The 95,933-nt window shown below is 38.8% G+C and carries 87 protein-coding genes, 6 tRNA genes and 1 riboswitch; of the genes, 46 read left to right on the top strand and 47 right to left on the bottom strand.

The genetic code is table 11. The features are described 5' to 3' along the window. From H5120_RS16575 to murB, 8 genes are all read right to left on the bottom strand, one after another. On the bottom strand, positions 1–125 hold a 125-nt coding region (locus H5120_RS16575; RefSeq protein WP_033023824.1), incomplete at its 3' end, for a GTP-binding protein. Positions 126–254: 129 nt separating this feature from the next. Continuing rightward, a tRNA-Thr gene (locus tag H5120_RS16570) sits at positions 255–330 on the bottom strand. Between the two features lie 11 nt (positions 331–341). Further along, positions 342–416, bottom strand: a tRNA-Gly gene (locus H5120_RS16565). A 44-nt stretch (positions 417–460) separates the two neighbouring features. After that, positions 461–545, bottom strand: a tRNA-Tyr gene (locus H5120_RS16560). Positions 546–585: 40 nt separating this feature from the next. Continuing rightward, positions 586–661, bottom strand: a tRNA-Thr gene (locus tag H5120_RS16555). 126 nt (positions 662–787) lie between these two features. Further along, complete coding sequence (locus H5120_RS16550) at positions 788–1,498, bottom strand: type III pantothenate kinase (protein WP_024606312.1); 711 nt, start codon at positions 1,496–1,498, stop codon at positions 788–790. Continuing rightward, positions 1,495–2,487, bottom strand: a complete 993-nt coding sequence (gene birA / locus H5120_RS16545) for a bifunctional biotin--[acetyl-CoA-carboxylase] ligase/biotin operon repressor BirA (protein WP_182675543.1) — start codon at positions 2,485–2,487, stop codon at positions 1,495–1,497. Before birA ends, H5120_RS16550 begins: the two co-directional genes overlap by 4 nt. After that, positions 2,487–3,494 (bottom strand): UDP-N-acetylmuramate dehydrogenase, encoded by a 1,008-nt coding sequence (gene murB / locus H5120_RS16540; protein WP_182675542.1) that lies wholly within the window; start codon positions 3,492–3,494, stop codon positions 2,487–2,489. The genes birA and murB overlap by 1 nt, the downstream gene beginning before the upstream one ends. Positions 3,495–3,637: 143 nt before the next feature. Between murB and H5120_RS16535 the strand changes: the two genes are divergently transcribed. Further along, a complete protein-coding gene (locus tag H5120_RS16535; RefSeq protein WP_182675545.1) occupies positions 3,638–5,479 on the top strand; it encodes a M1 family metallopeptidase in 1,842 nt (613 codons plus the stop codon). Between the two features lie 58 nt (positions 5,480–5,537). On the opposite strand, the gene H5120_RS16530 is transcribed toward H5120_RS16535, so the two are convergent. Further along, positions 5,538–6,137, bottom strand: a complete 600-nt coding sequence (locus H5120_RS16530; RefSeq protein WP_004334921.1) for a DUF2057 domain-containing protein — start codon at positions 6,135–6,137, stop codon at positions 5,538–5,540. Positions 6,138–6,229: 92 nt separating this feature from the next. Between H5120_RS16530 and H5120_RS16525 the strand changes: the two genes are divergently transcribed. The 3 genes from H5120_RS16525 to H5120_RS16515 all read left to right on the top strand — a co-directional run bounded on the left by H5120_RS16525 (position 6,230) and on the right by H5120_RS16515 (position 9,797). Further along, the gene (locus H5120_RS16525) at positions 6,230–6,598 is read left to right on the top strand and encodes a histidine triad nucleotide-binding protein (RefSeq protein WP_004334923.1); all 369 of its coding nucleotides are present in this window, start codon (positions 6,230–6,232) and stop codon (positions 6,596–6,598) included. A gap of 219 nt (positions 6,599–6,817) precedes the next feature. After that, positions 6,818–7,474 carry a response regulator transcription factor gene (locus H5120_RS16520; protein WP_004334929.1) on the top strand — a complete coding sequence of 219 codons (657 nt, stop codon included), beginning with the start codon at positions 6,818–6,820 and terminating at the stop codon, positions 7,472–7,474. 166 nt (positions 7,475–7,640) lie between these two features. Next, a complete protein-coding gene (locus H5120_RS16515) occupies positions 7,641–9,797 on the top strand; it encodes a response regulator (RefSeq protein WP_182675541.1) in 2,157 nt (718 codons plus the stop codon). 40 nt (positions 9,798–9,837) lie between these two features. Here H5120_RS16515 and H5120_RS16510 read toward each other — a convergent pair whose 3' ends face one another. From H5120_RS16510 to H5120_RS16490, 5 genes are all read right to left on the bottom strand, one after another. After that, positions 9,838–10,413, bottom strand: coding sequence for a hypothetical protein (locus tag H5120_RS16510; RefSeq protein ID WP_182675540.1), 576 nt, complete (start codon positions 10,411–10,413; stop codon positions 9,838–9,840). Further along, positions 10,413–11,090, bottom strand: a complete 678-nt coding sequence (locus H5120_RS16505) for an AHH domain-containing protein (protein ID WP_182675539.1) — start codon at positions 11,088–11,090, stop codon at positions 10,413–10,415. The genes H5120_RS16510 and H5120_RS16505 overlap by 1 nt, the downstream gene beginning before the upstream one ends. A gap of 118 nt (positions 11,091–11,208) precedes the next feature. Then, positions 11,209–12,621, bottom strand: coding sequence for a mannose-1-phosphate guanylyltransferase/mannose-6-phosphate isomerase (locus tag H5120_RS16500; protein WP_182675538.1), 1,413 nt, complete (start codon positions 12,619–12,621; stop codon positions 11,209–11,211). A gap of 75 nt (positions 12,622–12,696) precedes the next feature. Next, entirely contained in the window at positions 12,697–13,470 is a 774-nt protein-coding gene (locus H5120_RS16495) for an amidohydrolase (protein ID WP_182675537.1), read from the bottom strand. Then, on the bottom strand, positions 13,458–14,600 hold the full coding sequence (locus H5120_RS16490; protein WP_182675536.1) for a methionine aminotransferase: 1,143 nt from the start codon (positions 14,598–14,600) through the stop codon (positions 13,458–13,460). Before H5120_RS16490 ends, H5120_RS16495 begins: the two co-directional genes overlap by 13 nt. Before the next feature lie 108 nt (positions 14,601–14,708). Here H5120_RS16490 and H5120_RS16485 point away from each other — a divergent pair, with 108 nt between their 5' ends. The 3 genes from H5120_RS16485 to H5120_RS16475 are packed head-to-tail and all read left to right on the top strand — an operon-like array spanning position 14,709 to position 16,557. Continuing rightward, positions 14,709–15,338 (top strand): methylthioribulose 1-phosphate dehydratase, encoded by a 630-nt coding sequence (locus H5120_RS16485; RefSeq protein ID WP_182675535.1) that lies wholly within the window; start codon positions 14,709–14,711, stop codon positions 15,336–15,338. Further along, on the top strand, positions 15,335–16,018 hold the full coding sequence (mtnC, locus tag H5120_RS16480) for an acireductone synthase (protein ID WP_182675534.1): 684 nt from the start codon (positions 15,335–15,337) through the stop codon (positions 16,016–16,018). The genes H5120_RS16485 and mtnC overlap by 4 nt, the downstream gene beginning before the upstream one ends. Then, on the top strand, positions 16,015–16,557 hold the full coding sequence (locus H5120_RS16475) for an acireductone dioxygenase (protein WP_182675533.1): 543 nt from the start codon (positions 16,015–16,017) through the stop codon (positions 16,555–16,557). The genes mtnC and H5120_RS16475 overlap by 4 nt, the downstream gene beginning before the upstream one ends. Positions 16,558–16,619: 62 nt before the next feature. Here H5120_RS16475 and mtnA read toward each other — a convergent pair whose 3' ends face one another. Beyond that, positions 16,620–17,645: an S-methyl-5-thioribose-1-phosphate isomerase gene (gene mtnA, locus H5120_RS16470; RefSeq protein WP_182675532.1), complete on the bottom strand. Its 1,026-nt coding sequence runs from the start codon at positions 17,643–17,645 to the stop codon at positions 16,620–16,622. A 129-nt stretch (positions 17,646–17,774) separates the two neighbouring features. Between mtnA and mtnK the strand changes: the two genes are divergently transcribed. Beyond that, the gene (gene mtnK / locus H5120_RS16465; RefSeq protein WP_182675531.1) at positions 17,775–18,992 is read left to right on the top strand and encodes an S-methyl-5-thioribose kinase; all 1,218 of its coding nucleotides are present in this window, start codon (positions 17,775–17,777) and stop codon (positions 18,990–18,992) included. Between the two features lie 45 nt (positions 18,993–19,037). On the opposite strand, the gene H5120_RS16460 is transcribed toward mtnK, so the two are convergent. Then, the gene (locus H5120_RS16460; protein ID WP_182675530.1) at positions 19,038–20,519 is read right to left on the bottom strand and encodes an FMN-binding glutamate synthase family protein; all 1,482 of its coding nucleotides are present in this window, start codon (positions 20,517–20,519) and stop codon (positions 19,038–19,040) included. Between the two features lie 175 nt (positions 20,520–20,694). Continuing rightward, positions 20,695–22,473, bottom strand: coding sequence for a DUF885 family protein (locus H5120_RS16455; RefSeq protein ID WP_182675529.1), 1,779 nt, complete (start codon positions 22,471–22,473; stop codon positions 20,695–20,697). Between the two features lie 334 nt (positions 22,474–22,807). Here H5120_RS16455 and H5120_RS16450 point away from each other — a divergent pair, with 334 nt between their 5' ends. The 14 genes from H5120_RS16450 (at position 22,808) to mdoH (ending at position 39,317) form a co-directional block, all read left to right on the top strand. Next, positions 22,808–23,794 (top strand): GGDEF domain-containing protein, encoded by a 987-nt coding sequence (locus tag H5120_RS16450; RefSeq protein ID WP_182675544.1) that lies wholly within the window; start codon positions 22,808–22,810, stop codon positions 23,792–23,794. A gap of 83 nt (positions 23,795–23,877) precedes the next feature. Beyond that, complete coding sequence (ubiE, locus tag H5120_RS16445; RefSeq protein ID WP_024597074.1) at positions 23,878–24,633, top strand: bifunctional demethylmenaquinone methyltransferase/2-methoxy-6-polyprenyl-1,4-benzoquinol methylase UbiE; 756 nt, start codon at positions 23,878–23,880, stop codon at positions 24,631–24,633. A gap of 11 nt (positions 24,634–24,644) precedes the next feature. Continuing rightward, the gene (locus H5120_RS16440) at positions 24,645–25,328 is read left to right on the top strand and encodes an SCP2 domain-containing protein (RefSeq protein ID WP_182675528.1); all 684 of its coding nucleotides are present in this window, start codon (positions 24,645–24,647) and stop codon (positions 25,326–25,328) included. 9 nt (positions 25,329–25,337) lie between these two features. After that, a complete protein-coding gene (ubiB, locus tag H5120_RS16435; protein WP_182675527.1) occupies positions 25,338–26,939 on the top strand; it encodes a ubiquinone biosynthesis regulatory protein kinase UbiB in 1,602 nt (533 codons plus the stop codon). A gap of 80 nt (positions 26,940–27,019) precedes the next feature. Continuing rightward, positions 27,020–27,268 (top strand): Sec-independent protein translocase subunit TatA, encoded by a 249-nt coding sequence (gene tatA / locus H5120_RS16430; protein WP_004334954.1) that lies wholly within the window; start codon positions 27,020–27,022, stop codon positions 27,266–27,268. 5 nt (positions 27,269–27,273) lie between these two features. Further along, complete coding sequence (gene tatB, locus H5120_RS16425; protein WP_024597077.1) at positions 27,274–27,606, top strand: Sec-independent protein translocase protein TatB; 333 nt, start codon at positions 27,274–27,276, stop codon at positions 27,604–27,606. Between the two features lie 48 nt (positions 27,607–27,654). Then, on the top strand, positions 27,655–28,395 hold the full coding sequence (gene tatC, locus H5120_RS16420) for a twin-arginine translocase subunit TatC (RefSeq protein WP_182675526.1): 741 nt from the start codon (positions 27,655–27,657) through the stop codon (positions 28,393–28,395). Position 28,396: 1 nt separating this feature from the next. Beyond that, on the top strand, positions 28,397–28,912 hold the full coding sequence (locus tag H5120_RS16415) for a hypothetical protein (RefSeq protein WP_182675525.1): 516 nt from the start codon (positions 28,397–28,399) through the stop codon (positions 28,910–28,912). Next, complete coding sequence (locus H5120_RS16410) at positions 28,912–29,697, top strand: TatD family hydrolase (protein ID WP_182675524.1); 786 nt, start codon at positions 28,912–28,914, stop codon at positions 29,695–29,697. Before H5120_RS16415 ends, H5120_RS16410 begins: the two co-directional genes overlap by 1 nt. Further along, positions 29,697–31,550 (top strand): diguanylate cyclase, encoded by a 1,854-nt coding sequence (locus tag H5120_RS16405; RefSeq protein WP_182675523.1) that lies wholly within the window; start codon positions 29,697–29,699, stop codon positions 31,548–31,550. Before H5120_RS16410 ends, H5120_RS16405 begins: the two co-directional genes overlap by 1 nt. A gap of 12 nt (positions 31,551–31,562) precedes the next feature. Further along, entirely contained in the window at positions 31,563–32,573 is a 1,011-nt protein-coding gene (gene hemB, locus H5120_RS16400) for a porphobilinogen synthase (RefSeq protein ID WP_024597079.1), read from the top strand. A 127-nt stretch (positions 32,574–32,700) separates the two neighbouring features. Further along, positions 32,701–35,433, top strand: a complete 2,733-nt coding sequence (locus H5120_RS16395; protein ID WP_182675522.1) for an ExeM/NucH family extracellular endonuclease — start codon at positions 32,701–32,703, stop codon at positions 35,431–35,433. A gap of 331 nt (positions 35,434–35,764) precedes the next feature. After that, complete coding sequence (locus tag H5120_RS16390; RefSeq protein WP_182675521.1) at positions 35,765–37,384, top strand: glucan biosynthesis protein; 1,620 nt, start codon at positions 35,765–35,767, stop codon at positions 37,382–37,384. Beyond that, positions 37,356–39,317: a glucans biosynthesis glucosyltransferase MdoH gene (mdoH, locus tag H5120_RS16385; protein WP_024597082.1), complete on the top strand. Its 1,962-nt coding sequence runs from the start codon at positions 37,356–37,358 to the stop codon at positions 39,315–39,317. The genes H5120_RS16390 and mdoH overlap by 29 nt, the downstream gene beginning before the upstream one ends. Before the next feature lie 472 nt (positions 39,318–39,789). Here mdoH and fusA read toward each other — a convergent pair whose 3' ends face one another. The 7 genes from fusA to H5120_RS16350 form a co-directional block, all read right to left on the bottom strand. Beyond that, a complete protein-coding gene (gene fusA / locus H5120_RS16380) occupies positions 39,790–41,874 on the bottom strand; it encodes an elongation factor G (protein ID WP_004334977.1) in 2,085 nt (694 codons plus the stop codon). A gap of 206 nt (positions 41,875–42,080) precedes the next feature. Beyond that, positions 42,081–42,806, bottom strand: coding sequence for a response regulator (locus H5120_RS16375; RefSeq protein ID WP_182675520.1), 726 nt, complete (start codon positions 42,804–42,806; stop codon positions 42,081–42,083). A gap of 14 nt (positions 42,807–42,820) precedes the next feature. Next, positions 42,821–44,443: a sensor histidine kinase gene (locus H5120_RS16370; RefSeq protein WP_182672433.1), complete on the bottom strand. Its 1,623-nt coding sequence runs from the start codon at positions 44,441–44,443 to the stop codon at positions 42,821–42,823. Between the two features lie 11 nt (positions 44,444–44,454). After that, complete coding sequence (locus H5120_RS16365) at positions 44,455–45,975, bottom strand: tripartite tricarboxylate transporter permease (RefSeq protein ID WP_182672435.1); 1,521 nt, start codon at positions 45,973–45,975, stop codon at positions 44,455–44,457. A gap of 3 nt (positions 45,976–45,978) precedes the next feature. After that, on the bottom strand, positions 45,979–46,446 hold the full coding sequence (locus H5120_RS16360) for a tripartite tricarboxylate transporter TctB family protein (protein ID WP_182672437.1): 468 nt from the start codon (positions 46,444–46,446) through the stop codon (positions 45,979–45,981). 12 nt (positions 46,447–46,458) lie between these two features. Continuing rightward, positions 46,459–47,439 (bottom strand): tripartite tricarboxylate transporter substrate binding protein, encoded by a 981-nt coding sequence (locus H5120_RS16355; protein WP_182675519.1) that lies wholly within the window; start codon positions 47,437–47,439, stop codon positions 46,459–46,461. 11 nt (positions 47,440–47,450) lie between these two features. Beyond that, positions 47,451–48,692 (bottom strand): OprO/OprP family phosphate-selective porin, encoded by a 1,242-nt coding sequence (locus H5120_RS16350; protein WP_182675518.1) that lies wholly within the window; start codon positions 48,690–48,692, stop codon positions 47,451–47,453. Positions 48,693–49,188: 496 nt separating this feature from the next. Between H5120_RS16350 and H5120_RS16345 the strand changes: the two genes are divergently transcribed. Continuing rightward, positions 49,189–52,167: a DUF3857 domain-containing transglutaminase family protein gene (locus H5120_RS16345; protein ID WP_182675517.1), complete on the top strand. Its 2,979-nt coding sequence runs from the start codon at positions 49,189–49,191 to the stop codon at positions 52,165–52,167. A 553-nt stretch (positions 52,168–52,720) separates the two neighbouring features. Here the strand turns inward: H5120_RS16345 and ylqF are convergent. Next, positions 52,721–53,665, bottom strand: a complete 945-nt coding sequence (gene ylqF, locus H5120_RS16340) for a ribosome biogenesis GTPase YlqF (protein WP_004334981.1) — start codon at positions 53,663–53,665, stop codon at positions 52,721–52,723. A gap of 91 nt (positions 53,666–53,756) precedes the next feature. Here ylqF and H5120_RS16335 point away from each other — a divergent pair, with 91 nt between their 5' ends. Together H5120_RS16335 and H5120_RS16330 are read left to right on the top strand one after the other, a co-directional pair. After that, positions 53,757–54,293, top strand: coding sequence for a YaeQ family protein (locus tag H5120_RS16335; RefSeq protein ID WP_024593828.1), 537 nt, complete (start codon positions 53,757–53,759; stop codon positions 54,291–54,293). A 183-nt stretch (positions 54,294–54,476) separates the two neighbouring features. Then, on the top strand, positions 54,477–55,082 hold the full coding sequence (locus tag H5120_RS16330; RefSeq protein WP_004334986.1) for an alpha/beta fold hydrolase: 606 nt from the start codon (positions 54,477–54,479) through the stop codon (positions 55,080–55,082). On the opposite strand, the gene H5120_RS16325 is transcribed toward H5120_RS16330, so the two are convergent. Then, complete coding sequence (locus tag H5120_RS16325) at positions 55,079–55,288, bottom strand: hypothetical protein (protein WP_024597139.1); 210 nt, start codon at positions 55,286–55,288, stop codon at positions 55,079–55,081. The genes H5120_RS16330 and H5120_RS16325 overlap by 4 nt on opposite strands. A 334-nt stretch (positions 55,289–55,622) precedes the next feature. Between H5120_RS16325 and H5120_RS16320 the strand changes: the two genes are divergently transcribed. Next, positions 55,623–56,096: a Dps family protein gene (locus H5120_RS16320; RefSeq protein WP_182675516.1), complete on the top strand. Its 474-nt coding sequence runs from the start codon at positions 55,623–55,625 to the stop codon at positions 56,094–56,096. A gap of 285 nt (positions 56,097–56,381) precedes the next feature. Here H5120_RS16320 and H5120_RS16315 read toward each other — a convergent pair whose 3' ends face one another. Continuing rightward, positions 56,382–59,324: a TonB-dependent receptor domain-containing protein gene (locus H5120_RS16315; protein ID WP_182675515.1), complete on the bottom strand. Its 2,943-nt coding sequence runs from the start codon at positions 59,322–59,324 to the stop codon at positions 56,382–56,384. Between the two features lie 238 nt (positions 59,325–59,562). On the opposite strand from H5120_RS16315, the gene H5120_RS16310 reads away from it, so the two are divergent. After that, positions 59,563–60,315 (top strand): LytTR family DNA-binding domain-containing protein, encoded by a 753-nt coding sequence (locus tag H5120_RS16310; protein WP_182675514.1) that lies wholly within the window; start codon positions 59,563–59,565, stop codon positions 60,313–60,315. 22 nt (positions 60,316–60,337) lie between these two features. On the opposite strand, the gene H5120_RS16305 is transcribed toward H5120_RS16310, so the two are convergent. The 4 genes from H5120_RS16305 to H5120_RS16290 all read right to left on the bottom strand — a co-directional run bounded on the left by H5120_RS16305 (position 60,338) and on the right by H5120_RS16290 (position 64,502). Beyond that, positions 60,338–60,736 (bottom strand): hypothetical protein, encoded by a 399-nt coding sequence (locus tag H5120_RS16305; protein WP_182675513.1) that lies wholly within the window; start codon positions 60,734–60,736, stop codon positions 60,338–60,340. 60 nt (positions 60,737–60,796) lie between these two features. Next, a complete protein-coding gene (locus tag H5120_RS16300) occupies positions 60,797–62,872 on the bottom strand; it encodes a S9 family peptidase (RefSeq protein ID WP_182675512.1) in 2,076 nt (691 codons plus the stop codon). 137 nt (positions 62,873–63,009) lie between these two features. Further along, positions 63,010–63,573 (bottom strand): hypothetical protein, encoded by a 564-nt coding sequence (locus H5120_RS16295; RefSeq protein WP_004335009.1) that lies wholly within the window; start codon positions 63,571–63,573, stop codon positions 63,010–63,012. A 96-nt stretch (positions 63,574–63,669) separates the two neighbouring features. Next, positions 63,670–63,757, bottom strand: a riboswitch (cyclic di-GMP riboswitch). Between the two features lie 88 nt (positions 63,758–63,845). After that, positions 63,846–64,502: a cytochrome b/b6 domain-containing protein gene (locus H5120_RS16290; RefSeq protein ID WP_182675511.1), complete on the bottom strand. Its 657-nt coding sequence runs from the start codon at positions 64,500–64,502 to the stop codon at positions 63,846–63,848. Positions 64,503–64,609: 107 nt separating this feature from the next. On the opposite strand from H5120_RS16290, the gene H5120_RS16285 reads away from it, so the two are divergent. From H5120_RS16285 to H5120_RS16275, 3 genes are all read left to right on the top strand, one after another. Beyond that, a complete protein-coding gene (locus H5120_RS16285; RefSeq protein WP_182675510.1) occupies positions 64,610–65,314 on the top strand; it encodes an AzlC family ABC transporter permease in 705 nt (234 codons plus the stop codon). Further along, positions 65,311–65,610, top strand: coding sequence for an AzlD domain-containing protein (locus H5120_RS16280; protein WP_004335020.1), 300 nt, complete (start codon positions 65,311–65,313; stop codon positions 65,608–65,610). Before H5120_RS16285 ends, H5120_RS16280 begins: the two co-directional genes overlap by 4 nt. 73 nt (positions 65,611–65,683) lie before the next feature. After that, the gene (locus H5120_RS16275) at positions 65,684–66,181 is read left to right on the top strand and encodes a glutathione peroxidase (protein WP_182675509.1); all 498 of its coding nucleotides are present in this window, start codon (positions 65,684–65,686) and stop codon (positions 66,179–66,181) included. A 118-nt stretch (positions 66,182–66,299) separates the two neighbouring features. On the opposite strand, the gene H5120_RS16270 is transcribed toward H5120_RS16275, so the two are convergent. After that, entirely contained in the window at positions 66,300–66,485 is a 186-nt protein-coding gene (locus H5120_RS16270) for a PA3496 family putative envelope integrity protein (RefSeq protein ID WP_007579801.1), read from the bottom strand. A 387-nt stretch (positions 66,486–66,872) separates the two neighbouring features. Here H5120_RS16270 and H5120_RS16265 point away from each other — a divergent pair, with 387 nt between their 5' ends. Further along, positions 66,873–67,655 carry a YggN family protein gene (locus tag H5120_RS16265; protein ID WP_182675508.1) on the top strand — a complete coding sequence of 261 codons (783 nt, stop codon included), beginning with the start codon at positions 66,873–66,875 and terminating at the stop codon, positions 67,653–67,655. Positions 67,656–67,892: 237 nt separating this feature from the next. Here the strand turns inward: H5120_RS16265 and H5120_RS16260 are convergent, their stop codons facing one another. After that, positions 67,893–69,335 (bottom strand): PLP-dependent aminotransferase family protein, encoded by a 1,443-nt coding sequence (locus H5120_RS16260; protein WP_182675507.1) that lies wholly within the window; start codon positions 69,333–69,335, stop codon positions 67,893–67,895. Between the two features lie 102 nt (positions 69,336–69,437). Here H5120_RS16260 and H5120_RS16255 point away from each other — a divergent pair, with 102 nt between their 5' ends. Continuing rightward, positions 69,438–70,367 carry a DMT family transporter gene (locus tag H5120_RS16255; RefSeq protein WP_149594358.1) on the top strand — a complete coding sequence of 310 codons (930 nt, stop codon included), beginning with the start codon at positions 69,438–69,440 and terminating at the stop codon, positions 70,365–70,367. A 37-nt stretch (positions 70,368–70,404) separates the two neighbouring features. On the opposite strand, the gene H5120_RS16250 is transcribed toward H5120_RS16255, so the two are convergent. After that, complete coding sequence (locus tag H5120_RS16250; protein ID WP_182675506.1) at positions 70,405–71,274, bottom strand: diacylglycerol kinase family protein; 870 nt, start codon at positions 71,272–71,274, stop codon at positions 70,405–70,407. Between the two features lie 325 nt (positions 71,275–71,599). Between H5120_RS16250 and H5120_RS16245 the strand changes: the two genes are divergently transcribed. From H5120_RS16245 to H5120_RS16230, 4 genes are all read left to right on the top strand, one after another. Next, the gene (locus H5120_RS16245; protein ID WP_004335040.1) at positions 71,600–71,740 is read left to right on the top strand and encodes a hypothetical protein; all 141 of its coding nucleotides are present in this window, start codon (positions 71,600–71,602) and stop codon (positions 71,738–71,740) included. Positions 71,741–71,958: 218 nt separating this feature from the next. Beyond that, positions 71,959–72,049: transfer RNA gene (locus tag H5120_RS16240), tRNA-Ser, on the top strand. Between the two features lie 52 nt (positions 72,050–72,101). Next, a tRNA-Ser gene (locus tag H5120_RS16235) sits at positions 72,102–72,194 on the top strand. Between the two features lie 307 nt (positions 72,195–72,501). Then, complete coding sequence (locus H5120_RS16230; protein ID WP_024597153.1) at positions 72,502–72,990, top strand: RNA-binding protein; 489 nt, start codon at positions 72,502–72,504, stop codon at positions 72,988–72,990. Here H5120_RS16230 and H5120_RS16225 read toward each other — a convergent pair. After that, positions 72,974–74,098 carry an aminotransferase class V-fold PLP-dependent enzyme gene (locus H5120_RS16225; protein WP_182675505.1) on the bottom strand — a complete coding sequence of 375 codons (1,125 nt, stop codon included), beginning with the start codon at positions 74,096–74,098 and terminating at the stop codon, positions 72,974–72,976. The two genes, H5120_RS16230 and H5120_RS16225, sit on opposite strands and share 17 nt — an antisense overlap. Position 74,099: 1 nt before the next feature. Beyond that, positions 74,100–75,269, bottom strand: coding sequence for a monodechloroaminopyrrolnitrin synthase PrnB family protein (locus H5120_RS16220; protein ID WP_165744624.1), 1,170 nt, complete (start codon positions 75,267–75,269; stop codon positions 74,100–74,102). A gap of 136 nt (positions 75,270–75,405) precedes the next feature. Here H5120_RS16220 and H5120_RS16215 point away from each other — a divergent pair, with 136 nt between their 5' ends. The 4 genes from H5120_RS16215 to H5120_RS16200 all read left to right on the top strand — a co-directional run bounded on the left by H5120_RS16215 (position 75,406) and on the right by H5120_RS16200 (position 81,190). Next, positions 75,406–75,861, top strand: coding sequence for an Lrp/AsnC family transcriptional regulator (locus tag H5120_RS16215; protein ID WP_024604725.1), 456 nt, complete (start codon positions 75,406–75,408; stop codon positions 75,859–75,861). A 72-nt stretch (positions 75,862–75,933) separates the two neighbouring features. Continuing rightward, a complete protein-coding gene (locus tag H5120_RS16210) occupies positions 75,934–78,654 on the top strand; it encodes an ATP-binding protein (protein WP_182675504.1) in 2,721 nt (906 codons plus the stop codon). Further along, complete coding sequence (locus H5120_RS16205; protein ID WP_182675503.1) at positions 78,644–80,044, top strand: carboxylesterase; 1,401 nt, start codon at positions 78,644–78,646, stop codon at positions 80,042–80,044. The genes H5120_RS16210 and H5120_RS16205 overlap by 11 nt, the downstream gene beginning before the upstream one ends. A 6-nt stretch (positions 80,045–80,050) precedes the next feature. After that, the gene (locus H5120_RS16200; protein WP_182675502.1) at positions 80,051–81,190 is read left to right on the top strand and encodes a GNAT family N-acetyltransferase; all 1,140 of its coding nucleotides are present in this window, start codon (positions 80,051–80,053) and stop codon (positions 81,188–81,190) included. Here the strand turns inward: H5120_RS16200 and H5120_RS16195 are convergent. Continuing rightward, on the bottom strand, positions 81,167–81,757 hold the full coding sequence (locus H5120_RS16195) for a DUF938 domain-containing protein (protein WP_182675501.1): 591 nt from the start codon (positions 81,755–81,757) through the stop codon (positions 81,167–81,169). The two genes, H5120_RS16200 and H5120_RS16195, sit on opposite strands and share 24 nt — an antisense overlap. Positions 81,758–81,957: 200 nt before the next feature. Between H5120_RS16195 and H5120_RS16190 the strand changes: the two genes are divergently transcribed. The 5 genes from H5120_RS16190 to H5120_RS16170 all read left to right on the top strand — a co-directional run bounded on the left by H5120_RS16190 (position 81,958) and on the right by H5120_RS16170 (position 85,053). Further along, complete coding sequence (locus H5120_RS16190) at positions 81,958–82,143, top strand: hypothetical protein (protein ID WP_010554833.1); 186 nt, start codon at positions 81,958–81,960, stop codon at positions 82,141–82,143. Between the two features lie 101 nt (positions 82,144–82,244). Beyond that, positions 82,245–82,610, top strand: coding sequence for a hypothetical protein (locus H5120_RS16185; protein WP_223231703.1), 366 nt, complete (start codon positions 82,245–82,247; stop codon positions 82,608–82,610). 11 nt (positions 82,611–82,621) lie between these two features. After that, on the top strand, positions 82,622–83,998 hold the full coding sequence (locus H5120_RS16180) for an aspartate ammonia-lyase (protein ID WP_004335071.1): 1,377 nt from the start codon (positions 82,622–82,624) through the stop codon (positions 83,996–83,998). Positions 83,999–84,107: 109 nt separating this feature from the next. Beyond that, positions 84,108–84,641, top strand: coding sequence for a hypothetical protein (locus H5120_RS16175; protein WP_182675500.1), 534 nt, complete (start codon positions 84,108–84,110; stop codon positions 84,639–84,641). 10 nt (positions 84,642–84,651) lie between these two features. After that, positions 84,652–85,053 carry a hypothetical protein gene (locus tag H5120_RS16170; RefSeq protein ID WP_004335077.1) on the top strand — a complete coding sequence of 134 codons (402 nt, stop codon included), beginning with the start codon at positions 84,652–84,654 and terminating at the stop codon, positions 85,051–85,053. Between the two features lie 29 nt (positions 85,054–85,082). Here H5120_RS16170 and H5120_RS16165 read toward each other — a convergent pair whose 3' ends face one another. The 8 genes from H5120_RS16165 to H5120_RS16130 form a co-directional block, all read right to left on the bottom strand. After that, positions 85,083–85,268, bottom strand: coding sequence for a hypothetical protein (locus H5120_RS16165; RefSeq protein ID WP_182675499.1), 186 nt, complete (start codon positions 85,266–85,268; stop codon positions 85,083–85,085). Positions 85,269–85,283: 15 nt separating this feature from the next. Next, positions 85,284–85,604 (bottom strand): hypothetical protein, encoded by a 321-nt coding sequence (locus tag H5120_RS16160; protein ID WP_024597423.1) that lies wholly within the window; start codon positions 85,602–85,604, stop codon positions 85,284–85,286. Next, on the bottom strand, positions 85,601–86,239 hold the full coding sequence (locus H5120_RS16155; protein WP_182675498.1) for a DUF4178 domain-containing protein: 639 nt from the start codon (positions 86,237–86,239) through the stop codon (positions 85,601–85,603). The genes H5120_RS16160 and H5120_RS16155 overlap by 4 nt, the downstream gene beginning before the upstream one ends. Before the next feature lie 74 nt (positions 86,240–86,313). Further along, entirely contained in the window at positions 86,314–87,006 is a 693-nt protein-coding gene (locus H5120_RS16150) for a PspA/IM30 family protein (protein WP_004335088.1), read from the bottom strand. A gap of 24 nt (positions 87,007–87,030) precedes the next feature. Next, a complete protein-coding gene (locus H5120_RS16145) occupies positions 87,031–87,444 on the bottom strand; it encodes a YjfI family protein (protein ID WP_004335098.1) in 414 nt (137 codons plus the stop codon). A 79-nt stretch (positions 87,445–87,523) separates the two neighbouring features. Continuing rightward, positions 87,524–89,245, bottom strand: a complete 1,722-nt coding sequence (locus H5120_RS16140) for a polyamine aminopropyltransferase (RefSeq protein ID WP_182675497.1) — start codon at positions 89,243–89,245, stop codon at positions 87,524–87,526. A gap of 3 nt (positions 89,246–89,248) precedes the next feature. Further along, positions 89,249–90,148, bottom strand: coding sequence for a DUF350 domain-containing protein (locus H5120_RS16135; RefSeq protein ID WP_024597420.1), 900 nt, complete (start codon positions 90,146–90,148; stop codon positions 89,249–89,251). Positions 90,149–90,174: 26 nt separating this feature from the next. Continuing rightward, positions 90,175–91,107: a CHAD domain-containing protein gene (locus tag H5120_RS16130; RefSeq protein ID WP_182672490.1), complete on the bottom strand. Its 933-nt coding sequence runs from the start codon at positions 91,105–91,107 to the stop codon at positions 90,175–90,177. 397 nt (positions 91,108–91,504) lie between these two features. Between H5120_RS16130 and H5120_RS16125 the strand changes: the two genes are divergently transcribed. After that, positions 91,505–93,460, top strand: a complete 1,956-nt coding sequence (locus H5120_RS16125; RefSeq protein ID WP_259397850.1) for an EAL domain-containing protein — start codon at positions 91,505–91,507, stop codon at positions 93,458–93,460. A gap of 40 nt (positions 93,461–93,500) precedes the next feature. Here the strand turns inward: H5120_RS16125 and H5120_RS16120 are convergent, their stop codons facing one another. Together H5120_RS16120 and H5120_RS16115 are read right to left on the bottom strand one after the other, a co-directional pair. Next, positions 93,501–93,962, bottom strand: a complete 462-nt coding sequence (locus tag H5120_RS16120; protein WP_024597417.1) for a hypothetical protein — start codon at positions 93,960–93,962, stop codon at positions 93,501–93,503. After that, a complete protein-coding gene (locus tag H5120_RS16115; RefSeq protein ID WP_182675495.1) occupies positions 93,962–95,155 on the bottom strand; it encodes an outer membrane beta-barrel protein in 1,194 nt (397 codons plus the stop codon). The genes H5120_RS16120 and H5120_RS16115 overlap by 1 nt, the downstream gene beginning before the upstream one ends. Between the last annotated feature and the right edge of the window lie 778 nt (positions 95,156–95,933).

The following is a 95,933-nucleotide window of genomic DNA, read 5'->3' as shown; positions in this document are numbered from 1 at the left end:
CCGCCGTATACTTTTGCAAGTACGTTAGTGATTGCTGCAGTTAGTGTAGTTTTACCGTGGTCAACGTGGCCGATTGTACCAACGTTTACGTGCGGTTTTACGCGTTCAAACTTTTCTTTTGCCATGACGGAACCTATCAGTTTTGTGTATCTAAATTACATATGAAAATAATCCACCAAAGGTAGATTAAGTTAATCTTTTTCAAATAGTATTTTCTGACAGATAAAGGAAGTAATCAAGGAGATTCTTAGGACTGGTGCTGATAGGCAGAGTCGAACTGCCGACCTCACCCTTACCAAGGGTGCGCTCTACCAACTGAGCTATATCAGCAACACAAGAACTGGAGCGGGCAGCGGGAATCGAACCCGCATCATCAGCTTGGAAGGCTGAGGTAATAGCCATTATACGATGCCCGCATAAAAATCTGTTCTTAAACTACCTCTAACCGTCAAGAATAAAGTGGTGGAGGGAGCTGGATTCGAACCAGCGAAGGCTGAGCCGTCAGATTTACAGTCTGATCCCTTTGGCCGCTCGGGAACCCCTCCACGATAATTCTCTACTAATTCACTTCCGGTAAAAGGAAAGTGGTGCCGACTAACCGAGTCGAACGGTTGACCTACTGATTACAAGTCAGTTGCTCTACCAGCTGAGCTAAGTCGGCACTGCTTTAGTACGGGGCGAGATATTAGAGTAAGGTTTATTGGGATGCAACTATAAAATTAAAAAAAGTGTAAATTTTTAGTTTAAATGCTCAATATTCACGCGAAAACACGTTTTTTTCACTTTTTTATGTTGTTTTGCTTAGCTGGTGCCAGTAATTTAACCCCTTCATTACGAGTAATGAATCAAAAATACTTCCCTCAAATTGCTGTTGTAAAAGCAAGCCATAGCCACCAGCAAAAATGATTTGTACTTTTTGCTCTGTTTTTTTATCCGTTAAGTGCAACTTAGCTTGCTCAATTGCTCCAATGGTTGCCACTAAAGCACCATTTTTTAAACCATTAGGCGTATTTTTACCCAGTTCATTGGTAAATGGAGTTTTACCATCATCAAAAACACGTTGAGTATTTTGTGTAAGTGATGAGGTCATTAAATCAAGCCCAGGTAAAATCCAGCCACCTAAATGCAACCCTTCACTACTAAGCACATCAATTGTTGTCGCAGTACCCGCATCAACAACAATGCATGCTGTGTTTGGATATAACGTAAATCCAGCAATAAGCGCAAGCCACCTGTCTATGCCTAAGTTAGCTACATGCTCGTAAGCGCATACAAGATCTCCAAGCGTTTTGGTTACCTTGGCTTCAAAACAAATAATATTATTGCTAGCCGCTTGCGCGAGAATATTGTTTAGTAAATCACTGCGCCCTACACATGCATAAATCACTTCGGTTATTTGTAACCAAGGCAGGTTATTTATATCTGCCGGTTGTGCTTGCTCGTTATGCCACAATACAGCTTTTAATGATGTATTTCCTACGTCGATCAATAATCTCATAATTGCGCCTTTCTAAGGGAGACTTCCCCACCGTAATAACTTTTTACCTCCCCGTCTTGGCGAATTCGTATTCCACCTTGTGGGTCAATACCTTCACATATTCCACGCCAACTTCGGTGTCCTGTATTTAGTTCAACATATTCACCAGCAAACGCATTGAGCGAATTCCATTGCTCATACATAGCTTGCAAACCCGTTTGACGATACTGCGCTAAACGCTGCTCCAAATGATGAGTAAGAGAAGCCACAAGTTGGTTTTTATCAAGCTTTTGAGTATGTTGATTTAAGTCAGTCCACGCTTGGTCTATATGCTGACTAAAGCTCTCAGGCATTTGTAAATTAATACCGATACCAATCACTAACTGACAAGGTCCTTGCGGTTGTCCATCTAATTCAACCAATACACCTGCAAGTTTTTGCTTATTTATATAAATATCGTTAGGCCACTTAAGTTCTACGTCAACTTGGTATAACGCTTTAATAGCATCATAAACAGCTAGGCCTACCGCAATTGATACGCCCATTGCAGCTTGTAAGCCGTCATCTAAACGCCAAAAGTAACTGTAATACAAATTAGCGCCAAATGGGGATTGCCAAACACGGCCGCGTCTACCACGTCCTGCTTGCTGCATTTCAGCAACAATAACAGTGCCAGACTCAAGCGTTGTTTTGGCCTGTATACGGCGCATAAGCTCGCTGTTGGTCGAATCAATAATAGGGTGTACTTCTACATCGGCAGTATTTGCACCTAGCGCTTTGTAGTGCTGATCAATTTGCGTTTTATTTAAAAGGCCCACCTGACTATTCAAACAATAGCCTTTGCCAGTCACTTTAAAAATATCCAAGCCCATTTCTTGTAACGTTTTAATATGTTTACTTACCGCAGCTCGGCTAATACCTAGCTTTTCACCCAAGGCTTGACCAGATACAAACCCTCCTTGGTTGAGTGCATTTAAAATAGCGAGTTTGTTTCCATCAGGTGCTTTCATTACTTAGGCTCCGCGTTAATATGGCATTCGCTGCGTGCATCCATTAAACGTACTTCGTGCTCTAACATAATGTTGTAACGCGTATAAACAACTTGCTGAATGTGTTTAATCATTTTTATTAGGTCGCTGCCTTCACTATTTCCGTGATTAACAAGTACTAGAGCTTGTTGTTGATGCACTTCTATACCAGCCTCGCGGTGCCCTTTTAAACCACTTTGATCGATTAGCCAACCTGCCGCGACCTTGTGATGGCTTTGTCCATATTCGTAATGAGGTAAATCGGCAAATTGCTTTAATAGCCCAGCTAACTGCTGGTTGGTTATTATTGGGTTTTTAAAAAAGCTGCCCGCATTGGCAAGTGTATATGGGTTAGGTAATTTGCTATTACGCGTTTTTATAACCTGATCGAATACTGCTTGCGGGGTGATGCTTGAGAGCTGCTGCAAAGGGCCATAACTTAATGCTGGTTGCCATTTTTTTGGGAGCGCTAAGTGTACTTGCGTGATCACCGCTTTATTTTTAAGGGCATGTTTAAATATTGAGTCTCTATAAGCAAATTCACATTGCTCGTTATTTAATGAATACATAGTGTTAGTGGTTATATCAAAGTACTCTACCAACTCAACAAATTTAGCTATCTCAACACCATAAGCACCAATATTTTGTACCGGCGATGCGCCAACAGTGCCCGGTATAAGTGCTAAATTTTCAAGCCCTGGTATATTTTTCTCTAATAAATAGCTAACTAGTTGATGCCAGTTTTCGCCTGCGGCAATACTTATTAGTGTGTCGTTCTCGCGCTCGGTAATTTTAATACCTTTTAAAGCTATTTTTATAACCGTACCCATGTAGTCATTTAAAAATACGGTATTACTGCCCTCGCCCAGCAAACAAAACGGTGCACTAAAATTTTGCGTTTTAAGTTGCTCAAGCTGAGTAATTTCAACAAAATTTTGGCATTGGCTGTTTAATGCGAATGTATGTAAGGAGTGTAATGAATGCGCCACAAAGCTCTCTAAAAATACCGGTAACTAATCGCAATAGTTTACCTCATCGTCGCAAATGTGGCACTAGATTGTAAAAATCACTCAACCCGCCGTGTCAATCGTGATATAAAACCAGCACTTTTTTATTTGTGTTCAGAGTAATGATGAAAATTAAACCTCTTTTTTTAAGCCTCGCTATGGCGGGTATGTGTTCGCAAGCAATGGCTAATGCGATTGACCAAAACTCGTATGCTAACCTTGATGATGTTGTTACTACTCACTTAAACCTTGATTTAGATGTCGATTTTGCCGACAAGCAGTTAGAAGGTTTTGTAGAGCATACTCTTCAGTGGAACAACAGCAAAAGTAGAACTCTCGTACTTGATACCCGCGACTTAGACATTGATAAAGTAATGTACAAAGATCAAAGCGGTAACTGGAAAAAAGCGACTTTTGATTTAGCTAAGCGAGATGACGTTAAAGGTTCAAAGCTTACTATTGTGTTTAAAAACCAAGCTGAAGTAGTTCGTATTTACTACAACAGTCGCCCAGAAGCTTCAGGCCTGCAATGGTTAACACCAGAGCAAACGGCAAGTAAAACGCATCCATTTATGTACAGCCAATCGCAAGCAATTCATGCACGTAGTTGGATCCCAGTGCAAGATACACCCGCAATGCGTGTAACTTACTCTGCACGAATTCATACACCAAAAGATATACGTGCTGTAATGAGTGCCGACAACAAAGATGCGCTTTATAAAGATGGCGACTACATTTTTGATATGCCACAAGCAATTTCACCTTACCTAATTGCTATTGGCGCAGGTAACTTAGAATTTAAAGCAATGTCGCATCAAACAGGCATATTTGCTGAACCGACAATTTTAGATGCCTCAGTTGCTGAATTTGACGACACCCAAGCCATGATCGATAAAACAAACGCGATGTACGGCGAATATGCATGGGGTCGCTACGACTTATTAATGCTACCACCAAGTTTTCCGTTTGGTGGCATGGAAAACCCACGCTTATCATTTATTACTCCAACGGTTGTTGCCGGTGATAAAAGCTTAGTTAACCTTATTGCTCATGAGCTTGCTCATTCTTGGTCAGGTAACTTAGTAACTAACGCAACGTGGGAAGATTTATGGTTAAACGAAGGTTTTACCTCGTACGTTGAAAACCGCATTATGGAAGAAGTATTTGGCCGTGACCGTGCGGTTATGGAACAAGCACTTGATTCAGCGTCTTTACGCGCACAACTTAAAACAATTGATGCACCAGATACACGCCTTAATTTAAAACTTAACGGCCGCGACCCAGACGATGCATTCAGTTCAGTGCCTTACACTAAAGGTCAATTATTTTTAATTTACCTAGAAAACAAATATGGTCGCGATAAGTTTGACCCGTTTGTAAAAGCGTACTTTAAAGAGTTTTCGTTTAAATCACTTACTACCGCGCAATTTGTTACTTACTTAAAAGCTAACTTAATTGAAAAGTATCCTGGTGTTGTAAGCATGGATAAAGTAAACGAATGGATTTTTGAACCTGGATTACCAAATGATGCGCCAAACCCTACTTCTGATGCATTTGATAAAGTAGATACTGCAACAGCAGCATGGCTAAAAGGCGACACAACTGCAGCTCAACTGCCAACAGCTGATTGGTCTGTGCATGAGTGGCTACACTTTTTAAATAACTTACCACGTGATTTAAGCCAAGAGCACATGGTAGAGCTTGACTCAGAATTTAACCTAACACAGTCAACTAATGCTGAACGTGCATTTGCTTGGTTTATGCTAGCAGTAGGAAATGGTTATCAACCAATTTACCCTGCACTTGATAAGCACTTATCAGGCATTGGCCGTCGTAAGTTAATTGTACCGTTATATAAATCCCTTATCACTAACGGTAAAAAAGAGTGGGCACAAAGCGTGTACTTAAAAGCACGCCCTGGGTATCACCCTCTTGCACAAGGTACTATTGACGCATTATTTGAATAAATAGCGTTAACTAGAAACTAAAAAGGGCCAAATTTGGCCCTTTTGTTTTGCTATTTTTCTACTTTGTCACTTTTTCTAAAAAAGCTTTACGCTCTGCAGTTGTGGCTTGTTGCCACCAAAAATCAAGCATTTGCGGCGCACTTGGCATGCCTTTACCTGTAATTGGTGCTATCGGCTTTATTGGCTGACTAGGACGAGAAGGTCCTGCAGGCATTGTATTTTGCATTACCGGTTTATTGCTTGCTAGCTGCGTGTTAGAAATAACACTTAAAGGCTTAGCAACAGCGCTACTTTTTGCTTTTAAACTAACTTGTGGTGCTTCTGCAAATACTTTTGCAGATACTGCATTTTCAGCACGATTAAACACTAAGGTATAATCTTTACCTGCTTCAACAGTTACACTTACCCAAAATGGTTCCGACTCCACAACTTCATGCGTGTCATAATCATCTTCATATAAATCGGTATATTTTAGCCTAAGCTGGTAAGTTCCTGGCGCAAGCTCTACATCATCAATACGGCTAAACAAAGAGCTTTCTAGCATTTTATCGCCCACTTGTAGTGGTACAATTTCTTCTGGAAAGTGAATGTTTTCAGCATTAGCCGAAAAACTAAGTAGTAATGCAACTGCACTACTTATTAAAATTGGTTTAAGCATATTAACTCCTTTATTTGATTTCAGTTTGACACTGCTTTGAAAGTTTGTCATTAGTGAGCTTAAAATTCATAACACTTAATTAGGAACACACTATGAGCCAAGAGACTATTTTTACCAAAATAATTAATCGTGAAATTCCGGCCGACATTGTCTACGAAGATGAAGACACCCTCGCATTTAAAGATATAAACCCACAAGCACCATTTCACGTGTTAATTATTCCAAAAAAAGCAATTGCTACTATAAATGATATAAACCCTGAAAACTCACATTTAGTAGGCAATTTATACGTTGTTGCGGCAAAATTAGCTAAGCAACACAATTTTGCTGAGGACGGATACCGCGTAGTCATGAACTGTAACGAACATGGTGGACAAACCGTTTATCACATACATTTACATATGCTTGGCGGTAAAGAAATGGGATGGCCACCTTACCAAAATGTAAAAAAAGTAAATTAATTAAAGATTTTTATCTAACTATTCTGCTCAACCAACTAGTTACAAATGTTATGATTTTTCATGGTTATAAAGAATAAATAGTTACTTATTTGCAACATTTTATGTTTAAATAATCGTAAAATCGTATTTGTTATTGAGTGCTTCAGCGACTTTCTAATACAAAAGGTGCGGAAGTCGTGATAAACTTAAACAGTCAGCTTTATAAAAGAGTATAAAAACATGAGCAGTTCAGCCTTTTTGTTATTAGATCAAGAGCCAATTAACACTATTGGTATTAACGTTTTAGAACCTTTGTTAAAAACGCAAGGCCTTGACGTAACCACGGGTACTAATATTTTAGACATACCTGAAGGGACTCGACTTTTGTTTATCGAAACATCTAGCAAGGATGCATGGGGAAAACTAAAAGAACAACTAGTAAACCTACGTATTAAATGCGATATCATATTGTTTAATCTAGACGAAAACCCTGAGCTTGCTAATCGTGCATTGTTGAGCGGTATTCGTGGCGTATTTTACACAACAGATAACGCCGATGTATTAATGAAAGGTATTCGCTTACTACTTGAAGATCAGCTTTGGTATCGTCGCGATATTATGTGTAATGCATTAAATCGTATGTTGCAATTTAATAAAGATGCGCTGCATAAACTAACCGAAGGCGATATTGAGCCTGTTAAACTTACTAAACGAGAAAAAGCAATAATCTCACTAATGAGTAAAGGTTCGAAGAATAAAGAAATCGCAGAAGATTTAAGTATTAGTCCACACACAGTTAAAACACATTTATATAGCGCATTTAGAAAAACTAAATGTCGTAACCGTATTGAGCTCCTATCTTGGGCACAACAAAATATCCCTGATGAAATTCGTTAATCATATATTTAGTTTAGAACTAGAAACAGACACTTAGGTGTCTGTTTTTGTATGTGTTACACACTTATTTAATACCAATTTGCTTGCCTAAGTGATCTGTTTTGATAATTGGTATAAGTGTATACTTTTAATAATCTTAGTTTAAAACTACTTTGCTGGAATATTAATGCTCGACTCTTTCACTCTTTATTTTGCCAGCATCGCCATCATGGTTGTAATGACCTTACTTAACTTTTTAACATGGCGAACAAACAAACAAATATCGGGCACGCTGCTATACATTTTCTATCCCATATTGCTATTAGGCTCTGTTATTGGTTTTACTCTTGTTGGTGATACACATAATTTAGTGATTATTAGCGCTGCCAGTAGCATGATGTTTGCCGCGTCAATAGTGCATTGTTTATCGCTCAGTCAGTTTTTAAATTATCACGGTATTGGTTTTAAATTACTTTGCTCAGTGACCGCTTTTTGCACTGTAATGCTTGGCTATTACACCTTTTTTGACCCATCTTTACACGAAAGAGTGATTGCATCCGATATACAACACATAGCAGAAGCCGGTTTTTTACTGTTTATATTTATTAAGTGTGCACGCAAACCCTATCCTAATGGCAGTATTGTATACATAACCATTTTAACGCTTGTTGCTTTAAGCTTTATTGGCCGCTCGTTATTTATGGATAACATTGAACAAAAAAATCTTTTAGTAAACGGCTGGTTTAGCTCTTTGCTATTTTTAAATGGCGTAATTGCGCCCATGTTTTACGCTGCAGGTATGGCGTTATTATGTAATGAGCGCAGAGAGCAGCACCTCAATAAACTCGCCGATAAAGCACAAAAAGACTTAGAAATACGCGGGCTCTTTTTATCAACAATAAGCCACGAAATTCGCACCCCACTAAACGGTATTTTAGGCAGCGCCCAACTTGTTATGAACCAAACAAGTGATACCCGCAATAAAGCCTATTGCGAGGCGATTATAAATTCTGCCGAATCACTTAATTTATTGGTAGATAAGGTCCTTGATTACGCGAGCCTAGATCAAAGTGACGAAGCGCTTTACGAAGAAGATGTAGAATTTAAAACATGGCTTAATAATTTATGTTTATTACTAAGCCCAATGGCCGAGCAAAAGCAGCTAAAATTTGAGCTTATCTATAATATTCCTGAGCAAGCCTGTTATTACTGCGACCAACAAAAACTTAGACAAATAATTATTAATTTAGTGGGTAATGCCATTAAGTTTACAGACCACGGAACCGTTAAAATTCAGGTTGATTTAGTATTAGAAAAGCAACTTGAGCACACGATAAAAATTAGTGTAAAAGATTCAGGACCAGGTATAGAAAATGATGAGATAGCCTACTTAACAGAACCTTATGTACAAAGTAGTGCAGGAAAAGAGAAAGGCGGAACCGGCCTTGGTTTAGCTATTACTAGCCGCCTGCTTGAGAAGCTCAGTAGCCGACTCGAAATAGCCAGCCAGCTTGGTACTGGTAGTGTATTTAGCTTTACCGTTACTTTTACTTTAGGTGAATTAAGCCTTGTAGAGCAGCGCCATCAAACTAAAGATTACTTAACAGGTCTTGATGTATTACTGGTTGAAGATTTAGATTTAAATCAAAAAATTGCTATAGAATTTATGGCCGACGATGAGCACAAAATTAAGCTCGCAAAAGATGGGAAAAGTGCCATAGAGCTCATGCAAGCTCACCACTTCGATGTTGTTTTGCTTGATATGAACCTACCTGATTTAACAGGCCAAGAAGTACTTAAACGTCTAAAACGCATAGATCATAAAAATCAACGAACGCCAGTACTCGCATTTACTGCAAGCCTTAGCCCTGACGAAGTAAAAGAGTATTTAGAATTAGGAATAAAAGACATTGTAGGCAAGCCTATTAAGCACGAAAAGCTTCGACAAGCACTTAGCGACTCTCAATCTAATCAAACTGCGAGTATTGCAGTAGAGCTTATTGATACCTTGTATGACAAAACAGCGGCCGAAACACTCACCAGCTCATTTAGTGAAGATGAAGTATCGTCGATTTATAATGAGTTTGTGCTCTCGGCGCGTAACAAGCTAATTCGCTGTCAAAAGCTTATTGATCAACATCCAGAGCAATGCATTAAGCTTTTACATCGCCAAGCAAGTACCGCTCTGCAACTTGGTTTTAATCGCTATGGTATTGAGCTTAAAAAAATAGAGCGTCGTTTACTCGATAAAAAGCCACACAACGATATGCTTGATGAAGCGTTAGATCTGTGGCAACGAAGCTTAGAGCAATATTTAAAGTTTGTGCGTGGGCAGTTAGAGTGAAATTAAAAAAGCGTTTAAGTTTTTTAAATTTTACTTTAGGTTAATCAAACCTCGCAACCTCTTCAAAGCTAAGCCCAGTAAAGCCATGTGCTTGCAAGGCACAAAATAGGTTTAAAGTAATATCTTTATCATTTACACGAGAGTCAAAAACGTAAGTGCCTTCAAATCGGTCTTCTGGCATTTTAAATATGCAGCTATGCTTTGGTAGTTTTTCTTTTTTGAACACCGCTTTTTGTAATCCGATATTTAAACTTGGCAGCATAAAAGTACTCATCTCAACATTTAATATACCCTCTATTTTTCGAGTGACATTATAAAAGTACCAATTATCATCACCGACATGGAAAGGCAGTAACTCTCCAGAATCTTCGAAAAGTTCAGCTAACTCATTTGCAACATGCTCCCTTATAGCAAGGCCTTGTAAATTAATTGCAGTGAAATCACCTAGGGGTGTCTCTTTTTCATTATTATAATGGGCACTAAAATTTATCAGTGTAGACTCTTTTGTAGAAGTATCAGGTTTCCATAACTCAGATTCACATAAAGTTTCATCATCAGGAAAAATGACTCTGTAATGATTAACATCTGGCGTGATTTTATAAATTACTTTACTCATTAGTACCCATAAACTCCATTCTGTAACGATATAGCAATTGCTTGTAATATCGCTGCACACTCGCTACGTGTATTTGCTAACGATAGTTGATTAGTAATATTTAGGTAATATAACTCTGTATGAATTTTTGCATGATTAGAAGCTTCAGGCATAGCAGGGTGTGGAACGTAATTTTCATTCTTAGGTAAAAAAACCCCATTACTTGGATCATCTATTCGGATTTTAAATTTTGCAAGTATCTTTCTGGCAGCCCGAGCCAATTCGTGAGTTCCAGAGACAATAGCATGGGTGGCCGTATTAGGTGGTTTTTTCCCAGCTCCTGTTGCAGACATATACCGTGTCATTCGCTGTGGCCGATGTTTTTCTTCTAAGAGAGCCTCAGCCGTTGTGTTGTTTGCCATTTCTGCATAACGTGAATATGCTAACAAACCAAATTTAACACTTCTAGTCGCTATTTTATTATAAAGACGCGCAGCATGTTGAGCAACCTCAGCTTCAGTAAGCCTACGTTCGGTCTCTTTCAAAGTTTTATCTAACTCATTTGAGATAAGATTTTCAGAATCTCGAAACTTATAAATAACACCTGATTCCCGAATACTATCACGTAACCCTTTCAGGAGTTCAGCAGGCTCGATCTGAATAGCTGTCGGCAAAGGTTTATCCATATAATTATTCATTAAACGTCCCTATAATTAAAACTACCAGCATAGTATTTCAAATTAATTTTTATTTCAATCAGTAGCTTTGTTACTCTAAATACGACTACATCATTAAGCAACCACTGTATTTAAATGCCTATCTTCCATATTTATCATCAAATCGCTCTATATCGCTTTCATCAAGTACAGCACCGGTTTGCACTTCAATGACAATTAACCGCTCTTTTTGATTATTAGCCAAACTATGAATTTGCTTAGCCGCGATATAACACGATTGGTCATGCGTTAGCGTATACGCTTGCTCATTAATACACACATCTGCAATACCCGAAACCACCACCCAATGTTCAGCACGATGCTGATGGCGCTGCGTCGAAAGCTTAGCACCGCTGTTAACAGTAATTTTTTTAACTTTAAAGCCAGTGCCTTCAACCAAAGTACGGTAATTCCCCCATGGGCGAAAAACCACTTGATGATGGTTAAGTTTATCGGTCTGTGTTGTAGCAATTTGCTTAAGCAACAAAGGCAGAGAATCTAGCTCATTTTGGTTTGCAATTAACGTGGCATCATGAGTATGAATAATTGCTAAATTGCTAACTCCAAGCGTAGCAATAGTGTGTTCAGCCTCGTTAATAACTAAGTTATTAGTGCTTTTTTGAGCCATATAATTAGCATTTAAGCTATTACCGTTTTCATCTTTTTTTGTAAGCGCATCAAGGGATGAAAAACTACCTACATCACTCCATTTTAAATCAACAGGCATAACAACTACGTTATTACTGCGCTCTAAAATGGCGTAATCAATTGAATCGCTTGGGCAGTGTTCAAGCGCACTGTTGCTTGGGCGGGTAAACCCTAAATCTTTAGTAAATTGCGCCGCTGCAGCGACACTCGTTGCTATTTTTGGCGCAAACCGTTCGAGCTCTTTTAAATAGGCTGCAGGGGTAAATAAAAACATGCCGCTATTCCAGCTATAACCACCTTGAGCTAAATAGCGGTTCGCTGTATCTACGTCAGGCTTTTCTTTAAATTGTGCAACATCGTAACAACCCGTTCCAACAATAGCCGCGCCTTGTTTTATATAGCCATAGCCAGTATGAGGCTCTGTAGGAGTAATAGAAAACGTCACTAGCTTTCCTTGCTCGGCAAGTTTTACAGCTTCAGGGAGCTTAGCCGTTAATACATCAAAGTTTTTAATATGATGATCGGCAGGCATCACTAATAGCGGGCCGGTAATCCCATTTTGCAGTGCATAGTGGGCGGCTAATGCGATGGCAGGCGCGGTATTTTTACCTTTGGGTTCGAGTAATAACGCAGTAGGAGCTGAGCTTGCAGCTTGCTCGGCGGCAATAAATCGGTGCTGCTCATTACACACTAAAATAGCATTATCAAATAAGTTATTAGTAACACGCGCCAATGTACTTTGCAGCAATGACGTGCTTTCACTAAGTAGTGGTAAAAATTGTTTAGGCATGGCTTGGCGAGAAAGCGGCCACAAGCGAGAGCCTATGCCACCTGCTAAAATTACAGGAGTGATTAAAGTGTTCATAATGTACATTAGCCGCCAACAAAAATATCAGCGACTATTTTAACACTTTATTGGCTCTGCGCTAAATTAACGTATTTATATTAATGTAAAAGAGTCTGCATCTAAATAGGCAGGAAACGCTGCTCTAAACTCATCCAGTGGCGCTTTTTCAAGTGTTATAGTAACTAGTTGCTCTGCGTCATCTTGCGCTTTAGTTAATGCATCGCCTTTGAAGTCGTATACTGCGGTACCGCCATTGTGCGCCACACCATTACCGTCTTCCCCCACGCGATTAACACCTACTACGTAACATAGGTTTTCCATTGCACGCGCCATAAGTAACGTATCCCAAATATGGCGGCGTACAGCAGGCCAATTTGCTACGTTTATCATTACATCGTAGTCGTTATTATTACGTTGAAATACCGGAAAGCGCAGGTCATAGCATACTTGCGGTAATAGTTTAAAACCATTGATTTCAAAAACTTTGCGCGCTTGCCCTGCTACAACATAATCGCCCTCGCTGCCTAAGCGAAATAAATGGCGCTTATCGTAATAACTCACCTCACCATCGGGTTTTACCCAATAAAACCGATTCGCTTTTTTATCGCCTTGTGCAACAAGTACCGAACCCGCAATAACCGCATTATGTTTATGAGCCTGCGCCTTTAACCACGTCAGTACTTTACCGTTTTCAGGCTCTGCACAATCTAAATTAATGGCAAAGCCAGTCGAGAATGTTTCGGGCAGTAAAATAAGATCGGGCTGATGCGTAATTGCTTCAAGCTGCTTATTAAACATGGCTAAATTAGCATCTTTATCAAGCCAATAAAGCGAGCTTTGCAATGCTGTAATGGTTAAAGTTGACATAATATTTGCGCAGCCTCTATGAGAGTGTTGTCGTTTTTAGCAAAGCATAAACGAATTACTTTGTCGGTTGGTGGATTTTGATAAAAAACACTTAACGGAATAGCCGCAACACCGGCTTGCTCAACTAACCAATGGCAAAATTCAACATCGTTTAAATCCGATACATCGCTGTAATCTAACAATAAAAAGTAAGTGCCTTGGCTAGGTAAAATTTTAAAACGGCTGTTACTTAAATGACTCGCTAATAAGTCGCGTTTTTGCTGATAAAACCCGCTTAGCTCATCTATATGCTCACCTTGCTGCTCGAGCATATCGGCAAGCGCATGCTGTGCGGGGGTAAAACTTGAAAACGTAACGTACTGATGAATTTTTCTAAATTCGACAGCTAAATCGGCAGGTGCAATACAGTAACCCATTTTCCAGCCCGTGCTGTGAAACGTTTTACCAAAACTCGATACAACAAAGCTTTTGGCAAATAATTCATCATCGCGTAATACGCTTAAATGCGGTTGTTCATCAAACGTAATGTGCTCATATACCTCATCGCTTATTACATACAAATTGTGAGTACCAACTAACTCTTTAAGCGCTTTTATATCTTGTGGCTGTAATATTTTACCGCTTGGGTTATGAGGCGTATTAATAATAATTGCACGGGTATTTTTAGTAATAGCTTGGCTTACTACTTGCCAATCAATAGTGTAATTTGGCGCACTTAAAGCAATGTGTACCGACTTTCCACCAGCGAGTTCAATTGCCGGTTGGTAAGAGTCATATGCAGGGTCAAATACAATCACTTCATCATTTGGGCGTACAATTGTTTGAATAGCCACAAACAATGCCTCTGTTGCACCCGAGGTTACAGTCACTTGATCAGCTGCGTTTATATCAATTGCATATTTGCGCTTTGCTAAATCAGCAATTTGTTGCTGTAATCGTGGTACACCACTTGAAGGTGAATATTGATTAACGCCCTGCTGCACATAATAATTTAACTGCGTTTTTAAAAGATCAGGAGCATCAAACTCAGGAAAGCCTTGAGAGAGATTAATTGCCGAAAACTCATTAGCCAACCCGCTCATTTGGCTAAATATACTAACGCCTAAATTTGGTAATTTACTTTCAAACACGTGATGCCCTTAATGATGGTTTTGCGCTTAAAGCGATGCTATCATTGCTTAAAACAGAAGTATAGCCGTCTAAAAACAATTAACTTTACGCTCATTAGTGAGGAATGTATGCAAAACAATACCGCTATTTCACAACTTATTGAAGCCGGAAAATGGGTTAGCCAAAAAGGCTGGGTACCCGCAACAGGCGGAAACTTTTCAGCTCGTACTAGCACTGGCTTTGTTGTTACAGCAAGTGGGCACGATAAAGGCTCACTGACGCAAGAGCATTTTTTGCAATTAGATCACCAAGGCGAGCGCCTAGCAGGAGCTGTAAAACCATCGGCAGAAACACAATTACACCTAAGTTTGTATCAGCTTATACCTGATGCGCAGTGTGTTTTGCATACTCACTCTGTAGCCGCTACCGTACTGTCGCAAATTACCCAAGGGCATCAGCTTGATTTAACAGGCTATGAAATGCAAAAAGCACTGAGCGGCTTTACTTCGCATTTAGAAGCGCTGAGCATTCCTATTTTCGATAACGATCAAGATATTGACCGATTAAGCCTACTGGTTAGTGACCATCATTTACACACGCCTATAGAGCATGGCGTACTGATACGTGGCCATGGTTTATATGCAGTAGGACGTAATATTGATGAAGTTCGTCGCCACTTAGAAGCCTTAGAGTTTTTATTTAGCTGCGAACTAGAGCGCCTAAAAATAATAGGCATTCAAGCGGGAGTAACTAAATGATTAAAGCCATTTTAACCGACATCGAAGGCACAATAACCCGTATCTCGTTTGTTAAAGAGGTGTTGTTTCCTTACGCAGCAAAACAGTTACCTACCTTTGTACGTGCCAATGCTAATAAGCCAGATGTAGCTGAGCAAATTAGTGCCGTAAAAGCCCTTATCGAAAAGCCAAACGCCGATATTGAAGAGGTCATTAGCACTTTACTTACCTGGATTGATGAAGATAAAAAAATCACTCCACTTAAGCAGTTACAAGGCTTAATTTGGCAAACAGGGTATGAACACGGTGATTTTAAGGGTCATTTATACCCAGATGCATTTGATTTTTTACAAGCTCAGTACAACGATATAGCTTTATATGTGTACTCGTCAGGGTCAGTAAAAGCGCAGCAGCTACTTTTTAAATACAGTGATTATGGTGACATTCGCAGCTTGTTTACTGACTTTTTTGACACCAAAGTTGGCGCAAAACAAGAGCAAATGGCCTATAACACCATTGTTGAGCTGTTACCGTTTAAAGCAGCAGAAATACTCTTTTTAAGTGATGTAGCCGGTGAGCTTGATGCCGCGCAAGCTGCCGGCTTAAAAACACTACATTTAATTCGTGATGGGCAAGCAAGCACTAAAGCACACCCTTATATTAATGACTTTAGCCAATTTAAATTGGAGCAATTAGTATGAGTCAATTAACAATATATGCTGACAACGATGCAAATAAAGCACTTGTAAGCACATCAAATGCTGATGATATTGCAAAGCAACTAGCTAAAGTAAACGTACGTTTTGAACAGTGGCAAGCAAATGCAGATATTAATGAGCACACCACCCACGAGCAAATTATTAGTGCGTACAAAAGCGATATAGATCGGCTAAAAACCGAAAATGGCTATCAAACAGTAGACGTTATATCTCTAGCTAAAGGTAATCTTGGCGCATCAGAGCTGCGCAAAAAGTTTTTATTTGAACATACTCATAGTGAAGACGAAGTACGTTTTTTTGTAAAAGGCCAAGGGCTATTTTGCCTACATTTAGACAATAAGGTTTACCAGGTACTTTGCCAACAAGGCGATTTAATTTCAGTGCCTGAACTTACCCCGCATTGGTTTGATATGGGAAGTGACCCTGAGTTTACTGCCATTCGCTTATTTAACAATACAGAAGGCTGGGTGGCAAAAAGCACTGCCTCGTCTATTGCAGAGCAATTTCCGCTATTATCGTAAGTTATTCATTCAAAACCTTGGTCCACACTAATAAACATAACGTGGACCAAAACATCGCGAAGCTACTTAAGCTTTATGAGATCGCCATTTTCAACCTGACTTTGGTTATACATACCTGTATCTAACACCCACCCTGTGACCAGTTTTGCCGGCGTTATATCAAATGCAGGGTTATATACGTTAGCATTGATGGGCGCCCATAAAGCCTCGCCAAAGCTACCGCTAACTCCGCGCACTTCTTGAGGATTACGTTGCTCTATTTCTATATCATTACCACACGCGGTGTTGGTATCAAGCGTGGTAATAGGCGCAACTACATAAAATGGAATGTTATGAAAATACGCAAGTACGGCTAAATTATAGGTGCCCACTTTATTAGCAAAATCACCATTGGCAGCAATACGATCAGCCCCTACTACTATTTTATCCACCTTACCTGCAGCCATTAAACTTGCCGCCATATTATCGCAAATTAATGTGTACGGAATTTTCCAGCGCTCAAGCTCAAAGGCAGTTAAGCGGCCGCCTTGTAATAATGGTCGTGTTTCATCAACCCACACATGTACGTTGCCATGTTTTTGCTGCGCTTTGTAGATAACACCTAGTGCAGTACCAATACCAGCGGTTGCAAGCGCCCCTGTATTACAATGAGTTAATATGTTGTCGCCACTATTTATAAGCTCGGCACCACGGTTTGCCATTCGTTCACACAGCTCAATATCTTCAATAAACAACCGCTCAGCAGTACTAACAATACCGGCAACATAATCGCTTTGCGTTAAAGCTTTTCGCAATGCCGCCATACAATGCATTAAATTAACCGCCGTTGGACGAGTGGCTTCTAGTTCATTGATTGCTTTTTCAAGCTCACCTTTAACTATCCCTTGCTCAGCTAAATACGCCACTAACAGGCTCGCGCCTAAACCAATAAGTGGGGCTCCACGCACTTTTAAGTTAATGATCAGCTCTTTCATGGTTTCTACATCATGGCACTGATGCCATACCTGCTGGTGAGGTAGTAAATATTGGTCGAGCACACTAAGCGACCCGTTTTCATATTTTAAACTGCTTGCGATTAAGTTTTGCATAATGCTTAAGGTATTAAAAATGCGTAACGTTATTTTACACCACTTTGAATAACTCTCAAGTTAGACTTGTAGACATCTAAACATTTAAAAGTATAGAATGCTCAAAAGCTGATTTTTGAGATTTAAACCATGACTAACTATGTTGCTTTTAATGCACAGCGCGCTATCGATTACGTATCGACATTAATTGAATCTAAACAATGTAATTTTTTTGATTCCGGACAAACCTTATCGGCATATGAGTTTGGTGATGGCAATCTTAATTTAGTATTTAGAATTACTGATGAGCAAAACAATAGTGTTATTTTAAAGCAAGCTCTGCCTTACGCGCGTTGCGTGGGTGAGTCGTGGCCATTAACACTTGATAGAGCCCGTATAGAAGCACAAGTTTTACTTAACCATGGTGCTATTTGCCCTACTTATACTGCTAATGTTTTACATTATAGTGAAATGCAAGCGCTGACTATTTTAGAAGATTTAGGTAATTTACAAATATTGCGTACTGCACAAAATAATGCAGAGCAATTCCCTAAATTAGCGCAGCACGTAGCGACCTACTTAAGCCACACCGGCTTTTATAATTCAGATTTTTACTTAACCGCGCAAACTAAAAAAGCACTCGTTAACCAATTTACTAATCCTGAGCTTTGCCAAATCACTGAAGACTTATTTTTTAGCGATCCGTACATTGAGCACGAACGCAATAACTACCCAAAGCAACTACAAAACGAAGTTGACGCAATACAAAAAAACAACGCATTGAAGTTAGAAATAGCAAAACTAAAAGCTAATTTTTTATCTAACCCGCAAACATTACTTCATGGTGATATGCACAGCGGTAGCATTTTTGTTGATTGTAATAATACAAAGATGATTGACCCAGAGTTTGGCTTTTTTGGGCCTATTGGGTTCGATATTGGCTCTTTTATTGGTAATTTGCTATTGAATTACTGCGCACAAGCAGGGCATATTGATGACTTTGTAGCACGTCGTAATTACCAAACACATTTACTTAGCTGTATCGTAGACACCTATAGTTTATTTGAGCAGCAATGGCTTGAATTAATACGCACTAAAACAACAGATGAATCACTAGCGCCAGTAGGCTATGCGCAATACTTTATGAAAAACGTATTGCAAGATGCTGTTGGTTACTGTGGTGCTGAGTTAATTAGGCGTACTATTGGGCTTGCGCACGTAAGCGATATAGATAGTATTAGTGATGACAATGCGCGCCTTACAGTGCAAAAACAAACATTAGCACTAGGCGAGCAACTTATTTTAAATGCACAAACATGCAACAACAAAGAAGCATTCTTTAGTTTATTAATAAGCCAATTAAACTAACAAGCATTAAAAAAGGCGCTATAAGCGCCTTCTAGTTGTTAAAACTTACTTGTAGTTTTCATAAATTTTATCAAGCGGCTCTGAAAGCCCACTTTCTTGCACTATCCGAACATGTTTACGGCCTAATTCACGTGCACTTGTTACACCACATGAGTGAGCAATTAAACCAGCTCCGTAATGAATGTATTTATTATAGTTAGCTACTCGTTGCGCTTTATCAGCTACATTTAAGCCGCGTTGCAAACGCTCGTTATGCGTAGTGATCCCGGTCGGACAGGTATCTTTATTACATTGCATTGCCTGAATACAGCCCAGTGCAAACATATGACCACGAGCCGATACAACAAAATCAGCACCAAGCGCTAATGCCCATGCAACCTTTGAAGGGACGATTAATTTACCCGATGCAATAATTTTCACGCGATCTCTAAGACCGTGCTTTTCAAGCATATTAACTACAAGCGGCAAGCTTTCGCGAAGAGGTAAACCCACCGAATCCATAAGCGGCTGCGGTGCAGCCCCCGTACCACCATCAGCACTATCAATTGTTATAAAATCGGGTGCCGACTCAATGCCACGATGATTTATTTCTGCAAATAACGTTTCTAACCACGTGTAATCACCAATAACGGCTTTAAAGCCTGTTGGTTTTCCTGTGGCATTACGTACAGTGGCTATCATATCGAGAATATCGGCTGGGTTTTTAATTTCAGGGTGTCCATTTGGGCTAATCGAATCTTGCCCTTCTGGAATACCCCTAATTTTAGCTATTTCGGCGTTAACTTTGCGCCCTGGTAACATACCGCCTTTACCTGGTTTTGCACCTTGGCTCATTTTTAGCTCGAACATTTTGACTTGTTCGTGAGCTGCTATTTCTTTAAGTTTCTCGGTGCTTAAGTTTCCATGCTCGTCTCGGGCACCATATTTAGCTGTACCAATTTGAAATACCAAATCGGCGCCACCTTCAAGGTGGTAAGGGCTTAAGCCCCCTTCACCTGTGTTCATCCAGCAACCCGCTAATTTAGCACCTTTTGATAAAGCGCTCACAGCAGGCTTTGAAAGCGCACCAAAGCTCATGCCCGACACATTAAATAACGAATTAGTGGTGTAAGGTGTTTTACAATACGGACCTAAAGTAACATTACTCGGGTCGAGCGCTTCTTCATCTAAAGTAGGAAAAGCACAGTTCATAAACATAACCGTACCCGTCACTTCTAAGCTTTGTGTTGAACCAAATGCAGCGGTGCGATCGACATCTTTTGCTGCGCGGTAAACCCAACTGCGCTCAGCGCGGTTAAATGGCATTTCTTCTCGATCGAGGGCAAAAAAGTATTGTCTGAAAAATTCACCTTGGCGTTCAAAAAAATATCGAAAGCGGCCAATTACTGGGTAGTTACGCCTAATAGCATGTTTTGTTTGTGTTATATCGCGAAAGTAAAAAATAATAACAGTAAGCACAATTAACCCAAGTGCGATAATAAAAATACTCGCAAATACGTCAATACTAAACATAATGAAATTGCTCATCTAAGGCCCCTTGATGGCTATATTTTTAAATAATATCTATTGCGTAGTATGTGAATATTTTGACGATTGGAGTCGCTAAAATAAACTACACTACTAGCTCTGTGGTATAAAAAAGGTGTTGTGGTCAAAATGACACAACACCTTTGTTTGTTCAAGGTTTATAAGCCCTACAAAGCTACTTTTGCTGCTTACTTAACTCATTTTTTATATATAAACGTACCTGTGTTTCTAATACTGACAAGGGCACTGAACCATGGCGAAGAACCTGATGATGAAATTCGCGAATATCAAAATTTGGTCCAAGCGCTTGCTCTGCTTCAACACGTAAACGTTTAATAGTTAACTCACCAATTTTGTATGACAGTGCCTGAGCTGGCCAAGATATATAACGGTCAGTTTCTGTTCTAACATTATGCAGCGAAAGCGCGGTGTTCTCGCTCATAAAGTTCATAGCTCGCTCGCGGCTCCAGCCATACATGTGCATCCCTGTATCAACAACCAAGCGTGCTGCTCGCCACATTTCATAAGTTAAGCGACCAAAACGGCTATATGGGTCTTGATAAAAGCCTGCTTCTAAACCTAAGTATTCAGAGTAAAGCCCCCAACCTTCGCCAAATGCCGAAAGGTAAGCATCACGACGATAGCTCGGCAAATTTTCAAGCTCTGCATTAAGTGATATCTGTAAATGATGACCTGGCACTGCTTCGTGCAATGTTAATGCTTCTAAAACATACAAAGGGCGCTTATCTAAAGCGTAAGTATTTACCCAGTAGTATCCAGCTTCATCATCTCGATTAGAGCCAGAATATCGACCTGTTGTGTATTTAGGAGCAATACTTGCAGGTACCGGTGCCACGCCATAAGGTTTGCGCGGTAGGGTATGAAATAACTTAGGCAGCTGTGCATCCATTTTTTTTGCAATGTAAGCTGCTTCTTTCAAAAGTTGCTCAGGTGTTGTTGCGTAAAACTGTGGGTCAGTACGTAAAAAGTGAATAAACTCAGCAAATGAGCCTTTAAAACCAACTTCTTTTATTACAGCTTCCATTTCACCTCGAATGCGAGCAACTTCTTTTAAGCCTAGCTCGTGGATCTCTTTAGGTGTCATGTCGGTAGTGGTGTAATGCTTAGCACGGTTTTTATAAAAAGCTTTGCCATTAGGGGTTTCTGAAATACCAATACTTGTGCGGGCGCCCGGTTTGTATTGCTCAGTAAAAAACGTTAAGTAGCTTTTATATGCTGGTATTACTTTATTTTTTAAAACAACTTTAGCTCGCTGTTGAAGTGCATAAAAGTCACTCTCACTTAAACTGGCAGTGTTAGCTAAAAACGGTTTATAAAATTCTGATTGAGTTACATCATCAACAATATAAGTACTTATGGAGTCTTCGTATCCTTCTAAAACTGCTTTTGGTTGGGTGAGACCTGTTTCGAGCCCTTTTTTCATCCAATATATATTTTGCTCAAAAAAGCGGGGGATTTGTGCTAAACGTGCAAGGTATGTCTCTAAATCTTGCTCTTTTTTATATTGGGAACTGTTAACGATGTACGACAGACCGGAGTGAAAACCATACTCAGATGTAAGCGGCATGTAATGCGCATTAAACACATATTCGTCTACGCTATTTTGCACTTGAGCACGAATAATACTTAAGTTAATTTGATTTTCGTCACTAAGCTTAGTTGCATCTACAGCATCTAAGTCTGCTAATAATTGAGTATTACTTTCGTACTGCTCTGCTAAAAATTCTGGCGATAAATTGGCAAGTAAATAACCATCAACCCCTTTTGAACTGCTATAAGGGTTTATACTTTCTCTATATTGAACAATAGATTGTGCTACTTGAGTAAACTGCTCATTCGCATTGGGTGTGGTTATTTGACATGCACTTAACGAACATAAAGCAGTTATGCCTAGAAGCGTTTGGCGAAGCGTTTTTGGTAAAAAAAGATTCATTATTATTTAACTTGATGATGCAATAGATTGCATAAAACTATCGTAGGCTAAAGAAATAGCAAGTAAATGAGACAAACTAGCATATTGAAATAATGCTACATACGTTAACAGAAGTAAAAACCAGCCAAATTGATGAGAAAAACAGCGATTGGGCTGCTAAAGTAAAATTTAAGTTCCCTAACTATCGTTTTTGCTTTTAAATAGCGCGGATAATGATTACTGTATAAAAAAATAATAAAAAGCTCGGACGCATAACCGCCTCATGGAATGAGATATTTTAAAATTTGCACTTATGCGTACTTAGTTGGTATTTAAAATGATGTTCCATGATTCCATGGCTATTGCACAAGAAAAAATGACTAAAGTGTGTGTGTTTTTAGAGCGCTATGCACTTTCTCCTACGCCGCTCAATTATCAAGTTGTTTATACCTATACTAGCCAAACTAACCTTGAGCTGAACAAAGCCCTAGACCGCGCTATTGCGGTTGAAAACAATATAGACAGCGTTTTAATTGAACAGCTCCATGCTGAATTTTTAAATACCGGTCACACAGAGCAAGTCAACATGATTCAAAATGTTGATGGTGTTATAAGTTCACTTTCTCAAAATTCTCAAGCTACTGAAAAACAGATAATTCGTTTTGCGGGTCAGGTGAGCGAATGCGTACATTCACTAGATGAGAACAACATAGAGCAAAGCCGTCAAGCGCTTGAAGTACTTCATAATCAAACCGCCGAATTACTAAATCAACACAAACAATTTAAGCAAGAACTAAGTAAAACCAAACAACTACACGAAAAAACAAAAAAGCAGCTAAATCAACTTCGTAAACAACATATTATAGATAGCCAAACAGGGCTTTATAAGCGCCATTATTTAACGCAACAAACCCAAGTATGGACTAACCAGAAAAAATCTATCTGCGCTATTGCGATTCAAATAGATAATCTTGATCACTTTACTGAAAATTACGGTGATATTATTGGTGAAGTTATTTTGAATAAAGTAGCTAAACAAGTGCAAAAATATGTTTTTCAAAGTGGCTTGCCTGGCCGCACAGCTAAAGATCAATTTACTGTTTTACTCGCCGATATAGACCCAGAAACGGCCAATGTTATTGCTGAAAAAGTCCGAAATGGGGTCGAAAAGCTTCGCTTTGTTAGTTCAAAAACAGGGATTAAGTTACCTAGTATTGGCTTATCTCTAGGAATTGCTCAACATCTGCAAGAAGATGATTTTAATCAGTTAGCTAAAAAAGCGTCTCATGCGGCTTTTAAAGCGCGGTCATTAGGGCAAAGTAGCTACACTGCAGGGCAATAAATTACCTGATAAATCATATTCAAATTGCACCTACCGCGTACAATAAAGTACACTAACCTCTATTGTCACGATAGAGATTAATCATGAACGAAACCGAACAAAAGACCACGCATTTTGGTTATAAAACAGTAGCCGAGGGCGACAAAGCTTCTATGGTTGCTGATGTATTTCACTCAGTAGCTGCAAAATACGATGTAATGAATGATTTAATGTCTTTTGGTGTGCATCGTTTATGGAAACGTCAAACTATTGCAAGCTCAGGTGTTCGTAAAGGCCATCATGTACTCGATTTAGCCGGCGGCACTGGCGACTTAACGGCAAAATTTAGTCAATTAGTTGGCGAGACCGGTCAAGTTGTTTTGGGCGATATAAATTCATCTATGCTTAAGGTTGGTCGTGAAAAACTACATAATCTTGGCTTAGTAGGTAATATTGACTACGTACAAATGAATGCAGAAATGCTGCCATTTCCAGATAATAGCTTTGATGTGATCACTATTGCCTTTGGCTTACGTAACGTTACCGATAAAGACAAAGCTCTGCGCTCTATGTACCGTATCTTAAAGCCAGGTGGCAGGTTACTTGTTTTGGAGTTTTCAAAACCAGAGCATGACGTACTTAGTAAAGCTTACGATTTTTACTCATTTAATTTATTGCCAACAATGGGTAAGCTAGTTGCTAACGACAGTGAATCGTACAAGTATTTAGCTGAGTCTATTCGTATGCATCCAGATCAAGACACATTAAAAGCGATGATGGAAGATGCAGGCTTTGAACAAACAACATACCAAAACCTCACAGGCGGAATTGTTGCACTGCATCGTGGTTTTAAATATTAAGGCTAGCAGTTATGGCGCTTGAAAAAATAACAAAAAACAATAATGGTGCAATATCATCTGAGTTTTTTATGTTACCTAATTTTGTACTTTCGCTTATTGAGCGTGTACTAAATCAAGCGCTTAGCCTTGACCCACAATTATCTCAAAAGCTAAACGCCGTTAAACATAAGCGCTTAGTGGTTGAAATAAGAAACTGGCAACAAAGTATCCAACTCGTTTATAGTGCTGATCAATTACACTTATACAGTGCCCAAAGTAACGAAAACGCAGATTGTATGATCAGCGCAGATATAGACACACTTTTAGCGCTCAAAAACCCTGCAATGCTTACCCAGTTAATTCGCCAAGATAAGCTCGACTTACAAGGCGATTTGAATATTGCGCAAACTTATAGCAATGCATTTTCAGGTATTGATATTGATTGGCCTGAACAACTTTCTAAATACATTGGCGATGCCCCCGCTCAGCAGTTATACCTGCACTTAAAAGAACTAAAACAAAAGAGCAGCAAAACCAATACTAAAATAAGTACCATGCTTACAAGTTTATGCCAAGATGAGCTCGCAATTACTATTCATCCATTAGAACTTGAGCAATTTAAACAAAAAAATAGAGAACTCAAAGGACAAGTCGCTGCCGTTGAGCAACGTATTAACGCCCTTTTAAACTCTTTTTTACCTTCAAACACCCGCTAAGGATTTTTTGTGTCGACTGCACGTTTGTATAACATCACCAAAACGTTACTTAGCTATGGACTAGACGAGCTAATTCCAAAGCATAAAGTGCCTTGGTTTGGTAAAGTAGCCCGTGGCAGTTTATTTTGGCTGCGTAATCAGCACAAAGAAAAGCCGGCAGGGCTACGTTTACGTTTAGCATTGCAAGAGCTGGGTCCTGTTTGGATCAAATTTGGTCAAATGCTCTCTACTCGTCGTGATTTACTCCCTCATGATATCGCTTTAGAGCTTGCGTTTTTACAAGATCAAGTTCAACCATTTGAAGGCGAACTTGCACAAGAAATAATAGAAAAAGCGCTCGAAATTAACGACATAAGTGAATTGTTTAGTGAGTTTTCACAAACTCCACTAGCTTCTGCATCTATAGCGCAAGTACATACAGCAAAACTGATTGATGAGCAGAGTATTGAGCAAGATGTCGTAATTAAGGTTATTAGACCCAATATTTATGAGCAAATTAATGCCGATTTAGCGCTAATGGAAAAGCTCGCAAAGGTACTTGCAAAAGTACATAACGAATCAAAACGCCTGCGCCCGGTTGAAGTAGTTAAAGAGTATAAAAAAACACTCCTAGACGAGCTCGACTTAATGCGAGAAGGTGCCAACGGCATTCAACTAAAACGCAATTTTGAAGGCTCCGATTCATTATATATCCCTGCAGTTTACAGTGATTACAGCCGTAGCAATGTGCTGGTAATGGAGCGTATTTACGGCATACCCGTTTCTGATACCGATGCACTTATGGCGCAAAACACTAATATGAAATTACTTGCTGAGCGTGGCGTAGAAGTATTTTTTACGCAGGTGTTTAGAGACAGCTTTTTTCATGCCGACATGCATCCAGGTAATATTTTCGTCTCTCGAGAGCACCCTGAAAACCCAATGTATATCGGTATTGATTGCGGTATTGTTGGTACGTTAAGCAAAGAAGATAAACGCTATTTAGCTGAAAACTTTATCGCCTTTTTTAACCGTGATTATCGCCAAGTTGCACAACTACACGTTGATTCTGGTTGGGTACCACCAGATACTAGCATTGAAGAATTTGAATTTGCGATTCGCACAGTTTGCGAGCCTATATTTAATAAACCTTTGGCTGAAATTTCATTTGGGCACGTACTCGTAAATCTATTTAATACTGCACGTCGTTTTAACATGCAGGTACAGCCGCAATTAGTATTACTACAAAAAACTTTATTATACGTTGAAGGATTGGGGCGTCAGCTATACCCACAACTCGACTTATGGAAAACAGCTAAGCCCTTTTTAGAAGACTGGGTAAAGCAACAAGTTGGACCGCTATCAGTACTGAAGCAAATGTATGCTAACTTGCCATTTTGGGCTGAAAAAATGCCCGAGTTACCGGATCTAATTTACCAAAATTTAAAGCGAGCACCACACATTCAACCACAAGAACAAAAGGTATCTCATAAACCTTTAATATTGAGTTTATTTGGTAGTGCTACAATGATTATGGCAACACTTTGTTATTTACAGCACGATTTAATAGCTGCAAGTCTTGCAATAAGCTTATCGGCTATTAGCTTTATAGCGGCATGGCGCAGCGCATAAACTGGGTGCTATTTGCGCTAGTGAGCGTATAATTAGTATTTAAAATAAACATTTAACCGTTTTATATATTGGAGAAAACCATGGGTTTTGGTGGTATTAGTATTTGGCAATTATTAATTGTTTTAGCGATCATAGTTTTACTTTTTGGCACAAAAAAACTACGCGGTATGGGTGGCGATATTGGGGGCGCTGTAAAGGGCTTCAAAAAAGCAATGTCGGATGATCAAATGAGCGAGAAAGAGAAATCCGAGCAAATTCAACAATCAGAAAAAAACACTGCTGACAACTCAACCGATACTGAAAAAAACAAAGATAACAATAAGGTTTAATTAGTATGGGCATGTGGGAACTTGTTGTTATTTTTATTGTTGGTTTAGTGGTGCTCGGACCTGAGCGCTTACCTGTTGCGATTAGAACAGTGAGTAAATGGGTTAAAACCGCTAAATCACTTGCCAACTCAGTAAAAGCCGAAGTAAGTGAAGAGCTTCGCATCCATGAGCTGCACGAAAACCTTAAAAAAGCAGAACAGCAAGAATTGAAAGATTTAAGCCCTGAGTTACAAAGCTCACTAACAGAGCTACAAAAAGCGGCTGAATCAGTTACTCACAGCTACAAGAAACAACAATCTGATACATCAAATAACCAACAACTTGATGAGAAAAAGTGAAATTTATTTCTCACTTTGTGGTCAACTTACTACATGGTATAAAAAATAATGGCTGAGGAAGTAAAATCAGGGTTTGTAGCTCATTTAATTGAGTTGCGTGATCGGCTAATAAAGGCACTACTAAGCATTTTTGTTATTTTTATTGCCATAGTATATTTTGCAAATGATATTTATGCTTTTGTTGCACAGCCGCTAGTCTCGCATTTGCCAAGTACTGCAACCATGATTGCAACTGATGTAACAGCCCCCTTTTTTGCACCTTTCAAACTTACTTTATTTGTCGCTTTATTTACGTCGATTCCATGGATATTGCATCAGGTTTGGGGGTTTATAGCGCCGGGCTTATATCAGCACGAAAAGAAAATGCTCATGCCTATTCTCGCCTCAAGTATAATATTATTTTATGGCGGCATAGCCTTTTGTTACTTTGTAGTTCTGCCAATTATTTTAGGCTTTTTTACAAGTACCGGTCCCGAAATGATGACCCTTGCACCTGACATAAGTAGTTATCTAGGATTTGTATTAAAGTTGTTTTTTGCATTTGGCGTCGCTTTCGAAATTCCAGTGGCTATTATGTTGCTATGCTGGAGTGGCGCAACAACAACAAAAAGCTTAAAAGAAAAGCGCCCTTATATCGTCGTGGGTGTTTTTGTAGTCGCGATGTTTTTAACACCGCCTGATGTATTATCACAAACATTGCTAGCATTTCCGATGCTTCTTCTGTTTGAACTAGGTCTAATTTTAGCAAAGTTTTATACCGCTAAACCACAAAAAGAATCTGAGGAATAAAATGAAAAAACAACTACTCTCACTATTGGTTTTATTAAGCGCACCGACTTTTGCTGCGCAAACAGAGTTTAATACTCAAGCGTTACAAGCATGTAGCTTCATTGAAAACGATTTTAACCGCTTACTTTGTTACGACAATACAATCGCGGGTAAGTCACTGGTTAAGCCATCAGTAACAAAAACGCTCACACCACCAGCAGCAAATAATGTACCTCAAGCAGTAGCTACAACACCAACAGAAGTAAAAACAACAGCTGATGAATTTGGGTTAGAGTACAAAAAATCACAAACAGAAAAAGACGCTGAAATTAAAGCTATGGTTGCTTCAGTTGAAGAAGCTGCTTACGGCGAGTTAATTATTTCGCTAGATAACGGTCAACAATGGCGTCAAATTGGCTCTGACAGTATGCGTTTGAAAAAGAACGATACGATTGTAATTAGCCGAGGTGTTTTTAACTCATTTTTACTTAAAATTGACGGCAAAAACCGCTCTATACGCGTTAAACGTACTAAGTAATGTCATATACGTTAATTGATGCTGGAGTTAACTTAACTAATCATCAATTTGATGAGCAGCACCTTGATGTAATTACCCGTGCCAATGAAGCGGGTGTTACAAATATGCTTATTATTGGTTGTGATATTGCAAGCAGTCAGCAATCACTTGAACTTGCAACAAAGCATCTTCAATATTCTACGGCGGGTATCCACCCACATGATGCAAAATCAGCCACTAATGAGCTAGAAGCACAACTAACTGTACTTGCAAATAATAAGCATGTTATTGCTATTGGTGAATGTGGCCTTGATTATAACCGCGACTTTTCGCCTCGCGATGTACAGCGCAGTGTTTTTAGGCGCCAATTAGCACTTGCTGAAAAATTAGATTTACCTGTTTACTTGCATGAACGTGATGCAAGTGATGACATGTTAAGTATTTTAAAAGAGTTTAATATTCGCGGTGTACTCCACTGCTTTACGGGTAACTCAGCAGCTCTAAAGCAATATTTAAATTTAGGTCTATATATTGGTATAACGGGTTGGGTATGTGATGAAAGGCGTGGAAAAGATTTACAACAGCTAGTGCCTAGCATTCCTCTATATCGATTATTAATAGAAACTGATGCACCATTTTTAATTCCACGAACAGTTAAACCAAAACCTAAATCACGTAAAAATGAACCTGCCCTGCTTCCTTATATCTGTCAAACGGTTGCACAACTTTATCAAATAGATGAAGAAGTTGTGGCCCGTAAAACTACAGAAAACTTTCACCGTGTTTTTGGTTTAGAAGATCGTTAATGGCCTATGCAAAGGCACTTTTAAGCCTATTAGTATTCCTTTGCACTTTTTGCTGTTTCGCAAACCCAGTAATAATAAAACACGATTTTAACTCTCAAAACATTAATAACCTGTATTACTCTTTTGAACCAACGTCGCTATTAAGTGCACAACATAGTAGCCATATACAGTGGCAAAAAAACACAGCAAAACCCCTTAATTTAGGACTAGAGCAGCGTCCTGTATGGATAAAATTTAAAATAAAAAACACACTTAGTTATAATACTGAGCAAATATTGTCACTAAACAATCCTTTGCTAAACGACGTTCAAGTATATCAATTACATAACTCGCAATTACTTTCTTATACTCAAATTGGTGATGCCTACCCCTTATATAAGCGCACAATTAAAAGTGAATCTTTATTAGTTAAACTGCTCAGCCCTGCAAATAACGAAACGCTTATTATAATGAAAGTGGCGAATAGCTCAGGCTTGCGAGTCCCTTTAACACTGTGGCAACCAGAAGCTTATTTGGCACACAAAGGAAAACTCAATTTACTCTATGGCTTATTGATTGGTTTTATATTTTCTTTGGGTGTGAGTTGCATAGTTTTATATGGTTTTTCACGTAAAAGTTATTTTGTTTATGCTGGGGTGATATCTCTCACATTAGGTAGTGTATTAGCCTACATTTGTGGTTTTGGCTTAAGGTACGTTCATCCTAATTTGCCTGCATTACAGCAAGTTATGATCCCTATATTACTTATGCTTATCACTTTAATGTTTTTGCCTTTGCAAAAGCAAGTTTGCCATCCAAGGCCCTCTCTTCTGCTAACTATTCAAAAAGTTGTAGTTAACGCTTTAGCCATTTCGTTATTATTTATTTGGCTACTTCCAAACAACATAGTTACATTATTTTGTTTAATCACTACTCCAATCGTTTTAGGCTTTTATATTGTAACTACGTTTATGTGCGTGCGTTTAACGCCTTCTAAACCAAACAAAGCACTATTACTTGTATTGGTTTTTTTCTTGGTGGTAATACTTTATTTTATTGTTGCAGTAATGGGCCTACACGCCTTTGACAGAAGTACGCTCGCATTTGTATTTGCATGCTTTTTTGGTTGCACTTTTTGCTTATGCTACAGCGTAATGAAGTTATTTATTTTACAACGCGATGAAGAAGTAATTGCCCAACAAACCTTGATTGCTGAAAACACAGCACAAGATACACTACTTAAAGAGCGCTTAAAATTACAAGAAAAAACTCGCCAAGAACTGGAATCTCAGGTGGACGAGCGTACCTTTGAATTACAAGTGACGCTTAGAGAGCTTGAAGAAAAAAACCGCTCACTTGAGTTACTAAATACTGAAGACGCATTGACTGGAATAAAAAACAGACGCTTTTTTGATAAAAAACTGGTAATGGAGCTTCGTCGCTCTCGTCGAGAACAAACGCCGCTTAGCATTGTTATGCTTGATATAGATCGATTTAAAAATATCAACGACACGTACGGCCATATCATTGGCGATCAAGTTATTAAAGCAGTGTCTGACCTTATAAAAGACCATTTAAAACGACCACTCGATGAAGTTGCCCGTTATGGCGGTGAAGAATTTGTTGTGCTATTACCTAATACCCCTAGTGAAGGCGCACAAGACATAGCTGAAAAAATACGAGCTGATATCTCAGTAAGTACTGTAACGGTTGCCAATAATGATATTCAATTTACTATTAGCGCTGGTGTATACACCAGTATTGCTGATGATGTTAGCAACCCTCAAATTTTTACTGAGTGCGCCGACAAAGCACTTTATTACGCAAAGCAGCATGGCCGTAATCAAGTAATCACTTTTCCATTACCACAGTAGGAGCATATTAATATGGCCCAATCAGGATTAGACCTTTTCCCATATACTCGCATGCGCAGAATGCGCCGCAGCGACTTTTCTCGCCGCTTAATGGCTGAAAACCAGCTTAGCGTAAATGATTTAATTTACCCTGTATTTGTACTTGATGGTAAAAATCGCCGCGAGGTAATTGAATCAATGCCTGGTATTGAGCGCCTATCAATTGATTTACTGCTTGTTGAAGCAAAAGAACTCGTTGAACTTGGCGTACCTGCCGTTGCTATTTTTCCAGTAACGCCTGCGGATAAAAAATCATTATTTGCCGAAGAAGCATATAACGATGATGGCTTAGCACAACGCACCGTAAGAGCGTTAAAAGAAGCTTTTCCTGAGTTGGGTGTGATTACTGATGTAGCACTTGACCCTTTCACTACGCATGGCCAAGACGGTATTATTGATGATTCAGGTTATGTTATTAATGATGTCACTACTGAAATTTTAGTTAAACAAGCACTTTCCCATGCAGAAGCTGGGGCTGATGTTGTTGCCCCTTCTGATATGATGGATGGTCGTATTGGCGCTATTCGCGAAGCACTTGAAGCTGATGGGTTTATTCATACTCGAATTATGGCCTACTCAGCTAAATACGCATCTAGCTACTATGGCCCATTTAGAGATGCTGTAGGCTCTGCTGGTAACTTAAAAGGTGCTGATAAAAAAACTTACCAAATGGATCCAGCAAACTCTGATGAAGCGATACGTGAAGTCGCATTAGACTTACAAGAAGGCGCTGATATGGTTATGGTAAAGCCCGGTATGCCTTATTTAGATATTGTACGGCGTGTTAAAGACGAATTTGGTGTACCTACTTTCGCATATCAGGTAAGTGGCGAGTATGCAATGCACAAAGCAGCAATTGATAACGGTTGGTTAAGTGAAGAGGCAACAATAATGGAATCTTTACTTGCATTTAAGCGTGCAGGTGCCGATGGAATATTAACCTACTTTGCTAAGCAAGCCGCAAAATATCTAGCTAAAAAGTAATTTTTTATTAAAAGGCGGTTTAACCGCCTTTTATTTACATTCGTTTACATTTTTGTATTATTTCCGTCATATTTATTCTCTAAACTGGTGTCCCATTTTGGGATTAATACACGGGAATAATAAAAAAATGTTTAAAACAAAAATAACACCACTCGCACTTGTTATAGCAAGTCTCAGTGCACCAGCATCCGCTGATCTAATCATTTCAGAATATATAGAGGGAAGCAGTAATAATAAAGCAATCGAGCTTTATAATAATGCTGATACGGAGCTTTCTCTTGAAGGGTATACACTTAGCTTGTATGTAAATGGCAAAACTACAATTCAATCAACTCTTGATTTGTCTGGTACTTTGGCAGCTAACAGTACCTTTGTTATCGTTCATTCAAGTTCAAATGATGCACTAAAAGAAAAAGCCGATTTAGAACATAGTGTTGCTAGCTTTAATGGTGATGATGCATTAGTCCTAATGCAAGGTAGTACCGTAGTCGATAGCTTCGGCCAGCGCGGTGTAGATCCCGGTTCGTTTTGGTCTGAAGGCGCAGTACAAACACAAAATAAAACACTTCGTAGAAAAGATAGTATTACCGCTGGTAGAACAACACCTGACGCAGAGTTCAACCCAAGTGAAGAATGGGTACAGTTCGATCAAGATGATTTTGATGGCTTAGGTTCACATGCAGGTAATGGTGGTACCGCTCCTGTGCCAGACCCTGAACCAGAGCCACTTGAACCACTAGTTTGTGGTGCAGAAAAAACACTAATAAATGCTATTCAAGGTGACGGCTCTGCTAGCCCACTTGTAGGTACATTAGTAGAACTTGAAGGTGTTGTAAGCGCCGATTTTCAAGGTGATGAACAATTAAAAGGCTTTTTTGTTAACTCACTGGCTGCTGATATAGATGCAAATCCACTTACCTCTGAAGGTGTATTTGTATATTTTGCAGATACTGACGTGAATGTAGGCGACCATGTACGTGTACAAGGTACTGTTGAAGAGTATTTTGATGCAACACAAATTGGCAGTGTTAGCCAAGTTGCGGTGTGTGGCACTGGTTTAGCTGCAGCAGCTACAAAAATCACTTTACCTTTAGCTAATACAACTGATTTAGAAGCTTTTGAAGGTATGCTAGTCACATTAGAGCAACCATTAGTAGTGACTAATAACTTTGGTCTTGGTCGATATGGTGAAGTTGAATTAGCAACAGAGCGCTTGTACCAAGGTACCCAGGTTGCATTACCTGGCGATGCTGCTAATGCAGTTGAAACTGAAAATCTACTTAAAAAGATTTTAATAGATGATGGCTCTACAGTACAAAACTTAGACCCTACAGCTTATCCAACTCCAGGGTTATCGGCAGAAAATACTTTACGAACTGGCGATACTGTTAATACTATTACAGGGGCACTTGCTTATAGCTTCGGTCTTTACCGAATTCACCCAACTTTAGCACCTTCGTTTATTGCAACAAATGCACGTGAAGATGCGCCTGAACTTAATGCTGAAGCAGATTTACGTGTAGCTAGCTTTAACGTACTTAATTACTTCAATGGTGATGGCCAAGGCGGAGGGTTCCCTACATCTCGAGGTGCAGATACTGAAGCTGAATTTATTCGTCAAGAAGCTAAAATTGTAAGTGCCATTAGCGCTATTGAAGCCGATGTTGTTGGTTTAATGGAAATTGAGAATGATGGCTTTGGCGAATTTAGTGCAATTGCTAGCTTAGTAGATGCATTAAATGATGCTGATAGTGCTAACAACTATGCATTTGTTGACTTTAACGTAGATCAAATTGGTACCGATGCAATTACTACCGCACTTATCTATCGTGCTAACAAAGTAGAAGAAGTAGGCACTGCTGCCATTACAACTGAGGCTCCATTTGATTTTAGTAACCGTGCTCCAATTGCACAGAGCTTTAAATCAATAGAAACTGATGAAGTATTTACTGTTGCTGTGTCACACCTTAAATCTAAAAGCTGTGGTAGTGCTTCTGGAAACAATGCAGATTCAGGTGATGGCCAAGGCTGTTGGAATGAAATACGCACGCAAGGTGCTAATGCATTCGCAGATTGGCTTGATAGCAAACCAACCGGTGTTGATGACGAAGATACTATTTTAGTCGGCGATATGAATGCTTACGCAATGGAAGATCCAATACGTGCATTTGCTGATAAAGGCTACAAAAATGTAGTTGCTGAAATTGATGGTGATACGCTTGGTTATTCTTATAGCTTTTCTGGTCGTGCAGGAAGTTTAGACCATGCAGTAGCTACACAATCATTACTTAGTAAAGTTGTCGCTGCAACAGATTGGCATATCAACGCAGATGAACCTATTTCACTTGATTACAATGTAGAGTTTAAAAGCGAAGGTCAACAATCTAGCTTGTACTCTGAAAGTGCATACCGCGCATCAGATCATGACCCTGTGATTATTGACATTAAATCTGAAATTACTTTAACGCCTGAAGAGCAAACACCTGTAATTGCAGCCGATCAAGTTTTTGCAATCGATGAAAACAGCGCAATTGGCACAATTATCGGCACGCTCGATTTTAGTGATCCAAATGCCGATGAATCACCTGTTGTTAAATTTATTACATCTGATAATGACAGCGTTTCTATTAACAATGAGGGGCAGTTAATTGTTGCTGGAGAGATTGATTACGAATTCGAAAATCGTATTACTTTAACAGTACAAGCTCAAGATAGTGCTGGTAACTTATCAAACATTGAAAAAGTAGCCGTTAAGGTAAATAACTTACGCTCAGATGATGATAATGATGCAGGTTCATTATTATGGTTATCACTTCTTTTAGCACCACTATCAATAGTGCGTCGATTTAAAAAGAAATAATTAAGTAAAATCTAAACATATAAAAAGCCGCTTTTGCGGCTTTTTTATTTTATACAAATGTAATTCAGACAAGCTTCATTAAACTCCCCGTAATATGTTCATACGATTAGTGAGTCTTCTAGTAATTAATCAGTAACAACTACATAAGATTGAGTGAATTTTACACAAAAAAAGCCTCAGTGAGTTACGTATATTGGTTTTTCCTATTGAAAAATATGAACTTTTATAAGGGTTCACATTTTGCTTTAAGTAAATTAGAAGATACTTACAAAACAAAATCAATATTTACCCTAAACGTAAAAATAAGTCGTGTTTTTATAAAGGAATGAGAATGAAACAACTAACCCAAAACTTGCCTAAATGGCAAAAAAAGTCAGCACCACTACTGGGTCTACTTATTATTTTTTCGACTTGGGGCAATAGCAACCAAGCGATTGCTGCAACTGTTGATGTAGCAATTCCACAAAGTAGCTTATTTGATGTAATTAGCGCTCGCGCTAAAAAGTTAGCAAGCGAAGAATATGTTGCACCTAAAAACATCGAGCTTGAAGCGCTAAATAATATTGATTATCAAGACTACCGTTCAATTCGATTTAAAAAAGACAAAGCGGTGTGGAAAGATGAAGGCCTGTACGAGCTGCAATTATTCCACCCTGGTTTTTTATATAAAACACCTGTAACAATAAATACTGTTGATAGCGACTCTAAACGTAGCCGCTTACCTTTCAGCACCGACTTTTACCAATACGATGGCACTGCTGCACCACTACAAGAAGAAATAGCTAAAAGTGTGGCGGGCACTCAACTAGGCCATGCTGGATTTCGCTTACATTACCCATTAAATACTAACGAGTATAAAGACGAAGTAATGGTATTTCAGGGAGCATCGTATTTTAGAGTCGTTGGCCCTCAACAAGTTTATGGCTTATCAGCAAGGGGCCTTGCCATTGATACTGCTGAGAATTCGGGTGAAGAATTTCCAATGTTCAAAGAGTTTTGGTTAGTTAAACCAAAGCCAGAGCAAACACAAATCACCATTTTTGCATTATTGGATAGTCCATCTATTTCTGGTGCGTACAAATTTAGCGTCGACCCTACAACGAATATGCTAGTTGATGTTGATATGCAGGTTTTTGCGCGTAAAGATATTAAAAAACTGGGTGTAGCACCATTAACGAGTATGTTTTATCACGGCGAAAATAGCACCAAATTTTTTGATGATTATCGCCCTGAAGTTCATGACTCGGATGGCCTATTAACTCAATCTGCTGATGACAAGTGGGTATGGCGTCCTCTTAATAACCCATCACAACTCAGCGTTACTTCATTTTCGTACAATAACCCAAAAGGTTTTGGGTTAGCTCAACGAGACCGAGACTTTAATAACTATCTAGACACAGAAGCACATTACCACGACCGCCCTAGCCTATGGATTGAACCACAAGGTGAGTGGGGAAATGGTCGTGTAGAGCTTGTAGAAATACCGACTGATACAGAAACTAACGACAATATCGTAAGTTACTGGGTACCAGAAAAACCAATGAAGGCCGGAGATTCATTAAAATTAAGCTACAAAATGACGACCTTTAATTCAGTTTTAACTCAGCACGAGAAAGCACGTGTACTACGTACAAGAATTGGTAGCGCCGCATTACCAGGTGAGGACAACCCACCACCAAAAAGCCACCGCCAATTTACTGTTGATTTTACTGGTTCAGAAATAAATCAACTGTCTAAACAGTTAAAACTAGATGCCGACATTCAACTTACAACAGGCGAAGTAACCGACGTGAATGTACAAAAACTTCCGGATTCACGTGGATGGCGTGTAGCCTTTAAAATTGCACCACAGGACGATCAACCCGTTGATATGCGTTTATCGTTAAAACTACGTGACAAAGAAATTAGCGAGGTATGGAGCTATGTTTGGTACCCAAATGACATCAAGTAATAAAGGTAGGGGCACTCCAATGCCATTCAAAACACTAAGAGTATGGCTATTTGCCATTGCGGCACTTGGCACATCTGGCTACGGCATATCTATTATGTTTGAGATTTTAAGCTCAAACGGTATGACATTACTTGAGTATGCCCTTTTAGTATTATTCTCAATCACATTTGCTTGGATTGTAACGGCCTTTTGTAGTGGCACAATCGGCTTTGTACTACAGTTGTTTCGAATTGACCCGCTTACGTTAAAACGTATTAAACCAATTGAGTTCAATAACGAGGCAATTAACGCTCAGAAAACCGCCGTTGTAATGCCTATTTATAACGAAGATACCCACCGTGTTATCGCGGGCTTTGAAGTAAGTCTACAATCGTTAAAAGAAACTGGTCAGCTTGATAATTTTGATTTTTATTTATTAAGCGATACACAAGACCCTCAAATAGTTAAAAACGAGCTAAGTGCATGGCATGCATTGTGCGAACGTTTAGGGGATACAGCAAAGCATGTTTTTTATCGTCGTCGCGAAGATAACAAACACCGCAAAGTAGGTAACCTAACCGACTTTTGTGAGCGCTGGGGAAGTAATTACGACCATATGATTGTGCTTGATGCAGATAGCGTAATGACCGGTAAATGTATGTTAGAACTTACTACAAGCATGCTAAACAACCCACAAGCAGGCCTGATCCAAACGATTCCAATACCTGTTCGTCAAGATACCTTTTTTGGTCGTTTTTTACAGTTTGCGTCAGTGCTATATAGCCCAATGCTCGCTACTGGCTCAGCATTTTGGCAAACAGATAAAGCCAATTACTGGGGTCATAATGCAATCATTAGAGTTGAAGCATTTATAACGTGCTGTGGCTTGCCAACACTCAAAGGTAACGCACCTTTTGGCGGTGAGATTTTAAGTCATGACTTTGTAGAAGCATCACTACTTCATAGTGCAGGTTGGGATGTACTATTACTATCAGATATTGAAGGCAGCTACGAAGAAGTACCAAGTAATATCCTCGATTATGCTGTACGCGATAGACGCTGGGTACAAGGTAATATTCAGCACTTAGGTTTACTATCGTCATCTAAATTAAAATTAATGAGTAAGCTGCACTTTCTATTAGGTGCAACCGCTTATATTTCATCACTAATTTGGCTCTCAATGCTAGCGCTAAGTACTATTGATGCAGTAACGCGCGCATTAAATAGTGATGTGTACTTTAACCGTGTTTATCAATTATTTCCTACATGGCAAATAGCTAAAACCGATCTTATTGATTCACTCTTGTATTTAACTATTGTTATTTTATTAATGCCTAAATTAATGGGCGTAATAGTCACCCTAATACATAGAAACAAACGCTTTGGTGGTTCAATTAAGCTCATACTAGGTTCAATCATTGAAACCGTATTTGCTATTATTGTTGCGCCATTAATGATGGTATTTCATGCTTACTTTGTGCTTTGCGTATTTTTAGGTAAAAAAGTGAAGTGGGATGCACAACCGCGCGAAGGTCGTATGGTTCCGTGGAAAGAAGCGTTTGGTTATACGTTATTCTCTACTATTGTGGCTATAGCATGGGGTAGCACAGCCTACTACTTCACACCTGTATTCTTTTGGTGGCTATCACCTATATTATTAGGCTTAGTATTAGGTGCTCCAATTATCCGTTATACCAGTAGTATCAAACTTGGCGTACAGCTAAGAAAGTTAGGTATATTTATTTGCCCTAGTGAAGTTGATAACGACTCAACTCTAGAGGCGCTTAAAGTACATCTAAAAGAGATTTCCGTGCCAGAGGAAGGAACTTACCCACAAACAATTCCGGCACTGCCACAAGAGCATATGGTATCAATGCCTATACAATCTTTTAAAAAGCCACGCAGGCTAAAGATGAAAGCGCTAAAAGCTAAGGCTATAAAAAAGTTTAATTAGCGCGTTATAAAATAAAAACAAAAAAGGAGCAATTAATTGCTCCTTTTTTCTATCTAAATTAAAAAATCACGCGCTGCATTTACCGCCAATATTTTCTACTTTTTTAGCTAACTTATTACAGTACATTTTAGAAATAGCTGATTGCGTTTCATCATCAAATTGCCAGTTATAAAAATGAAAAACCTTACCATTCTCCAGTTCTACTTTAAAATAGTGAAAAGAAAAAACGAGCTAAATGATACAAAAGTAATTTCCTCACTATTGATATAACGCTCTGTGCATATACGTGTATAGCAAACCCCTTTTTTGTAACTATATATATAAATTGCTCTAGTACCTTTTTATTAATTAAAAATATAGGACTAATTAATAATAAAGAGCTGGTATAAAAAACTATAAAAAATAAAACCAAATTATAGGCAATAAAAAACCCGCAACATGTGCGGGTTTTTTTAAAGAGTTAAAGAGCTAATTACTTAGCAGCTTTTTTCTCTTTTTCTGCAGCGATTACTGTGTCTGCTACGTTTTGTGGACATGGTGCGTAGTGTGAGAACTCCATAGAGAACTGACCACGACCAGATGTCATTGTACGTAGTGAACCAATGTAACCGAACATTTCTGATAACGGAACGTCAGCTTTAATGCGAACGCCAGTTAAACCAGCTTCTTGGTCGCTTAGCATACCACGACGACGGTTAAGGTCACCGATTACATCACCAACGTGATCTTCTGGAGTGAACACGTCAACTTTCATGATTGGCTCAAGAAGTTGTGCGCCCGCTTTAGGGATCGATTGGCGGAAAGCACCTTTAGCAGCGATTTCGAACGCGATTGCAGATGAATCCACGGCATGGAAACCACCGTCAAAAAGTTCAACTTCAACGTCTAATACTGGGAAGCCAGCTAGAACACCTTCGCCCATCATTGACTTAAAGCCTTTCTCAACTGCAGGCCAGAATTCTTTAGGTACGTTACCACCAACAACTGATGATTTAAATGTGAAGCCTGAAGCAACTTCGCCTGGCTTGATGCGGTAGTCGATTTTACCGAACTGACCAGAACCACCAGATTGTTTCTTATGCGTGTAGCTATCTTCGATTTCACGAGTGATAGTTTCACGGTAAGCAACCTGTGGTTGACCAACGATAAGGTCTACACCGTAAGTACGCTTAAGGATATCAACTTTGATATCTAAGTGAAGCTCACCCATACCTTTAAGGATAGTTTCGCCTGAATCTTCATCAGTCTCAACTTGGAAAGATGGATCTTCTGCAACCATTTTACCGATAGCAACACCCATTTTCTCATTACCGCCTTTATCTTTAGGCTGTACAGCAATCGAGATTACTGGAGTTGGGAATACCATTGGCTCAAGTGTTACTGGGTGCTTAGGATCACATAGAGTGTGACCAGTTTGCACATTTTTCATGCCTACGATAGCAATGATGTCACCAGCTTGTGCGCTAGTTAATTCGTTACGGTCATCTGCTTGCATCTCAACCATACGGCCAACACGCTCAGTTTTACCAGTAAACGCATTAAGGATAGTGTCACCCTTATTAAGCTTACCTGAGTAGATACGTACGAAAGTTAATGCACCAAAACGGTCATCCATTATCTTAAATGCTAGCGCCTTGAAAGGTTCGTCAGCAGATACGATTGCGAATTCGCCATTTTCGTTACCTTCTTCATCCATAAGAGGTTGAGGATCAACTTCTGTTGGAGCAGGTAAGTAGTCAACAACAGCATCAAGGATTAGTTGCATGCCTTTGTTTTTGAAAGCAGAACCACAGAACGTAGGGAAGAAAGCAAGGTCACGAGTACCTTTACGGATACAACGCTTGATATCTTCGATAGAAGGTACTTCACCTTCCATGTACGCTTCCATAAGGTCATCGTCTTGCTCTACAGCAGTTTCGATAAGCATTTCATGGTATTCATCAGTTTTTTCTACCATGTCTGCAGGAACGTCAGTGATTTCGTAGTTTTCTGGAAGACCAGTGTCATCCCATACGTACGCTTTTTTAGTTAAAACATCTACAACACCAACAAATTCATCTTCGATACCGATTGGTAAAGTCATGATTAGTGGAGTTGCGCCAAGTACTTTACGTACTTGCTCAGTTACACGGTAAAAATCAGCACCCATACGGTCTAATTTATTTACAAAGATAATACGTGCAACTTCTGATTCGTTAGCATAGCGCCAGTTAGTTTCTGATTGTGGTTCAACACCACCAGAACCACAGAATACACCAACACCGCCATCTAATACTTTAAGTGAACGGTATACTTCAACTGTGAAGTCAACGTGTCCAGGAGTATCGATAACGTTAAAACGGTGATCTTTCCAGAAACAGCTTACAGCCGCAGACTGGATAGTAATACCGCGCTCAGCTTCTTGTTCCATGAAGTCAGTAGTAGATTCACCATCATGAACCTCACCTGTTTTATGGATTTGACCAGTAAGCTTTAGGATACGCTCAGTAGTCGTGGTTTTACCCGCATCAACGTGCGCGAAAATACCAATGTTTCTGTACTTCGATAAATCTGCCATTAATTTTACTCTTAATAAAGTCGATAAATTATTCGGCAGGAGTATAACATCACTTAATGCGAACATCACCATACAAGCCGCTTAAAATGCAATCAATTCAATATATTTTTTTTATCGTCAGAATCTATTAAATATCAAACATAACAAAAAAATCGCAAGACATTGAAATTAATAGCGTTTAATACTTAAGTTTCAGATACACCAAGTTACTTCGCTATTTTATAGCAACGTTCAGGGCGGCCAATACTGCCATAACTTTGATCCGCTGTTAACTTACCTGATTCAAGCAAATACTCTAAGTAACGGCGTGCTGTAGAGCGACTAACACCGACCAAATCGCCCATTTGCTGAGCAGTAAATGCAGTGGTTGCGTGATCTACAAAAGCATCATGTATTTTTTGCAGGGTAAGTTGGTCGACCCCTTTAGGTAAACGAACAGACGTGTTGGTTTGCTGCTTTGAGCCAAATAACGTATCAACCATTGACTGCGTTACTTCACTTGCATCAGAAAAACATTGCTGACGTGATTCAAAACGTGCAAGTGCTTGATCTAGTCGGTTTAACATTAATGGTTTTACTAAAAAGTCGCATACGCCTAACTGCATTGCTTTTTCAAGGGTTTCGACCTCTTTTGCAGCAGTGAGTAGCATAACTTCGCTTTTAATCGTTCGGCGTCGTAAGTCGGTCAATAAATCAAGTCCGTTACCATCAGGTAAATGTATATCAAGTAAAATCAGATCGGGTTCAATTGCATGCAGTAAAGCCGTTGCCGTACTTAAATTACCTGCAATGCCCACTACCTGATACTGTGCTTGCCTTAAACTTTGCTTTGGCGTTTGATTGCCTGCAATACCATTTGGTAATAACAAGTACTGCGCTAATAGCTGTGCTACCTCTACTTCGTCTTCAATTATTACTACTGAATACGTCATGTTTAATGCTCTTATTATTTTGGAATATAAACACTTAGTCTTGCGCCAAGTAGGTCTGACTCACCAATTTCTAGCGTACCACCGCATGAGTCTAAATTTGTTTTTACTAAATATAAACCAATACCATGCTCTGCTCCTGATTTAGAGCTGTACTGAGGGGTAAAAATAACATCATGGTCAGAACCTAACCCAAAGCCTGTATCTTCTACATCAAATAAGAGGGTTTGGCTGGTTTCATCAACGGTTACCCGTACTTTTGCAGAGCGAGAGTTCGATGATCTAATAGCTGCCTCAATCGCATTATCTATAAGATTACCTAAAATAGACACGACCCGCTCAAGCATATCTTTACGTGCAATAACACCAAGTAGGCTGTCGGGGTTAAGCTCAAGCGCAACATTTAATTCTCTTGCTTTATGATATTTACCTACCAACAAACCAGCAAGCACAGGGTCTTGTATGCGCTCTAACAAGTTATGAATTTGTGCCTGAGAGCCTTGGCTTTCTTGTCCTATTATTTCTATAGCTTGTTCATTTTTCCCCATTTGCACTAACGCTCCAATTAGATTGAGCTTATTGGAGTAGTCATGAGTTTGTACCCTTAAAAGCTCTGCAAAAGCCTGGACTTTAGTTAGTTGTTGGCTTAAATACTCAAGTTCATCAGAGGGGCGCATACTCAGTAAGATACCATCAGCCTGCCCTTGCACCTGCAAAGAAAATCTCGATAAAATAAGGCGTTTATCGGCGGCAAATAATTCAAACCCCACTATTTTACGTCGCTGATTACGCAATAAAAACCCTGCATGTTCAGGTAATAAATCGTTTAAGGTGAGATTCTGATTAATAATTGAAGTTGGTTTATCTAATATTTCGCAGGCGCGTTGATTGAGTTTTCGTACTTTTCCGTCTGGGTCGAGTGCAATAATACCGCTGCGTACGGTATTTAAAATTGCATCTTGTTCTGAAAACAAACGTGCAATTTCATCTGGCTGCAGACCAAAAATAGCATTTCTGACACGTTGTCCAATATAAATAGCCGCCAGTATACTTAAACCTACAAGTATTAAGCCCCATATTAATATTTCACTACTACGAGAGAGGATAAGCGGATCGATTGATTGTACTAAAAAACCAACCGATACAACGCCTACTATTTCATTATTACCTGCGTACACCGGCACTTTGCCACGAATTGATTCACCTAAGCTACCATGAGCTACCGAAATATAGCGCTCTCCCTTTAATGCAGCTTGACTATCACCTCCAACCATTTTTTTGCCAATTTTATCTTCATCGGGATGCACAATGCGAAGCGCATTTTCATCGCCAACAACAATAAAATCAGCACCTACAAACTGTCGTAAATTTTCAATTTGCATGTTAATGGTAGTTAAGTCACTTGGTATTTCCAGTGCATTAATTATATCAGCGCGTGTGGCAATACTGCTTGCCACAGCGAGTGCTTTATCGCCAATATGGTTATGTAAGCTTTGCGCTGTAAGTTGATACACCAACGCGCCAAATAATAAAGCCTGCAATACACACAATCCTGTAACCCAAATAATTAATCGTGTTTCTAATCGCTTAGGTTTTGTGACCATGTTTTGCAATGGATTTAGCTTGTTGGTGTTTTTCATTTCATTCTCAATTATGCATTTTCTTTGTCTGCACGGCGTTGCATTAAATAATCTTTTAACGGAAACAACAGCACTAAAATTGAAATTACAAATATGCTCAATGTTAGCGGACGATCCCATAAAAAGCTTAATGAGCCATCAGAAATCATCATTGAACGACGGAAGTTTCGCTCAATCATATCCCCTAATATAAAACCTAATAATAATGGTGCCATAGGAAACGACAGTAATCGCAATACTAGCGCAACTACCGCAAACCCAACCATCATAAATAAGTCGAAGGTATTAAAGGACACTAAATAAACACCAATTAAGCTAAAAAATAATATCATCACGGTGAGTACCGACTTTGGCATTGCCAATACTTTTGCAAAATAAGGAATGAGTGGCAGGTTTAAAATTAATAAAACAATGTTGCCAAAATACATACTTACAATAACCGCCCAAAATACACTTGGGTTTTCTTGCATAAGCATTGGACCTGGTTGAATGCCGTAAGCAATCAAAGCACCTAGCATAATTGCCGTAGTACCTGAGCCCGGAATACCAAGCGTTAACAGTGGAACAAACGATCCTGTACACGCCGCATTATTTGCCGACTCAGGGGCAGCCAAACCACGTAATGAGCCTTTACCAAACTTTTCTTTTAAACCTTTGGGCGCTAAATTTCGCTCTGTTGCATAAGCCATAAAACTCGCAATAGTTGCACCAGCACCCGGTAACACTCCCACTATAAAACCTAAAATAGACGAGCGACCAATCACTGGTGCTATCTCTTTAATCTCGGCTTTGTTTAACTTGGTTGAACCTATTTGCGGTGTGTCTGAGTCATTAATGTTTTTAGCATCTTTTTTCTCTGGTTTTACAACATTTACAAGCGCCTCGGCTAATGCAAATGTTGCCATAGCAACCAATAAAAAGCTTATTCCATCGAGTAAATCAGGTTGCCCGAAGGTAAATCGGTCAGTACCTGATGATGGATCAATTCCAACCGTTGCTAGCATCAAGCCAAACACCGTCATCATCATTGCTTTTAAAAATTGCCCTTTATTTGAAAATGCTGCAATAGCTGTTAAGCCTAAAAACATCAGCACAACATAATCAGGGGATTGAAAACTCAATGACACTTTTGCTAATAAAGGTGCAGCTACCATTAATAATATGGCGCCAATCGTTCCGCCTATGAAGGAGGAATAAGCAGCAATTGCCAATGCTTTACCTGCGTGCCCTTGTTTAGCAAGCGGGTAGCCATCAAAGGAGGAAGCTACCGTACCCGCTACGCCTGGCGCATTAATTAAAATAGATGACGTAGAGCCACCAAAAATAGCGCCATAATAAACACCCGCCATTAAAATCATGCCCGAATCGGCGCCAATACTATAAGTAATTGGGATCATTAAGGCAATTGCGGTAATTGGCCCCAATCCTGGTAACATACCTATAAAAGTACCTACCAAGCAGCCAGCTATAACGTACATTAAATTATTAAAGTCGAGCACGGTCGACAAACCAAGCATAATTCCATCAAACATAACTTAACTCCACAAATTGCCCGGAACCAAGTAAATACCTAATACTTGAGTCATCAAAAACCAAAAAATCACCGCAACCGGTATCGATGCAAATAGCAAAATTCCCTTACGTCTTTCCCCCATCACAAAAAAGCCCGCTAGCAAAAATGCACTGGTCGAGATTAAAAAACCAAATGGCTCAAGTGCAGCGCTATAAATCACCATTAATATCAACAAACCAATAGTGTGCAGCACGTGCGACTTCTCAAGAACATCATTGGTATTTGTTTTTTCTTTAGGTTTGATTAATGTCGACCCTATAGAAAGTAAGCACACCACAATACCAAACCCGGCATATACTTTAGGAAGTGTCGCTGAGGTAACCGTTTCGTATTCTTCAAACGGTAGTAGCGGAATTTGCCATGCAACCACAGCGTATAAAGTAAATAGCGCCAAGAATAAACTTGGCCCTATTAATTCTCGATTCGTCATTTTAAACCTCGATTACGGCAATGTGCGGATAAAGCCAAGCTCTTCCATTACAGCTCTAAGCTGCACTTCTTGCGCTTCTAGTGACTTAATAAACTCATCTTTTTCTTGAAAAAGATTTAGCCAACCGTTACGAGCTCTTACAGCTTCCCACTCAGGTGTGCTTTGCAACTCACGTAGTTTTTTTGTGTACTGTGCTAACTTTTCAAGGGGTAAATTAGGTGCCGCAAAAAGACCACGCCAATTAACAAATTCCATATCGTAACCTAGTGACTTAAGTGTGGGTATTTTTGGGTAATCAGGTAAGAGCTCACCCGATGTAACCGCTAAAATACGTGCTTGACCACCGTTAGCGACTTCAAGCGCTTCACTTAAGCCAGTAGAAAGTAAATTCACTTCGCCTGAAAGCAACCCAGCCTTCGCTTTACCGCCTGCATCGTAAGGAATATAACGCAGGCGTCGACCATCTATACCCGCAGCTTTAACTGCTTGAGCCGCCACTAAGTGATCCATACTGCCGCGAGCAGAACCGCCCGCCACTTTTACCGAACTTGGATCTTCTTTTATTGATGTAATAACATCCTCCCAAGTTTTAAATGGAGAGTCATTACGCACTACAAACGCGCCATAATCTGCAATCATACTGGCTACAGGTGTTAAATCGCGATAGCTATAAGGAATTCGACCACTTAACGCGCGCAATACGATAGGCGTTGAGTTAACCATTAAAATATCGCCTTTTTTAGTACCCGACTCAATTAAATACGCAATAGCACGACCGCCCCCACCACCAGACATATTTTGAAAAGATGCATTATTTTCAATACCCGACTTAACTAAACCTTCGCCTATACCACGGGCTGTTGTATCCCAACCACCGCCAGGTCCGCCTGGGATTAAAAAGTGAGTATCGGCTATTGCCAATGGACTGCTAAGTACTAACGACGCTGCAAATAGGGTCGTTTTTACTGATTTAAATGACTTAAATAACTTCATTGTGTGCTCCCTTAGAATAAATACTGCATACGTGCACTAAAGCCCATACCAGAGTCTTCATCGCCAACAAGTGCTGTAGTGCCGGCGCCCTCTACATCGCTGTAAATTAAATTACCCATAAACTTAATGTCGCTGCTTACGTAATAAGACGTACCTAATGTATACGTCGTTGCCTTCGTCCCTTGTAAGCTACTTGTCGCATCAACTTCTGAAACACGTGCCACCAACTCCCATGCATCTTTAATATTTTTAGGTTGTACAAATAATGCAGAGCTCGCTTTGTATTGACGCTGCTCGCCACCTAAAAAGTAACTAGCAGAAACATGAAAACCATCAAATCGTTCCCCATCTAAAAAATCAGCACTGTTAACTGCATCAAGCGAACGGCTTGCATATTCAGCCTCAAGCGTTAAAGAATCCGCCTGATAAGCAAACTCAAGACCGGTTTGCAATAAACTATCAAGTGGGCTTGTTACACCACCAGCAGCGTAATCAACAAGTCGAGTATTCGCTTCACGCACTTCACCACGCGCAAAACGTGCGCCCAATTCATTACCACCCATATCGCGATATGAATGCCACAAGCCTAAATGAATTACATCGCCAGGTGCTGCACTCGACCATGTAGCACGCCCAGTAATGGCAAGAGTAAGCTTGTCGTTTTCATCGCTACCTGTTGCACCAAATGCATCATTTTTATAAACGCCTATCGCGTAACGAAAGCCTGAGTCTTTAAAATATTGATAGGCAGAAGCACCCCAACGAAAAAAGGGCGAGAAAGTATTGGCAAGCGAGCTGCGCTCAATCGTATTAATGTGCTTTGAACTGGTTAATGCATTTAACGATATATCTTCGCGAATTTTACCGACTTTAACTTTAAGACCGTTATCAAACGCATAGCGAACCCGCGCCATCACTATTTCAGCGGTCCCTTCGCCAAACTCAAGTAATAGCTTATGATCCCAATTTCCATGCTCACTCTCTACGTAAGTACGAATACGTCGCGGAAAAAAGTCGCTCCCGCCAGAGCCCTCATTATCGGAATTGTAAGCGCCATCAAAATAGTTGTAGTCGAGCTGAACCCGTCCACCAAACTCTAAATTAAAACCACTGGTTGTTTTTAGTACACTTACTTCTTTTTGTAACGCATCTAATTGCTCTTGTAGTTTTTGCGTATCGTTATCGGCTAAAACGGATGTACTTGCTAGTGCGGCAGCAACTGCCAAAGCGAGTTGTGTGTTACTTGCTTTCATTATTCTCTCCACGCTTGTGTATTTGTTGTCAGGTAGATAAGCGACGACAAACTGCTATCTAACTCGCAGCTTATTGTTAACGTGAAATTAACTAAATATTTAGAAGGTAAGGTGCATTGATGATCGTTATGTGCTTTTTGCTCATAAAATTCATGAACAAAAAGAGCAAAAGCAGTTACTGTTTATATTTTGATTTATAAACACTTTTAATGGTTTGAATGATTACCATACGAATAAACAGATAAGATTTTTGCAGATCTAACAAAGCCCACAATAAAGTAGGCTTAACTAATTATGATTTAGCAATACAACTAAAAAATCATTTCAGGGACATTTAAGGGGGGGATAAGCATTTCGCACTTACATAGCAGTTTATTTATACACTATTAATTAACTGCTCAACAATGAATTTGTTAACATCTCATTGTCAAAAAAGCCTAAATTTGGTACATTATTCCTTCAATAGTATTTATAAAAACAACTATAAGACCCTACAATGAAATGGAACTTCCTTCGACTCAGCCCTTGGCTAATTGCACTTACCTTATTAATTTTCTCTCATAATATTTTTGCGCAGCAATATAAAATAGATAAACCAGCTAATTGGGTTAATACACATATTATTGAGCAACCCAAGAATTCCGACATAACCAAAGTACGTGACGGCACACTTTATTTATTACTCGATAACCAATCCTATATACCGAGCAGGCAAAAACAGCAACGCTATACACGCTTGGTTATGAAAGCTTTAAATCAAAGTGGTGTTGATTATATAAGCCAGCTTAATCTTGATTTTGATCCAAGTTACGAGTCGCTAACGCTAAATAGCTTAACGATTATCAGAAATAATGAGCGCATTGATAAGCTTGATAGCGCGAAAATGAAGGTTATACAGGGTGAATCTGAATTAGCTGAGCGGATTTATAATGGTAGCTTATCACTCAATATTATTATTGATGATATGCGCAGTGGCGACATACTCGATTACAGCTACACAGTCACAGGCAGCAACCCTATATATGCTAATAAGTTTAGTACAAGACGCACGCTAAACTGGTCGGTACCCGTAGTGCAACAAAATATGCGTGTACTTTGGGGTAAACAAACACCTCTACATATAAATACAATAAACGGCACAGCAGATATTCAAGAAACGCTTAACAAATATGGTAAAGATTATTCTATAACTCTTTTTGAAGAACCTTTACTGGAGCAAAATTCTCAAACTCCAACATGGTACGACCCATATACACAAGTTTACTTTTCTGAATTTGACGATTGGGGTCAGGTAGTTAACTGGGCATATCCACTTTATCAATCAGCCATAGAAACCCCAAACAGCATTTTGGATGTAGCTGAAGAAATAAAAGCAAAACACACAAAAACATCAGACAAAATTGCAGCAGCACTGCGCTTTAGCCAAGACGAAGTTCGATATTTAGGGCTTGAAATGGGCACTAACTCGCATCAACCAACGTCAGCTTCAGAAACGCTTTCGCTACGATACGGCGATTGTAAAGATAAAACAGTACTGCTTATTTCGTTATTAAAAGCGATGGATATAGAGGCCTTCCCTGCGCTAGTTGATACAGAGGAAACCAAACGTTTAAAAGAACTTCCACCTTCTGCAAGTGTATTTAATCACGTAATTGTTACGCTTAAACAAAACGGAAAACGCTACTGGCTCGATCCTACGGTTAGCTACCAACGAGGTACTCTCGAATATTTAGCACAGCCTGATTATGGCTATGCCCTAATTATTGATAAAGGTGAAACCACTTTAACTTCAATGGCGCAAAAACCTGTACATACAAATGTATCTGTAGAAGATAACTTTTTTATTGCTGAAAAAGTATCTGAGCCATCACGTTTTGAAACCCAGTACACTTATGCTGAATTTGAAGCTATTAACCGAAGAAACAATATAGCCAGCAGTGGTCTAAATAGCGTTGCTAAATCTTACTTCGAGTATTACCAAGGCTTTTTAAATGGTCTATCAATCAATGAAGTAATGGCAATTAGTGAGCAAGAAAAAACGGGTAAACTAATAACCAAAGAATCGTATTTAATTAGTGAGTTTTGGGAAAAAACAGACGAAGGCTACGAAGCTAGTTTTTATGCGAGTGAAATACAAAATAGCGTTTACGAACCAAAGCAGGTAAATCGTACCGACCCACTTTACTTTGACTACCCCAATATAATTAACACCACGATACAACTACATTTTGCAGAAAAAGGTTGGGGATTTGATAGCGATCAAGAAGAAATTGACAACGACTACTTCAATCTAAAAACAACTACTGAATTTAATGATAATGTTTTAACACTGAGCTATAACTATTACGCAAAACAAGATCATATTAAAGCGGATCAAATAGATGATTATTTAGCACAGCGTAAAAAGTTAATATCAGCAACTCATTACCCTATTCTAAAATATGCAAAGGCGAGCGAAACGCCTCAAACAACAGCTGATGTGCTAGACAGCCTTGGTTATAGCTGGCTTAAATATGTGTTGGCTGGCTATATTTTAGTGCTCATATTCTTTTTCGCCGATTGGCGATTAGAGTCAGCAAAAAAAGTTAAATTTGAAGATAGTCCATTTTATGCTGTATCTGTAAGTAAGTTTATTATTTACAGTATTTTAAGTTTAGGCATATTTGTTAACTACTGGAGTTATCGTAACTTTAAGGCCATTAAAGAGCGCGATAACTCAAGTATTATGCCTATTGCTCGAGGTATATTTGCATTTTTATGGTATTACCCTTTGTATCGCGCACTTGCACAGCACAGCCAACAACAGTTAAACAAAAATAGAGTAATGCCTAACTGGACTGCCTTAACACTCTGGCTAATGGTACTTGCCAGCGCCTTTGCTTATCGTATGGACGAATACGCAACCATAGTGATTTGTATAATGCCATTTTTATGGTTGCCCCTAGTTAGTTACATTGAGCAAACCGATATAAGTAAAGAAGCCCTACATTACAACTCATACTGGCGAATTAGACAGTATTTAATCTCGCTTGCGTTTGCACCTCTATTATTTTTAGGCGTACTTCAAGAAGTAAATATTTTACCCAATGCTGCAATTATAAAAGGCGATAGTTTATGGCCTTACCAAGTACACTTTTTAAAACGTAATCGCCTAACACCTGAAAACGAAGAAATACTTTATTTTTATAGCGATGCAGTATTTGATTACCGAGAAGACGGTAACGGAATAACCGAGAACTATATTTTTAGTTACTACAAAAACGATGACGGTAAGCTTGAATCAGATCTTAGTCACTTTAAAGACATAGAAAAAATAGAAACCACATACGGTAAAACCAAACTTGATAACACAAGCATTAAAGTAATAAAAACTGACGGTAGTGATTTCTTGCTCATTGTAGGGCGTCTAAACAAGCAGGATAAAGTACTAGTGGAGCAGATTAATTTACGTATAACAGCAAATAAAGTGCGTTAGTGGCTTAAAATATCCAGTTAAGTACGAATATTTTTAGCCATAAATTAAAGGCTGTTGATCTTTAGGGGCTAAGGTTTTACAAGCAATGCTTTTATAATAAAAATCCATATCAAATTATTTAATAAGTATTAAGCATCTATTTTTTATTCTTAATTGTTCAACCAAAGTAAGTATTTTTATTAAATGTCAGTGCTAACTAGCCGATTTATATATGAATAAAAAACAAACCCACTAATAATAAGAATTATTTGCATTTAGATGTTGACAGATAGTTAGATCTAACTGATAATCAATATCAACAAGACGGATTGCATACCACTTGTTAAGGAATGAATTGATTTGTTTCTCGACCCTGAAACAACGTGTGGCGCACGTAAACAGCTATGGTTACTTGTTATGAACCGCAACGCCCCTTGATGTTGATGATGAGTAACCGCCCTACTATTTTACTTGCTACATTGCTCATATCGGTGACGGTAGATATGAAACTAAAAAAGCCCTTACGGGCTTTTTTTATGTCTGTAATTTCGTTGGTTAAATTAAACTAAATCAATTAACGACGGTTTTTACGTGCGCGTGCTCGGCGTTGTTTTTTCTCTTCTTCTTTAGCTGCCTTTTTAGCTTCTGCTGCAGCGCGTAAACCAGCAACCATTACTTCTTCTTCCTCACGCATTTGCGGAGTTTCCATAGTAATACGGCCAATGATACCGTCGCGTAATTCGTTGATTAGTATTTCAGACATTTTGTATGTGTCTATTTGGTTACCACCACGAATACAGCCACGTTTTTTACCCGCCATTTCAACAAATTCCCAATCACTTTGTGGTAATTCATCTATTTTATAACGCGCTTTTAATAACTCAGGGTATGCACGCAATAGGTACTCAGCTGTGTAACTTGCTACTTCTTCATACTCAAGTGCTGTATCACGAATGGCACCGGTGGCGCCTAAACGATAACCTGAGTTTTCGTTTTCTACTTTTGGCCACAACATACCTGGCGTATCGTAAAGCATAATACCGTCTTCTAGCTTAATGCGTTGTTGCGCTTTAGTAACAGCAGGCTCATTACCTGTTTTTGCAACTATACGCCCAGCCAATACATTAATTAACGTAGATTTACCCACGTTAGGAATACCCATGATCATGGCTTTAATTTGCTTATCTGCACCCACTTTATGTGGCACTAGCTTTTTACAAAGCTCATTAATACGGTGTACTTCAGCTGCTTTATCATGCCCAAAAGAAATCGCTTTAACACCGTTTTCTTGCTCAAAATAATCTTTCCAGATTTGAGTCATTTTAGGATCAGCTAAATCAGCTTTGTTCAAAATTTTGATGACCGGCTTACCTTCACGCAAGGTTGCCACCATCGGGTTTTCACTACTGTAGGGAATGCGCGCATCAAGCACTTCAATGATCACATCCATTTGTGGCATTATTTCTTTAATTTCATTGCGGGCTTTATTCATGTGCCCAGGGAACCACTGGATAGCCATTTTTAACTCCTAACGTATAATTAACCGCTATTTTAACTGGCAATTCATTTAATTGCGCTATACTGGCGCAAATTTTTTCAGATTAGTTGTTATGGCTCTTAAATCCACCATTATGAAAGTGCAGTTATCGCTTAGCGATATGGACCGCCACGTTTATCAAGATTTTAATTTAACCTTGGCTCAACACCCATCAGAAACCGACCAACGGTTGATGATTCGCTTACTCGCTTTTGCACTCAATAGCTGTGATGGTTTAGAATTTACCAAAGGGTTAAGTGCTGATGATGAGCCTGAACTTTGGCATGTAAGCTATAGTGAAGAAATAGAACTATGGGTTGAGCTTGGCTTACCAGATGAAAAACGCCTTAAAAAAGCCTGTAATAAATCTAAAAAAGTGGTGCTATATACTTATGGTGAAAACAATCAAGCAATTTGGTGGCAAAAACATCAACCTAAATTGTATGAATTTAAAAATCTAAGTATTTTTAGCCTTGATTACGCAGCAACACAAGCACTTGCTGCTTTGGTTGATCGTGGAATTAAGCTCGCCATTACCATTCAAGATGGTGAAGTATGGGTAAATACCGATACAACCAATATTGAAATAAAACCGCTACAGTTAATGTAATTACGGTAGTTATACCAATTGCATTAAATTAGTTATGTATTATAGCGACAAATAAATAAGTCGATAACAAGGCGAAAATTATGACATATAGTTGTTTTATATAAATAATTTTTAACGCAGGTAGCGGATTATTTAATACGCTAGGATGATCATGTTTTTAATAAAATTGGTATTAGGGAGCATATGAAAGTTAAACACGTTATTGTTTTACATGGCTTGTATATGTCTGGCTTTGTTATGCGCCCACTTTGTTCACGACTTGAAGAATCGGGTATGACGGTATTAAACATTACCTACAATACGCTCGACCCTCACCGCGATACCATATTTGCACAAATTGATGAGTGTATTTCTAACGAACCTGCAGCGCTTGTATGCCACTCAATGGGAGGGCTAATTGCACGTGCTTACCTAGAGGCAAACTCTCCTGCTAGCCAGAATATTACGAAGGTAATTACACTGGGTACTCCACATAAAGGCAGCCATATAGCGCAAAAAATGAAGCAAAAAGGGTTTGAATCATTTTTAAAAAATAGTGTTGAGTTTTTGCTTACTAAAAATGGTAATTGGCCTTTTAAAGCTAAGCTTTATAGTATCGCAGGGGATTTACCTATTGGGCTTATGCCTTTAATAGTCAAAGGTAGTCAGTCAGATGGCACCGTATTACTAGATGAAACCAAACTTAAAGGTATGGCCGAACACAAAGTGTTTCATTTAAGCCATACCAGTATGATTTACTCGCGCCAAGTACTCGATTACATTTTAAAGTGCTTAAACGAGAAAGATTAATCCTCTGCATTGGCTGCTATTTTATAACTAATTAAAAATATCACAGCCAGTATCAGCGGAATGGGCGCCGCAATGTAGCCAAAAAAATCTGAGTTCGCAAAGCTTGCACCTGCTAAGTGCGCTACTAGCCCTAGCACAAATGCGATGACTGCAATTCCTACCACAATTAACTCTGCTTTATTTTGTTTCGCTGTTTTTGCATGCATGTTATCTCTCCTAATTATTTCGACAACATTATTATGCGCCATTAGGGTGGATGATTTTTGACCTACATCAATAAAAAAATAGCTAAGTTATTACCTTGAATAAAGTTTGTTTTAGATCAAGATTTATATACTTCTGGGTTTTATTTATTTTTGAGGGGTAGTATTTTTATTAATCAGTCCCATTTCTATTAATAGTCTAAAGTGAATACAGGTATCAAAAACAGCTAATAGGTTAAAACTATTAACTAGATACATTTAAACGATTTTACTAATTTATCGAAATTAGTAATACTTATCACAAGTTCACAAACAAACGGTTATTCAGGAGCAAGTTATGTCATATGTAAACGCAATTGGTCTAAACAGCGCAAAAAGCGAAGACATCATAAAGTCACTCAATACATTATTGAGTAGCTACCAGATTCAATACATGAACGCGCGTGGCTTTCACTGGAATATTAAAGGCCGTAACTTTTTTGAACTACACGTTAAGTTTGAAGAAATTTATAACTTACTACTTCTCAAAGTAGATGAAGTTGCAGAACGTATTTTAACGTTAGATGGCGCACCACTACATGCATTTTCTGATTACCTTGAAGTAAGTAAAATTAAAGAAGCTAAAGGTATTAGTGATGGCGTTACAGCCGTAGAGAACCTACTTGCTGGTTACAGTACATTAATTCACATGCAGCGTGAAATTTTAACTCAAGCTGGTGATGCAGACGATGAAGGTACAGCCTCACTAATGAGTGATTACATCTCAGAGCAAGAAAAGCTGGTTTGGATGTTAAAAGCTTACTTAGACTAAAGTTAAGCAAAAAAAAGCCCTCAATGAAGAGGGCACAAATAGGGATAAATCGTTAAATAATCAAGCGATTCGGTTACTATATTAGCCTCCTCCCCATACTAAACAACGCCCCTGTTACCAGTGGCGTTGTTTTTGGTTTAAGTGGGCACAATACTTATATATTGGGATAAACGATGTATAAAAAATTACTGCCGCATTATTTTTTCCAATAAAAAAGCCCCAGCAATACTGAGGCTTTGTGAACGTAACTAATTAAGTAACTATAGTTAGTGTCGTTATTGTTGGTTAGAATTTACTTCTAAAACCAATGTAGAATGATTGTCCAATTGGGTCATACGTACCTGCATCCGTTTCAGTACCCGTGCTTGAACCACTTACACCCGATAAAATGCGTGGTGGCTCTTTATCAAATAAGTTACTCGCACCAGCGTAAAGCTCTGTTGAATCGCTGATATGGTAACTTGCTTGAACATCATGATATGTCACTGAACCAATCCCTACTCCACCTGGAGCAATACCAAAACCACTTAAGAATTGATCATCAAAGTCTGCAGCGCCAATGTAAGTTAAGCTCCAGTTAAAATCAAAGTCGTTAAGTTTATAACCAAAGTTCCAGTTAGCTTTATGCTCTGATGCACCAATCTCTCCAGCAAACTCATCTTTATCAGCGCCCGGAAGTGGAATGCTATAACCATCGATTAGGTAAGTATAAGCAAGGCGAGTTCTAAACGCACCTGGTCCAATATCAGTAGAGTACGTCAGTGTTAAATCAACGCCTTCTGTACCTAAACCACCACTGTTAGATACACCGCTATCAATAAACTCTAGTGAACCAGCACTATTATTACCTGATGGCGCACTACGACGAGTTATAAAGTCACAAAAGCTTGTATCGCCGCCGCCATAACATTGGTCAAGAATAAACTGACGAGGTGTTGACACGATTGCATCTGTAATTTCGATATCAAAGTAATCAAGCGTAATATCTAGGCCTGATATTAGATTTTCTGGTGTAAATACTAAACCTACTGTTACAGAGTCACCAACTTCTTCTTTTAAATCTTGGTTGCCACGGTTAAAGCCACTAATACCTTGTAAGTCAGACTGGTTAAGCGTGAACTCGCCATTTGAAGCGATATTAGTTGTAACACCAACATCTGTACGACAAGCATCACCTGCGGCACCACCGCCACTATTAGTAACCCCTAAACATGGATCGTTTAAACCGCTTGGAAAAGTTTGTGAAGGTGGAGAGAATAACTCATCAATATTTGGAGCACGCGTTGAACGTGCACGGGTAGCACGTAAACGTAAGCTATCCATTACTTCCCAGTCTACACCCACGTTCCAACTTTCAGTATTGCCTACTGTTGAGTAGTCAGACAAACGAACTGCTGCATTCATAGTTACAGAATCAAGCACAGGGATATTTGCTTCTACATAATACTCAGTTACGTCAAACGAGCCTTCTGTTGCTGGAATTGCATTACCCGCATTAAGGCCAGCTTGCTGTAGAGCATCAAATTCACTGCGTGAGAACTCTTCGCGGTATTCAAAACCAGCAGCGATACCTACAACACCCGCTGGTAGTTCAAATAAATCACCTGAAATATTACCACCAATAATTTCTTGCTCAACCGACGTTGAAAGTGAGCTAGGTGCACTTACAAAATCAATCGCACCTTGTGATAACGAATTGAAACCGTAAATATTTACCGGTGCACAGTTAAAGCCACGTGCTGTCGCATCGATACAAATAGCCTCATCAGTAATACCATCGCCATCTAAGTCTTGGCTATCGATAACAGCTTCTAAACCTTGACGAAAACTTTGTACATTAACTAGACCGCCTGATACTTGTTGCTCTTTTGTCTTACCATATACATAGTAAGTATCGTAGAACCAACCATCGGCTATTTCACCTTGAAAACCAAGCGCTAAACGGAATGTGTCACGCTCTGCTCGTGCTCCACGGTTACCTACATCACTTAAGCGCTTTGCAAAAAAGATATCTCGTGCGCCATCACCATCAGTATCAGTTGCTGCGTTATATATATCATCTGGAACAAACGCATTACGTAGAAGCTCACCGTTTACGTTAAATTCAATTGGTACTTGGCCATTTGCATAAATGTCGTCAGAGGCGAAAGGAAATGGCTCTAATTCAGAAACGGTCGTTGTTGCGGCGTAAGTACCTTCATAAAAAAAGCTATGTTTGTCGCTTAACTCGTAGCTACCGTTTGAGGCGAATAAATAACGTTCTGTAGGTATCGCTATCGTACGTACACCGCTTCGGTTAAAACCATTTGCAGCTACGCCATCGCCACCGTTAGTACTAAATGAGTTTTGTAGGTTGTTTGCATCATTAAACGTAAAAGTTTCATCCCCAGCGCTAAAGCGACCCTGTGGCGGAAATGAAGATAAAAATGGGCTTACAGCATCAAATACAGAGCCTGGGTTTGCTGCTGGATCATCTTCAAAGAAAATACCTGAAAATTGGTCTACTGCCGAGCGGTCACGGTCACGTGAAAAAACAGCACCTTGATCCGAATACCCAAGGTGGAACATCGCGTGCCCTTTCCCATCTGAGCTTGATAAGCCTGAGGTAAAGTTAAATTGGCGTGATTCATCATCGCCTTCGCTTGATTCACCATATTGGCCTTCGAATTCAACACCTTCAAAATCATCTTTTAAAACAAAGTTAACTACACCAGCAACAGCGTCAGAACCATAAACAGATGAAGCACCACCTGTCATAATTTCAACACGTTCGATAAATTGACTCGGGATAGTATTTAAATCGACAGCAGAGCTACCAGGTACACCTGATACATAACGACGACCATTTACTAAAACCAATGTACGGTTAGAGCCTAAATTACGTAAATCAACAGTAGCAACACCCGCACTTGCGGTATTAAAGTTTGAGTTAGTACGGCTAATAGCTGGTGTACCAAATGCAGGGTTCTCTAATAGTAAGTCTTGAATATTTAACGACCCTGATGCATCAATCGCTGCACTATCTACAACTTGGATAGGTGCTGATGACATTGCCTCAGCTGAACGAATACGAGAACCTGTAACTTGTACGCGTTCTATTTTAGTTATTTCGTCATCTTCTGCAGCCACACCTTGAAATGAAAAGCTTGCAAGTATCGCGCTGCTTAGCGCAACTGTTAACGACGATTTTTTAAATAGTCGCGCGCTACCTTTGTTAGTTAATGTCATATAATTCCCCTGAATTGTTATTTTTGTAACTAAATGGTTACTTCGCGGATTACAGTAAGGGGATTTATTTAAACACTCTACGGGCATTATTTATGAGGCGTAGTCTTTGGTACGAATAGCAGCTTTTATGGGATGAATCAGTACGTCACAATTATTTTATAAATATATTGTACTTTTCATAACAGTTTTTCCGCTAAGCACGGTCTTTATTATTATATACAGCAAGAGATATAAAATAATGATCGCTTCTTTTCATGCATTAACTTTTGTTAGTAACACTAAGTTTGCAACATTTTTAACAAAGCGTGTGCAAGATCACCGACACTTTGAATCTCAATCTTTTCTTCAAACAAATAGATTAGATCAAATAGACACAGATCAATACAATGTACTGTTTTACGAACTAACCAACCTAGCTGACCCTATGCAAATAGTGCATTTAACTGAGCTTGCTAAAAAGCTGAAGTTAGTCATTATTGCTCAATCGGGACATTTTGCGAGTTTTGCCTTTGAAGTTGGCGCTGTAGATTTTTTAATATTAGATTCAAATGCATCACGTATTGATAAATGCTTTGATAAGCTGGTTCACCTTTGCCCGATTGCAAGTGCGGCCGAACGCCAATACCAGCAAAGCACACAAGCTGAAAAGCCATCATCACATATTGTGGTTAAAGATGTAGGTAAGGTAAGGCTAATTGATATAAATGATATTATTTGGATTAATGGTGCGGGCAACTATGTAGAGCTGCATTTTACCCAAGGTAATACGCCGGTACTACATCGCGAAACCATGAAAAATATTGAACAACAGCTAGAACCAGAAGGGTTTGTTCGTATTCATCGTTCAACGCTGGTAAGAAAACAAGCTATTTGCGAACTGATGCCTACTGACAGTGGCGATTATAAAGTAAGGCTGAAAAACGATATGTGTTTAAACCTTTCACGGCGCTATAAAGGGTGTTTAGAGAGTATTATAAGCCCTCTTCAATAGCGGTTTATAATACTCATGTTAGTTACCAGTTCTGTTTTATATAACTGTCATTTGGGTGCACTAATAAATAGCTGTCGGTATCTTTATAAAAATTAACTTCTACATCGCTATTTTTCCATACTTTTTCAAACATATTTTTAGCTATGATATTAATGTTTATATAGTCAACTCGTTGATAGCCACGTTCTTTTACACCGGCAAAATAGGTCTCTAATGAATCGAGGCCATCCAAAGTTAACAGCTCAAACTCTCTTAAATTAACAACCACATACTTAATCGTATTTTCAGGGTGAGTGCTCAGCTCCTGAACAACGCCATTAGTTAACAGCGTAATGCCTTCATTGTTAAAGCTCCCCTTTAATTCTAAATACATTAGAGGGGGCTGTGAACAAATCTGAAATTCACCATGTGCTCCAAACATAAATCGCCTTACATATATCAACTTCTATATATAGGATAATACAATTTTCTGATTTTGCAGTTAATTTAATAAAGCAATAAAAAAGGCCATTTCGAGTGCTTTTTCCTCTAAACTTTTAAAGCGACCTGATGCACCACCGTGCCCTGCATCCATATCGGTTTTAAATACTAAAATATTACTATCTGTTTTAAGCTCACGCATTTTTGCAACCCACTTCATAGGCTCCCAATACTGCACTTGTGAGTCGTGAAGGCCGGTAGTAACGAGTATGTTCGGATAGTTTTGTGCGCGAATATTGTCATACGGTGAGTAAGCTTCAATTACATCATAAAACTGAGGCTCATTTGGATTACCCCATTCATCGTATTCATTTGTTGTGAGCGGAATACTCTCATCAAGCATCGTGGTTAATACATCTAAAAATGGTACATGGCAGCCAACACCGCAATATAACTCTGGTGCTTGGTTTACAACTGCCCCCATCAATAAACCACCTGCACTGCCGCCTGAGGCAAACACCTTGCTGCTATCACAATAGTTTTGCGCAACAAGTGCTTTTGTCACGTCAATAAAGTCACTAAAGCTATTTTGTTTATGCTCTTTTTTACCTTGTTCGTACCACTGACGACCTAGCATTTCAGAGCCTCGAACATGTGCTATTACATAAACAAAGCCACGATCGAGCAAGCTCAATGACGAACTAGAAAAACTAGGATCAATCGTATAGCCATAGGCGCCATAACCGTATTGAAATAACGGATTTGTGCCATCTTTTTTAAAGCTGTCTTTTCGATAAACAACTGATACGGGTACTTTAACTCCGTCGCGAGCCATTACCATTAATCGCTCCGACTGATAGTCATCGGCATTAAAACTACCGAGTACTTTTTGCTGTTTAAGTAGTGTTTTTTCGCCGGTTGCTAAATCAACGTCATATAACGAACCTGGTGTTGTTAAGCTTGAGTAATAAATACGCGCAGTGCGAGTGTCTGGCTCTGGGTTCATTGCTATTGCAGCATAATAACAAGGATCGGCAAACTCAAGTGCCATACGATCCCCTTGCCTATTAACAACTACAAATCGAGCTTGCCCTTGTTCGCGTTCACTCAATACTAAAAAGTCATTAAATAACTCGACACCTTCAAGCAGGACATTTTCTCTGTGAGCTGTATGCTCAAACCATTGAGTTTTATCAGCAATCGTTTCGTTTGTTGCCGTCATTAATCTAAAGTTTTTAGCTTGCCAGTTAGTCACAATATAAAATGTATCACCTAGCTTATCTACGTCAAACTCGTGGCCATCTTCACGCGGCATTAATGCTTTAAATTCGCCAGTGGGCTTATTAGCATCAAGCACCCATGTATCGTTGGTCTCTGTCGATGCCAAATCAATAATAATTAAGCTTTCATCGCGGCTTTTACCAAGTCCCATAAAAAAGCTGCTGTCTTGCTCTTCGTAGACCATTACGTCTTGGCTTTGCTCGCTGCCAAGCTCATGCCTAAATACTTGGTATCCTAATAGTGTTTTTAAATCTTTTTTTACATAAAAAACAGTTTTATTGTCGTTAGCCCAAACAACTTGTCCTTCTGTATTTTCAAGTACATCAGGTAGCATTTCACCGGTCGCTAAGCTTTTAAAGCGAACATTATAAATACGACGACCTTCAGTATCTTCAGAGTAAGCCATAAGCTGCTCGCATGGACTTAGTGCGACTTCGCCCAGCTCAAAAAACTCAAATCCTTCAGCTAATACATTCACATCGAGTAAAAGCTCTTTATTATCGGCCTTTATGCTCGTACTTCTATAATGACGCGAGTATTCATCATCACCACGAACTTCTGAGTGATACCAGTATTTCCCGTCTTTAACGGGTACCGAATTATCATCTTTTACAATGCGTGCTTTTAACTCTTCAAAAAGTGTATTTTGTAATGGCTTCATAGCAGCTAACTGTTCATCGCAGTACGCATTTTCAGCATGTAAATGCGCAAGTACTTGCTCATCCTGGCGATCGTCATCGCGCATCCAATAGTAATTATCGGTACGTATCTTATTATGAGTACTTAATGTATGGGCTTGCTGTTTAGCAATCGGGAAATTAGGTAATAAACTTAAAGAGAAGTCAGGACGAGACACAACAAAACCAATTAAAAAAATAATGTGATTTGCAGTTTATCATAAAAATAAAAAAGCCCATCCAATAGTTGGATGGGCTAAAACGGTAAACGCTTCATTACTAAAACCGCTATACCTTTGGGAAGATAATTTAAGCTTTATATTTGCTGCCAAGCCATAGCCCAGCTTTGCCCTACACCGGGTTCGAACATAGAATTATTATCGTCATTCGTGCGGCAAAACTCATTAAATGGCCAAGGCCTGCATTGATATACATGCCCAGTTTTTGGCTGCAATACCTTTGTACCCGCATTATAGTTTTCGCAATTTTCAGGGTACACGTAATCATAAGTATCAAGGTTATTAACAACACGCTCATCGCATTTTGCAATACAATGAAAGTCGACGTGTGCTTTACATATACCACTGCTTTGCAAAGCAAAAATTTCATTATTTCTATAGGCTACAATTAAACCCTGTTCGGTCATTTTACCTGCGCTAACCAGAGGAACATGTACATTAATATGCTCGGCAACTAAACGTGGCCATGCGTGAGGCTCACCTTGCTCAAGCGAGGTGATCTTGTAATCAAATGATAAACTAACCAGCTCTCCTTGCATGTCGTAAAAGGTTACACTCACCACATCACCAATAAATAATTGGGTATGATGATTTAAGCAACCTATTGTTGACCACTTTCCACAGGCCAACGACGTATGCATAAACACGGCAACACCTTAAGAGTTACAAAATCTTATCCATACACTATGGATACACAAAAAATACACTGAGGGCAAGTGATACATAACAACACGTTATGCAGTAGTCCCGCTAGCATAGCTTTTAAAAAGCCTTAGACCGGAAACTTTGCGTCCTAACCTTTCGGCTAGTTTGCCAGCAATGCGGCGATTATAATTCGACCCCGCATAACAATCAAACAAAAGAATGCAACCAAAAACAAAAACCAATCCTTTAAGATTGGTTTAATGTGTTTTTAACTAAATAAATAAGTTAAAGGCTCTTTCGCCCACGTAAATACCAGCAACACCAATAAAGATATAAATATTAACCACGCAGGCCAAGACGCTTTTGTTACTTTAGCCTCAGAGTCATCCGCTTTTAACTCTTTTGAGCCTGTGATCATCGCCTTAACTAGCGGTTTGCCTTTTATTCTATAAACAATAATAGCTAATACATGCAAGCCAATAGCATAAAGTAAAATGTCAAAATTCAGCTCATGTAGCCAATTGGCAAAATCAATCGTATCGCTAGACACATATTGAGCAAGCGGCCCGTCAGTTAAAATACCATCACTGCTCATTAAGCCACTTGCAAGTTGCGTTATGATCAATATAAAAAACACTATCACCATACAGCTACCGAGTGCTGAATGGCCTAACGAGTCGCTTGGTGTTTTTAGCGCCTTTAAAATAGCACTAGGAGAGTGCAGTAACCCACTTAATCTCGCGGTTTTACTACCAATAACACCCCATATTAAACGTGTTACTATAAGTGCTAAAGTAAAAAAACCTGCAACAAAGTGAAGCTCAATCATGCCCTCTTCAATACTAAAATAAAGCACTGCAATACTTACAACCAAAAACCAATGAAAGCATCTAATAAACCCATCCCACACTTTTAACGTCGTCATTGTGCCTATCCTTAAAAAAACAGTATTATTTAATTTGTTAACTACTTTAACATCATAATATTAAGGTATCCTTATGAGCCATTCTACAAGCCGTGAGAGTAAATATCATGCAACCAGTTAAAAAAGCTATTTTAAAAGGCTTTTTAGATATGCTACCACTGTGTTTAGCCGTTGTTCCTTGGGGTATTTTATGCGGCTCTTTAGCGATTCAAAATGGTTTTAGCGCCTTTGAAACCCAAGCAATGTCGTTATTAGTATTTGCAGGCTCTGCACAGCTTGTTGCGATTGAACTTATGGCGAGCAACACACCATTGCTCACAATTTTATTCACAACATTTATTATTAGCTCTCGGCACTTTTTATACGGTTTAGCTGTGCGTCATAAAGTCATTGATCAACCTATGCGTTGGCGCTTACCGGTGAGCTTTGTTTTAACCGACGAGCTGTTTGCGTTTTCTCATCATCGAAAAGCATACAGAACAAAAACACGCTTAATATACGCATTGAGCGCTGGTTTTAGCTTTTATATTGCATGGAATATTTGGACGTTAATTGGCATTGTAGCGGGCACAATGCTGCCCGACTTAACTAATTTAGGGCTCGACTTTGCCATTGCTGCCACGTTTATCGCGTTGGTTATTCCGGGAATCAAAAATTTGGCCTCACTCGTTACGGTAATTGTAGCAGGCGTTAGCGCAACGCTTTTAAAAAGTACCGGATTTGAGTTATGGCTTGTTTGCTCAGCGCTGCTGGCAATGGCCGCAGGTTATAGCACAGCAAGGCTAACCGCTAAAAAGGAAGCAACGCTATGATGACAACTATTTTACTCATGGCGTGCATTACATTTTTTACGCGTTATTTATTTTTACACCGCGCTTTACCGTTTAAAGTAGGTCCTAAAATGCAGCAATTTTTAAGCTTTAGTGCACCTGCGGTGCTTACAGCAATTTGGGTGCCTATCGTGTTTTTGAATGAAGATGGCATTAACTTAAACTGGCAAAACCCTTATTTAAGCGCAGCGATAGTCGCCATCATTGTTGCCTATAAAACACATAATATTTATTACACAACGCTTGCCGGTATGGGGCTATTTCTGATTTTAAATTAGAGCGCTCTTTATACTTTATGAAATACTGTACTCAGGTTAAAATACCTATAACAATAATAAAAAAGACGCCAATATGCACAAATTCCATCAATTAAGCGCAACAAGCTTGCAGGGTCAACCTATTAACTTTAGTGATTTTGAAGGTAAGGTTGCGCTTATTGTTAATACCGCAAGTAAATGTGGATTTACCTACCAATACGAGTCGCTTCAAGCTTTGCATAATAAATATGCCAGCCAAGGTTTAGTTATTTTAGGGTTTCCGTGTAATCAATTTGGTCAGCAAGAACCCGGCGACGCTACACAGATAGAGCAAGGGTGTTTAATTAATTTTGGTGTGAGTTTTTTAATGGCGGCCAAAGTAGATGTAAACGGTAAGCATGCTCACCCAGTCTTTCGTTTTTTAAAATCGGCTTTACCTGGTTTTTTAACACGTAAAATAAAGTGGAATTTTACTAAATTTTTAATTGCCGCAGATGGCACGCCAATTAAACGTTATGCACCTTTTACTAAACCCGAAAAGCTAGAACTTACAATTCAAAAAGCTTTGGCACAGGCTAAAAGCACGCTTTAAAAAGTAATAAAGAGGCGCAAGGCCTCTTTATTGCCAATACTATTGAAACTTAAACATACGCATAACTGCACATTTAAACTCTCAATATTAATTGGTATTTTATTTATACTAGTGAAATTTAATCGGTGTAATCGCTTAAATCGTCTTCGCCTAGATTTTTACGCAAGCGTTTTTGCTCAAGGTAGTCTTCCAACTTCTTTTTAACCTTTTGCTTGTTCTTATCGTGTTGATTACGGCCGAGCATTTCGTACTCGTCTTCAACAAAATCGTCATCTAGCGCATCGTAACTAAATGTCTTACCCACAACCCACTCCATAAAGTGTTTGAGACCAACCAAGGATTTTATTATCGCAATAGTCGGTAAAATTAAAATGTTTAACGTCAAAATGCTGTGCAAATTAACATCAAAATAAAGCCACGTGACTACTGTAAATAGTCTTCATGTCAGTAATGTGAATAAATAGCGCTAAATTTGAATTGAGGAAAGTGAGAGTTTTTTATCGTATCGATAAATAAAATTTATTAATTTTTATTAGTTAGCCAATTTGACTAAAAAATAGTTATTTATTAATTGATTTCATTTACTAAAAAACAAACAAAAACAGTTAACCATATGTTTTATATTAAAAAATAAAACTGGCATCAAACTTGTTATTAATTAATCGTCATCAACAAAAAGTAGAGAACAAACATGAAAAAATTACTATTAGTTAGCGCATTAATTTGTTCACCAGCCGCTATGGCTCATAACGATAACGATTCTGCAATTTCATTTAGTAATGATGAATGTAACGTCGAATTTAAAAATGATGTGCGCATTAAGCCAAACGAATTGGAAATTTTTACCGCCAACAATAAAACCATGCAGTTTAATACCCATGGTGACTTAACTGTAAATGGCGAATTTGTAGCACTAAATAGCTCACAACGCGAAGCGCTAAACAAGTACTCTGATAGTTTACGCACACAATTACCTGAAGTAGCTAATATAGCGCTTGAGGGTGTTAAAATTGCAGGAGTAGCATTAGAAGAAGTAGGCAATGCATTTAATATTGACGGTCTTGATAATATGTCTGAGCTTATGGATGACATTAAAATCGAAGTAGAAAACACATTTTACCAGCAAGGTACATTTGTGATGGGCCAACAAAGTTTTAATCAATTTGGCGAAAACTTTGAACAACAATTTGAGCAGCAGATAGAAACAGCGGTGATGCAATCAATGGGCAGTATTTTAGTAGCTTTAGGTTCTGAGTTACTTGGTTCAGGCGGTGATATGGATGCTTTTGAACAACGTATGGAAAATATGGGTGCACAAATAGAAGAAAAAGTAGAGCTACATGCAAGCGCACTTGAAGAACGTGCTAACTCTTTATGTGGAAACTTTGCTGATATTGCAAAACAAGAAGAGCAATTAGTAATGCAATTGCCTGAGCTTAAAGGTTACCAGTTATTTAGCTTTAAACAAAATTAGTACAGCAAACGTTATTTAACATCCCTTTGGCAGCACTTAAGTTTACTTAAATGCTGCTTTTTTGTATTTCGTTGACTTATACCAACCTGCATAAATCTTTGATCAGTTTAACGAATTAAATTGCACTATAACGTCGTTAAAAATTTTTATTTAGAACAACTAGATACAAAAACTTTTGCCTAGTTCTAGCGTAATTTTCTTAACGTTAAATAGACCCCATATATAAGCAGATTGGTATTACTTTTTAGCTAATAAAGTAAGCTTACCCAATGTAACTATTGCTTGCTCAATTTGCGCGTTCCATTGCACACCATAACTTAACCTTACACAGCTTTTATATTTATTAGAGGCTGAAAAAATAAGCCCTGGGGTTATGCTAATACCCACTTCAAGTGCAAGTAAAAATAACTTTTGGCTATCGTATTCGCCTCCTAAATCAAGCCACATTACGCAACCTCCTTTTGGATCGCTTATACGTGTATTTTTTGGCATAGCTTGTTGTAAGCACCATCGCATACGCTCTTTGTTATCGCGCAGGCGTTGCCTAAGTACTTTTAAATTTCGGTCGTACTCGCCGCTGGCAATAAACTCAGATAACGTCCATTGGTTTATTAACGAAGCAGAGCAACTTAGTGCTCTTTTATATCGCCTTGCTTGCGTTGCAAATTTACCCGCAACTAACCAACCTACACGATAGCTCGGCGCTGCCGTTTTAGAAAAAGATGAGCAACTAATCACTAATCCTTTTTTAGAGTACGTTAAAGCAGGTGTGCCACGTTTTGCCGTAAAATATAAATCGCCATATACGTCATCTTCAATAAGCACTACGTCATGACTTTCAAGTAGCTCCACCAGCTGCTGTCTATTTGTATCAGGCATAAAGCTGCCCACAGGGTTACTAATTGCAGTCGAGAATAAACACGCTTTTATGTCATGCTCATTTAAAGCGCGTTCCAAATCACTTAACCAAATACCATTATCTGGGCACAGTGGTATTTCGAGCGCTTTAAGCCCTAGGCTTTCTATTAACTCGATAATCCCGTGATAGCAAGGCGTCTCAATGGCAACTACATCGCCTGGCTTTGTTACACACTTAAGTGCAATAGCCATGGCTTCTTGTGCACCATTGGTGATCACAAGCTCGTCCATATTTATACCAATACCAAAATCTAAATAGCGATGCACCAATTGCTTTTTCAGCGGCACAAACCCATCTGTTGGTCCATAGTTAATAGCTTTACTGCCAGCTGTAGTCATTACTCGGCGCATATTTCTGGCAAGCGCTTTATCGGTAGGTGCAGCGGCTATAGGGTTAGCGATACCAAAAGGGACTATGTTCGCTTGATGAATGGCGCTGTATACCTGCTCTATTAAGGCTTGTTTATTTACCACAACAGGTTCGCGACTTAACTTAACTCGCTTAGGTAAGTTATGCGCGGCGTTAACAGCTTTTAAAAAGTAGCCTGATTTTTCGCGCGCCTCTACTAGCCCTTGATCCTCAAGTGCTTGATACGCTTGTTTTACAGTGGGAATACTTATATTTAAGTTATCTGCCATTTTACGCAGTGATGGTAGTTTTTCGCCGGGGAGTAAAACCTGTTGAGCACTCATATCCCTAATTAACTGAATAACTTGTTGATATAAAAAATCGTGCCCTTGGCTATTTTTTTGTCTTATCATCACACACCAAATCTGTATAGGTTACATTTTTACTTTTCTGTATATGGTAAGTATACAGATAGGTCTTAAAATAGCCATTCAATCGGGCTTTGAGGACTAACCATGAAAAGTGCAGCGTTATACATTACAACCGTTTTAATTTGGGGTTCTACTTGGTTAGCCATAGAATTTCAATTAGGCGATATTGCAGTCGAGTTATCGTTATTTTATCGCTTTGCTATTGCAGCGCTTTTAATGTGGTTATATGTAGCGTACAAAAAACCCGACATGCGTTTCTCATTAGTCGATCATGGCTTTTTTGCTTTATTAGCTCTGTTTAACTTTGGTTTAAATTACTTAATGCTTTACTGGGCACAAAATTACCTAACCTCAGCCATGAGCTCCATTGCCTTTTCGATGCTGCTGGTTATGAACATAGTTAACACTCGATTATTTTTTGGTAAACCAATCTCAAAGCGAATTTATACAGGAGCTGTTCTTGCTGTATTAGGTATTACGTGTCTGTTTTGGCCGCAGTTACAGCAGTTCGACTTAAGTAATGGTGCATTGGTCGGGTTACTACTTGCTCTTGGCGGTACCTTTGTGGCTTCATTGGGCAACATGGTAAGCGTTCGAAATTCTCGTAAGCAAATTGGTGTATTACAAGGTAATGCATGGGGCATGTTATATAGCGCCGTAGGCTTAGCGCTATATGTATTAATGAATGACGTGCAATTTAGTGTAAACGCGCCACCGAGTTACTGGTTATCATTACTTTACTTATCAATATTTGGCACCGTAATCGCTTTTGGTTGTTACTTTGCACTACTAAAAAATATAGGCCCTGAAAAAGCCAGCTACGTTATTGTTTTATTCCCATTAGTGGCAGTAACACTGAGTAGCTTTTTTGAAGGGTTTGAATGGCACGCAAATACCTTTGCAGGATTTAGCCTCGTGCTATTAGGTAACGCCATTGTGCTTACCCCAACAAAACGAATCAACGCCTTTTTAGCTAATAGAGCAATAGCTAAAAGTGGCTCCGTCCCCAGTTAGACGCGTTATTAACGCAACTAACGCAAAAGCGCCTACTTTACTGTAGGCGCTTTTTTATTGGCATATGAAAAAGTAAGGCCTGTCCATGCACACTAATAACGGCAGGAGTCTTACCTATCAGCTCACCATCTGCTTCAATCAATAGCCCTTCAGTATTTATGGAAGCTGTATTTAAGCGACTATAGGTAAGGTTTTTTATATACTCATGACGCTTAAAAAATAACTTAATAAAGCTTATTACATTATAAAAAAGCCCACCCGATCGCATTTGATAACACTCAAGCTGGCCATTAATTAAATCCGCTTTTGGCGCTATTTTTAGTCCGCCACCAAAGTACTTATGATTAGCAAATACAGTAATTAAATTTTGATACTGCCGAGCATCGTTATTAAACGTACCTTGTAACTGCTGAGCTTGATAATAAAATAGCTCTTTGATACTCGTCCAACTGTAATCAAAAGATGAAAAATTAGCTTTATCGTTAATAGTTTTAATCACATGAGCATCAAATCCTACCCCTGCAATATTAATAAAATAGCGGCTATTAATTTTTCCTATATCAATTGCTGTCGGTGTATTAAATAATGCCTTTCGCCAATCATCTTCTTTGCAATTAAACCCTCTGGAGAAATCGTTACCTGTACCGCAAGGTAATAATGCTAACGAACAACTGCTCCCTATTAGCGCATTAACCGCCAAGTTCAATGTACCATCACCACCTAGTGCAACTACTTTGGTAAAGTCACTCAGCAACAACCTTATTTGAGCGCAGTCATCGTCAAAGCTTCCCGTTGTAGTAAATATACAATAAGAAAAGCTGCGTTTTTTACAGATATTTTTAAGCCATGCCAATGATTTTTGGCTCTGTTTTTTGATACTTGGTTTAATAATTATTAGTAGTGACAAGCTTTTGTTTCCAGCAATGTATTTTAGAGTGAGATAACAAACGTTTAATTGAATTTTTTTAATCTGAATAAATAATCAAAAAACATTGTATAAAATGCATAAAAATAAATTAAAAAATCAAAAACCCCAACAACAAAGGGGTTAAAACCAACCGCCATATAAATAGCTATGCAAAAACAGTAATAAAACTTACTGAATCGCACATTAATAAAATCAATTCAGATTAGTTTAACTAATCCCTCAGGCTCAATTTTTATCGTTGTATTTTTAATCAAACAACGTGCAAAATGCACGCGATTTCAACAGATACAACCGGAGCAAAATAATGAAACCAATTAATACATTAAATCAAACAGCAGCAGCGCAAGTAGCCGTTAAACCAACTAACCGTAAAGCAAGAATGTTAGCTAAACTTAACACTATTGGTAAAAGACTAGCACTTAGCGGTGCAGCTCAATATAAATAATCACCCAACCATGATTATTTTTCGGTGCAGCGAACACTCAACCACTAAATGAAGTCACTTATTTAGCTCCCATTGTTTGCTGCAACCTATTTATTTTATTAAAAATTGCCTTAATTTCCCCTTATTTACAAAAAAAACCTCATTTACGTACGTTTTTTAGGCAAACAGTCATTTTGCTATTTACACAGCGGTATCACCTAAGTATTATTCTGCGTCACGGAGAGATGGCAGAGTGGTCGAATGCACCGGTCTTGAAAACCGGCATGGGTTTATAGCCCATCTAGGGTTCAAATCCCTATCTCTCCACCATATTTTAATTGGTGGCTTTTTTTACTTCCATCAATACAAACGGTTATGCGTTGGAGAGGTGTCCGAGTGGCCGAAGGAGCTCCCCTGCTAAGGGAGTATAGAGTTTGTAGCTCTATCGAGGGTTCGAATCCCTCCCTCTCCACCATACTTAATTTAAACCACTTAATTGTGGTTTTTTTGTGCCTAAAATTTAACACCGATACTAAATTGGGAGGGTGAGAACCCTCGACAGGGTTCGACAAAATGTCTGGAACATTTTGGGCCGCTGCAAGCGTCGCGCAGCGATTGATTACATGAATGTAAGCAAGTCTATCCCTCCCTCTGGACCATACTTAATTTAAACCACTTAATTGTGGTTTTTTGTGCCTAAAATTTATAAAAACTAAACAAATTGTGCCTAGTAATAACTTAGGGCATTATTAACACAACTTTAGCCACTTTTAGGTTTAGCTATGATCCGGTTCATATTGCTATCATTTTGCGCGGCAGCACCATTTTTTACCTTGGCACAAAGTACAACAGTGTATAAGTGTGTAATTAAGGGCGTTCCTACTTTTAGCCAAACGCCTTGCGCTAAAGATGCACAAGTTATTACTCTAAAAGATATAAATGTAATTGAAGCATATAAAAGCTCTACGCCCGGTAAAGGTATTACCGATACCTCTGTTGATGACTACTTAGAGGTTCAGCAAATAGAGCGTGAAATAAAGCGCCTTGAGCTATCTATTGAACAAAGCCAAAAAGAATACGCAGCTAAAAAACAACAAATAGATTATATGACCCAAGATAAGGCCAATCGTTTAGGCGCTTCGTCTATTGCTGATGCTATCGCAACTAAAACAAATTCATTAAAACAAGCCTACGACGCATCAATTAGTCAAACGCAGCAAAAAATAGAGTCATTAAAGCAAAGAAAGCAGCAGCTTAGCCAAAACCCTTAAGCGCTCGTTTTACTATAGAAATAAATTGCGCAACGTCTTCTTGAGTATTATAAACATGTGGCGATACTCGTATTCCAAATTTGCGAGCATCTACACTGACTTTCGCTTTATTAAGCTCTGTAAGTACATGGTCTTGTTGCTTATTAAAAAACAAAATAACAGTCCCGCTGCATTTATCACCACTCATAGGTGATGCAACATATTCGCTTAGTTGCTCATGAATAAGCGTAAGCATCGCTAAGTTATGCACCCTTACCTTGTGAGCTGTTAGCTCTGCAAAGTAGGCAATACTATTTGCGGCAATAATATAAGGCGCTACAGAAGGGGTGCCCCCCCAAAACTTAAGCGCACTGGCGTTATATTCAAAGTGGTTAATATCGAACTCAAATGGATTTTGATGCGAAAACCAACCCACATCTTTAGGCTCACAATACTCTATTTGATTTTTGTTAACCCATAAATAAGCTGCACCTGGGCCACCACATAACCATTTAACGCTCGAGCCAATCATAAAGTCCGCATCGAGCACGCTTAAATCAAGCGGTATAACACCCGCTGACTGAGCAACATCAACTATTGATAAACTATTGGTTAATTTACTTATAGCTACAATATCGTACACAGGCGCCTGTACACCTGTATTTGAATACACATGGCTTATAAAAACTAAATCGATATCACAAGTTATATAACGCTGCCAAACACTAATATCTGTTAGGTTTTCGTGCTCAGGTATAAATATGATTTGCGCGCACTTTGGCAACGCTTTTTGCATTGCAAAACCCATACTCGGAAAATCACTTTGCGCCATAAGCACTTTACAATTTTTTTGCTGTAGCCGTGGATGCGACATAAGCAATTTTGTTAAGCCACTTGATAAATTAACCTGAGGACAAAACTGCGAACTAGGCGCATTAAATAACTTACCAAGCGCGGTAGTAAATTGCTCAACTGCGGGCAGCCATTGTTGCCAAGGTTCTTTATTTGAGCTCTCCCACGGTAAAAAGTAGTGCTGTGCTAAATATTGCTGCGTATTTTTAAGAGGACGCCCTACCGAGTGGTTTAGTAAATAACAGCCATCAGCCATACAAAAATCATTTTTAAGCATGCTATTTAACCCATTCTTTAAGTGTATTTAGATCGTCAAAACGTGTTTTTATATCGTCGCGTTTTGCGCTAGCTCGCCTATCTCTTAATTTTTCGAGCGAATCAAGTAACACATTAAGCGGCGGACCACTTGCTGTTACCTTGCTCATATGCTGCTGTTGCATATTTTTTGAAGGCTGAGCAATAAACTTTTCAACCAGTTGATTATGATGACCGACTGCGGTGTCCCCATGTAATTTACACACTTGAATAAATAACGTTGCGTGGCTTTTAAACCAATCTGTATTTTTATATGGCTCTGCTTGTAAAAAGTCATCCATAAAGCTTTGCATACGCATGGCTTCTCGCAGGATTTGTTGATCCTCTGGCATCATATATAAAAACTTATCCACCAGCATTTGCGAGTAACTAGGTTCATTTGCGCTACAAAGCCCTAGTAACATATCAATCACGTTAATACCTGCAAAGTCACCAGCATTTGCACCTCTGTAAACCTCTTTACCTACACGGTACGGTTTATAATAAGGGCGAACGCAGTTAAAAAAGCGATCTGTATCGAGCTCAGAATAAAGTGCATTGTTTGACTCAATTACATCTATAAGCGCTTGTTTAGCTACTTTTAATAACTCACCACACAAGGGATGTGAAATACCTAACGGCAATATTTTTAATAAAGCATCACTTGCCCGTTTGTAGGCCAAAATACCTTGGGTGTTGTAATCAAGAAACAGCTTTTCATCAGGTAAATTAGTAAATCGTTTATAAATACCGTTAAGTGCTTTGTTATGAGTAGTTAAGTGGGCGGTAGCAAAACGAGGGGTTACGCCAATGGATGCGCCTATATGCATAGCAAGCGCTGAGGCTTCAATTAGCGGTGAAGTGGTTTCTCTGCTTGGCTCAGTAATTTCATGGCGCCTACACGCTGCCATAAATAATCCTACGTTACCGAGTAAGTCAAAAGCGCTATCAAAGCCTTGATCTGTGTTTCCCTCGGCTAATAAATTACTAATTAATGCGTTGCCTTCTTTTTCTAATTGTTGCTTTAAGGCCTCACCTATTCCTTCTACATTTGCTTTATCGGTTTGCTGCCAATAAAGCTGCTCTAATTCACTATTTAAAGTGACAAACTCTGTTCGTATCCAGTGATCGAAAATAGCGGTATGTGTGTTCATTGGTGTGCTCTATTATTTTTATAGTTAAATGCTAACAGAGTTCAATTAGGGTAAAACGCCAAAAAAATTAGTAAAAACTGCAATACTTAGCAATAATCACTACAAATACAAAAATAATTAATAAAAGCCGACAACTATGTTAGATAAAAAAGACCAGCAATTACTCATTGCACTGCAAAGCCAAGCTCGTATGTCGGTTTCAGATTTAGCTGGCAGTATTAACCTATCGGATACACCTTGTTTAAGGCGTATAAAAAAGTTAGAGCAAGAAAACATTATTACCGGCTACCACGCCGCCATAAATCCCAAAGCACTTAATCTTAATGTATTGGTATATGCGTTTGTACGATTAAGCCAAAACTCGGTTAGTGCTGCAGAGCAATTTGAGCAACATGTAGAAAAATTACCACATGTATTAGAGTGTTGTGTAATATCAGGAAGCTATGATTATTTATTAAAAATCATTGCACATGATCTTGAGAGCTACGAAACGTTTGTGAAACATCAACTAGGTGGCTTAAGCTGTATCGCAAATATAGAATCAACAGTTGTGCTTAAACAATCATTTAGCAAAAAACAGTTACCTTTATAAAAATAACCAAAATAACTTACTGTTAGCTATACTGATATTTCAAAACGACAATAATAATTGCTTGGACCTTATGTGAAAAATTTTAACTCTAAAAATCATTCCATTATTTTTTACATCATGTTTGCTTTAGCATATTTTTTAGTCGGCATAGCACTCACTAAACTTGCTTTTAACTCGCAAATAATTCCAATTTGGTTACCTGCCGGCATAGCACTAGTCGGTTGTTATATTTGGTGGTGGCGCTTTATCCCGCCTTTATTTGTAGCTGCAATTGCCTTTAACCTTAATATTTTTGACAGTTCTGCTCATGAGCTAGTCCTGGTCGGTAACTCATTTAACGAGGCTATGTATATCGCCTTTGGTGTTGTTATACAGGCAATGGTCGGCGCAGCTCTTTTAAAGTATTGGCTTGGGCACCCGCTGCGCTTTAAAAAGCGCAAGAATATAATTTACTTTATCCTTGTCATAGCAATATTGGTCAGCTTAATTTCGGCTAACTTTGGCGTATTTGCCTTAAGCCAATTCAACTCGGTTTACAGTGTTGATAATCATTGGAAGAATGTTACTTACTGGTGGCTTGGTGATACATTAGGAGTATTAATTGCGACTCCGCTTTTACTTTCTTTATTACCACAAAAGTCTAATCAACATAATATATCGGCGTTTCCGACAATTGCAGTATGCTCTATTTTATTTTTATCAGTCGCGGTAACAACGCAGTTATACGATCAAGAAAATCGTATAAACACTATTAAAATTGCTGAACGTGAAGTCCACGTTATAGAAAACAGCCTTTATAGATATACAAATCTTAGTATTATTGCAGTGCAGAGCCTAGCAAGTCAGGTACAGTCATCTCCCATGCTAAGCCAGCAAGATTTTTATTCTTATGCTAGCCAGTTACTAACTCAGCACGCATTTATTAACGCCTTATCGTGGAACGCAAAAATACCTCAAGATCAACGCGACGTCTTTGCCCAAGAAATATCAAACATTTATCATTTAGATATTGATGTAGTTGGCGAACCTCTTGAAACTAGTGATCCCCTTGTTATAGTAAAATACATAGCTCCTTTTAATGGTAATCAAAAAGCTATTGGCTTTAATGTATTTTCAAACCCTGATCGAAAAAGCTCTCTGCTTAACCCCGCTATAAAGTACATGCCAGTCGGAACTAAAATAATTCAGTTGGTGCAAACCAAACAACCTAAACCAGCCTATTTATTATTTGCCCCTGTGTACTCCCAGCATAGTGATGAAAAAACAATTAAAGGCTATGCCACTGGTGTATTTTTAGTGCGTAGTATTATTGAGCAGGCAATTTCTAAAGAACAGTCTGATATGTTTTCGATTGGTATATACGAAGATACAAACACTCCGCCGTTTTATAGTAATTACTCTCAAAATGTTCAGCAAGCTAAAGGCAGCCGCTTAATGTCGTTTGATGTGGACTTTGCAGGGCAAAAATGGATTGTAAAACTAGCCCTTAAAGAAAGCTTTTTAACACAACATAATAGTCAACTAACTTTATTATTACTCATACTTCAAGTTGCCGTATGTTCTTTAATTTTAATGGTTTTACTGCTGTTTAATCAGCAACAAATCGCACTTACACGTCAAGTTGCAGAGCGTACTCACTCACTCGCACAAGCAAAGAAGCAGTCCGATTTAGCTAATCAGGCTAAAAGCCAATTTTTAGCGAATATGAGCCACGAAATACGAACACCATTAAACGCCGTTATTGGTTTTTCTTCACTTGCTAGAGAAACAGACAATGCAAGTACACTCATTGGCTATTTAGATAAAATAAACTCAGCATCTAAAAGCTTATTAAACTTAATTAATGACATTCTTGATATATCAAAAATAGAATCCCAAAAGTTAGTTATTGAATCTATTGCATTCGACTTAGGTGCTTTAATAACACGTATAAACAACATGTTTGAGCAAAGCGCAGTTAACAAAGGTATTAAATGGCAAGTTAATTCAAAGCTACCTGTTGATACCTGGTTTATTGGTGATCCTATGCGAATTGAGCAAATATTACTTAATTTATGTAGCAACGCGATTAAATTTACAAGCCAAGGCAGCGTTACTTTAAACATAGAAACAGAGTTTACTGCCGCCAATAAAGTACAGCTTGTTATAAACGTTAGTGATACCGGAATAGGTATAAAACCAAGCCAGCATAAAAAATTATTTAACGCATTTACCCAAGCTGACAGCTCTACCTCAAGGCAGTTTGGTGGTACAGGGCTTGGCTTAACAATAGCAAAAGAGCTAAGCCAATTAATGGGGGGAGAAATAGCCCTTAAAAGTGAAATAGATAAAGGCTCTACTTTTACATTTTCAATGCGATTAGAAACAACAGAGCCTAAAAAAGAACATGTCATTACATTTGATAATACTAATATTACTTCGCTAGACATTTTGGTCGCAGAGGATAACCCAGTAAATCAAATGGTTATTAAAGCGATGCTTGGCTCGTTAGGGATTGTGCCGTATATGGTAGAAAACGGTGAGTTGGCGGTCGATATAGTGAAAAAACAACATTTTGATTTAGTCCTTATGGATTGCCAAATGCCTATAATGGATGGCTATAGAGCAACTGCACTGATCCGGCAGTTTAAAACCAAACAAGAACTCCCGATTATTGCTTTAACTGCCGACGTAATGCCAGAGGATAAAGCACATGCACAAGCAGTTGGATTTAATCAACATCTTGCAAAACCGCTTGAACTCATTAAGCTAACCGAGTGTCTTGTCCAATATGCAGAAGTTAATGAACAATAGTGGTTTAATTTTAAGAATAGTTTTAAGAGTATTTTTAAGAGTAGCTTTTGGTTTTATTTTAAGTGTTTTTTCTCATACAGCTGTCGCTCAAAACTGTATATCGCAGGCGAGCGACCTTAAATTTATAACAAAAAGTAAGCAACAAGGCTTATTACGCTTTGAAAAAGAGCACAACCACCAGCGCTTTAATTACCACGCCCTTTTACCATTTAACGATTACTTAGATTTTGCATATAAACATATAAATAAAACCAATCCACGTGCAAATATGCCATGCCCTGTTATTACACAAACGTACCAGCAATTAGTAACGCAAGGTACGCGAAAACCTGACCCTACTATTGCAGATCTTATCGCCCCTTTTGAGCTTACGCATCCAAACAACAATAAAGTTGCACTATTAATTCACGGGCTAACTGACTCACCCTTTACGTATCACGATTTAGCACAAGTGTATTATCAACAAGGCTATACTGTGCATACTATTTTATTACCAGGACATGGAAGCGCCGCAAGTGCATTGCTCAATGTAGAGGTTAGCCAATGGCAACAGGCAATAAAATACGGTATTAAACGCTCGGTGCAAGACTTTGATGAGGTGATACTCGCAGGTTACTCTACCGGTGCAGCGTTACTTATTGATTACGCAACCAAGCACACTGTTTCACCCAAAATTAAAGCGCTTATGCTTTATTCGCCAGGCTCCGAGCCACATAATAAGTACGGCTGGATAGCAAAGTGGATTGATGCCATACCCTTTGTTAATTGGATAGATAAAGACGCCGATGTAGACTTTGCTAAGTATGAATCATTTCCTTTAAATGCAGCTGCCGCGTCGTACTATGCTATGTCACTTGCAAGCGTAAATAGCTTAAACAAACGCTCTGCACTTAAATTACCTATTTTTAGTGTACTTAGCGATATTGATACCACGATAGATACGCGTGCCACGCTAAAATTATTAAGTGCATTACACAAAGATAATTCAGTAAAATATAAGCCGCTCGATACTTTAGTGCTTTATGGAAGCACTGATATTTTACCGCCAGACTTTGCTAGTGACTACACAGTAAATAACCCGCAGTGCACATCGCCTCAGTGTAAAAAAATTCATGGTATGTCGCATATTGCTATTGTTAACTCACCGCAAAATCCACATTATGGAATTAACGCAACCTATCGTAATTGTGGCAGCTTTATTAACGACGAGTCCCTGTACAAGACATGTAAAACAACAAAAAATCCACAACTAGGAGAGCGAACAAGCGCCAACTTAAAACACTATCCGGCTTTACAACGCTTAACTTATAATCCTCATTTTACCGAGCTTAAAAAGCAAATTAGTACGTTTATTAAAAACGTAGAACAGCTTAGAACAACTACAAGGTAAGTAGTCATGGGAACGTTTTCGCACCAATGGTTTAGCAGTATTAATGAGATTGATCAGGCGCAGTGGCAACGTTTATTTGGTGATGAACCATTTACTCAACATGCTTTTTTATATGCCCTTGAACAAAGCCAATGCGTAACACAGAAAAGTGGTTGGCAGCCCCATCACCTCGCTATTTTTGAAAGTGATACGCTCGTTGCACTTGCACCCGGGTATTTAAAAAGTCATTCATACGGCGAGTACGTATTTGACTGGGCATGGGCTGAGGCATACGAAAAACACGGTTTAGAATATTATCCCAAATGGCTATCTGGCATTCCCTTTAGCCCTATTGAAGGCAGGCGTATTGCTATCGAGCACGCTAACCCTAATGCGGTGTATCAGTACATTACAGAGCAACTTAGCATACACAGTGCTGAGCAAAGGTGGTCGGGGTGGCATGTTAATTTTTGCGACCAAGCCCAAGCAACATCATTAACTGAGCAACATGCCATGCTAAGAGTGGGTGTGCAATTTCAGTGGTTTAATAAAGGTTTTGAAACCTTTGACGATTTTTTGCAAATACTTAACTCACGAAAACGTAAGTCACTTAAAAAAGAGCGAGCTAAAATAGCGCAACAAAATATTGATATTGAATGGCTGCAAGGAACGCAAATTACGCCCGAGATAATGCAATTGTTTTGTGAGTTTTATCAGCGTACCTACTTAAAGCGATCTGGTCATTTGGGCTATTTAAATATGGAGTTTTTTACGCTTTTACATGTATTAATGGCTAATAACCTCGTTATTGTGCTGGCCAAAAAAGACGACAACGTGATTGCTGCAACACTTAGTTTAGTAGGTGAGAATACGCTTTATGGGCGCTACTGGGGAGCAAGTGAGGAAGTAGATTCGCTTCACTTTGAGCTGTGCTATTACCAAGGTATTGAGTTTGCAATAAAGCATAAACTCAGCTGCTTTCATTCGGGAGCACAAGGTGAGCACAAAATAGCACGCGGATTTGAACCCGTACTTACCTACTCTGCTCACCATATTGTTGATGGCGACTTTAGTAATGCAATAAGCGACTACTTAAAGCGTGAACGCGGCCATATTGATATATATAAAGAGCAATGTAGCTCATTACTGCCGTTTAAAAACGAGTAACTGATTATTTGCAGGCATGGCAGTATCGCTAATAAGCGTAAGCCCTGCTTGCTTAGCTAGTTGTTCAACTGCTTCAAAATCTCTTATTCCACTTAGCGGATCGCGCTCTGTTAAAAAGGCACTAAAGTCATCATTACTTGGGCTGGTAAATTCACCTTGGTACTTAAATGGCCCATAAATACACAACATACCGTCGTTATTTAAGTGACGTTTAACACCGTCAAAAAAACGTTCAACTAATTGCCAACTTACAATATGAAATGTGTTTGCTGTATAAATAGCGTCAACCTTATCTACAGGCCATTCATTATTTAAATCAAGCTCAAGTGGTGCATGTAAATTAGTTAAATTAGCTTCGCGGTGCCATAAATTAATCCCTTCGTGGTTTAGAGCACGATCACTTGTATGCCATTGTAAATGTGGTAATTGCTCTGCAAAAAACACACTATGCTGGCCGGTTCCTGATCCGACTTCGAGTACTGTTTTAGTATTTTTTAATACGTCCTTTAATTGCTCTAAAATAGGGGTTTTATTGTTTTCACAGGCTTGTGAAAATGGCTTTGTCATTACTGTGCACCAAAATTGTAGATTAATGCACAACAGTAAAGCAAATTTAGCTTATTTTGTCGTGATGAAAAAAAGGTAATTTTTAAATACTATAACTATCATATGGTTGAGCTGGCTCATTATGGTTGGTACGTAATATGCTTTTATATTGTTAACCCACTAAAGGGTTTAACTTATATTAAATTTCAAAGGATAAAATTATGCATATACCCCCTTATACCGCTGTAGACGCGGCCATTGCTATAACCGAAAAAACCACCGACGATCATAGTTACGCCGTTGATATGAGAGCTACAGTAATCGATTTACTTTCGCACCCTAAACATAATCAACAGGCGATGACAAAACATGAAACAGATCAGATATTTATTCTTGGCTACAATTAATACTCAAATTAGTATCGCAAATAATTTTTATAATAACTGTTTACACTGAAACCGATTAAATGTAATGATAACTATTATCGTTAAGTTGAGTCGGTTTTTTTATGTCTTCAAATTATGCCCAGCATCGTTACCATCAAGAACTCTCTTGTCATTGCTTAAGACCTGGCCTGCATGCACCCATGCTCGTTGCCGACTACATAGAAACCGCCCTTAACGTCGCCAAAAAATTTGAGCAACAACATAATCCCTTGCTTCAAGAGTTTTATCTTAGGCGCACACACCATGAAATTATGAACAAAATGTGCGACCCTCTTATACATAATGCTATTCGTAAACAATGTTTAGAGCAGCTATACAAACCATTATTAGCATTAAAACGGTTTTATAAGGTGCATAACAATACTGCACAATTTTTAATACTTGAGCGTGAAGCTCGTATTCTTAGTCACGAATTCAACCCTTTTTAAGGAGCACACTTATGAGCAACTTTAGAACAGAATCAGACAGCATGGGCGAGCTACAAGTACCTACTGATGCGCTCTATCAGGCGCAAACACAACGAGCAGTTAATAACTTTGCCATTAGTGGCTTATCTATGCCAAAGCAATTTATCACTGCACTGGCTTATATAAAACAAGCTGCTGCGCAAAGTAACTGCGAGCTTGGCCATTTAAGTAAAGACAAAGCAAATGCTATTGAGCAAGCTTGTCAAAGTATTATTGATGGCGAGCATGTTGAGCATTTCCCCGTTGATATTTTTCAAACCGGTTCGGGCACAAGCTCAAATATGAATGCCAACGAAGTTATTGCAACGCTTGCTAGCCGATTAGGCAGTGAAAGCATTCACCCTAATGATGATGTAAACATGGGGCAAAGTTCTAACGATGTAGTCCCTACTGCTATCGCACTCAGTAGCGCAATAAATGTAGTGTATGAATTACTTCCTTCGCTTGAAAACTTATCGCAAAGCCTAGAAAAGAAAAAAGCTGAAGTAGGCCATATAGTTAAAACGGGCCGTACGCATTTAATGGATGCAATGCCTGTTACATTTGATCAAACACTAAGTGCGTGGCAGTCACAAGTTAATCATGCCGCAGCAGGAATTAGACATAGCTTAGAGCGTGTATGCGAACTGGCACAAGGCGGTACAGCTGTTGGAACAGGAATAAATGCAGACCCTAAGTTTGCAGCCAAATTTGCAGAAAACCTGAGTGCCAATGTAGGCATTAGATTTACGCCTAGTAGTAACTTTTTTTATAACATCGGCTCACAAGACGCCATAGTAGCGCTTTCGGGGCAATTAAAAGTACTCGCTGTAGCACAAATGAAAATAGCGAACGACCTACGCTGGATGAACTCAGGGCCACTTGCGGGCTTAGGCGAAATAGAGTTAGAAGCACTTCAACCAGGCTCGTCTATTATGCCTGGCAAGGTAAATCCGGTAATACCAGAAGCCGCAGCCATGGTAAGCGCACAAGTAATCGGTAACGACGCGACCATTACAGTAGCAGGCCAAGCGGGTAATTTTGAGCTAAACGTTATGCTGCCAGTCATTGCGTATAATATTTTGCAAAGCATAGAATTACTTGCCAATAGCGCACAAGCATTGGGCGATAAAGCCATTGCCAGCTTTAAAGTAAATCAGCCTAATATAGATAAAGCACTCGCTAAAAATCCAATTTTAGTGACTGCGCTCAATCCGGTGATCGGTTATGAAAAAGCAGCAAAAATAGCAAAGCAGGCTTATAAGGAAGCCCGCCCTATTATTGATGTAGCCGAACAAGAAACCGATTTACCACGCAGTGAACTCGAAAAGCTACTTAATCCCACCAAACTAACGCAGGGTGGACTTTAATAAACGATATTTTGCACGGCTTTAATTACTTGATAATATAGTTTTTATTGCCGTAAAAAATGCACCGTGTATGATAGTGATGAATATTTCATCACTATCAAGGTTTGTTATGCGTACCCCATTGTTAGCCATACTTTTACCACTTTGTTTAACTGCATGCTTAGATAAAACGCCAACTGAAACGCAGCAAGTAACAATAACCTCAGAAACTGAAGCGCCAAAGCAAGAGCTACAAAAGCTAAAAGAAAACACTCAATTACAAGAAAATACAAAAAATAATGTAATTGCTGAAAGCGTTTCAATAAACGATTTAAAAAACGTTTCAATAGACGATATAAAAACAGCTAAAGCCGAATTAAATACGTTAATTACAGATACGCAATGTGATACCAGCACTCAATGCAGAATAAGTGCAGTAGGCAGTCGCGCATGTGGTGGGCCAAGCAGCTTTATTGTGTACTCAACAAAATCAGCGTCTGAAAAACAAGTAGCAGCCCTTAGCGAGAAAATTACTAAGCTTGAAAGTAACTATAATTCACAAAAAGGGATGATGAGCATTTGTCAGCATTTAACAACGCCAAGCACGCAGTGTGTTGAAAATAAATGTGTTAAACTTGAAGGTTCAGCGGTAAGTGCATTTTAAGGATAACGTTATGAGTTGTTTACCATCGGCAATTAAACTATCAATTTTAAGCATTGCTAGCAGCATTTTATTACTAAGTGGTTGTGCTAGTACTGTGACGTCAAATGAGCAAAGTAAAAACTTGTCTGACTTAAACTATGATCTTAGTAACATGGTGAGTAATAACAGCTGCACCGCAAGTTTTCAGTGCAAAGTACTTGAAGTGGGCGCCCGCGCATGCGGCGGACCGAGTAAGTATGCTGTTTATTCAACGCTGAACACATCTCAAGAAGAAGCAGAACAGCTTGCTCAACAAATAACAAAACAAGAAAAAATACAAAATAAAGCACAAGGCTTAACCGATTGTTCACCAGTACTTGAAGTGCAGTCGCTGTGTATTAATCACCAATGCCAGTCGTTTGATATAAAATAAAAATGGTCGCGTATAATTTAATCTCAGCGTTAACCTAAATACGGAATTAACGCTGAAATTACAACAACCAGCACTACGCAAATACCCGCTTTTATAATGTACTTCATGGGCATTGTTTTAAACACCCAATATGCATAAATAAAGCGTACAAAATAACTCGCCGCAGTACCAAACAACGCAAAAATAAGTAGATAAGCAGTTAGAGTAATATTCATAATAATCTAGTGCAACTACTTAGTTTTTTTAGTGTGAGCAATTAGTAAGTCAGCTACTTGTTGTTTTACGGCTCGCTTATCATCACTTGGGACATCAAAGCGACTGGCTAGTTGCGCAATCTCGTCATCATTTAAATTAAACGATAAACGTTGACGCGTTTTTTTAGATTTTACATCTAAGCCAAGTATTTTACGGATCATATCTGACGGCGTTAACTCTTGGTCTATAGCTTGCTTTTTTATCAGCTTTTGAACTTCACTGCTTAGATCAAATGCCATTTGTGTGGCACGTACAGCTTGTTCCTGACGCAACCACTTGTCTTTAGCATCACTCACTTAGCATCTCCGGGAAACAAGTCTACAATATCAGACATTGGACGCATGAGCGTTAGCGATACTTCGGTTTCGCCGCCATCCCAAATTTCGATATTTAAACCAAAGCCTTCATTATCTGATGCTAAACAAATCATTTCACATAGCTCGCCACCTTCTTGCTCATAGCGAGGCAATGTTTGGTTGCGGTAATCTTTATTATGGAAATAACACACATAAGGCGACTCGCTTTGTTGATAACTTTTAGCTAAAAACTGCATAAAGCGCTCTGGTGTATTTTGCACTGTAATGTGGGTTAACGACTCTTCATCAAAAATACGCGCAAACTCATCAAGGCCAAATATCTCTTCAACTTCGTTTCGCTGAATTTTAATAGAAAAGTTAGCCCACTCTTCGCCGTCATCTTGCTCAATTTGTAAAAATACAACTTGGCCGCTATTTGTCTCAAGTACAAATTCAGTATCGCTGCTGTGCTGATATTGGTAAGTCTGAATATCAGTAACACGTAGCGTTTCACCTTTTAACCATGCTGGATAAGCAAATGAGTCGATAACACTAAACATGTCGCCTTTTTTAAGCTCGCTTGGATGATTAAGCTGACGCTCTGGCTCTTTTTTAGATTTGAAAAAATTAAACATAGGAAGGCTGCCTTCTAAGCAAAAAAGGTAACTGAGCAAAACTCGGTTACCTTTTTAAAGTATAAACGTAATGGTTAGCTATTTTGCTTCGCTTTGATGCGAGCTAAAATATCAGCACTTTTTGGACTTGTGTCGCCAATGCCTGCTTCAGCCATTTTTGCTTTTAAGTCATCGCCATTTACGTCTGACTCAAGTTGCTTTGCAGCACCTAGCTGGTCGCTACGATCTTGTTGGCGCTGTTTAATGCGTTCAAGCGATTGACGAGCCGATGTCATAGACGAGCTGTTTGTATTAAGCGTGCTGTTAACAGCCATTGTTGCTTGCTGTACGCTTTCAGTGGTTTTAACCATTGTAAGCTGGCGCTGATTCTCTTTAATTGATTTTTCAGCATCTTTAACTTGCTGCTTAAGCGCAACAATGTGATTGCTAAAACCAGATAATACTTGCTCGTTTTCGGCTTTTTCAGCTTCAAAGTCACCAATTTTTTCTGCAATTTCTAATGCCAGCGCCTCGTTGCCCTTTTCAAGAGCTTGGCCTGCATACGCTTCATGTTCCGCGATTGATGCATCTACAGCGCTAATTTTACGCTTAGTTTGCATTTCTTTAGCCATTACTTCTGTAAGGCTTTTTTTAGCGCGGTGAAGTGCATTTTGCGCATCTGCAATTTCTTGCTCAAAAATACGGATACCATTTTTGTCTACAATTGCTTCGCCTGCTTCACGAGCGCCGCCACGTACTGCTGTAAATAATTTTTTTAAAATACTCATAATCTTAACTCCACTAACTAGCTATTAATCGTTTAAATACAAGGTCACGGCTTCTAGTGCATCGATAGCGTTATCAGCTAATGTCACTAGTTCGTGGGTAACGTCATCTAATGATGAATTTACCGACAGTGCACCAAAAATCGCGTATTTGTTATCGATTTTAGCAAATGCACTCAGTGGAATTGGCACGTTTAAACGCAGTAATGTTTCGTTTAACTCGTTGCGTAATTCACTCTTAACTTCATCTTCGTCAAACAAGTAGCTAATACATAACAACTGCTCTTGCGTTTGTGTAACAAAAATTGGAAGTTCATCATTTCCATCAACAATGACTTGTAAAACATCTTGCTCGCCTGGGTTGGCAATCAAGAAAGACTCAAAGTTAGCGCCTTCAGTTTCAAAAGAAGCTAATTTTATTGAAAGTTCATTTAATTCCATGTCTCTGCCTTTTGTCGTTTGACATATTATGTCTGAGTTAAGATTCTCATGGTCGACATATTATGTCAACCATGTTTTGTTAGTTTTTATACAATTCGCTTTCTATTTGCCATGCAGTGCGGTAGTAATCATACAACTGACCAGATCCTAACCTATTGACCTCAATACTTTTAACTTGTTCAAAGTAGTGGTTAGGAAATACAAAACTTGCCAATAAATATTCTTTACTAATCCACCTTGATGGCACAGGCATAGCTGTCGCATCATTAATACGACCACTGGCCGATTGACCCATTTTAGTGGCTATAGTCCAGCCCCACTGCCCAAACGAAGGTATGTTTTGCTGATACTGCTCAACATAGCCAAACCCTGCGGCTTTAACTGTTTTAGCAATGCTTAAAAACGCTTTTTTAGCGTGGTAAGGTGAAGTTGATTGAACCGCCATTGCGCCATCGGGTGCTAATAACTGACGTACATGATTATAAAAGTAGTCACTGTACATTTTATTTAGATCAGGGTGATTTGGGTCCGGTAAGTCAATTAAGATGGTGTCGAACTGCTTAGATTGGTCAAGTAGCTTTTCAACTTCTAAAAATGCATCACCCACAATTACGTTGGCCCGCGAGTCATGCATCGATTTATTGTTTAGCTGTAGTAATCGCTTATTGATGTGCTCTGGTGGCGTAAAGTCACCGTCTTTATGACCAAATAAATTGAGAAGCTGCGCGTCTAAATCTATTAGCGTTACTTCGCTTACAGGCCATTTTAAAACATCCCTAAGTGCAAGCCCGTCACCACCACCAATTATTAATACACGGTCGTGTCTGTTAGAGGCAAGCATTGCAGGATAAACCAACATTGAATGATATATTTGTTCATCAATACTTGAGAACTGCAAACGCCCATTTAAATATAAATCGGTGATTGGCTGAGGTTGGTTTTTGTTTAACCTTTCGGTTAAAACTACGTGCTGGTATTTGGTTGCTTGCGAATAAATTACTTTATCTTTGTATAAAACATTACTTAGATTGTTCATCCAGCTACTGCCAAATACTAAAATAAAGCCAAACAATGCCAGCAGCACTATATGGCAAACTAAAAGTGCCTTAGCAAAGCGCACATGGGCATGGTAACGCCATAAAAAAGCGAGACCTGCGATGATATTAAATAACGCCGTCCACGCCGCAGCTTGCATTATAGGCATTGAGAGCATGATACTTACCCAAATGGCGGCACCAATACCAGCACCAATATAATCGGCACCATAAATAGTCCCTGCGTTGTTTTCTAAAAAACGACCATAAACGTGCTGACGAATGCGCGCTATAAGCGGTATTTCCATACCAATAAATAAGCCCAGTATTAAACCAAAAACATAAGGTAGAAAACGTGACCACTCTTGTAGCTTTTGAAATACGTAACCATTAAGTACAACATCTGGGGGTAAATTAAAAATGCTCGAAAATAAATGAGGAAGAGAATAACTAACTGCTATTACACCCGCTATCGCTAAAATGCAGCCCATGCCAACCAAAGCAATAATGCTTTCTAGCCAAGCAAAAGCGGTAAATGCATCTTTAAACCAACGCGCTAAAAAAGCGCCTAAGCCCATTGCTACAATCATAGTACCGATCATGGCGTAAATAGCGCTTTCTACTGAGCCAAGTACACGGCCCGCATAATGAGACAGTAAGTATTCATAAATAAGGCCGCACCCAGCAAGCACGGCCATAACAGTAATTAGTAATATATCGTGCCCAAGTAAGCGAGACTTACTTGGGGGAGTGTTGGTTGATGACACTGATTATGCGCCTAGTAAGGTTGCCATAGTGATACCTACAGCAAATGATACTGCTGCAGAAATAGCTGCTACACCTACATTTTTTTGACGATTAACTTCATCTGAAATATCGCAACCAGATAAAATTATTTTAATTGTCACTAAGTGCAAAATAATAAATGCGACAAGGCTCACAACAGCGCTAATAGCCCAGTATAGTAAACTCGCATTAATGTTATCAGCAGCGTATGGCGCAACACCCGTTGCAGCTGTAATAGCTAATGCACTACCTATTAAAAATCCAGCGTAACGAATACCCACAGCTAAGTTACCATCAACAATTGCTTGTTGTAGGCAGTCGCCACTTTTGTTTGTACGCTTAAATAACTGCACTCGGTACTGGCTAACAAGTAGTAATACAACACTACCTATAATAAAGGCAGCAATTACAATTGGAAGACCATGCCAGCCATCAGTAGCCACCCATAAAAGTGCTGAGCGAATAACTATTGCAACGCTAACAACATGACCAAAATCAATTATTGAAGCTGTAACGTTACCTTTAACTATTTCGTCGTGCAGGCTTACTTTACGAAGCGCTACTTTATCTTGAAAAAAGTGACCCAACTTAATAAGTACAATTGCTAATGCGCCGTAAGCTAACATTTGCAGTGCTTCTTGTTGCAATGTTGCAGCAAAAGCACCACTACTTACACCTGTTAATACAATCGCCAGTGCCACTAAACCAGCGGCAAAGCTAATACCAAAAGCAAAGTTATCACGCTCTGTTATTTCATCATTTGCGTGTAAGTTTGAAACCCAACCTTTTATATATTTAAGGCTTACAAATAATAAAACAATAATTGCAAAATCAATCGCCAATGCTTGTAGCGACCACATAGTTATTCCATTAAATTCATACATATTATTCTAACTCCAACTTTATTCTTTTACTTACCACGGCTCACGCCACGAGAGGTTCTGCTACCGCTATCACGCACCGATCCTGAGCTATTGCTATAACTGCTCGAACGAGAATAACTACTGCGGCTTTTTGGTGGCGTATAACTACTACGGCTTAAACCGGATGCACCTGTTTTTTTACTCGCATAAGGGCTTGTAAACTGCTTACCTTGGCGTTGGTATGTTTGGCGCGTGCGTGTTTCTAGCGCGCTTTGGGTTTTAATTTGTTTAGGGCTTGAATAACGCGAACGGCCATAGTCATTGTAATAACTATACTTTCGGCGTTTGCTCCAACTACCATATTCAACACGGTCAAATACATCGCCTAAAATACGGTACATGCCGTACCATTGCCAAAAGCTAATACCATTACTATTTGTTTGCCAGTTACCATAGTTAGGGTTACCTACCATTTGGTTACCAACACCCTCACCTTCAGCTTGCTTACTAATTGCACCTACACGCGCTAAAGTGCCTTTGGACATATCAGCTAGCATATTAATAGGATCGGTTAACGCATCAGAAAATAGCGTAGGTTTAGACGCATCACGCAACAAATCAATGCTATGCAACGTATCTTCGTAAGGAGGAATTAAGTAAGTTCCTTTAATATCTTTAAGTCGCTGTGTTAAACCACTATAAAGTGCACCTTGGCGCGTTGCATCAAGGGTAATTACATCAACAACTTTTGTAAGCTCTGGTTGTTGTTTTTTAAGGAGCTCGCCATATTCTTTAAGTAATACAGCATTGCGCACATTCCCATTATCAAGCGCAGTACCAAGCTGTGACAGCTCTGTATCTGCTTTTTTAATAGACTCTTGAATTGTTTGTTGCAGCTGCTCTTCTTTAGATTGACAACCCATAAGCACTGCGAACAAACAAAACAGGCTTATAAGTTTCCAAGCTTTAATATTCGACATTCATGTCACCTGATTTACTAAATTAACTAAGGTAGTTTTACACAGGTCACTTATTAAACCAAGAATGAAATTGCAACAAAGTAAGTCAGTACAAAATTAAATAAACAGCTATATTTAGTATATGAATTTAAAAGCATTCTCAATGTTAGGCTTTTAGTGCTACAAAGGGCGTAATAAGTAGCTTTTTTGTAATTATGGATTGCCTGATTACACAATAATAACTAAAACATAATTAAATGACGGTTAAGGGTTAAATTTGATGCTTCATAGTATTCGATATAAATTTATTATAATAACAACGGTTTTAATTATATTTAGCGCAAATTTAGTTTTTTTCCTCGCGATTAATGAACACGAAGATTTATATCGCCAATCTGTTAAACAAAATTTAGATGCAATGTCTTCAAATATTTCCGATAGCTTATTACGTGTTATGTCTGAGCAAGTTGATTTGTTCTCTATAACCACAGAATTGCTCGGTTTTGATCGGTACGAACACATTAAGTTTGTTAATGTATTTGACGCTGACTGGCAATTAATCCAATCGTATGTCCACCCCAACTATTTAGAGCTTGAGAGCTTTAAGCCTGAACTTATAAGTATTCAACCAAAAAATTTACCTTATGCGGTTACAATAACCAATGAAGGACTAGTGGCCTTAAAGGCAATTGGGGAGGAGCAGTTTCCTATTGGATATTTGCTCATTGTGCAAGACTTTAAAAAGCCACTGAATGAAAGTAAAATTAGCCTTTTTTATAGTGCAGCTCCATTTGTTGTTGTAATTATTGCACTCACCATTATTATTTCATTTTGGATATATCAGCGTTTATTAAGCCCACTTTTAGCGCTCTCGAAGTTCACACAGAAAGTTGAAAAATCAACAAATTATAAGCTTCAATACCAAGTCACTGGTCATGATGAAGTATCTCAACTTGGTAACGACATTAATGCATTACTACAAACAATTGACTCCCAAGTTCAAACCAATCATAAACACACCGCACAACTTTTAGTACAAACGCATTCAATGGAGCGCCTCGCCAATTACGATATATTAACAGGTTTACCTAATCGCATGTTTTTTATGGACCTACTCAAACTCGAACTAGCTAGTAGTAAAAGTAACGACCGAGACGTTGCGATTATGTTCTTTGATGTTGATAGTTTTAAAGGCGTTAACGACACCCTAGGCCATGAAACCGGAGATATGCTTTTACAAGCTGTGGCTAAAAAAGTGAAAAGTTATCTGCGTAGTAACGACATAATTGCACGCTTAGGCGGTGATGAGTTTTTAATTATGCTACCTAATATCACTGAGCAATCTATTGTTATAGATATTGCCGAAAATATCATTGAGGGTATGAAAGAGCCATTCACTATAAATGAGTGGGACGTACCAGCGGGTATTAGTATTGGTATTGCAAGTGCCAAAGAGGCTGAATTTGATATAAATACATTTATCAGTAATGCCGATATTGCAATGTACACATCAAAAGAAAAAGGCAAAGGCGCATATACAATATTCCACCATAAAATGCTTGAAGATAACAAACGAAAAGCGCAAGTCGCTAACTTAATATCTCACGCAATAGCGCAAAATGAATTTGAGTTATTTTATCAGCTTAAAATGTCGAATACAGGCGAAACTCAGGGCTTAGAAGCCTTAATAAGATGGCAAAGCAAAGAGCTAGGTTTTGTTTCTCCTAGTGAGTTTATACCTATAGCGGAACAAGCAGGTAAAATAAAAGCGATTACCCAATGGGTGATCACACAAGTATTTAAAGATATGCAAATGCTAAAACAACTTATGGGGAATAATGTACTCGTCTCCATGAATCTTTCAAGCCATGACTTAAAAGATCATAACTTCATTCATACTGTAAAAAGTAAACTACTTGAACATAGCGTCGATATTTCAAATATTCAGTTTGAAATAACAGAATCAAGCTATTTAGAAAATTTTGAAAACGCGAATCAATTTTTTAATCAAGTAAAAGTTATGGGAGGCTCAATTGCATTAGATGACTTTGGCACAGGTTACTCTTCATTGAGTTACCTTACTAAAATTGAAATTGATACATTAAAAATAGATCGAATGTTTGTAAATCAATATGCAAGCTCGGCAAAGGACACTGCAGTATTACAAGCAATACTCGATTTAGGCCAACGCCTTGGTTTAAAAATATGTAGCGAAGGAATTGAAACAACCGATCAAGCTAACTACCTAGTATCAAATGGTAGTGATGAAATGCAGGGCTATTACTTTGCAAAACCAGTGTGCATTGCACAACTACCACACACAATTGAACGAGCGAAAACATTATTTAAAGAACTAACAATAACTTCAAAATAACTCAGTGCAATTGATTTTTTACTAAGCAAACGGCTTACTTTTAATTTAGTGCAATTATGGTGAGCTCTTTAGGTATAGTAATTCCTGCTGGAAGGTAAGCTACTGAGTCTTCAACGGTTAGTAAGTACTCTATAACCTCTTCTGTAGACTCAAATTCAACAGGGGGCTTGCTGCGCCCCGTGAATCGCATTTGGGCCCAATAAGCTTGTATTCTAGATTCAGTAAGACCTACCATCCTAGTGTTAAAATTTATTCTAAGCGGATTGCCGACAAATAGGTTAACTGCTTTAAATTGTCTGCTCATAGCTCCGCCCATATAAATATGGCGAATTTGTTGCTTACTAAAAGATAAGTTTTTATCTGTGGTATTTACTACAATAATGACGTTCGAGGGGTTTGTATTTTCTGCATAAACTGAAATGCTAAAACCAAATAGGCTACTAGCGACTACAAAGAGCATCATTATTTTTTTAATGTTATTAATAGGTTTAAAAAATATCATTAAAACACCCAATCCAAACCAATAAGATAAAGATTAGTTTTTTTATCAAAATCAGAGTCATCAGGAGTAACGAAAAACGAGTCTTTTACATCGTCACCTTCTAGGGTTGAAAACTCAGCTTTTAAGGCAAGGTTTGGCAGCACATCCCAGCGTACACCAACCGTCCAACTCTTAATTGAATCAGGCGTAGATTCATCAAAAATACGATTGTACCCATATGCAAGTTGATCTAAGTCGCTATTAATACCTAACGGAATTTCATTTTCAGCAGAACGAGTTTCTACGTCGCTATCTGCAAATGTTAAGTGGTAAGTAAAAGGAGCATGATTAACACCGGCAGTTAAATAATAGCTTTGAATTATAGGCACTATCCCTAAATCAGTTTTAATGCGGACCCATTCACCTCTAAAAAAATAATCTAAATTGTCGTAAATTACGCCAAATTGGTCTGCATGTGCTCTACCTTTTGTTTTTACCGAGCTGGCGCTTTTTGTAAAATTAAGGCTATTAAGCACATTTTCTAGCTGTCTTATCTCATCAATATCAAGCTTGATATTCCCATTATAACGGGAAACTCTAAATTCTAAGTTTTCAATATTAATCTTACCAATGAACCCTAAAAGGTTATCAACTTTAAAGCCCGTTCTTAAGGCGCCAATCCCTATATCACCCGACTCTTCACCATAGTAACCTTCAAAGCTCAAATCAAAGTTTTCTGCACCAAATTTATAAACAGCATCTATGCCATTAAATGTTTTAAATAAATAAGTATCGTAGACTTGTTGAGGTGGATTGATCCATGGGTACGCAAAACCAACATCCGAAAAGTCACTCATAGTAAAAAAAGGTGTGCGTAATTTTCCGAGTTTTATCTGAATATTATCAGTTGGCCTATATGTTAAATATAACCACTCTAACCCTGAGTTATCAGAAGCTGTTGTGTTATTGCTTCTTAGCAAAACTTGGGCTGTTGCAGACCACTTATCATCAAATTGATACTCGCCTTGGAATCCAATTAAACTAGATGGAGAAAATTTAATACTGTCTTCATATCCCTTAAATTCGACATTTTTTTCGTCTAAGTAACCACCAATGACTCGAGCATAACCAGAAAATTCTAACTCATTAGAAAAAGCTGAAAAATGAGTAAGCATAGTGGTAAAAAGTAAGCACCAAGATATTTTATATCGCATCAGAGAAAATTAAATCCTTTGTTGAATTATGCAAAGTACAATGAAGATTAATTATGCTAACAAGGAAATAATTCACCAGTTCGAATAATCAATTATTTAATTATTTTAAGTAGCGCTCTTTACCGCGACCTAGGAATAATGATTATAGTCAATGAATTACATGTTGGCACAATATATGTGCTCTATAAGAGTATTAAGTACCTAGTTAACAATGTTTTCACCTCAATCCCATTCAGTATTATTGAGATAGAGCTTAACTATATTTATATAGATACTTATCAACTAAGTAGGGGATCAAACTGATTCTTAATTTATCTCGTTCACCGAGATTGAGTGCTTAATATAAGTGTTTGGTAGGATGTAAATTAGCTAAATTATAATGTGATATGTGAGTAATTCACCACATTTACTTTTCTCCAGACGTAAAAAAGCCTGACTATTTCTAGTCGGGCTCTCTACAATTTGAAGTCGGTGCGCTACGCAGTAGGATGTCGTAGTGCCCACAGCGGTGGAGAGTCACATAGCAAATGCTACTGGATTGGCCCACTGAGATATTGAGGGATTTTGCTGTGATTTTAACGTCGTGAGTCGCTACGCTCGACCGAACTACGTGATGGGTGTTGATGTGAGTGTGTGTTAATTGCGCGTATTTTACTTTTCTGCAGACGTAAAAAAGCCCGACTATTTCTAGTCGGGCTCTCTACAATTTGAAGCCTGGTAATGTCCTACTTTCACATAGCAAATGCTACACTATCATCGGCGCTGTTTCGTTTCACTA

This window comes from Pseudoalteromonas sp. SR43-2 (genome assembly GCF_014163885.1).
Classification (GTDB): Bacteria; Pseudomonadota; Gammaproteobacteria; order Enterobacterales; family Alteromonadaceae; genus Pseudoalteromonas; species Pseudoalteromonas distincta.
This window is presented reverse-complemented; position numbering and strand designations above follow the sequence as displayed.

Bases quoted from the DNA above. Each gene is read 5' to 3' on its own strand.
- H5120_RS16550 (WP_024606312.1), bottom strand. From the start codon at position 1,498: ATGAGATTATTGATCGACGTAGGAAATACATCATTAAAAGCTGTATTG.
- birA (WP_182675543.1), bottom strand. From the start codon at position 2,487: ATGAAAGCACCTGATGGAAACAAACTCGCTATTTTAAATGCACTCAAC.
- H5120_RS16535 (WP_182675545.1), top strand. From the start codon at position 3,638: ATGAAAATTAAACCTCTTTTTTTAAGCCTCGCTATGGCGGGTATGTGT.
- H5120_RS16530 (WP_004334921.1), bottom strand. From the start codon at position 6,137: ATGCTTAAACCAATTTTAATAAGTAGTGCAGTTGCATTACTACTTAGT.
- H5120_RS16525 (WP_004334923.1), top strand. From the start codon at position 6,230: ATGAGCCAAGAGACTATTTTTACCAAAATAATTAATCGTGAAATTCCG.
- H5120_RS16520 (WP_004334929.1), top strand. From the start codon at position 6,818: ATGAGCAGTTCAGCCTTTTTGTTATTAGATCAAGAGCCAATTAACACT.
- H5120_RS16515 (WP_182675541.1), top strand. From the start codon at position 7,641: ATGCTCGACTCTTTCACTCTTTATTTTGCCAGCATCGCCATCATGGTT.
- H5120_RS16510 (WP_182675540.1), bottom strand. From the start codon at position 10,413: ATGAGTAAAGTAATTTATAAAATCACGCCAGATGTTAATCATTACAGA.
- H5120_RS16505 (WP_182675539.1), bottom strand. From the start codon at position 11,090: ATGAATAATTATATGGATAAACCTTTGCCGACAGCTATTCAGATCGAG.
- H5120_RS16500 (WP_182675538.1), bottom strand. From the start codon at position 12,621: ATGAACACTTTAATCACTCCTGTAATTTTAGCAGGTGGCATAGGCTCT.
- H5120_RS16495 (WP_182675537.1), bottom strand. From the start codon at position 13,470: ATGTCAACTTTAACCATTACAGCATTGCAAAGCTCGCTTTATTGGCTT.
- H5120_RS16485 (WP_182675535.1), top strand. From the start codon at position 14,709: ATGCAAAACAATACCGCTATTTCACAACTTATTGAAGCCGGAAAATGG.
- mtnC (WP_182675534.1), top strand. From the start codon at position 15,335: ATGATTAAAGCCATTTTAACCGACATCGAAGGCACAATAACCCGTATC.
- H5120_RS16475 (WP_182675533.1), top strand. From the start codon at position 16,015: ATGAGTCAATTAACAATATATGCTGACAACGATGCAAATAAAGCACTT.
- mtnA (WP_182675532.1), bottom strand. From the start codon at position 17,645: ATGCAAAACTTAATCGCAAGCAGTTTAAAATATGAAAACGGGTCGCTT.
- mtnK (WP_182675531.1), top strand. From the start codon at position 17,775: ATGACTAACTATGTTGCTTTTAATGCACAGCGCGCTATCGATTACGTA.
- H5120_RS16460 (WP_182675530.1), bottom strand. From the start codon at position 20,519: ATGAGCAATTTCATTATGTTTAGTATTGACGTATTTGCGAGTATTTTT.
- H5120_RS16455 (WP_182675529.1), bottom strand. From the start codon at position 22,473: ATGAATCTTTTTTTACCAAAAACGCTTCGCCAAACGCTTCTAGGCATA.
- H5120_RS16450 (WP_182675544.1), top strand. From the start codon at position 22,808: ATGGCTATTGCACAAGAAAAAATGACTAAAGTGTGTGTGTTTTTAGAG.
- ubiE (WP_024597074.1), top strand. From the start codon at position 23,878: ATGAACGAAACCGAACAAAAGACCACGCATTTTGGTTATAAAACAGTA.
- H5120_RS16440 (WP_182675528.1), top strand. From the start codon at position 24,645: ATGGCGCTTGAAAAAATAACAAAAAACAATAATGGTGCAATATCATCT.
- tatA (WP_004334954.1), top strand. From the start codon at position 27,020: ATGGGTTTTGGTGGTATTAGTATTTGGCAATTATTAATTGTTTTAGCG.
- tatB (WP_024597077.1), top strand. From the start codon at position 27,274: ATGGGCATGTGGGAACTTGTTGTTATTTTTATTGTTGGTTTAGTGGTG.
- tatC (WP_182675526.1), top strand. From the start codon at position 27,655: ATGGCTGAGGAAGTAAAATCAGGGTTTGTAGCTCATTTAATTGAGTTG.
- H5120_RS16415 (WP_182675525.1), top strand. From the start codon at position 28,397: ATGAAAAAACAACTACTCTCACTATTGGTTTTATTAAGCGCACCGACT.
- H5120_RS16410 (WP_182675524.1), top strand. From the start codon at position 28,912: ATGTCATATACGTTAATTGATGCTGGAGTTAACTTAACTAATCATCAA.
- H5120_RS16405 (WP_182675523.1), top strand. From the start codon at position 29,697: ATGGCCTATGCAAAGGCACTTTTAAGCCTATTAGTATTCCTTTGCACT.
- hemB (WP_024597079.1), top strand. From the start codon at position 31,563: ATGGCCCAATCAGGATTAGACCTTTTCCCATATACTCGCATGCGCAGA.
- H5120_RS16395 (WP_182675522.1), top strand. From the start codon at position 32,701: ATGTTTAAAACAAAAATAACACCACTCGCACTTGTTATAGCAAGTCTC.
- H5120_RS16390 (WP_182675521.1), top strand. From the start codon at position 35,765: ATGAAACAACTAACCCAAAACTTGCCTAAATGGCAAAAAAAGTCAGCA.
- mdoH (WP_024597082.1), top strand. From the start codon at position 37,356: ATGTTTGGTACCCAAATGACATCAAGTAATAAAGGTAGGGGCACTCCA.
- fusA (WP_004334977.1), bottom strand. From the start codon at position 41,874: ATGGCAGATTTATCGAAGTACAGAAACATTGGTATTTTCGCGCACGTT.
- H5120_RS16375 (WP_182675520.1), bottom strand. From the start codon at position 42,806: ATGACGTATTCAGTAGTAATAATTGAAGACGAAGTAGAGGTAGCACAG.
- H5120_RS16370 (WP_182672433.1), bottom strand. From the start codon at position 44,443: ATGAAAAACACCAACAAGCTAAATCCATTGCAAAACATGGTCACAAAA.
- H5120_RS16365 (WP_182672435.1), bottom strand. From the start codon at position 45,975: ATGTTTGATGGAATTATGCTTGGTTTGTCGACCGTGCTCGACTTTAAT.
- H5120_RS16360 (WP_182672437.1), bottom strand. From the start codon at position 46,446: ATGACGAATCGAGAATTAATAGGGCCAAGTTTATTCTTGGCGCTATTT.
- H5120_RS16355 (WP_182675519.1), bottom strand. From the start codon at position 47,439: ATGAAGTTATTTAAGTCATTTAAATCAGTAAAAACGACCCTATTTGCA.
- H5120_RS16350 (WP_182675518.1), bottom strand. From the start codon at position 48,692: ATGAAAGCAAGTAACACACAACTCGCTTTGGCAGTTGCTGCCGCACTA.
- H5120_RS16345 (WP_182675517.1), top strand. From the start codon at position 49,189: ATGAAATGGAACTTCCTTCGACTCAGCCCTTGGCTAATTGCACTTACC.
- ylqF (WP_004334981.1), bottom strand. From the start codon at position 53,665: ATGGCTATCCAGTGGTTCCCTGGGCACATGAATAAAGCCCGCAATGAA.
- H5120_RS16335 (WP_024593828.1), top strand. From the start codon at position 53,757: ATGGCTCTTAAATCCACCATTATGAAAGTGCAGTTATCGCTTAGCGAT.
- H5120_RS16330 (WP_004334986.1), top strand. From the start codon at position 54,477: ATGAAAGTTAAACACGTTATTGTTTTACATGGCTTGTATATGTCTGGC.
- H5120_RS16325 (WP_024597139.1), bottom strand. From the start codon at position 55,288: ATGCATGCAAAAACAGCGAAACAAAATAAAGCAGAGTTAATTGTGGTA.
- H5120_RS16320 (WP_182675516.1), top strand. From the start codon at position 55,623: ATGTCATATGTAAACGCAATTGGTCTAAACAGCGCAAAAAGCGAAGAC.
- H5120_RS16315 (WP_182675515.1), bottom strand. From the start codon at position 59,324: ATGACATTAACTAACAAAGGTAGCGCGCGACTATTTAAAAAATCGTCG.
- H5120_RS16310 (WP_182675514.1), top strand. From the start codon at position 59,563: ATGATCGCTTCTTTTCATGCATTAACTTTTGTTAGTAACACTAAGTTT.
- H5120_RS16305 (WP_182675513.1), bottom strand. From the start codon at position 60,736: ATGTTTGGAGCACATGGTGAATTTCAGATTTGTTCACAGCCCCCTCTA.
- H5120_RS16295 (WP_004335009.1), bottom strand. From the start codon at position 63,573: ATGCATACGTCGTTGGCCTGTGGAAAGTGGTCAACAATAGGTTGCTTA.
- H5120_RS16290 (WP_182675511.1), bottom strand. From the start codon at position 64,502: ATGACGACGTTAAAAGTGTGGGATGGGTTTATTAGATGCTTTCATTGG.
- H5120_RS16285 (WP_182675510.1), top strand. From the start codon at position 64,610: ATGCAACCAGTTAAAAAAGCTATTTTAAAAGGCTTTTTAGATATGCTA.
- H5120_RS16280 (WP_004335020.1), top strand. From the start codon at position 65,311: ATGATGACAACTATTTTACTCATGGCGTGCATTACATTTTTTACGCGT.
- H5120_RS16275 (WP_182675509.1), top strand. From the start codon at position 65,684: ATGCACAAATTCCATCAATTAAGCGCAACAAGCTTGCAGGGTCAACCT.
- H5120_RS16265 (WP_182675508.1), top strand. From the start codon at position 66,873: ATGAAAAAATTACTATTAGTTAGCGCATTAATTTGTTCACCAGCCGCT.
- H5120_RS16260 (WP_182675507.1), bottom strand. From the start codon at position 69,335: ATGATAAGACAAAAAAATAGCCAAGGGCACGATTTTTTATATCAACAA.
- H5120_RS16255 (WP_149594358.1), top strand. From the start codon at position 69,438: ATGAAAAGTGCAGCGTTATACATTACAACCGTTTTAATTTGGGGTTCT.
- H5120_RS16245 (WP_004335040.1), top strand. From the start codon at position 71,600: ATGAAACCAATTAATACATTAAATCAAACAGCAGCAGCGCAAGTAGCC.
- H5120_RS16230 (WP_024597153.1), top strand. From the start codon at position 72,502: ATGATCCGGTTCATATTGCTATCATTTTGCGCGGCAGCACCATTTTTT.
- H5120_RS16225 (WP_182675505.1), bottom strand. From the start codon at position 74,098: ATGCTTAAAAATGATTTTTGTATGGCTGATGGCTGTTATTTACTAAAC.
- H5120_RS16220 (WP_165744624.1), bottom strand. From the start codon at position 75,269: ATGAACACACATACCGCTATTTTCGATCACTGGATACGAACAGAGTTT.
- H5120_RS16215 (WP_024604725.1), top strand. From the start codon at position 75,406: ATGTTAGATAAAAAAGACCAGCAATTACTCATTGCACTGCAAAGCCAA.
- H5120_RS16205 (WP_182675503.1), top strand. From the start codon at position 78,644: ATGAACAATAGTGGTTTAATTTTAAGAATAGTTTTAAGAGTATTTTTA.
- H5120_RS16200 (WP_182675502.1), top strand. From the start codon at position 80,051: ATGGGAACGTTTTCGCACCAATGGTTTAGCAGTATTAATGAGATTGAT.
- H5120_RS16195 (WP_182675501.1), bottom strand. From the start codon at position 81,757: ATGACAAAGCCATTTTCACAAGCCTGTGAAAACAATAAAACCCCTATT.
- H5120_RS16190 (WP_010554833.1), top strand. From the start codon at position 81,958: ATGCATATACCCCCTTATACCGCTGTAGACGCGGCCATTGCTATAACC.
- H5120_RS16185 (WP_223231703.1), top strand. From the start codon at position 82,245: ATGTCTTCAAATTATGCCCAGCATCGTTACCATCAAGAACTCTCTTGT.
- H5120_RS16180 (WP_004335071.1), top strand. From the start codon at position 82,622: ATGAGCAACTTTAGAACAGAATCAGACAGCATGGGCGAGCTACAAGTA.
- H5120_RS16175 (WP_182675500.1), top strand. From the start codon at position 84,108: ATGCGTACCCCATTGTTAGCCATACTTTTACCACTTTGTTTAACTGCA.
- H5120_RS16170 (WP_004335077.1), top strand. From the start codon at position 84,652: ATGAGTTGTTTACCATCGGCAATTAAACTATCAATTTTAAGCATTGCT.
- H5120_RS16165 (WP_182675499.1), bottom strand. From the start codon at position 85,268: ATGAATATTACTCTAACTGCTTATCTACTTATTTTTGCGTTGTTTGGT.
- H5120_RS16155 (WP_182675498.1), bottom strand. From the start codon at position 86,239: ATGTTTAATTTTTTCAAATCTAAAAAAGAGCCAGAGCGTCAGCTTAAT.
- H5120_RS16150 (WP_004335088.1), bottom strand. From the start codon at position 87,006: ATGAGTATTTTAAAAAAATTATTTACAGCAGTACGTGGCGGCGCTCGT.
- H5120_RS16145 (WP_004335098.1), bottom strand. From the start codon at position 87,444: ATGGAATTAAATGAACTTTCAATAAAATTAGCTTCTTTTGAAACTGAA.
- H5120_RS16135 (WP_024597420.1), bottom strand. From the start codon at position 90,148: ATGTATGAATTTAATGGAATAACTATGTGGTCGCTACAAGCATTGGCG.
- H5120_RS16130 (WP_182672490.1), bottom strand. From the start codon at position 91,107: ATGTCGAATATTAAAGCTTGGAAACTTATAAGCCTGTTTTGTTTGTTC.
- H5120_RS16125 (WP_259397850.1), top strand. From the start codon at position 91,505: ATGTCTTCAAATATTTCCGATAGCTTATTACGTGTTATGTCTGAGCAA.
- H5120_RS16120 (WP_024597417.1), bottom strand. From the start codon at position 93,962: ATGATATTTTTTAAACCTATTAATAACATTAAAAAAATAATGATGCTC.
- H5120_RS16115 (WP_182675495.1), bottom strand. From the start codon at position 95,155: ATGCGATATAAAATATCTTGGTGCTTACTTTTTACCACTATGCTTACT.